The organism is Paenibacillus sp. FSL W7-1088 (assembly GCF_037969855.1).
Classification (GTDB): Bacteria; Bacillota; Bacilli; order Paenibacillales; family Paenibacillaceae; genus Paenibacillus.
Window position 1 is genome coordinate 1 of the sequence record NZ_CP150216.1, and the last position, 115343, is coordinate 115343.

Consider the following 115343-nt stretch of genomic DNA (forward strand, 5'->3'; position numbering starts at 1 on the left):
GTGGACAGCCATACTTCTGATTTATGGCAGCAAATTTTATCAATCATACAAAACAAGCTCAGCAAACCCAGCTTTGACACTTGGTTCAAAGCAACCAAAGCGACCAAGCTGAATGATCGTTCGATCGTCATATCCGCACCAACCACGTTTGCCGTCGAATGGCTGGAGAGCCGTTACACCAAACTGGTCGGATCGACGGTATATGAGCTGCTTGGCAAACAGGTCGATGTGAAATTTGTCATCGAGGAGAACAAGCCTGCTGAACCGGACCCTCAACTGCCAGCGCCAACGCCTACAGTTGTTCAGGAAGAAGCGGTACTCAGCATGCTGAATCCGAAATATACATTCGATACATTTGTCATTGGGCCGGGCAACCGTTTTGCCCACGCCGCATCGCTGGCGGTCGCTGAAGCGCCCGCCAAAGCATACAATCCTCTGTTTCTCTATGGAGGGGTAGGTCTCGGCAAAACTCACTTGATGCATGCGATTGGACATTACGTTCTGGAGCATGATCCGGGCAGCAAAGTTGTTTATTTGTCATCTGAGAAATTCACGAACGAATTCATTAACTCGATCCGTGATAACCGCGGGGAGAGCTTCCGTAACAAATACCGTAGTGTCGACATTCTGCTCATTGATGATATTCAGTTTTTGGCTGGAAAAGAATCGACGCAAGAGGAATTTTTCCATACGTTTAATGCGCTGCATGAGGAACGGAAACAGATCATCATCTCCAGCGACAGACCGCCGAAGGAAATTCCGACCCTGGAAGAACGGCTTCGTTCCCGTTTTGAATGGGGGTTAATTACGGATATCCAGCCTCCAGATCTGGAGACACGGATTGCTATTTTGCGTAAAAAAGCTCGTGCGGAAAACCTGGATATTCCGAATGAGGCGATGATGTACATCGCCAACCAGATTGATACCAATATTCGTGAACTGGAAGGGGCACTGATTCGGGTTGTTGCCTATTCTTCGCTGACTAATCAAGATGTAACCACTCATCTAGCAGCTGAAGCACTGAAGGATATTATTCCTTCCAGTCGTCCAAAAATGATCACTATTCACGACATCCAACAAAAGGTCGGCGAGTATTACAGCCTTAAGCTTGAAGATTTCAAAGCACGGAAACGGACCAAGGCCGTTGCGTTCCCAAGACAGATTGCTATGTATCTCTCTCGTGAACTTACAGACTTTTCTCTGCCCAAAATCGGTGAAGCATTTGGAGGGCGAGATCATACCACCGTCATCCATGCGCACGAAAAGATCTCCCAGGCGATTAAAGTCGATCAGGATCTCTATAAAGTTATTAACAACTTAACCGAAAAAATTAAGAATCCAACCTGAATAAGTCCCAAGCCTGTGCACAACGTATACACATGTGGATAGGCTTGGGCTTATGGGTTTATACCCACTTATCCACATATTCAGTGCCCCTATTACTATTATTACTATAAAGATCTAAAAGATATCATCTCCAAATAAGCGATTTCGAAGCTTAGCCTTCGGCCTTTGAAAAAACACCTTTCAACACCCAAACACCCAAAAAATCAGCTAGGAGTGAAACCATGAAAATCAGCATAATGAAAAACTATTTAAACGATTCCATACAGCAAGTATCCAAAGCGATCTCGAGCCGTACGACGATTCCAATTCTGAGCGGTATCAAATTCGACGTTAATCATCAAGGTGTGACGTTGACAGCAAGCGACACCGATATTTCAATTCAATCCTTCATCCCGCTTGAAGATGGTGATAAAAGTGTTGTTCAGGTAGAACAACCAGGCAGTGTTGTACTGCCAGCCAAGTTTTTTGTCGAGATCATCAAAAAGCTGCCTTCCCAAGAAGTGCATATGGAGGTAAAAGAAAACTTCAACACCTTTATCTCCGCAGGAGCTACCGAAATTCAACTGGTTGGTCTTGATCCGGAAGAATTCCCAGTATTGCCAAGCATCGAAGAAAACCAAACCGTCTCCATTCCAGGAGATTTGCTCAAAAATATGATCAAACAAACCGTATTCTCCATTTCCACACATGAAACTACGCCGATTCTGACAGGTGTACTCTGGAGTTTGGGTGACAATGAACTGAAATTTGTGGCAACTGACCGTCACCGTCTTGCTACTCGTTCAGCAATGCTGGATAATGCAGAAGGTGTGCGATTCAACAATGTCGTGATCTCGGGTAAAACGCTGAACGAACTCAGCAAAATTGTGCCGGATCAAAATACACTTGTGGATATCGTTGTCGCTGATAATCAAGTCCTGTTCAAAATCGACCGTGTTCTGTTCTATTCGCGCATTTTGGACGGAACTTATCCGGATACTTCTAGAATTATTCCGACTTCGTACAAAACAGAACTCGTTTTGGATACAAAAAAATTAAGCGAATCTATCGACCGGGCTTATTTGCTGTCGCGTGAAGAAAAAACAAACATTGTGCGGATGCAAACGATGGAATCCGGATCAATCGAAATTTCTTCAAGCTCTTCCGAGCTGGGAAAAGTAAGAGAAGAGATCGAACCTGCCGAATTTAACGGCGAACCGCTGAAAATCTCGTTCAACTCCAAATATATGCTGGATGTGCTAAAAGTGGTGGAGAGTGAGCAGCTGATGATCGCTTTTACTGGTGTCATGAGCCCGATCATCCTGAAACCGCTGGACGACAGTCACAGCTTGTACGTCATATTGCCTTACCGGACGACCAACTAACGAGAGGAAGATCATAGTGAACCAAGTAGCGATTCGTACGGAATATATTAAGCTTGATCAATTTTTGAAACTGGCCGATTGCATCCCAACCGGAGGTATGGCCAAAGCACTGCTTCAGGACGGACTTGTACGTGTGAATAAAGAGCCTGAGGAACGCCGGGGACGCAAGTTATACCCTGGGGATATCGTTGAGGTGGACGGAGAAGGTTCGTTCGAAGTTGTCGCACAATAAGAAGACCAGTTAGATCCTGCTGCCTCCTGACGGACGGGATAAAAGGGAGGTTACCGCGTGTTTGTAAACAGCATAGATCTGCAGCAATTCCGCAATTATGAACATCTGAGACTGGATTCTTTTGGTCCTGTAAATCTTTTGATTGGGCAAAATGCCCAAGGCAAGACCAACCTCGCAGAAGCCATTTTTGTGCTTGCACTCACCAAGAGCCACCGTACATCCCGCGACAAGGAACTGATCCGTTTCGGTGAAGAACGTGCCAGGCTTGCAGCAGAGGTCGACAAAAAGTACGGATCGGTCAAGCTCGAGCTTTCTTTGTCGCAACAAGGCAAAAAAGCAAAGATTAACGGACTGGAACAGCGCAAGCTGAGTGATTTTGTCGGAGCGCTTAATGTGGTGATGTTTGCACCGGAAGATCTTGAGATTGTCAAAGGCACACCGGGGATACGCCGCCGGTTTCTTGACATGGAGATTGGTCAGGTGGCTCCAGGCTACCTGTATCATCTGCAGCAATATCAAAAAGTGCTCGTCCAGCGTAACAATCTGCTCAAGCAATTATGGGGGCAGAACGCTTCAGCCCAGACCATGCTTGAGGTATGGAATGAGCAACTGGTGGAGCATGGTGTTAAAATCGTCAAAAAAAGGAAACAATTCATAAAGAAACTGCAAAAGTGGGCTGAAACGATTCATCAGGGCATCACCGGAGGTGGAGAAGTCCTGCGCCTGGCCTACCTTCCTTCCTTCAGTGAAGCCGCTGAGGAAGATGAAGCTGTCTTAATGGACCAATTTATGATAAAATTATCACAAATGAAAGAGCAGGAGATTCGCCGAGGCACAACCCTTAGTGGGCCGCATCGGGATGACCTGTCCTTTTTCATTAACGATCGGGAAGTACAAACGTATGGCTCGCAGGGGCAGCAGCGCACAACGGCGTTGTCCCTTAAACTTGCGGAAATTGAACTGATTCATGAAGAAATCGGAGAATATCCGGTCCTGCTGCTGGACGATGTACTGTCTGAACTGGATCCGTTTCGTCAGACGCAGCTGATCGAAACGTTCCAGAGCAAGGTGCAGACCTTTATTACGGCTACCGGCATCGAGAGTCTGAACGTTGACAAACTCAAAGATGCCAGTATTTATCACGTTCATGCCGGACAGGTTGAACGCTAAGGAGTGAGGGCTTATGTACATTCATCTGGGCGGTGAGAAGATTATCCGTTCTTCCGAATTGGTTGCTATTTTTGATATATCGATTGAAAAATCCTCAAAAATCTCCAAGCAGTATGTCACGCATGCCGAGCAGGAAAAAACAGTGGAGCATATTGGTGAAGAGGAAGCCAAGTCCATTGTAGTGACTAAAAACATTGTGTACTACTCGCCTATTTCCTCAGCTACGCTCAAGAAGCGAGCTCACATTTTTCCTGATCTCTAGCCTATCGGCGGTACGAGTTATTGTACCTTTTGCTGCTTGTCTTTATTTAGATTGCTTACTGGAATTAAGGGCATATGTTCATTTCAGCATGCATTCTTAGTTAACGCATATTTACGATATTGAATCTATAGAAGTAGGTGAAAGGCATGTCTATGAATCAACCGTCATATGGTGCAGATGAAATTCAGGTACTTGAAGGGCTGGAAGCCGTACGTAAACGACCGGGGATGTATATTGGTTCCACCAGTGCCAAAGGTCTGCATCATCTCGTTTGGGAAGTAGTGGACAACAGTATTGACGAAGCACTCGCAGGTTATTGTGATCATATCGAAGTTACTATTCATGAAGATAACAGCGTCACTGTAGTCGATAACGGGCGGGGGATCCCTGTCGGCGAACATGCCAAAATGAAACGTCCTGCGCTTGAGGTTGTAATGACTGTTCTGCATGCGGGCGGTAAATTTGGCGGTGGCGGGTACAAAGTATCCGGTGGTCTACATGGGGTAGGTGTATCTGTTGTCAATGCTCTATCAGCGAAAGTTGTTGTTACAGTTAAGGTTGACGGCCATGTGTATCAACAGGAATACCGTCGCGGTGCTCCCCAGTATGATCTGAAAACGATCGGTACCACGGAGGAAACGGGAACAACGGTTACGTTCCATCCGGATCCGGAGATTTTCACGGAAACAACTGTTTATGACTATGAAACTTTGCTGACTCGTATTCGTGAGCTCGCGTTCCTGAACAAGGGAATTGGCATGACCTTAACCGATGAACGTACAGGTGTAACCAACTCTTTCCTGTATGAGGGCGGTATTATCGAGTATGTCTCCTTCCTGAACCAGAAGCGCGAAGCGTTGCACGAAAACCCGATTTATGTGGAGGGATCAAGAGACAACATTCAGGTGGAAGTTGCGTTGCAATACAATGACAGCTACACCGAGAATATTTATTCTTTTGCCAACAACATCAACACACATGAGGGCGGAACGCACGAATCCGGCTTCAAGAGTGCCCTTACCCGGATTATCAATGATTATGCACGTAAAGCGGGCGTAATCAAAGACAGCACAGGCAACCTGTCCGGGGATGATGTACGTGAAGGTCTGACAGCGATCATCTCGGTCAAGATCCCTGATCCGCAATTTGAGGGACAGACCAAGACCAAGCTGGGTAACAGTGAAGTGCGAGGAATTGTCGAATCCCTGTTTGCTGAGAAGCTGCAGGAATTCCTGGAAGAGAATCCTTCCGTATCCCGTCGCATTTTGGAAAAAGGTCTTCAAGCAGCCCGTGCACGTGAAGCAGCTCGTAAAGCTCGTGAACTGACACGTCGTAAAGGTGCACTCGAAGTCAGCTCTTTGCCAGGTAAATTGGCCGACTGTTCATCCAAGGATGCTTCAATCAGCGAATTGTACATCGTCGAAGGTGACTCCGCCGGTGGATCAGCGAAGCAAGGACGAGATCGTCATTTCCAAGCGATTTTGCCACTGCGTGGTAAGATCCTGAACGTGGAAAAAGCACGTCTTGACCGGATTTTGGGTAATGCGGAGATCAGAGCAATCATTACTGCAATGGGTACGGGTATTGGTGATGACTTCGATATTGCCAAAGCTCGTTATCACAAAATCATTCTGATGACGGATGCCGACGTCGATGGCGCCCATATTCGGACATTGCTTCTGACATTCCTCTATCGCTATATGCGCAAAATCATTGAGGCCGGTTATGTATACATTGCCCAACCGCCATTGTTCAAGATTGAGCGCAATAAAGTAATTCGTTATGCGGGCTCCGAGAAGGAACGCGATGAAATTATTGCAACGCTCGGCGAAAATGCGAAGTTCAATGTCCAGCGTTATAAAGGTCTGGGTGAGATGAATGCCGGACAATTGTGGGAAACGACGATGGACCCTGAGAGCCGGACCATGCTTCAAGTATCGATTAACGATGCGATGCTGGCCGATGCCATGTTCGACACCCTGATGGGAGATAATGTTGAACCTCGTCGTGACTTTATTCAGGAAAATGCAAAATACGTGAAAAACCTCGACATCTAACGATATTCGAAGAGGCGCCTGCGAGGGCGCCTCTTTTACATTATGGGGTTATAGCATAGAGATTTTAGATTGGACTCTGGTGTGCCTGTTATCGGTGTGTGCGGCTTTTGGCAGAGGAGGCCTGGGCTTTGAGGGAGGTACGAGATGTTTTCCCTTTTTTGGAGGGTAATCTGCCATACGCTCTCGCATAACGCTTAATCTTTCGGTACGTTTCCTTATCAGGCAATAGGCCAAAAGCATAGATACCTGGCAATGTGTTGACTTCAATAATCCATGGCCGTCCATCTTCATCCAGTGCGATATCGATACCAATCTCTTTGAGTCTTGGAAATGACCTCTGTAACTGTACCGCCGTATGAATGCCTAAACGATATAGCTCACTGCGTAGTTGCTGGAACCGATCCTGATCAAAATGAGGGCGTACCAACTCATTAAAGGTGGCCAATCGTCCGCCGCCATGAATGTTGGTAATGATCTTGCCCGGTGCAGCAATTCTTCCCAGGATACCTGTCGTTTCCCAGTTGCGTTGTAGATTCTTCTGGGTCAGTACCCGCAGGTCGAAAGGTAATCCATCATGTTTCATCAGCGGAATACCTTGCTGAATGATGTATTCGCGATTCTGGATACGTTCAGTGAGCGCCAGATCCAGCTCATCGAGGGAATGAAAGTGTTTTTCCTCCGTCCCATATCGAAGTTCATACGTTGTCAGAGGGACTTCAACAGAGATCTCGGCACCGACTTCAGCTTCAGATGGGGGGAGCGGATCAACAGCGTTTTCCGATGTGTTTGCATCGGTAATCGGGTGTGGTTTTATGCGGATGGTTTTTACCCGCATGACGCCATTGCCGTAAGTTCCCCGATCCGGTTTGATATAGTTTGACTCGAATAATTCAGTCATCCGTTCCAGGGTCTGGCGATTATATTGTCGTGTTACTGGTATATATTCATTCACATTACGGCTGCGTTGTAACACAGCTGTCTTGGTCCATTTGCTGGAGACACGCTGGATGCCCAAGAGCCATCAGTCCTTTCGTGTTTTAATGGGGTTTACAAGAGTGGCAGACGCAGAGAAATCAAAGGACAAGAGATGATTTCAGTGGTATAATAGAGAAATATGGCGTTTTGTGCGGTTTTGTTGCACAGATGTAGTTTGATCGTAGAACGGGAACGGTCTAAGCCTGAATATACACAGTACATTTGCCGCTTTTTCTAGCATTGTATGTGCAAATGGGGAGGAAGGCAGGGCGAACCCCCAGACTCTCTGAAGTTCCCGGAAGAAAGGCTATTGCCCAGCGGACGTTTAATTGTTTACCTTTTGTGAAAGTAATATAATAAAGAGTAGCGTCCTTGTGCGGTTTTAGCCTTGTTAGGCTTTTCACATACAATTAATTTTTGAAAGACTGAATGGAATGTTTGTTGAAGGACAAGAAGGAGGTCCAGCATGGCGGAAGAAATGAACTCGCAGATTAAAGATCGGGATATTGGCGTCGAGATGCGTGAATCGTTTATGGATTATGCGATGAGCATTATTGTGAGCCGTGCCTTACCTGACGTGCGTGACGGATTGAAGCCGGTTCACCGGCGTATTCTGTACGCAATGTCCGAGCTAGGCATGACACCCGATAAACCACATAAAAAATCAGCCAGAATCGTCGGCGAAGTTATCGGTAAGTATCACCCACACGGTGACTCTGCCGTATACGAAACGATGGTACGGATGGCACAGGACTTCTCCCTGCGCTACATGCACGTAGATGGACATGGCAACTTTGGATCGGTGGATGGCGATATGGCAGCAGCCATGCGTTATACGGAAGCCCGGTTGTCCAAGATTGCTATGGAAATGCTCAGAGACATCAACAAGGATACGATTGACTTCCAGCCGAACTATGACGGTGAAGAAAGTGAACCTATCGTTCTGCCAGCTCGTTTCCCTAACTTGCTTGTCAATGGTGTCGGCGGGATTGCGGTAGGTATGGCGACCAACATTCCTCCCCATAACCTGGGAGAGGTCATTGACGGCGTACAGGCTATGATCAAAAATCCAGACATCACTTCGATGGAATTGATGGATTATATTCACGGGCCAGACTTCCCAACTTCCGGTTATATTTTGGGACGCTCCGGAATTCGCCAGGCGTATCAAACCGGACGTGGTTCAGTAACGATGCGGGCCAAAACCAACATCGAAGAAAACAATAACAAAGCACGGATTATCGTTACGGAACTTCCTTATCAGGTGAACAAGGCAAGACTCGTTGAGAAAATTGCTGAGTTGGTACGTGATAAAAAGATTGATGGTATTACGGATCTCCGTGATGAATCTGACCGTAACGGTATGCGGATTGTGATTGAGCTTCGCAGAGACGTGAACCCCGGTGTAGTGCTGAACAACCTGTATAAGCATACAGCGATGCAATCCACATTCGGGATTAACATGCTCGCGATTGTAAATAAAGAACCTAAGATTCTGAATCTGCGCGAAGTGTTGTATCACTACTTGCAGCATCAGATTGAGGTTATACGCAGACGTACACAGTTCGAGCTGAAAAAAGCCGAAGCACGCGCACACATTCTGGAAGGCTTGCGTATCGCGCTGGATCATATCGACGAAATCATTGCGTTGATTCGTTCATCCAGCAATACAGATGCAGCCAGAGAAGGTCTGATCGAGCGTTTCTCGCTCAGTCATGATCAGGCTCAAGCTATTCTCGATATGCGTCTGCAACGCCTCACAGGTCTGGAACGCGAGCGCATCGAAAATGAGTATAACGAACTGATGGTCAAAATTAATGAATATCGTGAAATTTTGGCCAACGAGCATCTGGTGCTCGAAATTATCAGCACGGAGCTGCAAGAAATCCGTGATCGCTTCAGCGATGATCGTCGTACCGAAATCACTGTAGGTGAAGAGAGCATTCTGGACGAGGATCTGATTCCGCGCGAAGAGGTTATCATCACCATTACCCATACAGGCTATGTGAAACGTCTGCCGGTATCCACATACCGCAGTCAAAAGCGTGGCGGACGTGGGGTTGTGGGAATGGACACCAAAGATACCGACTTTGTTGAGCATCTGTTTGTGACCAACTCTCACAATTACCTCATGTTCTTTACTGACAAAGGTAAAGTGTACCGTCTCAAAGCTTATGAGATTCCAGAACTTGGACGTACAGCACGAGGAACGCCGATTATCAACCTGATTCAGATCGAGCAGGGTGAATCGGTCAATGCCGTGATTCCCGTTCAGGAATTCGAAAGTGACAAGTATCTGTTCTTTGCTACCCGTCAAGGGGTTGTGAAGAAGACACCACTTGAGGATTACACGAATATTCGCAAAGGCGGTCTGATCGGGATCTCCCTGCGTGATGATGATGCCCTTATTGATGTTAAGCTGACAGACGGACAGCAAGAGATCATTATGGGTACAGCTCACGGGATGTCCATCCGATTCTCGGAAGGAAATGTTCGTTCCATGGGACGGAGTGCAACCGGGGTTAAAGGGATCACACTGGATGAGCAGGATGTTGTAATCGGTATGGACGTTGTAGATCAGGAACTGGATGTTCTGATTGTTACAGCCAAAGGTTACGGTAAACGTACGCCTGTCAGCGATTATCGGATGCAGACTCGTGGCGGTAAAGGGATTAAAACCATTAACGTCACAGATAAGAACGGTGCGGTAGTCAGTCTGAAAATGGTTAAGACAGAAGAAGATCTGATGATTATCACTTCCAGCGGTACGTTAATTCGGATGAGCATGGAAGGCATATCCACCATGGGTCGATACACGCAAGGCGTGAAGCTGATTCATATTCGGGATGAAGATGCCGTAGCTACCGTCAGCCGAATTGACAAGAATGAGGAAGAACCAGAAGACGAAGAATTGCTTGAAGGTGCAGAAGCCGCTAACTCTGAAGGTCCGGAGTCCACTCTGGATGAGGGCTCGGTGTCCGATGCTGAAGCTGAGGGCGATGATTCAGGTTCCGAAGCATAGGATCAATTTTCTATAACGAAAATCATTTCATGATTTCAATGAAATTGGAGGGCTCCCATATGGGGGCCCTTTGTTATTTTACAGCTCCAGGACCTTTCTCCTCAAAATCTGGGATGTACAGCCTGAATTTTGAGTAATATAATGGGAATTAACGAGAAAAACCGGGACTATGGTCTTGTTATCATTATAGAAGAACGATGAGTGAGGGGAATAAACATGGGATTAATCACCCTGTCTGAAGTCAAACCAGGACTTAAACTGGGAAATGACGTGCAAACACTTCGTGGCAATGTTCTGTTTCAGAAGGGCAAAGTCATTCTGCCTAAAGATGTGGAAGTACTCAGAGCCTTTATGATTCATCAAGTGGACATCCAGCAAGAAAGAACAGGGACAAGCAGCTCAGGTTCTAAAGCTTCATCCGCCTCTTCAGTCCATGCAGCTAATGAGAAGAACGGAGAACGGGCAGGGAAAGGCAGCAGCGCAGTCTCAGCACCCGCAGTACCGTCTCTGCATGAAGAGTATGAAAAGATGGTGGGACTGACCAAAAATGCTTTCCTATCCTCCTTGGCGGCTGAATTACCTGTATATGAGTTGCGTACACAGTTGGAAGCTTTGTTTGTTCATCTTAAACAGTATAATGTGCTTACCTTCAGTCCACGAGTGATGCAGGAACATGATTATGTGTATCATCATGCCGTCTTGAGTGCCATTACGTCTTATCAGTTGGCCCAGTGGATTGATCTTCCGTCCAAAGACTGGATGCAGGTAGCTTTTGCAGGATTGTTCCATGATATTGGTAATAACAAAGTAGATCCACAGATTCTCCATAAACCCTCTACTTTAACTGCGTCAGAGCAGGCTGAGATCCGACAGCATACGAAATATGGCTACCAGGTACTGAAACAGGCGAAGGCCATCAATGAGGGAGCTAGACTTGCAGCATTGCAGCATCATGAAAAAGTGGATGGGTCGGGTTACCCGCTGCAGCTCAGCGGCACGCAGATTCATATCTATGCAAAAATTGTAGCTATCGCTGATATCTTCCACGCTATGACTCTGGAAAAGATCTATCGTAAGGCACAGTCACCGTACCTGGTACTTGAACAAATTCAGAGTGAGGCTTTTGGCAAATTGGATCCTGCGATCGTGAATGTATTCGTTCAGCGTTCCACACAGATCCATAATGGTATTCGAGTGAAGCTCAGCAATAATCAAATTGGTGAGATCGTATTCTCAGATCGGGATCATCCTACACGGCCGATGGTATCGGTAGAAGGAACAATCATCAATCTGATGCAGCAAAGGCAGCTACATATCCAGGAAGTCATTGGCTAGCTGAATCTTCAGTTCATATATAAGAATAGAGCCTTTCCAATATGGAGAGGCTCTTTTTATTGAACTTAATGTAGAGTATGAGAATAGTAAGTATAGGTGGAGAGATATTCTTTAGAGAAGCCTTAGACAGTGTAATGTATAGATGATCAGCCGAATATGGGAGACATATTAGAGGGAGTAGTAGACAGAAATAACTTTATTGAAAATAAAGCTTGCATTCAAAATCTGTACATGGTATATTCTAACTCCGGCCAAGAAAACACGAGAAACACGGTGCGGCAAGCAAATGAAATAAGCTTCGAAAGAAACTTAAAAAAAAGCTTGCAAAGTTGGTTCGGATGTGATAAGATATAAAAGTTGCTGAGGTGAACAACACACGGCAATGAAACAAGTTTGATCTTTGAAAACTGAACAACGAGTGAGTAAACATTCTGCTTGCAGAGTGAACGCGAAAGTTTGAGACAAGCCTTGGCTTGGATCGACTGGAGCATAAAATGAGATTTTTAATCTCGTCAGTTTCAAAATGAGCTTATCGCTCTTTTCAATACTTTATTGGAGAGTTTGATCCTGGCTCAGGACGAACGCTGGCGGCATGCCTAATACATGCAAGTCGAGCGGACTTGATGAGAAGCTTGCTTCTCAGATAGTTAGCGGCGGACGGGTGAGTAACACGTAGGCAACCTGCCCTCAAGCTTGGGACAACTACCGGAAACGGTAGCTAATACCGAATAGTTGTTTTCTTCTCCTGAAGAGAACTGGAAAGACGGAGCAATCTGTCACTTGGGGATGGGCCTGCGGCGCATTAGCTAGTTGGTGGGGTAACGGCTCACCAAGGCGACGATGCGTAGCCGACCTGAGAGGGTGATCGGCCACACTGGGACTGAGACACGGCCCAGACTCCTACGGGAGGCAGCAGTAGGGAATCTTCCGCAATGGGCGAAAGCCTGACGGAGCAATGCCGCGTGAGTGATGAAGGTTTTCGGATCGTAAAGCTCTGTTGCCAGGGAAGAACGCTTGGGAGAGTAACTGCTCTCAAGGTGACGGTACCTGAGAAGAAAGCCCCGGCTAACTACGTGCCAGCAGCCGCGGTAATACGTAGGGGGCAAGCGTTGTCCGGAATTATTGGGCGTAAAGCGCGCGCAGGCGGTCATTTAAGTCTGGTGTTTAATCCCGGGGCTCAACCCCGGATCGCACTGGAAACTGGGTGACTTGAGTGCAGAAGAGGAGAGTGGAATTCCACGTGTAGCGGTGAAATGCGTAGATATGTGGAGGAACACCAGTGGCGAAGGCGACTCTCTGGGCTGTAACTGACGCTGAGGCGCGAAAGCGTGGGGAGCAAACAGGATTAGATACCCTGGTAGTCCACGCCGTAAACGATGAGTGCTAGGTGTTAGGGGTTTCGATACCCTTGGTGCCGAAGTTAACACATTAAGCACTCCGCCTGGGGAGTACGGTCGCAAGACTGAAACTCAAAGGAATTGACGGGGACCCGCACAAGCAGTGGAGTATGTGGTTTAATTCGAAGCAACGCGAAGAACCTTACCAGGTCTTGACATCCCTCTGACCGGTACAGAGATGTACCTTTCCTTCGGGACAGAGGAGACAGGTGGTGCATGGTTGTCGTCAGCTCGTGTCGTGAGATGTTGGGTTAAGTCCCGCAACGAGCGCAACCCTTGATCTTAGTTGCCAGCACTTCGGGTGGGCACTCTAAGGTGACTGCCGGTGACAAACCGGAGGAAGGTGGGGATGACGTCAAATCATCATGCCCCTTATGACCTGGGCTACACACGTACTACAATGGCCGGTACAACGGGCTGTGAAGCCGCGAGGTGGAACGAATCCTAAAAAGCCGGTCTCAGTTCGGATTGCAGGCTGCAACTCGCCTGCATGAAGTCGGAATTGCTAGTAATCGCGGATCAGCATGCCGCGGTGAATACGTTCCCGGGTCTTGTACACACCGCCCGTCACACCACGAGAGTTTATAACACCCGAAGTCGGTGGGGTAACCGCAAGGAGCCAGCCGCCGAAGGTGGGATAGATGATTGGGGTGAAGTCGTAACAAGGTAGCCGTATCGGAAGGTGCGGCTGGATCACCTCCTTTCTATGGAGAATCGTTTCCCGCGTGGAAACATTCAAATACGCAGCTTAGCTGCACAACTTACTCACTCGTTGCTCAGTTTTGAGAGCTCAAACTCTCAAAACAGCTTGCTTTTGCATGGAGCTTGTTCTTTGAAAACTAGATATCGAAACGAAATTGCGATTTAGAACATTCCTTTTTAAGCTGAACTTGTGTTAAAACAAGTTTCAATAAATAGTGAAAACTGCATTGCGATGGTATCGAATGGGAGTGACTTTTGGCTTTGCGTAAGCAAAACAAGGGAAGCGAGCAGTCGAAACCGGAGCAATTATGGTTAAGCTACTAAGAGCACACGGAGGATGCCTAGGCGCTAGGAGCCGATGAAGGACGTGGCGAACAACGAAACTGCCTCGGGGAGCTGTAAGCAAGCTTTGATCCGGGGGTGTCCGAATGGGGAAACCCAGCTGGGGTAATTTCCAGTTACTCATAACTGAATACATAGGTTATGTAGAGGCATACCAGGGGAACTGAAACATCTAAGTACCCTGAGGAAGAGAAAACAATAGTGATTCCGTCAGTAGCGGCGAGCGAACGCGGAGAAGCCCAAACCAGAGAGCTTGCTCTCTGGGGTTGTGGGACATCTCACATGGAGTTACAAAGGAGCCGGTTAAACGAAGAGGTCTGGAAAGGCCCGCCAAAGAAGGTAAAAGCCCTGTAGTTGAAAGTTGGCTCTCTCCGAGATGTATCCCGAGTAGTGCGGGGCACGTGAAACCCCGTATGAATCCGGCAGGACCATCTGCCAAGGCTAAATACTTCCTAGCGACCGATAGTGAAGCAGTACCGTGAGGGAAAGGTGAAAAGCACCCCGGAAGGGGAGTGAAATAGAACCTGAAACCGTGTGCTTACAAAAAGTCAGAGCCCGTTTTAGGGGTGATGGCGTGCCTTTTGTAGAATGAACCGGCGAGTTACGTTCCCGTGCAAGGTTAAGGTGAAGAGCCGGAGCCGCAGCGAAAGCGAGTCTGAATAGGGCGATGTAGTACGTGGACGTAGACCCGAAACCGGGTGATCTACCCCTGTCCAGGGTGAAGGTGCGGTAACACGCACTGGAGGCCCGAACCCACGCACGTTGAAAAGTGCGGGGATGAGGTGGGGGTAGCGGAGAAATTCCAATCGAACTCGGAGATAGCTGGTTCTCCCCGAAATAGCTTTAGGGCTAGCCTCGGAAAACAGAGTCGTGGAGGTAGAGCACTGATTGGGTGCGGGGCCCGCAAGGGTTACCAAGCTCAGTCAAACTCCGAATGCCATAGACTTACTTCCGGGAGTCAGACAGTGAGTGCTAAGATCCATTGTCAAAAGGGAAACAGCCCAGACCATCAGCTAAGGTCCCCAAGTGTGTGTTAAGTGGGAAAGGATGTGGAGTTGCACAGACAACCAGGATGTTGGCTTAGAAGCAGCCACCATTGAAAGAGTGCGTAATAGCTCACTGGTCGAGTGACTCTGCGCCGAAAATGTAACGGGGCTAAACACACCACCGAAGCTATGGCTTGATGCTTGCATCAGGGGTAGGGGAGCGTTGTATAAGGGTTGAAGGTGTACCGTAAGGAGCGCTGGACATTATACAAGTGAGAATGCCGGTATGAGTAACGAAAAGATCAGTGAGAATCTGATCCGCCGAAAGCCTAAGGGTTCCTGAGGAAGGCTCGTCCGCTCAGGGTAAGTCGGGACCTAAGGCGAGGCCGAAAGGCGTAGTCGAAGGACAACAGGTCGAAATTCCTGTACCACCGTAAGCCGTTATGAGCAATGGGGGGACGCAGCAGGGTAGTGACGCGGACTGATGGATGTCCGTCTAAGCAGTGAGGCTGATGTGTAGGCAAATCCGCACATCGTTAAGGCTGGACTGTGATGGGGAGCGAAAATTATAGTAGCGAAGGTCATGATCTCACACTGCCAAGAAAAGCCTCTAGCCAGGTGATGGTGCCCGTACCGCAAACCGACACAGGTAGGCGAGAAGAGAATTCTAAGGCGCGCGGAAGAACTCTCGTTAAGGAACTCGGCAAAATGACCCCGTAACTTCGGGAGAAGGGGTGCCCCGGTAGTGTGAATAGCACGAGGGGGCCGCAGTGAAAAGGCCCAAGCGACTGTTTAGCAAAAACACAGGTCTGTGCGAAGCCGTAAGGCGAAGTATACGGGCTGACGCCTGCCCGGTGCTGGAAGGTTAAGGGGAGCGGTTAGGAGCAATCCGAAGCTGTGAACCGAAGCCCCAGTAAACGGCGGCCGTAACTATAACGGTCCTAAGGTAGCGAAATTCCTTGTCAGGTAAATTCTGACCCGCACGAATGGCGTAACGACTTGGGCGCTGTCTCAACGAGAGATCCGGTGAAATTTTAATACCTGTGAAGATGCAGGTTACCCGCGACAAGACGGAAAGACCCCATGGAGCTTTACTGCAGCTTGATATTGAATTTGGGTACGATCTGTACAGGATAGGTGGGAGCCTTTGAAGCGTGAGCGCCAGCTTGCGTGGAGGCACCGTTGGGATACCACCCTGATCGTATCTAGGTTCTAACCTGGTACCGTAATCCGGTGCGGGGACAGTGTCAGGTGGGCAGTTTGACTGGGGCGGTCGCCTCCTAAAGAGTAACGGAGGCGCCCAAAGGTTCCCTCAGAATGGTTGGAAATCATTCGAAGAGTGCAAAGGCATAAGGGAGCTTGACTGCGAGACCTACAAGTCGAGCAGGGACGAAAGTCGGGCTTAGTGATCCGGTGGTACCGCATGGAAGGGCCATCGCTCAACGGATAAAAGCTACCCTGGGGATAACAGGCTTATCTCCCCCAAGAGTCCACATCGACGGGGAGGTTTGGCACCTCGATGTCGGCTCATCGCATCCTGGGGCTGAAGTAGGTCCCAAGGGTTGGGCTGTTCGCCCATTAAAGCGGTACGCGAGCTGGGTTCAGAACGTCGTGAGACAGTTCGGTCCCTATCTGTCGTGGGCGTAGGAAATTTGAGAGGAGCTGTCCTTAGTACGAGAGGACCGGGATGGACGTACCGCTGGTGTACCAGTTGTTCCGCCAGGAGCACCGCTGGGTAGCTATGTACGGAAGGGATAAGCGCTGAAAGCATCTAAGCGTGAAGCCCCCCTCAAGATGAGATTTCCCAGTATGTAAGACCCCTTGAAGACGACGAGGTAGATAGGCTGGGGGTGGAAGTGCAGCAATGCATGGAGCTGACCAGTACTAATCGGTCGAGGGCTTATCCAAGATATGCAGGTTATACATCGCAAATTTCGTTTCGGATCTAGTTTTCAGAGAATAATCTCTGAAATGAAAATTGGTACATCACAGAATGTGCGTATGATTTTCAGTTCCATATTGGATTTCAAGAAGCTATGCTTCGACAAATCGCGTTTGGTGGCGATGGCGGAGGGGTTCCACACGTACCCATCCCGAACACGACCGTTAAGCCCTCTAGCGCCGATGGTACTTGGACCGCAGGGTCCTGGGAGAGTAGGACGCCGCCAAGCAAAGAACCACTGCCGATGTTATTCGGTGGTGGTTTTTATTTGTCTATAAACAAAAATGAAGGAATCGCTAGTTTAAGGTGGATGGAACTCTGGCTTTGGAAGCTGATACAACTAGAGGGTGGATTGACTTTCAAAAGAGGGCAAAGGAATGCCTTAAAAAGTCTTGAAATGAAGGTAACATTTTTGTTACGGAAAACGCATTCGAAACCAGTATAATAGGACTATGTTAAATATGCTAAAAGTACCTGACCACAGAGCTGGAATGTGCAGCTGTGAAAAGGAGGGTGTGTGTGACAAGTTGGCGAAGACTAATTCTTCATTCGTTTCTCTTGCTCAGCCTGATAGGCGTGCTTGCAGGATGCGGTGAAGCAGGATCTGCATGGACTTCTTATGAAGGAGCGGTAAACGAGAAGGGTTTCCCGGTTCCTAAAGTGGCGAATAAATCTGACCAGTCTGAAAACAATTCGGATATGGATTATGTTCGATATACGCTATCTGGTATTAGTGAGAGCACTAGTATTCCTGAGGTGTATCTAGACGAGATTAAGAGCTGGGGCTGGACAGAAAAGCAAGCCAAGAGTACATCCAATGACTCAAGTTCCCTACGTGTATTTGCTAAAGAAGGGCATACTGTACATCTAGCTGTACATGATGGGTTCTTCACGGTAATGGTTCCGAAAAGTGAAGCTGCTCAGACGACAGTAAAATCACTTGATGATGATGATTGAATGAGTTGTGCTTGGATGTAATAGTTCGACAATTAACGGTGTAATGGTCCGTATGATAGTAAAGCTCCCGATCTGTGATCGGGGGCTTTTTGTATGTCATGAACTATGGGAGATGAGCAATGGATCGTTCGGCGGTTTCTTTTGGCGGTGACTTAACCAGGAGCTGTAGAGAGGAAAGCTTATAGCACTCACACAGGAGACATGAGGCATGGATAGTATGGTGCCTGTAGAGGCTGGTTTCAGTACGCTGGCTGTAGAGTAACTAAATATAGAAGAGGGGAGAAGACAGCGAAAGCAGGTCGATAATGAGCCTAGTACATACTCAATATCAGAAACGATATTCAACAAGCTCGACGTGACAGAACGGAAATGGATGTATTGCGTTGGGGATAACCATTTTAACTATACCCCTGCTGTGGATAAGGGGGAAAGGGAGGGGGAATGAATAAAGGTTATCCACTGTGGATAACCTTTAAGGTTTGGAAGCTTGACGAGTAATCAAGGATGAGTTTCATAGGAGTGGTTGCGTCAGTTTGAATAGAAAGTATGGATGAGCTTTAGCGATTTATGTATTACTTGGTTTCAACTATACATTGCGTGTAGGCAAGGTTATAGATAAAGAATAGAAGAACAATTACTGCAGGTAGTAGGAGACATCTTGTTCATTTAATTTGATAAGCCCGTCCTTACGTTCGCGTGAAAGAACAAGTACAACATATAGACGTGGTACAAGCAGCCACAGATGCCAGAAAATCAACGATAGGGTGAAGGACAAGGGTGACCAGATTAAACAGACGGTAATGATACATAACCCAATCCAGCTCATATTGAGGTGGACCCTAACAAACATGCGGTAGCTAAAATGTTGGTCTGGAATATAGCCGAACCAAGGCATTTTGAGATTCCATCGCCAACGACGTGCATAGGAGGTACGGACCAGCAGTAATATGGTTCTGGCGATCACATAATGAATCCATAATGTAACCGGGCCTGCCAAGATAAAATAAAAGAGGCCAGTCCAGGAGAATGCTAACAGATTAAACAAAAGCATAATTACAGGCAAAGACAGATAGCTGAAGATCACGCTGCGGGCAATGGCCTTTTTTTTCAGAAGCCGGTATTGATAAAAGGTTGCTTTATTCTCCGGTTCGGCGATCATACGATTACAAATCCTCCTTCTGGGATCACGTTCATTTGTAAAAGGTATTCGTTTTCATAAATAAGGAAATGGATGACGCTGAGTTGCACATCTAAACCTTGTATGTACTCCAGAATGATGTACAAGATATGGAAGTAGGTTAATCATATACAAGTATACCTTCGAACGATCTGGCTGTCAGGTTCTGAATGGTGATGTATTATATATCGGCTGAAAATCCAAGATTTTTTAAGAATATAGAATATAAGTTTTTATAGTCATAGGAGGGGGAGCAGATAATCACATGAAAAATACAATGGAGCGCAGCGATGTTTCTTGTAATGGCTGTCCAATCATGGTTTTCATATAATAGAAGAAATTGCAGGTCTGCGAGGTTATAGATACGTTATAAGGTAAGGAGAATGGCTAACAAATGCGGGCTGTTTCGCTGAATTATAGAACCAAAGGCATTTTTCTTATGTTTGTTTTCGGTACAGACACCCATAGAGGGGCAGGCGAATATATATATTTTATAGAAAGAAAGCACTATGAAAAGGTTTAAAATAATAGAAACTGTGCAATACTGATAGTAATACGTAAAACAAGGTGGGATGGTTGATGGAAGGACACGCCGAACACACATGCATTATCTGCGAACAGACCAAAAGAGAAGGCATTTTTATTGTATCTGAATTTATATGTGACGCTTGCGAAGCAGAAATGGTTCATACGGATGCACAGGATGCCAAGTACAATTATTTTATCCATCAGATGAAGCAGATATGGGTGCAAAAGAACGCATAAAGAGCGTTAAATCATATTAGTGAAACATCACATTGAATTGTATCGATGTGCATAGAGGCCCTTAGTGGCCTTTTTTTGTTTCAATCAGCTAAATAAGAAGGGGGAGATGGACATGATAGGCCCTTGGGGTGACTGGATATGATGCTGCTGTGTCGGTGGAAACGCTGATTTACACGGGTGCTGGACAATTCCTGATATAATGAAAGGAGAAGTGCTTCGGCTACATGTTTTGAATACAGAGATCGCAGGAAAGAAACATGAGCGTAAGTCTTTGTTGTTATAGAGGAGCAAGACTACGGACCGTATCAAAATTTATGAATGTACAGGATGATTATTCAATGGAGCATAAATCAAATACCGCACCTTTATATGAGGCGTTGCTTGCGTATCGTGATTCAGGGCAGCGTTCTTTTCATGTACCTGGGCACAAAAATGGACAAGTCTATCGCAGGTTACTGGAGCAAGTGGGCCAGCAGCAGTCAGATGGAGGATTGGGTGACAGTCACCTGAATAAGGGTGAGACAAAGGGAAAACAAAGTTTGGGACGTCCATTAACTGATGGGGAAGAGTGCTTCAGACAAGCTGAGGAACAAGGGCATGGAGATGAAAATGGGCTCACGAATCATGTTGGGAATGGAACTGACGGAACTGCGGTAGATGTTGTACCGGTGATTGCGTTTCTGGAGATAATGCGGCTGGATGTAACGGAAATCTCGGGGACGGATGACTTGCATCATCCAGAAGGGGTTATATTGGAGGCGCAGCAGCTGGCAGCGGATTGTTTTGGAGCAGAAGAGAGTTTCTTCCTTGTTGGAGGTAGTACGGCGGGGAATTTGTCTTTGCTGCTGACCGTATGTAATGAACCTAATAGCCTTGTACTGGTACAGCGTAATGTGCACAAGTCCGTAATTCACGGGTTAATGCTGGCAGGCGCAAGGGCTGTATTCCTGGAGCCATGGGTTGATCCTGCGAGTGGACTTGCGGTGATGCCGTCGCTTGAGACGGTGCAGGCGGCTGTCCAGGCATATCCTGAGGCAAAGGCAGTACTTGTGACTTTGCCCAATTATTACGGCATGGGCGCTGATCTGAAGCCCATTGCTGAGGTGTGCCATGAGGCAGGCCTGCCGCTGCTCGTGGATGAAGCGCATGGCGCGCATTATGGGCAGCATCCGGAGCTGCCAGCCTCTGCACTGTCCTGCGGAGCAGACGGTGTGGTGCAGTCGACCCACAAGATGCTGTCTGCATTCACCATGGGAGCCATGCTGCACGTTCAGGGACCACGGTTAAGCCGGTCCCTGCTGCGTCAGCGTCTGGCCATGGTGCAAAGCTCAAGCCCATCATACCCGGTGATGGCTTCGCTTGATCTGGCGCGCCGCCTGCTGCATACGCAGGGCGCGAATGCCTTCACGGCGGGACTTGCCGCCGTGGACGCCTTTAAGCGCGGCCTCGCGGAGCTGCCGCGCTTTCGGTTGCTGCAGCCGGGGCAGCTGCTGCAGCAAGAGCCGCCAGCCGGGGCGAAGCCGGCAGCTGGCGGTAAGTCCGAGGCCGCCGCTGGTTCACCGGGGCGGCCTGAAGCTCTGCCCGCGGCGGCGTTGCCTTCAGCCGCGGGCTACACCGCTCAGGACCCATTCAAGGCCGTCATCTATGATGGCACAGGGGTGCTGAGCGGTTATGGGCTGCAGCAGCAGCTGGAAGCGCGCGGCTGCGTGCCCGAAATGAGCGACGAGCGATACGTCGTCCTGCTCTTTACCTTGGGCTCGACGCTGCGCGATGCCGAGCACCTGTTGCAGGCTTTACATCAAATCAGCCTTGCAAATGAGCAGGCTCATTCACTACCTTCAACCTCACCGCGTTTAACAAAAGAGGCTTCAAATTATATTTCCACGTGGAACAATGTTCATGAAGGAACTCCTTTTTCGGAGCCTATCCCGTTCTCACTGCAGCCGATTATGGAGGAGGAGACAATAGAGGTTTCCATCGAAAACTGTATTGGTCTTCGCTCTGCGGAGATGGTCATTCCGTATCCACCCGGCATTCCTCTTGTGTACGCTGGCGAGCGAATAAGCGCGTCTGTGGCAGCACGCATGAAGCTGCTGAGAGACGAAGGAGCAAGGTTCCACGGTGTATCGGATACTTCGCTGCAGTCGTTGAAAATCATCCGGGAATAATGGAGTTTAGCATGCCAAGGAACTTGAGGAGTCAACCAGCATTAAAACGAGCGTTTTGCTTCATTTGATTCGATTCAACCACGGGTACAATCTATAGACGAATAAGCATTTCGGGTATATAGCTTGTTGATTGAAAGACGCTCTTTGGATTCATGCAAAATGCTCAAACAAGTAGGACATTATTGTTGTCTGGACATAAAGAAAGAAGGGAATAAACCTTGGATATTCCGCTAAAAAAATATACGGGAATAGTCCTGCAAGTCATACTGATGTACGGTTTTTATTGGATAGGAAACCTGGTTCAGGCTGTACTGCATCTGCCGTTAACAGGAAGTATTGTTGGGATGCTGCTTCTATTTATCGTCATTCAACTGGGCTGGATCAGAATACGTTGGGGCGAAGAAGGATCATCCTGGCTTCAATCGAATTTGCAATTATTGTTTATCCCTCCCACGGTGGGTATTATTAATCATTTTGATTTTTTTAGAGCCAATACGGTGCTGCTTGTTCTGGGGTTAATCGTTAGTACGTTGGTTACCTGTCTGTTGTCCGCAAAAATCAGTGAATGGCTCATGGCGTGGAGATCGACGCATCAAGGCAAGAAGGAGGCGATCTCATGCTCGCATTCATCCTCGGAATCGGAATGATTGCCTTGACCGTGGCTATATATATTCCGGCGACTCATTTATATAGAAGGGTGAAGTGGCCGATTCTTATGCCTGTATTGACGGCAACAGCTGTAATCGTACTGATTTTGCTCATTTCCGGCATTAAGCTCGATACGTACATGCTTGGTGGCAAATGGATACAGGAATTATTGGGGCCGGCCGTAGTTTCCCTGGCATTCCCTTTGGCGAAACACCTTGATGTACTGAAACGGAATATAATTCCGATTTTGGGCGGTACCTTGGGTGGGAGCATCGTTGGTATGTCAACAGGGGCCGCTATATCACTGCTGCTCGGTTATCCGCAAGATATCGTTATCGCATTATTACCTAAATCCATTACGACACCCGTAGCCATTCAACTGGCTGATCAGGTGGGAGGAAATTCATCCTTCACTTCGTTATTTGTGATGATAGCCGGATTTTCGGGGATATTATTGGGACCCATGATTTTGAAATGGGCCAGAGTAAGCAGCAAAAATGCGTATGGGATCGGACTCGGCTCGGCTTCCCATGCACTGGGCATGGCAAGATCCTTTGAGTATGGAGAAAATGCGGTAGCGCTGAGTTCCGTATCCATGATTGTCAGTGCTATTGCCGGCTCTGTCATGCTCCCTCTATGGGTATGGTTGATTTACGGCTGATCAGGCTATGTGCCTTAGCGAAAATATTGGAGAATAGCTGACCGCTAACGCGGGATCATGTATAGTATTATAATAAGAAGCTTGTACCAACCTCGAACCAATCTACGGAGTGGTTGTGAACATACACCTCTGGGCGGGCTAATTCATAGTCTGGAGTATGAAAGGATCGAGGTTGTAATTATCGCAGCACAATTAGGAGCAATTATCGATATAGAAAGCAGGGAAGCATATGCAGGGCAGAGGTAAATTCATTACGTTGGAAGGGGGAGAAGGGTCCGGCAAAACCACGATGATCAGTAAGCTAGGTTCTTACTTTGAAGAACAGGGTATACCATATGTAATTACTCGGGAACCTGGCGGGATTGAAATTGCGGAGAAAATACGTGCCATCATCCTCAATCCTCTTCATACGGCAATGGATGCACGAACCGAAGCGCTGCTCTATGCAGCTGCACGCAGCCAGCATCTGGCGGAGAAAGTGGAGCCTGCATTGAAGGCAGGGAAGACTGTTATCTGTGACCGATTTGTCGACAGCAGTCTGGCCTATCAAGGATACGCTCGTGGTCTTGGCGTAGAGAATGTTTGGGCCATCAATCGGTTTGCAATAGGTGAACTGATGCCGGACGTCACACTCTATCTGGATATCGAGCCCGAAGCTGGTCTCGCTCGTATTGATGCCCACGATGGACGTGAAGTTAACCGTCTGGATCTCGAAAGTCTGGAGTTCCACCGCAAAGTGCGTGAAGGCTATTTTCTGTTAAAGGAACAGTTTCCGGACAGGATCAGGGTCATTGATGCTTCTCAAAAGCAAGAAGAGGTCTTCGCAGCGATGATTTTGTCGCTTGAGACAGGGATTTTGAAGGATTTTGACGAGTAATTGTCTAATATATAGACAGGGCATTTCACAAGGTGCTTATTATCTGAAGGAGGTTATGCAGGATGAAACTGATTGTTGCGATTATACAGGATAAAGACAGCAACCGATTATCCAGCGCATTGGTCAAAGCAAATTTTCGGGCTACGAAATTGGCCAGTACCGGTGGATTTTTGAAGGCAGGCAACACGACGTTTATGATCGGTGTCGATGATGGTCAGGTCGAATCCGTAATGAACGTCATTCGCAGCAGCTGTAAGGTTCGTGAACAGCTCGTGACTCCAGTCACTCCGATGAGCGGAACGACCGACTCTTACCTGCCGCTACCTGTTGAAGTTCAAGTAGGCGGAGCTACTGTGTTTGTTCTTCCGGTAGATCGATTCGAACACTTTTAATAGTGCATTTTGCATAAATCCAATGCAGAGTCCTTCTTGTTACCAAGAATCGTGTTCTCTGTCCGAAAAAAACTTTTCGCTCAAGGAAGGTCTTATTTCGGACAGAGGTTGACTAACCAACGAATAGATCCATGTGGTGATATTTAACTACTATTATATATAGATTATGATGCAGCACATATATAAGGTCCTCTCCTCGCACAGGCGCAGCGCGCACTGTGCTGATGGACGATAGGCCTACTAAGATAGAAAGCAGGCGTTTTCATGAAAATCAACCCTGGATTCCGACCGATGCAGAGTGGACTCAGTTCTGCCGATTCCGGCTCCAAACCGGTTCAATCCAAAAATTTCTCTGATATGATGAATCACCAGGGTGAACGGGCATCACAGGCTGAACTTACCCGCCGATTAAGTGAGATCCAGATGCAGGGTGACCGTTTGTCTCGTTCCATGACCATTCGTGAATTAAAATCATACAAGCAGCTTGTAAAAAGATTTCTGGAGGAAACGGTCCGCCGCGGTGTTTCTATGAAAGAGACTCGGGGATGGGATCGTCGTGGAAGAGGGAAGCGTTACAAGCTGATTGATGAGATTGACTCTGCTTTGTTATCTATGGCTGACGAGCTTTTGGAGACAGAGGAAGGCAAGATTACGTTATTACAGCAAGTAGGAGAAATTCGGGGAATGCTTATTAACTTAAGCTTCTGAGGAGGAAGTATGTCCTTTCAACAAATTATGGGTCAGCAGGCAGCCAAGCAGATGTTACAGAGCAGTTTGCGACGTCAGGCCATAAGTCATGCTTATTTGTTTAGCGGACCATCCGGCAGTGGACAGTTGCAGACGGCGATTACATTTGCCAAAGCGATATTCTGTACAGAGCTTGAAGATGATGCCTGCGGACAGTGTCTTGAATGTCGTAAGGTGGAGCATGGAAATCATCCGGATCTAACGATGCTTGCACCAGATGGAAATAACATTAAAATTGATCAAATTCGGGATCTGCAGCGTATCTTTTCGTACCGTTCAGAGGCGGGGCATCCCAAAGTATATATTATTGAACAGGCCGAGAAAATGACTGTGCAAGCGGCCAACAGCTTGCTGAAGTTTCTGGAAGAACCACAAGTGCCGGCGGTAGGTATTTTGATTACGGATAATGGACAGGCGATGCTGCCCACCATTCGTTCCCGCTCTCAATTGGTTCCTTTCAGTGCACTGAATCCGGAAGAGATGCTGCAATCGCTGATTGCGGAAGGGCACCCTGCCAATCTGGCTCGCTCTGCCGTCCATTTAGCGTCAGGACTGGAAGCATGTAGAGAAATTCTCCAGCAGAATTGGTTTGCAGAAATTAGAAACGTAATGTTACAATTAGGGAAGGAGTCCCTGGGTAGAGGAAGTACATCATTGATCTCTGCACAGCAGAAGCTTTTTAAAACCGGACTCTCAGAACACCTGGATACGATGCTTAGCCTGTTCCATTTATGGTTCAGGGATATGCTGTATGTCCAGTATGGTAGGCATGAACATATCGTTTTTATAGATCAGTTGGACATGCTGTCTCAGTTGGCCCATACCCGCAGCACCGAGCAGTGGGTTTCCTACATGGATATGGCCGCAGCATGCAGAAAAAAATTGCGTTTCAATGTCAATGGCCAGCTTTGTCTGGAGCAATTTTTGATCGGTTTGGCATAAGACTGGGAGAGGACAGATTTTGTTCCAATCATATGCAAACGGTTATAACTTCGGCGGGTTCCCTAAGAAGACAGGGCTTCAGACGAAGTGGGATTGGCTTACGAGGGGGTTAATTTTTTGTACAGTGTAGTGGGTGTCCGTTTCAAAAAAGCGGGCAAAATTTATTACTTCGATCCCCTGGACCTTCCCATTGAAAAAGAAAACTGCGTTATCGTGGAGACAGCGCGGGGGGTAGAGTACGGTAAGGTTGTCGTTGGCAAGAAAGAAGTAGGCGAGTCTGATGTGGTGTTGCCGCTCAAAAAGGTCATCCGGGTGGCGGGCGAGACCGATGCCCGTGTCGTAGATGAGAACAAGCGTGCAGCAAAAGAAGCATTCGGTACTTGTTTAAATAAAATCAAAGACCACGGCCTCAAAATGAAGCTGGTCGATGTGGAATTTACGTTTGATCGCAATAAAATTATTTTTTATTTTACAGCTGAAGGAAGAGTGGATTTCCGGGAGCTGGTCAAGGATCTGGCAAGCATTTTCCGGACACGGATCGAACTGAGACAGATCGGTGTACGTGATGAAGCAAAAATGCTTGGAGGGATCGGACCTTGCGGCCGAGTATTATGTTGTTCTTCCTGGCTGGGAGACTTTGAGCCGGTATCAATCAAGATGGCTAAAGATCAGAGCCTGTCACTGAATCCGACGAAAATTTCCGGGTTGTGCGGAAGACTCATGTGTTGTCTGAAATTTGAGCATGATAACTATGAAAGTGTGAGAGAAGAATTGCCGGCTGTAGGCAAGTTGGTCGTCACCTCTTTGGGTGAAGGAAAAGTTGTCGGCATCAATGCCGGTAATCGCACAGTCCATGTTCAACTGTTCGACATCAGTAAAGTCAAAGAACTTCCGCTGGATGACGTCGTTATCAAGTAAACCATAAAGGTTGCTTCGGGGTGGAAACTTGGAAAAGAAAAATCTGTTTACGCACATTCATGAAATGGAAACCCAATTGGGTCAGTTGCACAGTGATTTAGGAGAGTTAAAAATGATTGTTAAAGAGCTGCTTGAAGATAATCAACGGCTTACCATCGAGAATGAGCAGTTACGCAAACTGCTGAAACGTGAAGCTCCGGCAGATTTGCCCATCGCATCGGCACTCGCCCCGGTAGCAAGGCCTGCAGGTCCAGCTACTGGTGAAGATGTTGTAGGTGAAGGGTATGATAATCTGGCTCGGTTGTATCACGAAGGATTCCATATCTGCAATGTCTATTATGGACATTTGCGGACGGAAGGCGATTGTCTGTTCTGCCTGTCTTTTTTGAATAAATGAAGTGGCCGTAGGGATCCCCTACGGTTTTTTTTCAAGGTTAAGAACCTTGTCTGAGATATAGAGTACCGGAGGATGAGTGTATCATATGACAGAAATATCAGTAAAACTGCAAGATTCGGAGCGAATCGACGATTTGCTCTCCCATGATTTGAAGATTATTCAAAGTGATGAAGTGTTTAGTTTTTCAATGGATGCCGTATTGTTGGCCCGATTTGCTTCTGTACCGAAACGTGGTCGTGTGCTTGATCTGTGTACAGGTAATGGGGTGGTTCCCATTCTGTTGACCACACGGACGCAGGCGAGTCTGGAGGGCATTGAAATTCAACCAAGATTGGCGGATATGGCACGTCGCAGCGTTCAGCTGAATGCATTGGAAGAAGCCATTACGATTCATGAGGGTGATTTGCGTGAACTTGTGAAAGAAACGGGCCATGCTGTATACGATGCTATAACGGTTAACCCTCCGTATATGCCCTTGAATGGAAGTGACCTCAAGATGAACACTCATCAGGCAATGGCACGCCATGAAATCGGATGTACGCTGGAGGAAGTCATTCAGGCCTGCAATCGACTGGTGCGCAATGGCGGTAAAGTATCCATGGTTCATCGCCCGCAGCGTCTAGGTGAGATAATCTCTCTGATGCGTGAGTATAAACTTGAACCGAAGCGGATTCGGATGGTACATCCCCGTGCTCATTTGGAAGCCAATATGGTGTTGATTGAAGCACTCAAGGATGGGAAACCGGAGGTACGCATGCTTCCCCCATTGATTGTCTACAATGAAGAGGGAAAATACTGTGAAGAGATCATGGATATATATTACGGAGCACAACATGCACAACGGACAACGGAAGGAGGGGTTTAGATGACATTGCATATTCAGAAGAGCTACGCGGAGCAGTCGGGTGATGCCGGCAAACTATATTTGGTAGGAACACCGATCGGTAATCTGGACGATATGACTTTTCGAGCCATTAAAACATTGCAGAGCTGTGACATCATTGCAGCGGAAGACACACGTCAGACTCGAAAGCTGCTTACCCATTTTGAAATTACACCATCGATGTTGTTCAGTTACCATGAGCATAATAAGGCAGCCAGTGGGCCTGAACTAATACGCTATATAATAGAAGGAAAAAATTTGGCACTCGTCAGTGATGCCGGTCTGCCGGCCATTTCGGACCCTGGTTCCGATCTTGTAAAACTTGCGCTTGAAGCTGGAATTACGGTCATTCCCATCCCTGGAGCCAATGCAGCGTTATCAGCTCTGATCGTATCCGGCTTGCCGACGGAGCGCTTCACATTCGGCGGTTTTTTGCCGCGGGAGAAAAAAGACATGCGAAAAGTGATGGAAGCTTTTAATGAGTCCAACGGTACGTTGCTATTTTATGAGTCCCCTCACCGTATTCGCAAAACGTTGGCCTACCTCGAAGAGATTCTAGGTGACCGATCGATCGTACTGGCGCGTGAGCTTACAAAACGTCATGAGGAGTTCGCAAGAGGTAGTATCCAAGAGTGTATAGAATGGCTTGAGGAACATCCGCCGCTTGGGGAATATTGTTTGCTTGTAGAAGGTATCAGGGAAGAGGAGCGTAAGGCGGAGCGTGAAGCCTGGTGGCAGCTGCTGTCTTTGGAGGAGCATGTGGGCCATTATGAGAATGAAGGACTTAGTCGGAAAGATGCGATGAAGAAAACGGCAACAGATCGGGGTTTGACGAAACGAGATGTGTATAATGCGTTAATCTAATAACGAATCAAGAAATATATACTGGAATAGGGAACATAAACTTAAAGGAACCTTAGACCCAACCTTAATGAAATATGAAAAAAATAGCAGAGCGGAAAAATAAAACATATTACGCACATCACCGCTCTTCTTTTTGGTTGTACAGACTCGCAGCTCGATTTTATGGGTAATGAGAACCAATAAGAAAGCAAAAAAATACCTTCCAGCGGTGGGGTTCACACCGGGAAGGCGATCAAGGAATATAAAAAGGTTAGAAATAACAATTTAATAAGACCATTATACCTGATATTTCTTATTTTGTCACAGGTGCAGGGATTTCGGAAATACATTCGTTACAAACAATTTTACCTTTGAAATAAGTAACGTTCTCTGCATTGCCACAGAAGATACAAGCTGGTTCGTATTTTTTCAACATGATGCGCTCGCCGTCAACATAGATCTCAAGAGCATCTTTTTCACCAATACCGAGCGTACGGCGCAATTCAATTGGAATAACTACCCGTCCCAGTTCATCCACTTTTCTTACAATACCTGTTGATTTCATCATTATAATCAGTGCTCCTCTCAGCTAACGATCATTGTCATTATTCGACATTATTTTATGTTTTATGATACTCATCATACCAACGATTCCCAAAACAGTCAACCTTAAAATTAGCTTAAAATAAAGGCTGTTTTTGATAAGATTACGAGTGGTAAGGGATTGGGAGCTATTTTTCGTATTTAAACATCAATGTCAGCTTTGTCGATTTGGAAAACGACAAAAATACAGTATTCGACAAGATTCGTCAAACTGTGTCGAATCCTTGGTGGTATTATACTGAAAAGCGACAAATACAAACGATATTAAAGGAGTGAACAGACATGGAACAGCGTTTAACGGAAGAAAAGGTGTTTAAAGATCCGGTACATAATTATATCCATGTGCAAGATCCGATTATATGGCAGTTGATCAACACGCCCGAATTTCAACGTTTACGCCGAATCCGTCAATTGGGAACATCATTTCTTACTTTTCATGGTGCAGAGCATAGTCGCTTCTCACATTCCTTGGGTGTCTACGAAATTACGCGTAAGATTATTTCCCAATTCGAAAGAAGTCAATATTCAGATTGGCCAAAGGAGGAAAAAACGGTAGCCCTTTGCGCAGCATTGCTCCATGATCTTGGACATGGGCCGTTCTCTCACTCAATAGAAGAAGCTTTCGATATGAATCATGAGGATTGGACTTGTCGGATCATTACAGGTGATACCGAAGTAGGGGCGATCTTAAGACGGTATGCTCCTGATTTTCCCGAGAAAGTGGCTTCTGTTATTCAAAAGACATATGAGCAACCTATTGTCGTTAATTTGGTCACCAGTCCGCTTGATGCGGACCGCATGGATTACTTGCTTCGGGATGCCTACTTTACAGGTGTAAACTATGGGACGATCGACCTTGACCGTATCCTGCGTATGCTGCGTCCATTTCACGGAAGAATCGTGGTCAAGGAGTCGGGCATGCATGCCGTGGAGGATTACTTGATGTCCAGGTACCAGATGTACTGGCAAATTTACTTTCATCCGGTTACCCGAAGTTCGGAAATTATATTGCGGCAAATATTTAAGCGGGCGAAAAGTCTCATACAGCAAGGTTTCCAATTCCGCTTCATGATCGATCCACTGTCCCAGCTATTCGCCGGCGATTTAACGGTGGATGAATACTTGCAGCTGGACGAAGCTTTGATTCAGACGGCATTTATGCAGTGGCGCAAAGAGGACGATGCTGTTCTAAGTGAGTTATGCGAACGTTTTATAGATCGCAAATTATATAAGTATGTAGAGATTGAACAGATCGACGTAAACCTGATTGAAGAGATTCGGGAAGCCTTCACTGCAGCGGGTCTTAATCCCGAGTATGATCTGGAAATTGATTTTCCAACGGATAATCCGTATGATGTGTTTCGTCCGGATGAATCGACGGACAAGCAGATTCTGCTGCTTGATCGGCAAGACAAGTTACATGAGTTGTCAGAGGTATCCGACATTGTCCGTTCAATCAGTGGTCTTCATCGCGGAAAGCATCACTTGTATTATCCGCAAAATAAGGTGGATGCAATTGTTCATGAATTACCGTCAAATATACGCCCCTATTTCTCACATTAAATGATCAGCAATACTGTTCAGGAGTCTGGTGAATAAAGCTTTCTAAAAGAGCTATTTTCCATGATACAGTAATCTGCTTTAATGGAGAGTACATGTAGATCGACATAATTTTGTAATCAGAGCAATTAGAATACAACCCGGATGGCTAAAGATAAGCAACATATAGATAAGGAAGAACTTGTTCGCTCTACATGTTGTGCTCAATGTGCTGAATGAGCTAATAGAATGAAATAAAGAAAAAAATATGACCGAATTTAGGAATATTTATGTTCTGGTTAGTTTACCGGATGGATTAAAAAGAGCTAGTCGTTAATTCGACATGAAGGGAGAAATACAGCATGATGTTGTTCGACACACATACACACCTGGATGCACCACAATTCGACGAGGACCGCGAGGAAATGATTCAGCGTGCTGTGGATGCGGGCGTTAGTCGCATGATTAACGTTGGCTTTAACCGGGAGACTATTCCATCCACGATGAAGTTGGCTGAAACCTATGATTTTATATATGCTGCGGTAGGCTGGCACCCAGTGGATGCAATCACGATGCAGGAGGGTGATCTGGAATGGATTGCGTCTTTATGCAAGCATGAAAAAGTGGTAGCTATCGGTGAAATTGGTCTAGACTATTATTGGGACACTTCACCGAAAGAGGTTCAACATCGCGTATTACGACAACAAATTGGTCTTGCCCGTGAGTTAAATATGCCGATTGTCATTCACAACCGGGATGCGCATGAGGATATTGTAAAGATTTTGCGTGAAGAGAAGGCAGGAGAAGTAGGCGGTGTTATGCATTCCTTCTCTGGCAGCTGGGAAACGGCGAAAATGTGCCTGGATTTGGGCTTCCATCTTTCCTTCGGAGGGCCAATCACGTTCAAAAATGCGAAGCAGCCTAAAGAGGTGCTTGAGAAGGTTCCGATGGACCGATTTTTCATTGAAACCGATGCTCCTTATCTAACACCTCACCCTTATCGTGGAAAACGAAATGAGACAGCGCATGTACGTCTGGTTGCAGAAGCAGCTGCGGAAATTAAAGGCATTTCGGTAGAGGAAATTGCAGCAATAACGACCAAAAATGCCATGGAACGATTTGGGATTCGTTAAAATATCGAGCAAAACGGGTGAAAAAGTGAGTTAGGCGGAGTTAATTTGCTTTTTGATCCAAATAAATCAAGAATATTACAATATTTTAACCAAATATTTAGAAAAACGTACTTGAACAACGCTTTACAACATGCATAGAAACAGGATATCATCTTTTCAGTGAATTGTTGTGCGGAAAATTGGACAGATGTTCGGGGGATGAACAAAGGGACACTTTCCGATGAAACAACATTACTTTCATGAATCAGTCTCGCTGAGTCTCCGTTAACGGAGAGCGGGGGAACCAATAAGGCTTAAACATCGGTGTTTTCAGCCGATGCGCAAAATGCGCTGACCCAAAAGCAGCGTATAAATCTGCGAAGCCATATTTGATTTCTTCTTTGGGTCTCGGGGTGAATTCAAGGGCGTCCGCCATGAGCGGATGACCGGAGATAGGGCGGCTCTCTTTCGCCCGAACCCGACAGCTAACCTCGCAAGCGGAAAAAGAGAGGCAACCTCGTGCATGAATTTCCGATATTCAGAATCATTCGGAAGCCACGAAAGAGTTCCTCTTAAACTCTTTCTTTGGCTTTTTTGTTTTTGAATAAAAGAAATACGGTCATCATACGGTAAGTATTCAGGAGGATGACATCATGTTGCGAAGATTGATTCATGGTGCAGAACCGGATTATGTTGGTCCGATCTGTGTTCTGTAGAAAATTTGGTATAGTCGCGTCAAAGACATCATGCATTACTTTAGACGGCGAGGCTATGAAGGAGGACGGAGAAGTGGGCACATTCCAACCAGAAGAGACCCATGAGTCACGATCATCCAGTAAGTCTTTCGCGTTGCGGTGGAAGCATGAGAACTTGCGTCAAATGGCATTGATCGCGATTTTCTCAATTGCGCTTACAATCATGATCTTGTTAGTCGTTTACGGTCAGGCCGGGAAACAAATTTCACTGGTTATTGATGGCAAAGCTCAAGCGGTAGAGACTCGTACAGGAATGCTTCAGGAAATGCTGGAGGAGCAGTCAATCACAGTCAGCCCTCACGATCAGGTATCCATGCCCTTGAATGGGGCGATCACAGATGGAGACCGCATCGTTATTGAGCGGGCCGTTCCAGTTAATATTACGGCAGACGGAGACACCAAGACTCTGTATACAACCGATTCATCGGTAAAAGATGCGATTAAAAAATCAGGTATTCAGATTGCAAGTGAAGACAAAGTGTATCCGGCGCTTGGAACCACTATTGAAGCGGATATGAAAATCCGTGTAGTGCGTGTAACAAAGCGTACGGTGGACGTGGAACAGCCGATTGCTTACAAAGTGATCAAAACGGCTGACCCTAGCTTGTACAAAGGCGACAATCGTGTCGTTGTGAGCGGTAAAGAAGGCACACTTGTACAGCATATTGAAAAGGTGTTCCAGGATGGAGAATTGGTCTCCAAAAAAATGGTGGGCAAATCGGTCGCAACGAATCGCGTTGATAAAGTGATCGCCGTTGGTACCAAAGCCAAACCTGTTGTGAAAGAGCCAGTGATTCAGACGGTATCGGCGCAGACTTCCACGACAAAAACAGCAACAACAACGAACTCGAAGAAAACCGCTGCCTCGGGCAGCAAAGTAATTACCGTCTCAGGCAGTTCTTTTAAATATTCTAAAGTGTTGAAAAATGTATCCATGACGGCATACTCTTCTGAAGAGCCCGGTATCGGCACAAAAACGGCATCAGGTACTCGGGTAACCGAGGGACGTACCATTGCGGTTGATCCCAAAGTCATTCCAATTGGCTGGTGGGTATATATCGAGGGCCTTGGCTTCCGTCGTGCGGAAGACACAGGTGGTGCCATTAAAGGCAACAAAATTGATGTGTATTATGATAGTGTGAAGCATGCCCTGAACTTCGGACGGAAGAAAGGCAAGACGGTATATGTGATTGGTCCGGTGAAGCCGGAAGCGAACTAAAATCGTTTTACTTTGAAATGGGAATGCTATAAAATATAAGCATGAATGATTCATGCGGAATATGCGGCGGAGGGGTCTGAATTCAGTCTCCCCCGCCGTTTGGCAGAGAAGAGGATACTCCTCTTCTTTTTGCGTTAGAAAGGAAGAAATGGAACATGATAAAAGAAGTGATCGTGGTGGAAGGTCGTGACGACACCGTAGCTATTCGACGTGCGGTTCAGGCAGATACGATCGAGACTGGTGGGTCGGCCATCAACCAGCGTATTCTAAAGCGCATTGCACTTGCCCAAGAGAGACGTGGTGTCATCGTACTGACAGACCCGGATCATGCTGGTGAACGTATTCGTAAAATCATCGCCAATAAAGTACCTGGCTGCAAGCATGCCTTCATCCCGGAGGCAGATGCTACGCGTAAAGGCGACATCGGAGTGGAGAACGCCTCACCTGAGGCCATTCGTCATGCACTGGCACGTGTACACACGTCTTATGAAGGCGCACCCAGTCTGATCGATTGGGAGGATCTGATTGCGGCGGGACTGATTGTGCACCCACAGGCTGCTGCACGTCGTATGGAGATGGGCAATCTGCTGGGCATAGGATATTGCAACGGCAAGCAGTTCCACAAGCGGTTGAGTGTATTCCAGATTACCCGGGAAGAGTTCTCCGCAGCATTATCGCAAATTGAACGTGAAGGATTGTGAGCGTATGAAGGGCATGGAAGAAACGGTAGAGATTGCAACCCCCAAACGAACCAAAGAAATTATTCAAAGACACGGATTTTCATTCAAGAAGAGCCTGGGTCAGAACTTTCTGATCGATCAAAATATATTGAACAAAATTGTAAATGCAGCTGATTTGGACGAGTCCAAGGGTGCACTTGAGATCGGACCAGGTATCGGCGCCCTCACAGAACGTCTGGCTCGGGTAGCCGGGCCTGTAACGGCTGTAGAGATTGATCAGCGGCTGCTGCCGATTCTGGGTGAAGTGATGCAGCCTTATCCGAATGTTCGTGTGCATCATGGGGATGTGCTGAAGCTGGATCTGGCTGAGCTGTTCCGCACCGATTTTGGAACGGTAGATAAAGTGAGTGTTGTGGCCAATCTGCCTTATTATGTAACGACGCCAATCATGATGAAACTGCTCGAAGAGAAGCTGCCTGTAGACAGCATTGTGGTCATGATCCAGAAGGAAGTGGCTGAACGCATGGCTGCTGCTCCTGGATCTAAGGACTATGGCAGTCTGAGCATTGCAGTCCAGTACTACAGTATGCCTGAATTGGTCTGTATTGTTCCGCCCACGGTATTTATTCCGCAGCCTAATGTGGAATCGGCTGTAATCAAGTTAAAGGTGCGTGAGCAACCGCCGGTTGAAGTTCCCGACGAGGCACATTTCTTCGAAGTGGTACAGGCTTCATTCGCGCAGCGTAGAAAAACAATCTCCAATAATTTGAAAGCTCGTTTCTTCACAAAGGAGAACAGAGAACAGGCTGATCAGCTGCTGGAGCAGGCTGGTATTCAGCCTTCGAGACGGGGAGAAACATTGAGCCTGCAGGAGTATGCGACACTCAGTAACGTAATGTGGGAAGCTGGGGTACGCGCAGCTCTGTAAAATTCGGATGAACCAATCCGGGTTTCTGCCCATACGATGGGGTAGAGGTGATAATGTTGATGAATATCGGAGACTTGGTCGTTCGAAAGTCATACGGTGGAGATGTGACTTTCCGGTTGGAAGGCCTCCAGTCGGACGGTGCCATCATTAAAGGGACCGAGTTCCGGCTGTTAGCCGATTCCCCTGTGGACGATTTGATACAGGTTCCTTATGAACCGCAGAGTGCCAAGACGAGGCAGGCTCACGTGAAGGCGCATCAGACGCTCTCACGCTTGCAGCAGAATCGAATGGAACAGGCCGAGCGCAATCGTGAAGGTTTGGTTCAGGAATGGTCTGTTCAACAAGAACCCGCCTATTTTGAGATGCCTGGCAAAGTACTGCACTTGGATGGCGATCCTAATTATCTAAAAAAAAGCATGAACCTTTATGAGCAGCTTCGTGTTCCCGCAGAGGGGCAATACGTACATGAGTCTGCCATGGCGGACACTTTATATCGTCTGCTGCCCAAAGTTCGCCCGGACATTGTTGTCATTACTGGCCATGATGGTGTACTTAAGACTCGTCAGCCCTATGACTTATATAGTCTGGGCAGCTACAAAAATTCGCAAAACTTCGTATCCGCTATTCAGGTGGCTAGGCAATATGAACGCCATCTCGATGCGCTCACGATTGTAGCTGGTGCGTGTCAGTCCCACTTTGAGGCCTTGCTGCGTGCTGGAGCGAACTTTGCCAGTTCACCAGGCCGAATTCTCATTCATGCTTTAGACCCGGTCTATGTGGCAGCCAAGGCAGCCTTCACGTCAGTGCGCGAAACCGTGAATATGAATGACATTTTGCATAACACGATTAGTGGCAGCCAGGGTGTGGGCGGCGTTGAGACACGGGGGAGTTATCGGGTAGGTCTGCCCGGATTGAATGATTTATCCACGTTAAAAGTGAATCCATCAGCCGTCTGAAGATGGCAGAAGAAAGCCTCATTTAGGGGCTTTTTTTGTTTGCAAAAAAATTCATTGACAACAACTTTTTGATACTGATATAATAATTAGTTTTGATTTGACAATGACTGTAAAATCCGGTATAATGGACAAGAAAAGAGGTGGTCGTCGACAATGGCTAAAAATACGCTATTGGATATCAAACGCAATCTCGATGCACATATCGGTCAGAAAATTATGCTGCGGGCTAATGGTGGCCGCCGTAAGACCATTGAGCGTACGGGTGTATTGGAAGAAACGTACCCTTCTGTTTTTATTGTCAAGCTTGATGAGGAGCAAGAAACATTCAAGCGAGTATCCTACAGTTATGCTGATATACTTACGGAATCGGTGGAAGTCATGGTATTTGATCCAGGCAGCCAGACGCATAGCTCCTACATGGAGACGTAAGTATCGATTTACGGCGATTCTGCCCCCTTGGGCAGGTCGCTTTTTTTATTTTGAAAAAATCCCGCTCGGTTCATGGGAGAGCCATAGTTGATCAGGAATGAGTCTGGGGAAGAAGCGGCATACTATTTGGACAGGTTCAAGGCATTATTCTTAAGTAGATCAAATGAATTGGCTTGGCCTGGGGGCAATTAGTCCCGGATACCAATGGACTTATCATGAATGAACTATTTGGAGGAGGATGATCCATGAGCCGGAGAAGAAGAAGTGTAATGTCGGATGAACTCAAGAATGAACTGGCAAAAGACCTGGGGTTCTATGATACTGTCCAGCAGGAAGGTTGGGGCGGGATCAAAGCGAAGGATGCGGGCAATATGGTGAAACGGGCCATTCAACTTGCGGAAGAAGCTGCACGCAAATCGTAATCCGGTTCAATCGGTTTGGAGAGCGGGGCAATCCGGCAGGAATGACCTCGCTTTTTCCCCATGGATGCGGAATAGAAATGACTTGACAGCCCCATTTTGATATAATATGTTAAGTTGTCTTAGGGAAAAGGTGAGGACGGGTGAACGCCTTGAAAATTTACGAAAAAGCGCCTGCTAAAATCAATTTGATGCTAGACGTTTTACATAAAAGAAGAGATGGATTCCACGAAGTTGAGATGATCATGACGATGGTGGATCTTGCCGATCGACTGGAAATGTCTGAGCTGCCTCGTGACACGATCTTTATCTCTAGTCAGGCGGGATATATCCCCCTGGATGAGAAGAACTTGGCTTTTCAGGCAGCCAGGCTCATCAAAGAGCGTTATGACGTGAGAACCGGAGTGCATATTCATCTGGACAAAAAAATACCAGTGGCCGCCGGACTTGCTGGTGGCAGCAGTGATGCAGCAGCAACGCTGCGTGGATTGAATCGCCTCTGGCGTCTCAACATCCCCGATCAAGAGCTGCAGGAACTTGGAGCCGAACTGGGCTCGGATGTGCCTTTCTGCATTACAGGCGGAACAGCACTCGCCACAGGCCGTGGGGAGAAGCTGACACCGATGCCGAATCCCCCGCAATGTTGGGTGATCTTGGCCAAGCCGCCGATTAATGTGTCCACAGCCGACGTCTATGGACGGTTCCGCAGCGACAAGATCGTTCGTCATCCGAGTGCTGCCAAAATGGAGCAGGCCATTCGCAATCAATCCTTTGCCGAAGTGTGCGGGCAGATGGGGAATGTGCTTGAGGACGTAACGTTGAAGCTGTATCCGGAAGTTCAGCATCTGAAGGATGCCATGATTCGGCTTGGAGCAGACGGAGTATTAATGTCAGGCAGCGGCCCTACTGTGTTTGGGCTGGTCTCCAAGGAGTCCAAAGTTGCACGGATCTACAATGGGCTGCGAGGCTTCTGTAAAGAAGTATACGCCGTACGTATGCTAACTTAAAATTCGCTTTTATAATGTACAAACACGTATAAAGGTGGTATATTTTTAAATAATTATTCGGATTTGGATGTTTTCCGTGATCGTGAGGATGGATCTCTGTGAAGAAATTAAAACGAAGCGCAAGGCTGGTTGAAATGACGCAGTACTTATTGTCTAGACCGCATACGGTTATTCCGTTGACCACATTTGCCGAACGCTACGGAGCTGCGAAGTCGTCGATCAGTGAAGATTTGGCGATTATCAAAGAAGTGTTCGAAGAAGGTGGTTCGGGAGAACTGCATACACTGGCTGGAGCAGCCGGGGGAGTAAAGTGGATTCCAAAGGTGTCCAGAGAACTGGCACTGGCTTTTGCAGAACGACTTTCTACCCAGCTCGCGCAGCCCGATCGGATACTCCCTGGTGAGTACCTGTACATGTCCGACCTGCTTGGACAGCCCGCATTGATGAATGAAGCCGGCAAGATTTTTGCAACGGCCTTTGGCAATATGGATATTGATGTGGTGATGACGGTCGAGACTAAAGGAATTCCGCTTGCTTATGCGACCGGAGCCCAGCTCAACCTGCCTGTAGTGCTCGTGCGCAGGGACCATCAGGCTACGGAAGGATCGGCCGTAAGTATCAATTATGTATCCGGGTCCCATAAAAGCCTACATACCATGTCCCTATCTCGCAGGGCTATGCGTGAGCACTCCAGAGTGCTCATTGTAGATGATTTTATGAAAGCCGGGGGAACCGTCCAAGGGATGATCGACCTATTAGCCGAGTTTAATGCTACGGTAGCGGGAGTAGGCGTATTAGTAGAATCTGGATCGGTTGATTCGGAAGAACGACTGCTGACGGATTACATTTCTCTGGCGAAGCTGACGGCGGTTGATGCGAAGAGCAGACACATTTCCGTCAAGCCTGGCAACTATTTTGACGTGTAGAATCATGACGAATTACATGTCGGGAAAGGTTCTTTTCCATCGACCTGGCACTAACGTTGTCGAATTGTGTATTAAATAAAAAAATTCCTGAAATTAGGACATTTTTATGGTTATAAAAAGAAGGAGTTCGTATAGGCTGTGTGGAATTATACACCAAGTTCTGATGGAAAAAGGTGGTGAACACACACATGCAAATTACGGATGTCAGACTCCGCCGTGTTAACTCTGAGGGGAGAATGAAGGCTATCGCATCCATTACCATCGATAACGAATTCGTCGTTCATGACATTCGCGTCATCGATGGCAATAACGGAATGTTTGTTGCTATGCCGAGCAAGCGGACTCCTGACGGAGAATTCCGTGATATCGCCCACCCGATCTCTTCCGGTACTCGCGAGAAGATTCAAGCAGCTGTTTTGACTGAGTATGATCGCGCAGCAACTGAGGAAGAAGTCATTGAAGAAGGTGCCTGAGAACATTATTGGGGTTCGAAGGAAAAGAGAGCCATGTCTTATGGCTCTCTTTTCTTTTTGACGGGAATAAGATATATTCAGTATTGAGTTTATTCACAGAAGAGCATTTTCGCAGCTTGAATTCTGCAAAATGTTGAAAGAACAAAAAGCGCAGCGTGCGCTTGGTAACAGGGCGGCATCTTAGGAATCATGGGAATCGGTTAAGCTCGCAGGTACACGGCGTATACATATAGGTCACGATTTGTTGGTGTCCGCGTTGTTACGCGTGATTACAGAGACAGCAGGCGATGAACAAGACCGGCGCAGGGCCGGCTGAACGTTACTCATCGGATATATACAGGTAAGGTCAAACGATGGGTTTTTCAGAACAGGAGGTCGTAAATTTTGAAAAGAATGGCAATCGTTCTTGCGGCAGGGCAAGGCAAACGGATGAAATCAAAATTGTACAAGGTACTGCATCCCGTATGCGGTAAACCAATGGTGGGTCACGTGCTGGATGCAGCTCTTCGCGCAGGTGTTGAACGCAGCGTCGTTGTGGTCGGTCACGGTGCCGAAGCGGTGCAGTCATTTTTGGGTTCCAGAGCAGAGTACGTGCTTCAGGCTGAACAATTGGGAACAGGACATGCGGTGAAGCAGGTTAAATCTCTGCTCGGCAGTGAAGCAGGGTCAACCATTGTTGTCTGTGGAGATACACCACTTGTGACCAGTGAAACGCTGGAAGGACTGATGAAGCTGCATGAGAGTCGCGGAGCAGCAGCAACGGTACTTACAGCTAAACTGGACAATCCCAAAGGGTACGGTCGCGTTATTCGCGGAGAAGATGGTTCAGTACAACGCATTGTGGAACAGAAGGATTGCACGGAGCAGGAAGATGCCGTGAACGAAATCAACACAGGTACGTACTGCTTCGATAATGCCAAGTTGTTCGCTGCGCTGGAGAAAGTGACGAACCAGAATGCTCAGGGAGAGTATTATCTCACTGACGTGGTTGGCATTTTCCGTAATGATGGAGAAGTGGTGGAAGCCTACATGTCAGATGACATCGCGGAATCCATCGGAGTTAATGATCGGCTTGCCCTTTCACAAGCAGAAGCGTTCATGCGTGAACGTTTGGCGGTAAGACATATGTTGAACGGTGTTACGATCATCGATCCGGCATCGACATATATCGGGGCGGATGTTACCATTGGATCAGATACGGTATTGTATCCGGGTACCATACTCAAAGGGTCAACTACCATTGGTGAAGCCTGCCATATTGGTCCTCAGGCTGATATCGAAGACAGTATCATTCAGGATGGGGTTACAATCAAACATTCTGTGCTGTCACAAGCCGAGGTTGGATCAGAAGCAACCGTAGGTCCATTTGCTTATTTGCGTCCAGGCACCAAACTGGGCCGCAAAGTAAAAATTGGTGACTTTGTTGAAGTGAAAAATGCTACAATTGATGAAGGCTCCAAAGTATCTCATCTCAGTTATATTGGGGATGCTAAAGTCGGGAAAAACGTAAATGTTGGATGCGGGGCAATAACGGTGAATTATGATGGATATAATAAAGCTGTAACGACGATTGAAGATGATGCGTTCGTAGGCAGCAATGTCAATCTGATTGCACCTGTCACGGTAGGAAAAGGCGCATATGTTGTTGCGGGCTCTACCGTTACCCATTCCGTTCCCGACAACGATCTCGCGATTGCCCGCCCACGCCAGGAGAACAAACCTGGGTATGCGGAGAAAATCCGTGGTCGTGCCAAAGCAAAGAAACAAAATGCCAAACCCGAATAAGGGGTATTGATATTAAGAATTGCCTGCCGAACATCGGGGGGTGCCGACATGTCGCAGACGCTTATAGATTCCAATGAACCAGCACGGAGGGTTTTTATTTTATGACTTATTTTGATTCGAAACTAAAAATATTTACTTGCAATTCTAACCCCAAGCTTGCCCATCAAATTGCTGATTATATCGGAATTCCTATGGGTGAATCTCACACAACCAGCTTCAGTGATGGTGAGATCCAAGTGAAACTCTCTGAGAGTGTTCGGGGCTGTCACGTTTATATCGTGCAGTCTACTTGCTTGCCGGTTAATGACAACCTGATGGAAATGCTCGTTATGATTGATGCACTTAAACGGGCATCTGCCAAGACGATTAACGTCGTTATTCCGTACTATGGTTATGCTAGACAGGACCGTAAGGCCCGTTCGCGTGACCCGATTACAGCCAAACTGGTTGCCAATTTGATCGAAAAAGCGGGTGCAACCCGTGTAATCGCGATGGACTTGCATGCCATGCAGATCCAGGGATTCTTCGACATTCCAGTCGATCATCTGCTCGGCGTGCCGATTTTGGCTCAATATTTCCGCTCGAAACAGATCGAAAATCCGGTTGTTGTATCGCCTGACCACGGCGGCGTAGTACGCGCTCGGAAACTGGCGGACTTCCTGAATGCACCTCTCGCAATTATCGACAAACGTCGTCCAGAGCCGAACGTCAGCGAAGTGATGAACATTATCGGTAACATCGAAGGTAAAACAGCAATTCTGATCGATGACATCATTGATACAGCGGGAACGATTGTACTGGGAGCAAATGCTCTGATGGAAGGCGGCGTGAAGGAAGTATACGCTTGCTGTACTCACCCGGTATTGTCCGGCCCTGCGATGGAACGCTTGGAGAATGCACCGCTGAAGGAAGTTATCGTAACGGATACTATTCCGATTACGCATGCTAACCCGACAAGCAAACTTAAAGTGTTGTCTGTAGCACCTTTGCTCGGAGAAGCCATTATCCGGGTTCATGAGGAATTGTCAATCAGCAAGCTGTTTGAAATTGAATAAGGATGTCTGCATAAAGTAGTAGAGGGGTTACGTTTTCCGGATCAATGGAAAATGTAACCCCTGTCGGCGTGCCGTTATGTTGGAAGTGAAGCAGTTGCCTGCCGGATTTCTAGTATCCGGGGCGGGAGATAAAACGGAACCGGCGCCGATGAAAAAGAGTGTCGGCAATTTCGACAAATTGATTATCGAAACGTGTGATTAGTCCGATCTCAATATGGGTGTCGCGGTCATATACCTGTACAGGTACGTGATATTCCAGATGATAGATAAAATCGCTATGTTGAGTCAGTTGTCCGTTGTCTTCGCGCAAAACCCGCTCACCTTCCTGGGTTGATGAATAAAAGCTGTAAACATAATATAAGTTGAAACTGACGTTTACACCAAAACGGAGAGTGCAGAACCAATCTGAAGAAGCGGAGCGTGCGCCTGAAAGCTTTCTGCAAGAAAGCTACTTCGAAAGCAAAGGCTATCACCGGATTATTCCCTTGGATCAAGGGAATAAAGAAAATCTGGGGATAAGAGCCGATCGAAAGATGGTACTGCAATCGGAGTGATAAGGTGTAATAATCGTTCAAATTATATAACCATTTCGAATCATACTTTGTTGATATTATATGAAATATAACATTCGAAGTCTATGCTTCACCTTAGGCTGATCCGAAGGAGGGAACAAGATGAAGTGGATTGTCGGCCTCGGAAATCCAGGCCCGAACTACGCTAAAACCCGTCATAATATCGGCTTTATGGCACTCGATCGACTTGCAGAGCGCCATAATATCTCCATTACGCAGAGCAAATGCAAGGCGCTGATTGGAGAAGGTGTGATTGGCGGCGTCAAAACGGTGCTGATTAAACCAATGACGTTTATGAACCTGTCCGGTGAGTCGGTAAGGGCTTATATGGATTTTTATAAAGTTAGTCTGGAAGACCTGATTGTTGTCTACGATGATATGGACACGGAAACAGGCAAAGTCAGATTGCGTTACCAGGGCAGTGCAGGTGGTCACAATGGAATCAAATCCATTATCCAGCATACCGGTACTCAGCAGTTTAACCGGGTACGGATGGGCATATCCCGACCAGAACCGGGACATGCCATTGTAGATTACGTACTGTCGAAGTTTATGAAGAACGAAAAGGAAGCACTCGAACAAACGATCGAACAGACCTGTAATGCATTGGAGTATAGTCTGGATCATACGTTTGAGCAGACGATGGCCAAATTCAACGGGTAACCGCTGCAACTGGCACTGGAAAAATGATCAAGATTCGGGTTCAATTCAGTCTTAATGGGCATACTGGACGTATAAACCATGTTCAGGAGGCATAAACATGTCAGTGAATTATGTGTGTAGGCACTGCCGTACTTTTATTGGACGAATCGATTCTGCCCGGATAACGGAAGCGCAATTAGGCTTTCATTTCTTGACCCCCGACGAGCGGAGGGATATAATAGCGTATAATTCCGGTGGCGATATAACCGTTCGGATTACATGTGATTATTGCAAAGAAGCTTTGGAATTTAATCCTGAGCTGAGCCTGCTTGCGAGTCCGCTTCAATAATTAACTCGCACGCAGCAAGAACTTATGACAGATGATGGCGGCTGCGGAATACCGCTCCACCTTTATAGCCTTGGCAGCCTGCTGAGGCTTCTTTTCAGTTGGGATGAAACCAGACTGCTTCCAAAATCGTGCTCAGCCACATTAAACGGATGTGGCAAAGTAGCGATTAATCCTTTATGATGAAACAGGACAAAAAGGAATTTGTATCCAATTTTTAATGTGGTGAACCTGCGCGCAGGCGTGAGATACTCAAGTAAGTTATAAGAGAGGTGCCCCTTTTGTTACAAGCACTTATACAGGCTTTTTCCAAAGATCCGGACTTCGGGTCCATTACGGCCGGGATTACATCCGGTATGAAGGAGCAATTGGTTTCGGGCTTATCCGGTTCGGCACGTCAGATTATGCTGGCTGCCCTGCATCAGGAAACGAACCGACCCCTGCTCGTTGTGACACACAATATGTTTTCCGCTCAAAAAATCGCAGAAGATTTACAGGAAGCGCTTTCACCAGATCAGGTGCTGCTCTATCCTGCCAACGAACTTGTTGCCGCTGAAGCTGCTGTTTCCAGTCCGGAAACATTGGGTCAGCGTATTGATGTGTTGGTCCGTTGCGCCCAGGGATTCAGGGGCGTTGTTGTTATCCCATTTTCCGGGGTACGGCGCTATGTTCCACTTCCGGAAGTAATGGCTAATGCTCAGATTACAATTAAACAAGGCAATACGCTGGAGCTCGATGCATTCCTGCTGGAGATGGTGAAGCTCGGATATGAACGTGTAGAGCGCGTAGAATCACGTGGTGAGATGAGTGTGCGTGGAGGAATTATTGATTTCTATCCAGTTACATCGTCCATTGCGTATCGTGTGGAATTATTCGACGATGAGATCGATTCCATTCGGACATTTGATCCTGCAGACCAGCGTTCCATTGAACGAATTGACGAAGTGACGGTTCTGCCGTGCAAAGAGTTAATTGCAGATCGCGAACGCATGGAGAAGGCTGCGGATACAGCCGTTATTTTGCTTGACCAACAGTTGGAGAAAATGACGGACCGGCAGGCGAAGCTGCGTCTGCGGGAAGAAATTCATCGTGAGATCGAACTTCTGCGGGAGCATGTGTATTTCTCCGAAATGTATAAATATATTTCACCGCTCTATCCCGAAAACAAGACGATCTACGACTACATGCCAGAAGATACATTGCTTGTACTCGACGAGCCGGCAAGGCTTGCAGAGACGTCGAAACAGCTTGACCGGGATGAGTCGGAGTGGAATCTGCATTTGATGCAAAACGGGAAGACCCTTCCGGACCTGCATCTGTCAGCGGATGGGGATGATCTGATCTATGAACGTCCATTCCAGACGCTGTTTATGTCCATCTTTTTGCGTCAGGTTCCTCATACCCAGCCGCAGAATATTCTCAACTTTATCAGCCGTGGAATGCAGGACTTCCATGGTCAGATGAACGTGCTCAAAGCAGAGATGGAGCGCTGGCAGAAAGCCGGGGTTCAGGTGCTTATGCTGGCTAACGGTGAGGAAAGACTCGATCGGATGCGTCGGGTACTCATGGACTATGATATCCCTGAGCCGGAGATGCTTATTGGCAACCTGCAAACCGGATTTGAGATGCCTTCCATTCATCTGGCTGTCGTTACCGAAGGCGAGATGTTCTCACAGAAGCAGCGCAAAGTGCGCAAGCCGATTCGTAATGTGGACAATGCAGAACGCATTAAATCCTATAGTGAGCTGAAAGTGGGCGATTATGTCGTTCACCAAAATCACGGGATCGGTAAGTATCTCGGCATCGGTACACTTGAGGTTGGCGGTATTCACAAGGACTACATGCATATTCTCTATGCAGGTGGAGACAAACTGTCTGTACCGATTGAGCAGATTGATCTGATTCAGAAATATGTCGGTTCGGAAGAGAAAGAGCCGAAAATATATAAACTGGGCGGCAATGAGTGGACACGGGTTAAAAATAAAGTCCGCACATCTGTACAGGATATTGCTGATGATCTAATCAAGCTTTATGCGGAACGCCAGACGTCAAAAGGTTTTGGCTTCGACAAAGACTCTGCGGAACAGCAGGAGTTCGAGGACATGTTCCCTTATGATGAGACACGGGATCAGGTGCGTGCAATCGAAGAAATCAAGAAAGATATGGAACAAAATCGTCCGATGGACCGTTTATTGTGTGGAGATGTTGGTTATGGCAAAACAGAGGTTGCGATCCGTGCCGCCTTTAAGGCTGCCATTGAGGGAAAACAGGTTGCTGTATTAGTCCCTACAACCATTTTGGCTCAGCAGCATTATGAAACGTTCCGTGAGCGTTTCTCCGGTTATCCATTCAACATTCATGTACTTAGCCGATTCCGTTCACGTAAAGAACAGAACGAGACAGCCAAAGGCATTAAGGCAGGCACGGTCGATATCGTCATCGGTACTCATCGGTTATTGTCACAGGATCTGGTCTTCAAAGACCTTGGCCTGTTAATTGTAGATGAAGAGCAGCGCTTCGGTGTAACGCACAAGGAAAAACTGAAAAAGCTGAAAACAAACGTGGACGTGCTGACACTGACAGCGACGCCGATTCCGCGTACCCTTCACATGTCCATGCTGGGCGTTCGGGATCTGTCGGTTATCGAGACACCGCCGGAAAACCGTTTTCCGGTACAGACGTATGTCGTTGAACACAGTCAGGCGCTTGTTCGTGAAGCGATTGAACGTGAATTGGCTCGCGGCGGTCAGGTGTACTACCTGTATAACCGTGTGCAGGGAATTCAGGAGATGGCTGCGGAAATTTCCGAATTGGTGCCGGAAGCCAAGGTTGGTGTGGGGCATGGACAGATGTCGGAAACGGAGCTGGAGAAAACCATTCTGGACTTCCTGGATGGTGAATATGACGTACTTGTCAGCACTAGCATCATCGAGACCGGGGTGGATATTCCTAACGTAAATACTCTGATCGTGCATGACGCGGACAAAATGGGGCTCTCCCAGCTGTACCAGCTGCGTGGACGGGTCGGTCGTTCCAATCGGATTGCGTATGCCTATTTCACATACCAACGGGACAAAGTGCTGACCGAAGTGGCTGAGAAACGTCTGCAATCAATTAAGGAATTTACCGAACTAGGTTCAGGATTCAAGATCGCGATGCGCGATTTATCGATTCGCGGCGCGGGTAATTTGCTCGGAGCTGAACAGCACGGCTTTATCGCGTCTGTCGGATTCGATCTGTATTCTCAGATGCTGGCAGAGGAAATCAACAAACGCAAAGTTACAATGCTCGGCGAAGAGCCGGTGCCATCCGATCAGTGGAACACAACGCTGGATCTCAGTATCGATGCGTACTTGCCGTCGGATTATATTTATGACAGTATTCAGAAGATTGAAATTTATAAAAAAGTGGCGGTTATTGCCTCCTTCGACGATGCAATGGAACTGGAAGACGAATTGGTTGACCGATTCGGAGATCTGCCAGAAGCCGTAATCAACTTGCTGGCGGTGGCCAGAATGAAAGTCTATGGCAAGATCTACGGTATTGAATCCATCTCCCAACGCGGAGATGATCTTACAGTGAAGTTCTATGAAGGCAGAGAACATGCATTTGAGCTCTCAAAAATCGCACACATTGGAAATCAGTTCGAAAGACGTGTACAATTTGAACAAGGATCCCATATGCTTATTCATGTCAAGGGTAAAGGGCTTGGGGACAAGCAACTGATGGAGCTGGTAGAGAAATTTCTGGAGTCCATGAAAAGTGCTTTTAAATCAAAGGGGGAACTAAAGGATGTTAGCAAAGTATAAAAAAGTAGGGAAAGTACTGTCTGTGAGCATGGTAGCAGTACTGTCCTTATCACTGCTTGCTGCTTGCGGCAAGAAGGAAGAAGCGACAACGGAACCAAAGGATACAAGTGCTGTAGTCGCTACGTATGATGGCGGTACAATTACAGCCAATGAATTCGACATGGAGCAACGGGTCATGAAATTCCTCTATCCGGAATATGCACAAATGATGGATATGGATGATTTCAAGGAATACCTGGTGAAACAGGAAGTTGCATATGAATATTTGAGTGGAAAAGCAAGTGATGCAGCCAAAACCGAGGGGGCCAAAACAGCGACAGAACAATTCGACAAAATGAAAGCTTCTGTTCAAGCTGATCAATGGACTGAGATGCTGAAAGCTCAGAATCTGACAGACCAGAACATTAAGGATTACATGACTCGCATTATGACGGTAATCAAGGATAAAGAAACGGGCGTTACTGAAGATGCGATTAAAGCTGAATTTGAGAAAAATAAAGATCAGTTCACAACGGCGTCTGTTCGTCACGTACTGATCAACTTTACGGATCCAAAAACACAAAAAGAGCGTAAAAAAGAAGATGCTCTGAAACTTGCGAAAGAAGTAAAAGCGAAATTGGACGGGGGAGCGGACTTTGCTGAAATTGCGAAGAAATACTCTGAAGACACAGGTTCTGCAGAAAAAGGTGGATTGTACGAAGATACACCTGTAGCCAGCTGGGTAGATGCGTTCAAAGAAGCGGCTAAAACGCTGCCATTGAACAAAATCAGCGATCCTGTAGAGACTGAATACGGTTATCACATCATGAAAGTAGAAAAACGTACAGAAGCGGACTATGCGAAATTGACTGCTGAGCAAAAAGAAACACTCAAAAGCCAATTGGCCGCTGCTGAGATTGACACATTTATGACCAGCGAACTGGACAAAATCGTAAAAGAAGTAAAACTGCCAAAAACAGACAAGGCTAAAGAAGGCACGACTGAAGGTACTACTGAAGGCAAGACCGGTACTGGAACAGGTACTGAGGGTGAAAAAACCGATGCGGGTACGGATACCAAAACGGATAAAGGAACAACTGGAACCGACAAGGAAACAAAAACAGATGAAAGTACAGATACAAGCGGTAAATAAGATAGCGAGTGCATACATTCAGCAAATACGTTTGTCTGGATGATACACTGAACGCTTCAAATATGGACAACCATACAGAAAAGCAAGAGGGGGACTTAAGGCCTGCCTCTTGCTTTTCCTTGTATCTATGGAGCAAAGTGGGTACATGGTCGCCTTCTGTGGAAGTTTACACAACTATATTCTCCAAAGTATGTATAAGGAAATGGGAACAGATGAATACTATGGTCAAGATATCACACTAAACGTTCTGGGACTTTCCTCTACCCATTAAGGAACAGTAGTTGAAAAATCTTCTCGAGAAAGTGGGGCAACATGTGAAATGAAAGCTACTGGTATTGTCCGCCGTATTGATGACCTCGGTCGAGTGGTCATTCCGAAAGAAATCCGCCGTACGTTACGTATCCGTGAAGGCGATCCACTTGAGATTTTTGTGGACCGCGATGGAGAGGTTATTCTTAAAAAATACTCGCCGATTGGCGAACTTGGTGATTTTGCTAAAGAATATGCAGAATCGCTGTATGAAAGTACAGGCCATGTCACGATGATCTCTGACCGTGATACGATTATTACGGTAGCAGGTGGCTCCAAGAAAGAATATCTGGACAAGCAGGTAGGTCAACTGGTGGAGAGTTGTATGGAAAACCGGAAGACGATTATGGAGACCAACAATGGTTCTTATGAGCTTAGCAAAGATCATGACGAGACGTTATCATCTTTTGTTATCGCCCCAATCATTTCGGGTGGTGACCCCATCGGAACGGTTATCCTTTTCAACAAGGATGAATCGGTGAAGATGTCTCAGATGGAAGTCAAAATGTCTGAGACGGCTGCCGGGTTCCTTGGCAAACAGATGGAGCAATAAAAACAAGCAATCAACTCCTGGTGCCCAGAGGGCAACCAGGAGTTTTTGCATTTTAGGGAAGCTGTAGACAATGTGGATAATGTCCTGAAGGGCAGGATGCCTTGAAGGGTTAGTCTGTGCGCCTTTGGACAGGTATAATAGCTAGGTATACGTTTGAAGAGAAGAATGCACGGACGTACGCAGGAGGGACATATGAAACAGTCGTCTACAGGCTCAAGATTGCTTCAGGGCGCATTTGTGCTTGGGCTTGCCGCCATTATATCCAAAATCATTGGTGCTTTTCAGAAGATTCCGCTGCAGAATCTGGGGGGAGACGGTGTTTTTGGCATCTACAATACGGTGTACCCGTTCTATATGCTCATCATTACCATTGCTGCTGCCGGGCTGCCTGTCGCTATATCCAAATTCGTAGCCGAGCAGAATGCTCTTGGTCGACCGGAGGAGGGGAAACGGGTTATACGCTTGTCCTCGATGCTGCTTGGTGGAATTGGCCTGACGCTGGCTTTGTTGATGTATATAGGTGCACCGCTTATTGGAGATCTGATTGGAAACGGAAGTGTCGTACCGTCCATTCGGGCAGCTTCAATGGCATTGCTGTTTGTACCGGTGATGACAGGACTGCGCGGATATTTCCAGGGGTTGCAGCAAATGGTGCCTACAGCCGTATCCCAGGTGGTAGAGCAGACTGTTCGGGTCACGGTGATGATTGTTCTGTTGTTGTGGCTCATGGGGCGGGACGCTTCATTGGAAGCCATTGCAGCTGGAGCTATGATTGGTTCAGTGGCAGGAGGGTTTGCCGGGTTAGTTACGATGCTTGGATATGTGTACCATCATCGACGGAAAATTAGGGAAAGGCTCGCTGTTATGAACGATGCTCAATTAGATGGGCCAGCCAGAGAGGGAATGCGGAAATCATCTCACGGCGATAACGGGAACAACCGAGGTAATAATAAATTTTACACAAAAGAATCTTCGGCTGTGCAGGTGGAGAAAACGGAAGAGCGTCGAAGCGACAGCACCAGCCTTCTGTATGAACAGCGGCGATCCAACGGCGAATGGATGCGGACACTGCTGATCTATGCCATTCCGGTCTGCCTCGGATCATTGGCCGTGCCATTGATGAATCTGGTGGATACCTTTACGGTACCCCGGTTGTTAAGACGAGAAGGGTTGGATGAGCTTCAATCCATGGTGTCCTTCGGCATTTACAACCGTGGTTTGCCGCTGGTTCAGTTGGTGACGATGCTTGCCACGTCGCTGTCTGTGCTCTTTATTCCGGCGATGGCCGAAGCCCGGCTGAAAGGCGGGCCAGAAGCCGTAAGGCAGCAAGCAGGCCTTGCGCTGCGCTGGTTCTGGTTGATCGGCCTGGCGGCATCCGCAGGTCTGGCGGTGCTGGCAGAGCCGATTAACCGCATGCTGTACGGGGATGCCGCAGGCACCGAAGCTCTGCGGTACATGGCGCTGACGGCTGCGGGCAGCACCGTCAGCATTATCGCGGCGGCGCTGCTGCAAGGCCTCGGCGCCGTGCGCGCACCCGCGTTCAGCATGCTGGCCGCCGCAGGCGTCAAGGCGCTGCTGAACGTCATGCTTGTGCCGGCGCTGGGCATCAGCGGCGCGGCCCTCGCAGGCGCAGTCGCCTACATGCTGGCGGCTGGCCTGAATGTGGCGCTGCTGGCGCGGCTTGTCGCCCTGCGCCCGGCCCCTGGCGCCGTCCTGGCGAAGCCGGCGCTGGTGATCGCCGCCATGAGCCTGGCGGCGGCAGGCACGGCCTGGGCCGCCGAAGCGATGCTCGGCGGCGTCGGTATCGCGGCCGACCGCCGGCTGGCCGCGATGGGCGTAAGCCTGCTGGGCATAGCCGCAGGCACGGCCGTGTTCTTGCTGGCCGCGGCCCGGACGGGGCTGCTGACCGCCGCAGAGCTGGCGGCCGTGCCCAAGCTGGGGCCGATGCTGGCCAAGCTGCTGCGCAGACTGCGTGTGCTGCGCTAACCCTCGCGTTGCGCTGCTACGCTTAGCGCTACGCCTTCCATTCATCCCCGCTCTCGCATTCTAAAGCGGAGCAGCAGAGGGTAGACAAGTCACAACGTGTCATATGCAAATGCAATTATAGGATAACGTCTAATTCTGGTATAATACGTGTAATTATAGAGCCCTGTTCTGTACGATGTATGGCCCGTCCATGATTGGTTATGATCAAGGATGGAGAGTCGGAACAGGATAGTTCGGATGGAGGCTTACAAAGATGAGTGCAGCTTTGACAGTAGTCGGTCTTGGATCTGGAGATGCAGATCAGCTGACGGTAGGGATCATCAAAAAAATGAAACATGCAGCGACGCTGTATGTACGCACGCTGGATCATCCCGTATTGAATGATCTCAAGCAGGAAGGGTTGGAGATGACATCCTTCGATGCCATTTATGAGGCGAAGGATTCTTTTCCGGAAGTGTACGACGAAATTGCAGACCGGCTGATTGAGGCCGCACGCAAGGGCGAGCCAGGTACCGAGATCGTTTATGCCGTGCCAGGACATCCCATGGTCGCTGAAGCGAGCGTACGCCTGTTGAAGGAGCGCTGCCCGCAAATGGGAATTTCGCTGCGAGTTATGGGTGGGGAGAGCTTTCTGGATGAAGCGTTTATTCGACTTGGATTCGATCCTATTGAAGGTTTTCAGCTACTCGATGCCAGCAGTCTCAATACGGAACTGGTGCAGCCACAGCTTCATACCTTGATTGGACAAGTATATGATGTGTTTACCGCTTCCGACGTAAAACTGTGTCTGATGGATGTTTACCCTGACGATTATCCGGTATTTGTCGGACATGCCTTGGGTGTGCAGGGACAGGAAATCATTCACAAAGTGCCGCTGCATGATCTGGACCGGATTGAAGGGTATGGTAATCTCTCATTGATATATGTGCCCAAAAATACGGATGACGCGCTTCGTCGGCGCTCCTTCGCACGACTGCATGAAATCGTGAATATTCTTCGCAGTCCAGGCGGCTGTCCATGGGATCAGGAGCAGACCCACCAGTCCATTCGTAAAAACCTGATTGAGGAAACCTATGAAGTCATTGAAACGATTGATGAAGATGACCCTGATCACATGAAGGAAGAGCTGGGTGATCTCCTGCTGCAGATTTTGTTGCACGCCCAGATGGAAGAAGAGGTTGGTACATTTAACGTGTACGACGTAATCGAAGGGTTGAACGACAAGCTGATTTTCCGTCATCCGCATGTATTCGGTGAACAACAGGCTGAGAACGCGAATGAAGCGCTGCAAAACTGGGAACAGATGAAGGCAGAGGAGAAAAAGCGCAAGGGACAGGATTTGCAGCAGACTTCTGTGCTGGACGGAATTCCCCGCGACTTGCCTGCCTTGATGAAAGGGTACAAATTACAGAAAAAAGCGGCTAAAGTCGGCTTTGATTGGGATGACGTAGAAGGTGTCTTTGCCAAGATTGAGGAAGAACTGGCAGAGCTAAAAGAAGCAGTGCAGCATAACCAGTCAGCGGAAGAACGGAAGCTGGAACTGGGTGATTTATTGTTTGCAGCTGCCAATGTAGCGAGATTTATTGATACCGATCCGGAGGAGGCGCTTGCCGCCACCAATCGGAAATTCATTCAGCGTTTCCAGTATATCGAGGAGTGTCTGCGTGAACAGGGAAGAACTCCATCAGACAGCAATGTTGATGAAATGGAGCAATATTGGCAGGCAGCGAAGAAGGCTGGATTGTAAAGGGTCCTGGCATTTTGGGCGCTGATCCGATATCATTAGTTGCATCATGCGTATCGTGTCGTCGAAGCATCTCGGACGGGTTGCACGAGAAAGCGTGTGATTAACGGAGAGGTGTTTCGGGTACTGGACTTAGACTGTTCTTGGGCAGGACCGACAAAAAGTGAAAAAAAGTCGAAGACCGAGGCAGGATTTCAGATGCCAAGCCAGAATACATGTGTAGTAACCTTGCGCGGAGCCAGCAGCAGCAGATCTGTTGTCACGGATTCGCAGATACTTTTTTTTCAATTTGGGAGGCTTTTAAAAATGAACAAAACAGATCTGATTAACAACATTTCCACCAAAAGCGGTTTGACTAAAAAAGACGTTGAGTCCGTATTGAACGGCTTTTTGGGAGAAATTACAGATGCACTTGCCAGCGGAGACAAAGTACAACTGATCGGCTTTGGCACTTTTGAGACCCGCAAACGTTCCGGTCGTACCGGACGTAACCCGCAAACAGGGAATGAAATCGTGATTCCTGAGTCCACCGTTCCTGCGTTCAAAGCAGGCAACAAACTTAAAGAAGCCGTAAAATAATGCGTCTTGATAAATTCCTGAAGGTCTCTCGGCTGATTAAACGCCGCACCGTAGCCAAGGACGTTTCCGAACAGGGACGTGTGCTGGTGAACGGACGTGAAGCGAAACCAAGCGCCGCTGTCAAAGTGGGCGATGAGCTTACGGTTCAGTTCGGTCAAAAGCTGGTCACCGTGAAGGTGGAGCGTCTTGCCGAGAGTACCAAGAAGGATGAGGCGAGCAGCCTCTACACCTTGGTTAAGGAAGAGCCGATCGCCAAGGATAACGGTCTGAACTGGTAACAGGGATGCCTGATATACTTTTGTACACATTCATTGCAAAATGAAGAGAAACGCCTTTCCCGTACAGGGAAGGGCGTTTTTGTGTTTCTCAAAAATCGGACATTTGCTTTCAACCAACCTTGGTTCTATTCTGCACTTCTGATCCATAAGCTAGGGTTAAGAAGGAGGGGTACATGCCATGGTTGAGCAAAGTAAGACGAAACAGCATCATCTGAGCATGCAGAATCGGAAACTGCTGGATCTGACGGGTGTCTCCAATGTGGAGAGCTTCGACAGTGAGGAATTTTTGCTGCAAACTGAACTTGGGCATCTGACCATCCGGGGGCACAATTTACATATCAAAAACCTGAGCCTGGAGGACGGTTTGTTATCCATCGAGGGCACTGTCAGTTCTCTTCAATATCTGGACCCCGGTTCTCAGTCCAAAAACGGTAAAGGCCTGTTCGGCAAGATGTTCCGATGAGTCCGGATACTCAATGGATCACATTGTTGTGGATGCTGATGTCGGGAGCCGTGATGGGGGTGGCCTACGACAGTTACCGGGTACTGTCCGGTCAGCTGCGGTTCCCGAGATGGAGCGTCCACACACTAGATCTGTTATATTGGGTCGCTTCCGCGCTGTTCGTCTTCCGGATGCTGTATGCCGGGAACCACGGACAGCTGCGGTTTTATGTCTTTTTGGGGCTGATTATAGGGGTTTGCTTCTATTTTTGGCTTTTAAGTGTTACAACCCAGCGTTTTGTGGTAATGTTAATTAAACTCGCAAGAACGCTGATTCATTGGTGTGGACATATCCTTAACATCCTGATCGTTATGCCCGCTAAAGGACTATACAAGCTAGTGCGCGTATTAATTGGTTTTGTACTCGCCATCCTGTTATTCCTGGGTAAGCTGGTGCTGCAATGTTTGGTACCTTTCGGCAAGTTGTTCCGCTGGATGTTTAGGCCAATCCTGAAACATTGGGTTACGCCACGCTTCCTGATCCGTGCGGGTTCAAGTATCGCAGCGATGTGGAAACGCTGGTTTTAAGGAGGTCCGATAATGGGTAAAACACCTATGAGCAAATCAAAAGGTCCAGCAGGCCAAGGAAAATCTGCAGGTGCCAAAAGGCGTCTCATGCTCTGGATGACCTTTATGGTTGTATTTATCATATGGGCAGGATATACGTTCCTTGTGCAGACTGCGCAAATTTCGGACAAGAGTTCTCGTCTGGCTGCCCAGCAAGCTTCAAAGGAAGAGACCCAGAAGAAGCTGGATCAATTGAAGTACGAAGTCAGTCGGTTGAAGGACCCCGAATACATAGGACAGCTGGCTCGAAAAAAAGGATACTATCTGCCTGAAGAAACACCAATTCAGGTTGAAGAGTCAGGGAACTGATGTAATTTGGCTCATTATCGAGCAAGGATTGTTATCTATATGTCTGAAGCCGTTATACCGGAAAAAATAGGCTATCTTAAGGGGTAGTGCTCAGTTGACCTTGGTTTGCGGCATAAGGTATAATTAAATCAGCACAGCATTGATTTTGGCATTCAAAAATCGGGTTGTATATTTTTAAGGGAGGATCATTTTATTCTATGGCAATTGAAGTGGGCACCAAGTTAGAGGGCAAGGTGACAGGCATCACGCATTTTGGAGCATTTGTGGATCTGTCAGGAGGTGTCACGGGTCTCGTTCACATCTCGGAAATCGCCGACAATTATGTCAAAGATGTCAACGACCACCTGAAGCTTAATGACCTCGTTACCGTTAAGGTCATCAACGTTGACAAGGATGGCAAGATTGGGCTTTCCATTAAGCAAGCTGTTGACAAACCGGTTGAGCAACAAACACAGTCCAGACCCCCAAGAGCTCCTAGACCGGAACGCAGTGGAGGAGATCGCGAACGATTCAGCGGTGGAGGCCCAAGTGGTGGCCAAGGCCGTGGCGGCGGTGGTGGTGGTTTTAACCGTGACCGCGGAGGCCGTTCTTTCAAGCCCGCAGCAGGCAAACCTTCATTTGAGGATAAAATGTCACGCTTCCTGAAAGATAGCGAAGAACGGATCTCTTCGCTGAAGAAGAACACAGAAGGCAAACGTGGTGGCCGTGGAGCCAAACGCGTGTAATCTGGTTCAACCTGATTTAAAATATAAGAAAAACCGTTAGCCTTGGGGCTGGCGGTTTTTTTGCGTTTGTTTTTAATTTTGGAGGCTAACCTGTTCAGATATAGACATTTAACCGGATTCATAGCCGTTTTTGTAAAGTGAAGCTCCATATCCCCAGTTTTTCTGCGCCGGAAAAAAAGTACATAAGAACATTTGTCGTCTACCATTTTTTAGCGACAGGTTTCCGTGGCATTCCACAGGTATCCTGCTCAAATTGTGGCGATGACGAAGCGCGTCCCGTTCAAAATCAGACAAGCACCTTGTCGGCAAGGGTCGTGGCAAATGGATGAAACCACAATAAGGCCGGGGGTTCCGCACCACCGCGCCACGTCTGTTTCTTTTGTCGTAAAGTTTTTGGACCCTACCCACCAATTGTGACAAACTACGTCTTCTATTCTATCTATAATCAGAACCATCGAGAACGAAACACGAAAATTAAATTAATCGAATGGGGTGCCTTGAGGATGATGGAAAAGTGGAATGTCATTCAATTTCCGGGAATGAAAGCTGGTAAAGGAGGTACAGAAGCTCGGGAGGAGCTGTCGGTACGTCTCAAACAGTGGATTAGCTCCCGCAAGGCCGTCCAGATCGTTGCTGCACGTAAATGGGTGCTGCTTCTTACCTTTATGGGATTTTTACTGGGCAAGGCCATGATTCTGAATGAATTATCGCCCTTTGCGATTGCCTACTTTGCGGTTATTGCTTTCATGCGCAGGGATTACATCATTCCGGTAGGAGCCGCGCTGCTGGCAGGGAGCCTCTTCGCCCCATTTCCGGTACCTCTAATTGTTGCTTCGGAGCTCGCCATCTTCTATCTGTTGTTCAGAGGACTGGAGTCTTATGACCGCGCTGAATTATCTTATGCACCAACGATGGTGTTTACGACTACTTTTATGGTCAAGTTATTCGCCGTCGTCATTGGACCGTCTTTCAGCTGGTACGCCATGCTGATGCTTACGATGGATTCCGTACTCAGCTTTGTGCTTACCCTGGTTTTCATACAGGCCATACCGATCTTCACGTATCGCAAAAAAAAATTCAACCTAAAGAACGAGGAGATCCTCTGTCTGATCATCTTGCTGGCTTCCGTGATGACGGGGGCGGTGGGCTGGACAATTCAGTCCCTATCTGTGGAGCATATGCTCTCCCGGTATCTCATTCTGATCTTCGCGCTGGTGGGCGGAGCCCCCCTCGGAGCCTCGGTTGGGGTCATTACTGGCCTCATTCTGAGTTTGGCCGATATGTCGGCGGTATATCAGATGAGTCTGCTTGCTTTTGCTGGCATGCTGGCGGGTATGCTTCGGGAAGGAAAACGTACGGCGGTTGCTCTGGGCATGCTGCTGGGTTCCTCTATTCTATCCATATATCTGGGTGGTCCGGGAGATGTCATGAATTCTTTATGGGAAACGTGTGCAGCGATCGTTCTGTTTATGCTGACGCCAAAAAGCATGCTGACGGCCATATCCAAATATGTTCCTGGCACGCAGGATCATACGAAGTCGCAGCATGAATATGCGAAGCGGATCAGGGATGTCACCGCAGAACGGGTCACCCGCTTCTCGCAGGTATTCCGTCAGCTGTCACGCAGCTTCGATCAGATGTCCGGCGCGGGGGAGCCGGTACAGAACGAAGGCGGGATGGAGCATTTCATGAATGCTGTAGCCGAAGGCACATGTTCAGGATGCTTTAAGAAGGCGCAGTGCTGGGATTCGAAGTTTATTCAAACCTATAAATATATGACCGATGTGATGAGTTCCATTGAAGCCAATCCGGAGATGTCAGGCAAGCAGATTCCGGTGGAATGGAACAGGGTATGTGCGAAACCGGAGGAGGTACTTGAAGTGATGCGCGCCCAGTATGGTCTGCATCAACATAACATGCAATGGAAACGTCAGATTATAGATAGTCGACAGCTGGTTGCTGAGCAATTATCAGGGGTATCCCAGGTAATGGAGGACTTGGCCAAAGAAATTCAACGGGAAAGTGAGGAGATGGTACAGCAGGAGGAACAGATTCGGGATGCGCTTGAGTCGTTAGGTCTGTCCATACATTCTATTGAAATCATTAATCTGGAAGCGGGGAATGTGGAAATTGAGATTGTCCATGCCTATACACGCGGATTTGACGAGTGCCGGAAAATAATCGCTCCGCTGATCTCAGATGTACTGGACGAGCATATTGCCGTCTTGAATGAGTCCATGCTCGACCCTCGCCAAGGGCTGGCGACAGTCACCTTCGGCTCTGCCAAAACGTTTGAGATAACAACGGGTGTTGCCGCTGCCGCCAAAGGGGGAGATGTGATGTCCGGGGACAGTTTCAGTACGGTTGAACTGGGAAATGGCACATTTGCAGTTGCGCTTAGCGATGGCATGGGCAATGGCGAACGGGCACGAATGGAGAGCAGTGCTGCGCTAAATATACTGGAGCAGCTGTTACAGTCGGGCATGGATGAGAAGCTGGCGATCAAATCGGTCAATTCCGTTCTGATGCTGCGTTCTCCTGAAGAAATGTATGCAACGGTGGATATGGCTCTGATCGATGAATATACGGCAGAGACCACGTTTATGAAAATCGGCTCGACTCCAAGTTTTATTAAACGAGGGCAGGAGGTTATTCAGGTTTCGGCAAGCAATCTGCCGATTGGTATTATCAAAGATATTGAGGTGGATTTGGTAACCGTACAGCTCCAGCCAGGGGATGTTTTAATTATGATGACAGATGGTATCTATGATGCACCGGGGTATGCCGTCAATAAAGAACTATGGATGAAGCGACTCATTCAGGAAATTGATAGTGATGATCCTCAGGAGGTAGCGGATTGTCTGCTTGAAAGTGTTATTCGTTATCAGCAACATGAGATCTATGATGATATGACTGTAATTGTAGGCAAAATAGAACATTATCGCCCGGAGTGGGCCACATTGAGAGTACCCGGAATAAGCCGGATGGAGCGTCCGCGTACCGTTAGTTAATTGCATATTCCTCTGTTTGAAGTCTCTTCATTCTGGCAATGCTAGTCATAGAGTTGGAGAGTAACCCAAAACGGAGGGATATCGGATGAAACAAATCTTGTTGATCACCGACGGTTGTTCCAATGTAGGTGCAAGCCCGGTGCTGGCAGCGGCGGAAGCACGTGAAGAGGGAATTACGGTCAACGTGGTCGGTGTTATTGATTATGGAACCATTGGTGAGCTGGGTAGTCGGGAGATCGAGGATATTGCCAAAGCTGGAGGTGGAATCAGTCAGATCGTAGGCACCAGGCAGCTTGCGCATACGATGCAGATGATGACAAGAAAAACGGTGGTTCAGACCATTCAACAGGCGGTTAATAGAGAGTTAACACAAATTCTGGGAGAGCACGAGCCCAAAACGGTAACAGACCTTGAACCTGCTAAACGTGCGCAGGTCGTTGAAGTGATGGATGATATGGCCGAGACAACACCGCTTCAAGTCGTTCTTCTCATTGACGTAAGTGCCAGTATGAAGCCGAAGCTTGCTGCTGTGGAGGAAGGGATTCGGGATTTAATGCTTAGCCTGCAGGCACGAATGGGTCAGAGCCATCTTTCCGTCTTTCATTTTCCTGGACGACATAGCGGAGAAGAAGCTGTCATGGACATCGACTGGACAGCTGATCTGAGCCGTGTTCGTTCACTATTTGGACGTTTGCAAATGAAGGGAGCGACGCCGACAGGTCCTGCGATTCAAAGGGTGATTGATTTTTACCGTTATGGTACACTGGAGGGACAGCAGGAAATAGAAGGGAACTATCGCATTGAAAGAGAAGGGATGCTCGGTGACAACGTTGTCTGACGCCTCTTTCCCGCCAGGAACAGTCATCACTGGGAAATGGAATCGCAGCCGTTATACGATTCGGAAGCTGCTGGGCAAAGGAGCCAACGGCATCGTTTTTCTTGTCCAGCGAGGTGAGAATGGCAAACATTATGCGCTTAAAATGGGATTTGACCCTGTAGATCTGCAATCAGAAATTAATGTGCTCAAATCTTTTCAATTACAGCGTAATCATGAGGCCCTTCGGCAGAGTGGCATTCCTTCTTATCTGAAAGATGTGGATGATTACGCCATTCGTGGTCGTGATATTCCCTTTTATGTGATGCGTTACGTTCGGGGGGAATCTCTGCACCACTTCATTCGGCGTCATGGAACGGATTGGACACTTCTGGTTGGACTCAGACTATTGCAGAAGCTGGCTCAATTGCATCAGGCTGGATGGGTGTTTGGCGATCTCAAACCTCAAAATGTACTGGTATCGGATTATGGGCAGGTAGAACTTATCGACTATGGTGGAGTAACTTCTATTGGCCGGAGCGTCAAGCAGTTCACTGAATGGTATGATCGCGGATTCTGGAATGCGGGCAGCCGAACAGCAGATGGTACCTATGATGTGTTTGCTTTTGCGCTATTATTGATTCATGTACTTGAAGCTGATGCACTCAAAGCGCTGGCTGCAGAAGGGTTACCCCAACTGCGAAGTGTGAACCAGCTTACAGCGCTTGTGGAGCGCAGCGAACGTCTTCGCCCCTTTCGAAACTGGACTATTCAGGCGTTACGAGGTCAGTTTCAGGATGCCGGACACGCTGCTAAGGTCTGGAAAGAGATGATGGCACGTCCTTCTCCTCTTCGTCGCCGTTCCAAAAGTACAACACCGCGTTGGCTCAAAAATGCATTTGCTGTATCCGTTATATTACTTATTGGGGTACTCATCTATGCACTACGATTCTGACCTGTGAGCGTGCATATACATAACGTAAGGAATGAGGAACAGGTATGGAGGCTTTACGCTGGAACAAGCTGGTGAATAACGTGCTGGATGCAGCGGAAGAGCATCAGTTATGGGTTCCCGGGGATCGGATTGTCGTCGCAGTATCGGGCGGACCGGACTCGGTAGCTTTTTTGCATATCATGCATGAGATCAGTACCAGGCATGTCCCGCTGGAGTTGATCTGCGCCCATGTACATCATGGTTTTCGGATTGAATCCGATCATGAAGCCGAGATGATGAAGGAACTTGCGCACCGTCTTGGCATAGCATTTGAATGGGTGAAGGCCGATGTACCTTCTTATATGAAGCTTACCGGTCAAGGTCCTCAGGAGGCCGCGCGCAACAAACGATATGAGTTTTTGCATGAAGTGGCTGCCAAATACGATGCGGCAAGCATTGCACTGGCCCATCATGCCGACGATCAGGCAGAGACGGTTATGCTTCATTTGCTGCGCGGTAGTGGGCTATCCGGACTCGCGGGAATGAAGTTTAAACGGCGAGAAAAAAATGTGGAACTTATTCGTCCATGCCTTCGTATAAACAAGACAGACCTTGTAGAAGCTTGTAATACCCAGGGTTTTCTGTATTTTAATGATGAAAGCAATTCCCTGCGTAAATATCGGCGTAATGCCATTCGCTTGGATGTGCTTCCTTTTTTGGGGCAATATAATGGGCAGTTGACGCCGTCTTTGAATCGACTTGCCGAAATCGTGGGCGATGAAGACGATTTCATGGAACAAGGTGCATATGACGCATACAGGTGTCTAGTGCAGGCGAACGGCGGAAGGCAAACCTTTGAGGTGCCTTCCTTTTTGAAGTTACATGTCGCTTTACAACGAAGGTTGATTAAACTAATATTGAATTATCTGCCTTTGGACAGTGATTTTGTCGACTTTACCCGTATTGAGACCATTCGCCGCAAGGTTATTCAGCCTGAAGCGACGACCTGGAGCCTGGATATAGGACAGACACTCGCCTGCACCCGGGAGTATGATCTGATCTCTTTCGGCGTACGGACTGACGTACAGGGTCAATCTTACGAATATCGTCTTGCTCAATCGAGCGGAACCTATGAGCTTTCTCTCACGGAAATCGACCGGCATGTTCGGCTCGTTCCGATGAGTCCCGAGGACTATCATGTACCAGAATCGGCGGATCATGCCGCATTTGATGCAGATCAACTGCTTATGCCGCTGGTTGTGCGTTCACGGTTACCTGGAGATACCATGAAAGTGATGGGATTAAACGGAAGCAAAAAGGTGAAAAATATTTTCATCGATGAGAAAATTCCCCCTTCTGTCCGTTCACGGGTTCCCGTGGTATGTGATGGAGCAGGCAATATCATCTGGTTACCGGGTGTTCGCCGGTCTAGTGTAGCTCCTGTAAGGGAGGATACTTCCGCAATCCTGTACATGACTGTAGGCGATTCAGCGATTCAGGGGTAGTGGTTATGGTTCAGGTAAGGCTTTCATATGTATAACTTAGGAGGTTCGCACAGTTGCAGAACGACATTCAGGAAGTATTGATCAGTGAAGAAGAGATTCAGAGTAAAATCAAGGAATTAGGCGCAACAATAAGTGCCGAATATGCAAATCGCAATCCTTTGGTCATTTGTGTGCTGAAGGGTGCGTTTATATTTATGGCTGATTTGGTTAAGAACATTACGGTACCTGTTGAGATGGATTTCATGGCAGTATCGAGTTATGGCGCTTCCACCAAATCATCCGGCGTGGTCAAAATCATTAAGGATCTGGATGAATCCGTTGAGGGACGCGAGGTTCTGATTGTAGAGGACATTATTGATAGTGGACTCACGCTCAGTTATCTGATCGAACTCTTGCAGAACCGCGGTGCTGAATCCGTCCGCGTGGTTACGCTATTTGACAAGCCTTCAGGTCGCAAAGTCGAACTTGAAGCCCATTACACCGGCTTTGACATTCCGGACGCATTCATCGTTGGCTATGGCCTGGATTATGCGGAGAAGTACCGGAACCTCCCTTACATCGGGATTCTGAAACCGGAAGTTTACAGCAACTAATGCTTAAGCTAGTTCCAAGCCCATATCTGTTGGTGGCTTCTGTTGAGAAGCCATGTTGGGCTATGTTAAAATAATTAAAGTGTCTCGAGAGGAGGTAGGGGATGAATCGGTTCATCCGGAATTCTGCTTTTTATTTGATTCTTTTTTTAGTTGTGGTGGGGATAGTCCAGTTCGTCAGCAATGGCGGCGAAGCCACCGATAATCCTAGATATGATCAGTTGCGCGCGGCGATCAAGGCCAATAACGTCTCTGAATTGACGGTTCAATTCAACGGTCAGACGTACCTCGTGACCGGTCAATACAGGGAGACGCCTGACGGAGCCAAATCAGAAAATTTCTCAACGTATATTCCTCCTACGGATGAGGCAATTAGTGAGCTTGTAACTGCAAGCGAAACGAACAAATTCCAATATCATCAGGAACCTATGAAAGGTGACAGCATCTGGTTGACGTTGCTGACTTCCTTTATTCCTTTGATCATTATGTTCCTGCTGTTCTTCTTCCTGTTTAATCAGGCTCAAGGCGGCGGCGGTAAAGTAATGAACTTTGGTAAAAGCCGTGCTCGTCTCTATAACGAAGAGAAGAAACGGGTTACATTTGAAGATGTTGCGGGTGCTGACGAAGAGAAGCAGGAGCTTGTTGAAGTCGTGGACTTCCTCAAGGACCCTCGTAAATTCGCAGCAGTAGGTGCACGGATTCCTAAAGGCGTATTGCTTGTGGGTCCTCCGGGTACAGGTAAAACCTTGCTCGCTCGTGCTGTTGCCGGTGAAGCGGGTGTACCATTCTTCAGCATTTCCGGTTCTGACTTCGTTGAAATGTTCGTCGGTGTCGGTGCATCTCGTGTACGTGACTTGTTTGAAAATGCGAAGAAAAACGCCCCATGTATTATCTTTATCGATGAGATTGATGCTGTAGGACGTCAGCGTGGTGCTGGTCTTGGTGGTGGTCACGACGAACGTGAACAAACACTCAACCAGTTGCTCGTTGAAATGGACGGATTCGGAGCCAATGAAGGTATTATCATCGTTGCTGCAACGAACCGTGCTGATATTCTGGACCCTGCCTTGCTGCGTCCAGGACGTTTTGACCGTCAAATCACGGTTGATCGCCCTGACGTGAGAGGTCGTGAAGCGGTTCTGAAAGTACACTCACGCAACAAACCACTCACCAAAGATGTGAAGCTGGACATTATTGCGAAGCGTACTACCGGATTCTCCGGTGCAGATTTGGAAAATCTCTTGAATGAAGCGGCATTGCTTGCGGCACGTCGTAATCGTAGAGATATTTCCATGCGTGAGGTAGACGAAGCGATTGACCGTGTCATTGTGGGTACGGAGAAGAAAAGCCGTGTTATCAGTGACCGTGAAAAACGTATTGTTGCTTATCACGAAGCAGGTCATACCATTGTAGGTTACTTCCTGGAACATGCCGATATGGTACATAAAGTTACCATTATTCCGCGCGGACGTGCGGGTGGATATGTAATCATGTTGCCAAAAGAAGATCGTATGCTTGTAACTAAGCAAGAATTGCTGGACAAAATTACTGGACTCCTTGGCGGCCGTGTTTCCGAAGAACTCTTTATCGGGGAAATCGGTACCGGTGCATACAGTGACTTCCAACAAGCTACGGGTATTGTCCGTAGCATGGTTATGGAGTATGGTATGAGTGAGAAGCTGGGACCTATGCAGTTCGGTAGTTCGCAGGGACAGGTATTCCTGGGTCGTGATATCGGTCACGAACAGAATTACTCAGATTCCATCGCTTACGAGATCGATCAGGAAATGCAACGCTTTATTAACGAATGTTATGAGAAGTGTAAAGACTTGCTCGTTAAACATTCCAAAGAAGTGCATCTGATCGCTCAAACGTTGCTGGAAGTGGAAACATTGGAAATGGATCAGATCAAACAATTGATCGAGACCGGTTCCCTGACTCCAAAAGATGAAAACAGCAACGATGGCGAAGGTACGCCTAGCGAAGGCGGAGAAGCGATCATCGACAACATCGGTGATGTACGTGTCCGTATCCAAGGCAAAGATGAAACGCCTGAGCCACCAGCCGGAGATATTCCTAACGAAGCTCCGAACCTGGATAAAGGAAACAGTAATGACCCAGATGATGGTGGAACGAAGCCAACGTCTTAATTTATAACACCATCTGCCTATCGTGGCAGATGACTAAAGAGAGCCTTCGGGCTCTCTTTTTTTATGTATTCCTTCAAATTGTATAGATAATGATAACCGGGAGCTTTAGGGCGAACCACGTAGGAAATGGGCGGTTATGTCCTTGTTCTGGGGCGTTTTCATTTATTGACAGAGTCGTGAACGTTGTGTACATTAGGTGTTAAACCGCTTGTGATTCGTTTCTCAAGCGAAAATAACGACTTGGATTTGCCATATAAAACAGCGTAGAGGCTGTTCCGATAAGGAGAGGATCACAGGTGGAAGCTCTGGCTTTAGAGCGCAAGGCTGAGATGAACCGGGAGCTGCGTGAGCGGCTGATGGAGTTGAAGAAGGAACGGAATGCCATTATTCTTGCCCATTATTATCAACGTGACGAGGTACAGGAGGTCGCTGATTTCCGAGGAGATTCGTTTCTGCTTGCTCAGAAGGCAGCGCAGACCGATGCGGATGTTATCGTTTTTTGCGGGGTTCATTTTATGGGTGAAAGCGCTAAAATTCTTGCTCCTAACAAAACGGTTATTATTCCCGACGAGCGTGCAGGCTGCCCAATGGCAGACATGGTGAACGTTGAAGGCTTACGTAAATTGAAAGCACAGCACCCGAATGCCAAAGTTGTAACGTACATCAATTCTTCAGCTGAGATCAAGGCAGAGACCGACATCTGTTGTACATCGGCCAATGCTGTCAGAGTCATTCAATCTGTTGATTCCGATGAAATCATCTGGGTACCGGATAAAAATCTGGGACATTATGTGCAACAACATACAGACAAGAAAATGATTATCTGGGAAGGTTACTGCAATACCCATGATATGCTGACGGTCAAAGACGTGGTTGAAATGAGAGCGAAGCATCCAAATGCCGAGTTTGTTGTTCACCCAGAATGTCGTCCTGAGGTTGTAGAGATGGGTGATTTCGTAGGTAGCACAACCGCCATTCTGGAATATTGTAAAAATTCATCCGCTAAGGAATTTATCGTAGGCACTGAGGATGGTACAGGATACCAACTGCGTCTCGATAGCCCGGACAAACAATTCCACTTTGCTACCAAGTTCCTTGTATGTCCGAATATGAAGGTCAACAACTTGAAAAAGCTGGTTAAATGTCTCGAAACGATGAAGCCGCAGATTTACGTGCCACCGGCTGTTGCTGACAAAGCCAGAGAATCACTAGAGCGCATGTTACTGGTGAAGTAGCATGCGCTACTCTTGCTCCAAGACAGGTGAAATAACATGATACCGCAATATTTAGTGGATTTTGATCTGTCCGCGCTGCCGATGGTGGAGACGGATGTGCTGGTTATTGGTTCAGGCATTGCTGGTTTGTTTACTGCGATCAAGGCGAGTGAACAACGCAGTGTGTTGATGATCACGAAGAAGTCGTTACTGGAAAGTAACACCCGGTATGCGCAGGGTGGCATTGCTGCGGTTATTGCTGAGGATGATTCACCTGCCTATCATTTGCAGGATACACTTGTTGCCGGAGCGGGATTATGCCGCTCCGAAGCAGTCGAAGCATTGGTGAACGAGGGCCCGGACGGCGTGAAAGAACTGATTCGACTGGGTACTTTGTTTGATCTGGAGAACGGCGAGTTGGCGTTGACGCAGGAAGGTGCGCACAGCCACCGCCGTATTTTGCATGCCAATGGAGATGCAACGGGATATGAGATTGTGCGTGCATTGGCTGCGCAGGCGAATGAACATCCCGGGATTGAAGTGTGGGATGAGCATTTTGTCATTGACCTGATTACAGAGCAGGGAGAATGTGTAGGTGCGTTGGTTCAGAAGGCTGACGGTTCGCAAGTATTTGTGAAGGCGGAGGCAACCGTATTATGCTCTGGTGGGGCTGGACAGTTGTACCGATATACCACTAACCCGGAAGTGGCTACAGCAGATGGTGTGGCGATGGCCTATCGTGCCGGAGCGGTTGTCCGGGACATGGAGTTTATCCAGTTCCACCCGACCTCCCTTTGTTATCCGGGAGCCCCACGTTTCCTGGTGTCCGAGGCTGTTCGTGGCGAAGGAGCCTATTTGCGAAATGTGAAAGGCGAGCGCTTCATGGAGCGCTATCATGTACAGCTTGAACTGGCACCACGGGATATCGTCGCCCGGGCCATTGTCAGTGAGATGGAATCGACAAACAGTACGTTTGTATATTTGGATATCACTCATGAATCGGCGGAGATGATTAAGCATCGGTTTCCTACTATCTATGAGACCTGTATGCGATACGGACTGGATATGACCACAGACTGGATTCCTGTCGCTCCTGCTGCACATTACATGATGGGTGGAGTGAAGACCGATCTTAGCGGGGAGAGCAGCATTGGCCGGTTATTTGCCTGCGGTGAGGTATCCTCTACTGGAGTACATGGTGCTAATCGCCTGGCAAGCAACTCTCTGTCTGAAGCCATCGTCTTTGGCGGGAGAATTGTGGATCGCATTCAATCCCTTCCTCCGCTTGCTCCACTGCAGTCAAGGGTTCCCACATCAACAAGCATTCGCAGGAGTATAAAGGAAGAACAGAAGCCGGTGTCCGAAAAACGCTTGCGTCTGCAAAAAATGATGGTACGTCAAGTGGGGTTGCGCCGGAATGGCGTTAACCTGCAAGCAGCAATAGAGAAGCTGCAACAAGAACTGCAATTTTTTGATCAGAAGTTTACTCACAAAGAAGAGATGGAATATGCCAACTTGTTGACCTGTGCCTGGTTGGTTACCACTGGAGCATTACACCGCGAGGAAAGTCGGGGAGCCCACTACCGTGAGGATTTCCCGCAGCGTGACGATGCCGTATGGCAGAAGCATAGTCTGCAGCAGCGAGAACAAGCGATTGTGGAGGAATTGATGTCATGATACTGAACGGATATAATGAAGGACTCATCGAATCAATCAAAAACTGGCTTCGTGAGGATGTCGGTGCAGGGGATGTCACAACAAGTGTGACGATTCCCGCTGGCAATCAGTCCAAGGCCGTTATACATGCCAAAGACAATGGAATCATTGCAGGAATTACGGTAGCAGAACTCGTGTTTCAGGTAGTGGATTCTGGCCTTGTGTTCACAGCGATGGTAAAAGACGGTGACGCAGTTACCCGTGGTACGATTCTTGCAGAGGTAGAAGGGAGCACACATAGCTTGCTGACAGGAGAGCGTCTGGCTCTTAACCTGCTTCAGCGTATGTCTGGTATCGCTACCCGCACACGTACCTATGTTGATGCGTTGGAAGGCCTTTCTACACGACTGGTCGATACTCGTAAAACAACACCGGGACACCGCCTGCTTGAAAAATATGCAGTGCGGGTTGGTGGCGGAGCAAATCACCGGTTCGGCCTCTATGATGCCGTCATGATTAAGGATAACCACATCAAGGGCGCAGGCGGGATCACTGAAGCGGTACAGCGTGCCCGGGCCGTCATTCCGCATACAATGACCATTGAAGTCGAGACCGAAAACCTGGAACAGGTCAGAGAAGCCTTGCAGGCTGGGGCAGATATCATTATGCTGGATAACATGCACCCAGATCGGATGCGTGAGGCCGTCGCTCTTATTCGTGAGCAGGCTCCGCATGTGAAAGTTGAGGCATCGGGCAACGTCTCGCTAAATACCATTCGTGGTATTGCAGAGAGCGGAGTGGATGTAATTTCAGTTGGCAGGTTAACCTACTCTTTTGAGAGCCTGGATATCAGCCTGGATTTAAACGAAAAGAAAGAGGGGTGAACCTCTTTGATTCTTGTGGTAGACGTGGGCAACAGCAACATCGTACTCGGTGTGTATCAAGGCCGGGAGTTGCTCCACCATTTTCGCCTGAGCACATCCCGTCAGTCGACAGTGGATGAATATGGCGTAATGATTTATAATTTATTTCATATGTCGGGTATTTCAACACGCGACATTGAAGGTGTGATCATCTCATCCGTGGTTCCGCCGTTGGTGAATGTGATTGAAGCCATGTGTGAGAAATACGTAGGCAAAAAACCGCTACTCGTTGGGCCTGGTATTCGAACCGGCCTGAACCTGCGGTATGAGAATCCTCGTGAAGTTGGCGCGGATCGCATTGTTAATGCAGTAGCAGCCGTTGAGAAGTACGGCGGCCCTCTCGTTGTGGTCGATTTCGGTACAGCGACCACATTTGACTGTATTGACGAGAAAGGAAATTATCTGGGCGGGGCTATCGTACCTGGCATCCATATTGCAACCGAAGCGCTCTATGAACGGGCGTCCAAGCTACCTCGCATTGAATTGGAGAAGCCCAAGAAAGTCATTGGTCGCAACACCATTCATGCGATGCAGGCCGGCATTATTTATGGTTATGCAGGACAGGTGGACGGCATTGTGGAGCGTATTCGTGAGGAAATGGGAACCAAACCCAGAGTTATTGCAACTGGTGGCCTTGCCAAGCTGATTGCAGAAGAAACACGCAGCATCGAGGAAGTGGATCCGCTGCTTACGCTTGAAGGGCTGCGTATCGTTTATGAGCGAAACCGGGAAAGGTAAGAACAGAGACGGCAAACAGCGGGCTGAGATTACAGTCTTATATGTTATGCCGTTTTTTCTATAACTGGCGATTACGCCAAAGGAGGCTGAATGACTTGGAAAACAACAACAAACAAGACCGGTTGATTCGCGGTACAGCAATGAACGGACGGGTTAGGGCCTTTGCTGTTCAAACGACGGAACTGGTTGAGGAACTGCGCAGAAGACATGATACGTTTCCCACGGCTACAGCAGCTATGGGGCGTACGGTTACAGCAGCATCCATTATGGGTGCTATGCTTAAGGGAGAAGAAAAGCTGACGATTCAAGTCAAAGGCGACGGCCCCATTGGACAGATTGTTGCCGATGCTAATGCGAAGGGTGAAGTTCGTGGTTATGTAAGCAATCCACATGTACATCTGCCGAGCAACAGTATGGGTAAGCTGGACGTTGCTGGCGCAGTCGGAACAGAAGGATTCGTGAACGTAACCAAGGATCTGGGGCTGAAAGAGCCTTATCGCGGTAGTGTACCGATTATTTCGGGAGAACTTGGCGAAGACTTTACGTACTATTTTGCCAAATCGGAGCAGACGCCTTCTGCTGTAGGCGTTGGTGTACTGGTGGATACCGACAATTCGGTTATTGTAGCCGGTGGATTCATTGTGCAGTTGCTTCCAGGTTTAACGGATGACGAGATCACCGTGATTGAAAATGCCATTGGCACAATGCCACCAGTGACGTCTCTGCTGGCTGAGGGGCTTGAACTGGAAGCACTGCTTCGTCGCGTACTGCCTGATGTACAGGTCATGGACGAAATGGATATCCATTTCCACTGTGAGTGTTCACGTGAGCGGGTAGAGAAAACGTTGATCAGTCTGGGTCAATCTGAAATGGAACAATTGATTGAGGAAGAAGGCCAGGCTGAAGTAGTCTGCCAATTTTGCAATGAGGCTTACGATTTCAACAAGGAACAACTTGAGACCATCCTAGAGCAAGCCAAGAACTGATTTTATGCGGGGATGGGACGCGGAATGACAAGACAGGAAAAAGGGTTATGGACGGCTGTAATTGTCTTGACGCTTGGAATGCTGGTAATGGGTTCGGTTATGGTTGTGCAAGGCTTACGGAATGGACGTGAAGGAGCAGATTCACCTCAGGATACCAATCAGGAAGAGGGAAATGCGGTAGCAACGATCAATGGGGAGGTCATCACCAACAAGGAATGGACCGATGCATTGAAACGGCGCTATGGCAGTGAATTGCTGCTCCAGATGCTCAATCGCAAAGCTGTATATGCGGAAGCACTCGATCGTAATCTGACGGTGACTCCCAAAGAAATTGCGAAGGAACTTGCCGCGGCGACGGATGGATATGATTCGGAGAAGGCTTATTTTGACGAAATGCAGTCTCAACTGGGTTTATCCAGGCAAGATCTTGAGTTGGAGGCGGGATACCGACTTCTGCTTGAGAAAATTGCGACGAGCGGTATTCAGATTAAGGATGCAGATATCGAGCATTACTGGACCGAACACCATGAAGACTATGTTTCCCCAGAGAAATATGATCTGTCTACCATCGTATTGAAGGAAGAGGAACAGGCTGAGTCAGTTCTGGATGCGCTCGACAAGGGAGCAGACTTTGAAGAAACCGCACGTAATGAATCGACAGACAGTTACTCCCGTGATGCGGGCGGTCGTCTGGGATGGATCGAGCAGAACGATCCGTTTCAGTCCGAAGCACTCCTCAAACTTGCAGCTCAACTGGACGTTGGCGATATTGCAGGGCCGGTGAAGGTGGAAGAAGGCTACGCCATCATTAAAATGAATGACAAACAAGAGCGTCAGGTGCAACCTGCAGAAGAGGTTCGCGAAGAGATTCGGATGCAGTTGGCTCTCAGCCAGGCCGACCCCTTGCCTCAGGTTGAGGAAAGGTTACGCAACAAGTATGAGGCTGTCATCATCGCTGAAATTCCGGCATCCTGATTATCCTGCCAACAAATGTTCTGCTGCATCTTGATAAAAATACTCTGTCTACGGCCTTAGGGCCCAGGGCGGAGTATTTTTTTGAGTCCTCATATTGACAATGGGGTGTAACGTTGATAAGATAAAAATAATCAAAAACCTACTCATTTACTCGGATTAAAACCATTTATATGAACAAAGAAATCTTCGGAAAACCCAGGCTCTGTCCGGTTTATTGCAGACGGAATGGACTCAGACGGATTTCCGTAGTTCTTTTATAACATCTAGAGGCTGCTCGGCCGCACATGCATGTGGCAACAGGACTTAAGTAGTATTCATCCCACTAAGGAGGGCATTCATATGGCTAAAGTAGTTAATAACGTAACAGAACTCATCGGAGGTACTCCGCTTGTTCGTCTTAACCGTATCGTACCTGAAGGCAGTGCTGAAGTGTTCGTGAAACTGGAATACCAGAATCCAGGTTCAAGCGTCAAAGACCGTATCGCGATTAGCATCGTGGAAGAAGCGGAAAAAGAAGGCAAGCTGAAACCGGGTGATACCATCATCGAAGCAACAAGTGGTAACACAGGAATTGGACTAGCTATGGTGGCTGCAGCCAAAGGCTACAAGTCTGTTATTGTTATGCCGGAAACGATGAGCATGGAGCGTCGTAACCTGCTTCGCGCTTACGGAGCTGAGCTTGTGCTCACACCGGGAGCCGAAGGTATGAATGGTGCAGTTAAAAAAGCTGAGGAATTGCTTAAGGAAAATCCATCTTATTTCATGGCTGAGCAATTTAAAAATAAAGCCAACGTGAAGATCCACCGTGAAACGACTGGCCCTGAGATTGTTGAAGCTATTCAATCTGTAGGCGGTACGTTGGATGCTTTCGTTGCAGGAATCGGTACAGGCGGAACGATTACAGGTACAGGTGAAGTGTTGAAGGAATCCTACCCTGGGATCAAAATCGTTGCCGTTGAACCAGCGGCTTCGCCAATCTTGGCAGGTGGCAAACCGGGCCCTCACAAAATCCAAGGGATCGGTGCTAACTTTATTCCTGAGATTCTGGATCAGGAAATCTATGACGAGATCATTCACATCGAGAATGACGATGCGTTTGAGACGGCTCGTCAGGTAGCGAAGGAAGAGGGCATTTTGTCCGGTATTTCTTCTGGAGCAGCCATCCGTGCAGGTCTGCAAGTGGCTAAACAGTTGGGTGCAGGCAAACGCGTTGTCGTGATCGTGCCAAGTAACGGTGAACGCTACCTCAGTACGCCACTTTACAACTTCGAAGTTTAAGTGTAACAAGTGATGAAACAAATCCTCCTTGCCCGCATGCCGGGTGTGGAGGATTTTTTGCTGAATGCTTTTAAAAGCAGCGGCGCTTTAGTATACTATCAGACAATAGAACTAGCGACAGATGGAGGGCGGCAAACCGCAATGACACACCTGATGACAACATACGCCGACTGGACAGAGTGGGCCGGAGAAGGTTGGACCATGATGCCGTATATAACTAAGTCGGATAAGGGACCGTATCATGGCGGTTTACCGTTAACGTGGGAAGCAGCCTGGCAGCAGGCGTCACCCTATGCAATGGTACTGGAGAATGGTAAAGGCGGAAGATATACCTTTCTGGGATTAAACCCGGTATCCGTTATTTCCGGCAAGGGCAACGAGGCTGTTATTCAAGATCTCATTCAAGGCGGTACCCAAACAGATAGTGGTAAACCACTTGAAGTATTAAAAAGGTGGGCTGCGCCATACCGTGCACCAAAGGTGAGCGGGGCTCCAGACTTTGGCGGTGGATGTGCAGGCTATCTGAGCTATGACGTAGCCAGATCCCTGGAAAAGCTGCCAAACTTGGCAGAAGACAACCCGGCTCTTCCGGATTATTGGTGGATGCGGTTTGAAGAAATATGGGCGTATGACCATGAGCAGCAGGCACTGTTCTGCATGGTTCATCTGGCTGTACGGCCGAATCAGGATGAAGCTCAGCTTCGCGGGCTGTACGCAGAAGCAGAAGAGCGAGCAGCGGCCATGCAGCAGCGATGGCTGCATATTTTGGGATTTGCCCAGGCGGAAGAGCAGCAGCAGGCATTGGAGCATCGTCATAGCCACATTCATCTCAGTGCGCAATCAGCGGATTCGGAGGGGGAAACGGAAGGATGGCATACTTCCTTTCCTCAAGAGGACTTTGAGCAGGCGGTACGCACAGTGCAGGAATATATCCGGCAAGGGGATGTGTTTCAAGTGAACCTGTCCCTGCGGCAGGAAAAACGTCTGAAGTCCAGTGCAGAACATATCTATGAATGGCTTCGTCTCGTGAATCCCTCTCCTTACATGGGGATGCTGCGTAGTCCAGATTTCCAACTGGTGAGCGGATCACCTGAATTGCTCGTCAAAGTGGATCATGGCAAGGTTAGCGCTCGTCCGATCGCAGGCACTCGGAGAAGAGGACGGGATGAATCCGAAGATGAGTTGATGGCCGCTGAGCTGCTGAACAGTGAGAAAGAACGGGCAGAGCATATTATGCTGGTCGATCTGGAACGGAATGATATCGGGCGAATTGCAGCTTATGGGTCAGTGCATGTGCCTGAACTGATGACGATCGAGAAGTATTCGCATGTCATGCATCTGGTGTCTCAAGTCGAGGGGACGCTGGCAGACGGACTATCCGCATTTGATGTGATTGCAGCGACGTTCCCAGGTGGAACGATTACAGGTGCACCCAAAGTTCGCACCATGGAAATCATTGAAGAACTGGAGCCTGTACGTCGTGGACCGTATACAGGTTCGATTGGGTGGATGGACTACAGTGGCAATATGGAGTTGAACATCGTCATTCGTACACTTTCCATTAAAGATGGAGTTGGATATGTACAGGCAGGAGCGGGCATCGTAATCGACTCCGATCCATATCGGGAATACAAGGAGTGCCGTAACAAGGCAAGAGCAATGATGAGGGCTGTGAATTACAGCGAGGAAGCTGAAGCCATTAAATTAAAATAATCAAGCAGCCGTCCTGTGTGGACGGAAGAATAGGAGGAACAAAGATATGATACTGGTTATCGACAATTATGATTCCTTCACATACAACCTGGTTCAATATCTGGGTGAACTGGGGGAGACGGTGGAAGTTCGCCGTAATGATGAGATTGATCTGGCAGGCATTGAGGCGTTGGCACCTGATCATATTTTGATCTCACCGGGGCCTTGTACTCCGAATGAGGCCGGCATCAGTCTGGCGGTCATTGATCACTTCAAGGGCAGTATTCCGATCTTCGGCGTATGTCTGGGACATCAGGCGATTGGACAGGCTTTCGGAGGCAATGTTATTCGTGCGGACCGCATGATGCATGGCAAAACATCAGAGATGCATCATAATGGAACATCCGTATTTACCGGATTGCCATCTCCCTTCACGGCAACGCGGTATCACTCTTTGATCGTGGAGCGCAGCAGTCTGCCAGATTGTCTGGAGATTACGGCCGAGACGGCGGAAGGCGAGATTATGGGCTTGCGTCACAAGGAATATGCGATTGAAGGTGTTCAGTTCCATCCCGAATCCATCATTACGGATCACGGTCATCAAATGCTGCGTAACTTCCTGTCTCAGCAGGTAAAGGTATAGAGATGAAATATGCCGCGATAAACGGAGAATTGGTTAATATGGCGGCAGCCGTGGTTCCGGTGACGGATCACGGCTTTTTGTACGGACTTGGATTGTTCGAGACGTTTCGGACGTATCAGGGAGCCCCTTTTCTGCTGGAGCGTCATTTGGAGCGGATGGCTTCAGGGTGTCGTGAACTGGGCATTCCATTCACAGCAACAGCAGCGGAGGTAACGAACTGGATCAGCAATCTGTTGCTTGCGAATGAACTCCAGGATGCCTATGTGCGCTATACGGTATCTGCGGGCGAGGCTCCGCTCGGACTACCTTCAGGAGATTATGGGAAACCCAATCATATCGTATTGGCAAAAGCACTACCTGAACCCTCTCCATCTCTATATGAAAATGGGAAAATGCTTCAACGTCTGTCGACGCCCCGCAACACGCCTGAAGGAGAAGTGCGGTTCAAATCACTGCATTACATGAACAGCATTCTGGCGAAACGGGAACTGAACGGATACGGGCAGCATGTGCAAGGAGCGGAAGGGCTGCAACTAACCCGGGAGGGCTACATAGCTGAGGGGATTGTCAGCAATGTGTTCTGGGTGAGACAAGGCGTACTCTATACGCCAGCACTTGCTACTGGTATTTTGCCGGGAATCACCAGAGCCGTTGTACTGGAGCTTGCAGCTCAGCAAGGAATGCCTTGTCAGGAAGGGCTGTTCCCTTGGGAGGAGCTGTTGCAGGCTGATGAGATCTTTTTGACAGGGTCTGTTGCTGAACTCGTTCCAGTTACTATATTGCGGGATCAAGCTGGAACGGAAACGGTAATCAGCAGCGGACATATAGGCCCGGTTACAGAAGCACTTCTGGGTATGTACCGGCAGAAAGCGGGGTATACTTCATGACACTTACACCAGTCATTTATGAACGGAATTATGCGTGGGGGCCAGCGGAGCTAAAACTTGGCACACGTACACTTATTATGGGTATTCTGAATGTCACACCGGACTCCTTCTCGGATGGGGGACGTTATACCAATGTGGAGCGAGCGGTGGCTCACGCCATTCAGATGATGGAGGATGGCGCGGACCTCATTGATATTGGCGGGGAATCTACACGTCCGGGTTCAGATATCGTTGGTGCTGATGAAGAGCTCAGCCGGATCATTCCGGTCATTGAAGCACTGCGGCAGCAGGCTCCACATATTCCGATATCGGTGGACACCTATAAGGCAGATGTCGCTCGTCAGGCCATTCAGGCTGGAGCACACATCATCAATGATGTGTGGGGTGCCAAGGCTGACCCGGAGATGGCACGTACTGCGGCAGAGCTGGGATGTCCTCTGATCCTAATGCATAACCGGCAAGAACGAGACTATACCAACTATTTGGTTGACGTAGTCAGTGATCTTCAAGAGAGTATACAGATTGCGCTAGAGGCCGGAGTACACCCCGATCAGATTATTCTGGACCCGGGCATTGGCTTTGTGAAGGATCTGAACGAAAATCTGGTGCTCATGTCATCGCTCGGGTTACTCAATGAGATGGGATATCCCGTTCTGCTTGCCACCTCGCGTAAAAGGTTTATCCAGAACACCTTACAGGTACAGGCAGATGATGCGCTGGAAGGTACGGCCGCTACGGTTGCTTTTGGCATAGCCCAAGGATGCCAGATGGTCCGGGTTCATGATGTGAAGCCGATTCGGCGCACGGTGGACATGTGTGATGCCATGCTGTATGCCTCTCCAGGCTTGCGGAGGAAATGATGTTGGCGGGTTCGGTGACCCGTCCAGTGAAAGCGCAGCGTTTTGCAACAGGAGCGAATTTCGAACCATGATTTCATTATATATAGAGGGCAGGCGGAACTTATGGATAGAATGGTAATGCATCGAATGGAGTATTACGGATATCACGGCGTATTTGCCGAGGAACGGAAGCTGGGGGCGCGTTATTATATTGATCTGGAGATCGATATGGATCTGGGCGAGGCTGGGCGTACCGATGATTTGACCAAAACCATCAATTATGCGGAAATCCATGAGCTGGTGAAACAGATCGTTGAAAATAAATCATTCCAGTTAATTGAAGCTTTGGGCGAACATATTGCATCTTCTTTACTAGACACTTATACTATTATCAATGCACTGACAGTCAAGGTGACGAAGCCACATCCGCCTTTTGATATTCATTTTGGGGGCGTGACTGTAGAGCTTCGCCGCACAAGAAAGTGAGAACCGATCATGATTGCACATTCGACCTCTGAATCTTCAGAGGCTTATATTGCTTTAGGGGCTAATTTGGGTGACCGGGAACAGACGCTGCTTGAGGCGTTAACGTTGCTGGATGCACATCCTCATATATCCGTCTTGCGCTGTTCTGCGTTGTATGAGACGGAGCCTGTAGGTTATGTGGACCAGCCAGCGTTTTTGAATATGGCAACTGCGGTACAGACTACACTTTTGCCGGAGCAGCTGCTCATGGAACTGCTGGATATTGAAACAAGGCTTGGGCGGGTTCGTGATATCCGTTGGGGCCCTCGTACAGTCGATTTGGATCTGCTTTGGATGGATGGAGAGACAAGTGATACCGAACGGCTGCAATTGCCGCATCCACGGATGGGTGAACGGGCGTTTGTATTGGTGCCACTGGCTGACATCGTAACCGAAGACGAGCATTCAGGTTTGTATGCCTTTGTACAATCATCGTTGTCTGTACTGGATGGAAAGGATGGAATACAGCTTTGGAAAACGTGCAATTGGCCAATCGAATCCGGGCTTTCCGGAAGCTGAAAGGTTTAACACAACAGGAACTCGCTGCTGAGACGGGCATATCTCTGGCCGTTCTGGGTATGATTGAACGAGGCAACCGCAAAGTAGTTGAACGGGAGTTGAATCTAATTGCCGGGGTACTGTCGATCAGTATTGAGGAATTACAGGGGAACTAAGGCCGCTTTTTACTAATTACCACAAGAAAACATCGTCATTATTCGTTTATTGTATACAGCAAGAAGTATTAAAGAATTAAAAACAACCAGGATTCATACAAGAGTCTCGGATTTAAAAAGGAGTGGGACGACTACCATGCTTAAAATTGGTGACATTGAAATGAAAAACCAGGTCGTACTTGCGCCGATGGCTGGCGTATGTAATCCGGCTTTTCGTCTGATCGCAAAAGAATTCGGAACAGGCCTCGTATGTGCGGAGATGGTGAGTGGCAAAGCCATTGTACATGGTAACAAGCGTACGCGTGAGATGTTGTTTGTCGATGAGCGTGAGAAACCGCTGAGCCTGCAAATTTGGGGGGGAGATCGCCAAGCCCTCGTAGAAGCAGCCAAAATTGTGGACAAAGAAACCAATGCTGACATCATCGACATCAACATGGGATGCCCTGTGCCTAAAGTGACGAGCTGTGATGCAGGTGCACGCTGGTTGCTTGATCCGAACAAAATTTATGAAATGGTATCCGCTGTAGTGGACGCGGTGGATAAGCCGGTTACCGTCAAGATGCGGATCGGCTGGGATAACGAGCATATCTACGTGGTTGAGAATGCACTTGCGGTTGAACGTGCTGGCGGCCAAGCGGTAAGTGTGCACGGCCGTACACGTGAACAGCTCTATACAGGCACAGCGGACTGGTCACACATCAAAAATGTAAAAGAGGCTGTCTCCATCCCGGTGATCGGGAACGGAGATGTATCTTCACCGGAAGATGCCCGTCGCATGTTGGATGAAACGGGTTGTGACGGAGTGATGATCGGTCGTGCCGCCCTGGGTAACCCATGGATGCTGTATCGTACCATTCAATACCTGAGTTCCGGCGAACTGCTTCCTGACCCGAATGGGGAAGAGAAAATTCGGGTTGCCATTTTGCATATGGACCGTCTGATTGCACTGAAGGGTGAGGCTGTTGCTGTTCGCGAGATGCGTAAACACCTGGCTTGGTATCTGAAAGGGCTGAAAGGATCTGCCCGCATCAAGGACGTTATTATGGAAGAAACCAAACGTGATGAGATGGTGCATATTCTGGAGAATTTTGTATCCCAGCTGCATATCGAAGGCAATCTGGAGTCAGAACCGGCACTAGCCGAAAATGCTTCCTGATCTCCTGCTGTAAAACGTTTACAGCTATAGGGGGCGTAACATTGACTTTTCGAGACCGTTCCCCTATAATTTCACAGTATAAATTCGCCATGTGCGTCATAAGGCTAGTGCATCAGGAGGAACGTTCTGTTTCTCCGGAGAACTTCATATAGTTTTGAAGATGTATGCGGGCGGAGCTCTGTAAACAGCACCGGTTCCGTTGCCGTGCAATCAAATTATTCCCATGACAGGAGAATCGGTTGAGATGAGCGATAAGGAAGTTATCCTTACACCAGAGGGACTTAAGAAGCTTGAAGAAGAACTGGAAATGCTGAAATCAGTGAAGCGCCGCGAAGTGGCTGAACGGATTAAGGTAGCCATCGGGTATGGAGATATTAGTGAAAACTCCGAATACGAAGACGCGAAGAACGAACAGGCTTTCATTGAAGGCCGCGTTATTACGTTGGAGAAATTGCTCCGGAACGCACGGATTATCAACAGCGACGAGATCGATACCGAAGCTGTAAGCGTGGGTGCAACAGTCACTGTAGAAGATCTGGAATTCGGTGATATCACGGAATATACGATTGTAGGTACTGCGGAGTCCAATCCGCTGCAAAACAAAATATCGAACGAAAGCCCTGTTGGCAAAGCCATTCTGGGCAAGAAAAAAGGTACGGTTGTTGATGTAAGTGTGCCTGCTGGCGTAATTCAATATAAAATTGTAGACATCAAAAAGTAATATAAGCAATGAAGCAGTCGGGTACGGAGACAAAAGCTTCCTTAGGGAAGCTTTTTTCAACATTTGAGGCAGAATACCTCTGAAGATGCCTGCAATGTAAATAAGGAGATGAATATAGATCATGACGGATGAAGTCTTGAATCAGGAAACCGAAACCGAACTAAGTGAGCTTTTACAAATTCGCCGCGACAAATTGGACGAGCTCCGCAAATTGGGAATCGACCCTTTTGGCCAAAAATACGTACGTACGGAAGAAGCCGGCTCCATTCTGAAGAAGTATGAAGAACTGACCAAGGAAGAGCTGGAAGAGAAGCACATCGAAGTCAGTATTGCCGGACGGATTATGGCGAAGCGGGGAATGGGTAAAGCGAGCTTTGCACATATTCAGGACCTGAGCGGCAGAATCCAGATCTATGTTCGTCAGGATACTGTGCCGGAAGACAAATACGCCGCGTTCAGCCTGCTCGATCTAGGGGATATTGTAGGTGTCTCTGGGGTAATCTTCAAAACCAAGACAGGTGAGACTTCGGTTAAGGTTCAAAACCTTGAAGTATTGTCCAAATCACTATACCCACTACCGGATAAATATCATGGACTCGCGGATGTAGAGCTGCGTTACCGTCAGCGCTATGTTGACCTGATTATGAATCGCGAAGTGCAGCAGACCTTCATTACTCGTTCCAAAATCATTCAGTCGATGCGCCGTTACCTGGATTCTCTGGGTTATCTGGAAGTGGAAACGCCGACGCTGCACACCATCGCTGGTGGAGCCGCTGCGCGTCCATTCATCACGCATCATAATGCACTTGATATGGAATTGTACATGCGGATTGCGATTGAGCTTCACCTGAAACGTCTGATTGTAGGCGGTCTGGAGAAGGTATATGAGATCGGCCGTGTATACCGTAACGAAGGAATGTCGACACGTCATAACCCTGAGTTCACGATGATTGAACTTTATGAGGCATATGCCGATTATCAGGATATCATGCGTTTGACTGAGAATCTTGTTGCTCACATTGCACAGGAAGTGCTTGGTACACAAGTTATTCAATATGCAGACTATCAAGTGGATCTTACACCACAATGGCGTCGTGTAACGATGGTAGACGCGGTTAAGGAAGTTGTAGGCGTGGACTTCTCCGTGCACATGACGGACGAGGAAGCTCATCGTTTGGCGAAAGAACATAAGGTTCCAGTTGAAAAGCATATGACATTTGGTCATATTCTGAATGCATTCTTCGAACATTTTGTAGAAGAGACGTTGATTCAACCAACCTTTATTATGGGGCATCCGGTTGAGATTTCGCCGCTGGCGAAGAAGAGCGATGTAGACCCACGCTTCACGGACCGCTTCGAGCTGTTTATCGTTGGACGTGAGCATGCAAATGCCTTTACGGAGCTGAATGATCCAATTGATCAGCGTCAGCGCTTTGAGGCACAATTGCTGGAGAAAGAACACGGGAACGACGAAGCACACGAAATGGATGATGATTTCATCCGTGCGCTCGAATATGGTATGCCACCAACAGGTGGACTGGGGATCGGTATTGACCGTCTGATCATGTTGTTGACCAACTCGCCGTCCATTCGTGACGTACTGCTCTTCCCTCACATGCGTCCTCGTACACAGGATTAAATAAGGAACGTTTGACTCGTTCATAATAGAAGAGGAACCTGCCGTTCAGTATGATGCTGTGGCAAGTTCCTCTTTAGGTTTACATAGGCATCGAAGTGACAGATTCGTCTGAAGAGCATGTGTTATCAAAGTGTGGTGTCAGAATTTGTTCGCCTACCTGCTTGTATTATGTTAAAAGAGGTGCCCTCCATGAAGTTTAGGCTTCACATTGCTAAATTCCTATCACCCCCATTGATTCTGGTTGGTGGTTTTATGCTTATTATCATGATCGGTACGATTCTGCTCATGCTACCTATCTCCAATCAAAGCGGTGAGCATTTGGCGTTTATTGATGCGCTGTTTACGTCTACCTCTGCCGCGTGTGTAACCGGGTTGGTTGTAGTGGATGTAGGGACAACCTTCAACCTGTTTGGTCAAATTGTGATTATGGTGCTTATGCAGCTAGGTGGACTTGGCTTCATGACCATCGCAACGTTGTTTGCATTAGTATTAGGTAAGCGAATTTCGCTGAAGGACAGACTGCTGCTGAAAGAGGCGATCAACGCTGACAGTATGGAAGGCATTGTTCGCATTATCCGCAAAGTGCTGATTTTTTCGTTTACCATTGAAGGTGTGGCTGCCGTTATACTGGCACTGCGCTGGGCAACGGAGATGCCTTTTTGGCAGGCGGTATACTATGGTACTTTTCACTCGGTATCATTATTTAATAATGGTGGTTTTGATCTGTTTGGCAACAGTTTTCAGTATTATACAGGCGACTGGTTGTTTAACCTGACAGCTTCCGTACTGGTTATATCGGGTGGACTTGGCTTTGTGGTGCTGAATGATTTGTTTGAGTTCCGCAAGCGTCGCCGCTTATCGTTGCAGTCCAAACTGGTATTGTCCGTCTCAGGTGCGCTGATTGGTATTGGTGCCATTGTACTTTTTGTATTTGAATTCACCAATGGGCACACTCTGGCGCCTCTCAGTTGGAGCGAAAAGATCTATGCCTCATTCTTCCAATCGGTCTCTACACGTTCGTCGGGTACGAGCACCATTGATATTACCCAGATGAGGCAGGCAACCCAGTTCTTCTTCATTCTGTTGATGTTTATTGGGGCTTCCCCGGGATCAACCGGGGGTGGGATCAAGACGACAACGTTCCTGATTATGATTGGAGCGGTGTATGCCATGATTCGTGGCAATAAAGATATTGTATTTTTCCGTCAGCGTGTTCCGAAAGATTTGCTGATGAGAGCATTGACGATTATTATGGTTTCCTTGATCATATTCATGGTTGTGGTAATGTTACTACTTACGACAGAGGACGCACCGTTCCTTTCACTCATGTTTGAGGCGGCCTCGGCAATTGGGACAGTAGGTTTGTCGGTGGGGGTAACGCATGAATTAACGGCATGGGGAAAAGTAATTATCGCCTTCACGATGTTTATCGGACGTATCGGGCCACTCACTATCGCATACGCACTTCGTCCGCGCAAAGAGAAGAAGCTGTATCGCCATCCGGAGGGCCGGATTATTATTGGATAAAAAGAAAACCGTCACGCATCTAGGACTAACCCTTTATGGAATAGGTTAGTTACAACGAATGCCTGACGGTTTTTTTTACATAGAAGCAAATACTCGGTTCCTGTTGGTACGAAGAGTAGAGCTGTTTTGATTGATTTGACGGTATGTTATTCTGCATCCTGGCATAACGTTGCAAGATGCATAGTAAGGATATCCTCCATGATCTTGGTGTTCATCTGGTCAGGACGAAGAATCGCATGAATTCCCAAACCGTCGACCAGTGCGTACAGCCGTTCAATTTCCAGCTCCTTATCAAGGTCTGTACGGGAGAGATTGAGCTCCTTGAGGTAGGTGATAACCGTAGCCATCGCGTGTCGGAGCTCGTTATAGACTTTGTCGGCATGCTCTTTGAGAACAGGGTCGCTTTTGGACTTGGCTGTAAAAGCGTACCACACCTCCATTTCGGCCATTTTTTCATCCGTGCTTGGCAAGAGTTCTAATAACAGAAGCTTCATATTCTCCAAAGGAGATGAATTAAAGGACATCTGTGTGATTCGATTCGATACCCGTTCGGATACCAGATTCATTGCGTATAGGAGTAGTTCCGATTGGGTTGAAAAGTAGTGGCGCATAGACCCGGCCGATATTCCTGCTTCTACCGCAATATTTCGTACGGAGGCCTGTTCCATGCCATCTCTTCGGATGACACGCCAAGCCGCTTCGGCTACGAGCAGACGTTGTTTATCATGATCAACTATTTTAGGCATATAAGGATTATATCATTGTTGATTATTATAATACAAACGTGTTAAATTGTATTTAATACATTTGTATTATAAAAGGAGTGGATCATTTGATTGCCTATTTTATTATTGGATGTGAGATTGCCTTCTGGGTATTTGTCGCTACAGGTCTGAGTGTGCGTTATCTGCTTGGGATGAAACGGACAGGGATTGCGCTGTTAATGGCAACGCCGGTTGTGGATGTTCTTCTTATGGTAGCGACGGTGATGGATCTTCAACGGGGTGCTACAGCAAGTATGGTTCATGGCATTGCAGCTATATATATAGGTGTGAGTATTGCCTATGGTCATCAGATGATCGCTTGGGCTGATCGTTATTTCCTATATTGGTTCAAAGGTGGAGATAATCCTCGGAGCAGTAAGGTGTACGGCAGTGAGCATGCTAGTCGTGAAAGAGTGGGATGGCTTAGACATCTATTGGCTTGGTGCATAGGTAGCATGTTTCTGCTCGCGATGATCTGGTGGATTGGTGATACGGAGCGTACTGCGGCATTTTCTAATCTCATAAGAGTATGGGGAATCATATTGGGAATCGATTTTATAATCAGCTTCAGTTATAGTTTATGGCCGCGAAAGATGCCTGTGAAGAAAGTGAAGTAACATATCCTTGGATAGGAGGGGAGAACGTGCGGAATATCTGTGAGAGAAAGGTGATCCGCATGTTCTGGCAAGAGCGTGTCTAATGATTAATGGGAGCTAAAACAAGGCCTGGCTTCAGAAGTGTAGTTCATTGAGAGAATAGATATAATTTATTGAAAATAAAGCTTGCATTCGAAATCTGTACATGGTATATTCTAATTCCGGCCAAGAAAACACGAGAAACACGGTGCGGCAAGCAAATGAAATAAGCTTCGAAAGAAACTTTAAAAAAAAGCTTGCAAAGTTGGTTCGGATGTGATAAGATATAAAAGTTGCTGAGGTGAACAACACACGGCAATGAAACAAGTTTGATCTTTGAAAACTGAACAACGAGTGAGTAAACATTCTGCTTGCAGAGTGAACGCGAAAGTTTGAGACAAGCCTTGGCTTGGATCGACTGGAGCATAAAATGAGATTTTTAATCTCGTCAGTTTCAAAATGAGCTTATCGCTCTTTTCAATACTTTATTGGAGAGTTTGATCCTGGCTCAGGACGAACGCTGGCGGCATGCCTAATACATGCAAGTCGAGCGGACTTGATGAGAAGCTTGCTTCTCAGATGGTTAGCGGCGGACGGGTGAGTAACACGTAGGCAACCTGCCCTCAAGCTTGGGACAACTACCGGAAACGGTAGCTAATACCGAATAGTTGTTTTCTTCTCCTGAAGGAAACTGGAAAGACGGAGCAATCTGTCACTTGGGGATGGGCCTGCGGCGCATTAGCTAGTTGGTGGGGTAACGGCTCACCAAGGCGACGATGCGTAGCCGACCTGAGAGGGTGATCGGCCACACTGGGACTGAGACACGGCCCAGACTCCTACGGGAGGCAGCAGTAGGGAATCTTCCGCAATGGGCGAAAGCCTGACGGAGCAATGCCGCGTGAGTGATGAAGGTTTTCGGATCGTAAAGCTCTGTTGCCAGGGAAGAACGCTTGGGAGAGTAACTGCTCTCAAGGTGACGGTACCTGAGAAGAAAGCCCCGGCTAACTACGTGCCAGCAGCCGCGGTAATACGTAGGGGGCAAGCGTTGTCCGGAATTATTGGGCGTAAAGCGCGCGCAGGCGGTCATTTAAGTCTGGTGTTTAATCCCGGGGCTCAACCCCGGATCGCACTGGAAACTGGGTGACTTGAGTGCAGAAGAGGAGAGTGGAATTCCACGTGTAGCGGTGAAATGCGTAGATATGTGGAGGAACACCAGTGGCGAAGGCGACTCTCTGGGCTGTAACTGACGCTGAGGCGCGAAAGCGTGGGGAGCAAACAGGATTAGATACCCTGGTAGTCCACGCCGTAAACGATGAGTGCTAGGTGTTAGGGGTTTCGATACCCTTGGTGCCGAAGTTAACACATTAAGCACTCCGCCTGGGGAGTACGGTCGCAAGACTGAAACTCAAAGGAATTGACGGGGACCCGCACAAGCAGTGGAGTATGTGGTTTAATTCGAAGCAACGCGAAGAACCTTACCAGGTCTTGACATCCCTCTGACCGGTACAGAGATGTACCTTTCCTTCGGGACAGAGGAGACAGGTGGTGCATGGTTGTCGTCAGCTCGTGTCGTGAGATGTTGGGTTAAGTCCCGCAACGAGCGCAACCCTTGATCTTAGTTGCCAGCACTTCGGGTGGGCACTCTAAGGTGACTGCCGGTGACAAACCGGAGGAAGGTGGGGATGACGTCAAATCATCATGCCCCTTATGACCTGGGCTACACACGTACTACAATGGCCGGTACAACGGGCTGTGAAGCCGCGAGGTGGAACGAATCCTAAAAAGCCGGTCTCAGTTCGGATTGCAGGCTGCAACTCGCCTGCATGAAGTCGGAATTGCTAGTAATCGCGGATCAGCATGCCGCGGTGAATACGTTCCCGGGTCTTGTACACACCGCCCGTCACACCACGAGAGTTTATAACACCCGAAGTCGGTGGGGTAACCGCAAGGAGCCAGCCGCCGAAGGTGGGATAGATGATTGGGGTGAAGTCGTAACAAGGTAGCCGTATCGGAAGGTGCGGCTGGATCACCTCCTTTCTATGGAGAATCGTTTCCCGCGTGGAAACATTCAAATACGCAGCTTAGCTGCAAAAACTACTCACTCGTTGCTCAGTTTTGAGAGCTCAAACTCTCAAACAGCTTGCTTTTGCATGGAGCTTGTTCTTTGAAAACTAGATATCGAAACGAAATTTTGCGATTTAGAACATTCCTTTTTAAGCTGAACTTGTGTTAAAACAAGTTTCAATAAATAGTGAAAACTGCATTGCGATGGTATCGAATGGGAGTGACTTTTGGCTTTGCGTAAGCAAAACAAGGGAAGCGAGCAGTCGAAACCGGAGCAATTATGGTTAAGCTACTAAGAGCACACGGAGGATGCCTAGGCGCTAGGAGCCGATGAAGGACGTGGCGAACAACGAAACTGCCTCGGGGAGCTGTAAGCAAGCTTTGATCCGGGGGTGTCCGAATGGGGAAACCCAGCTGGGGTAATTTCCAGTTACTCATAACTGAATACATAGGTTATGTAGAGGCATACCAGGGGAACTGAAACATCTAAGTACCCTGAGGAAGAGAAAACAATAGTGATTCCGTCAGTAGCGGCGAGCGAACGCGGAGAAGCCCAAACCAGAGAGCTTGCTCTCTGGGGTTGTGGGACATCTCACATGGAGTTACAAAGGAGCCGGTTAAACGAAGAGGTCTGGAAAGGCCCGCCAAAGAAGGTAAAAGCCCTGTAGTTGAAAGTCTGCTCTCTCCGAGATGTATCCCGAGTAGTGCGGGGCACGTGAAACCCCGTATGAATCCGGCAGGACCATCTGCCAAGGCTAAATACTTCCTAGCGACCGATAGTGAAGCAGTACCGTGAGGGAAAGGTGAAAAGCACCCCGGAAGGGGAGTGAAATAGAACCTGAAACCGTGTGCTTACAAAAAGTCAGAGCCCGTTTTAGGGGTGATGGCGTGCCTTTTGTAGAATGAACCGGCGAGTTACGTTCCCGTGCAAGGTTAAGGTGAAGAGCCGGAGCCGCAGCGAAAGCGAGTCTGAATAGGGCGATGTAGTACGTGGACGTAGACCCGAAACCGGGTGATCTACCCCTGTCCAGGGTGAAGGTGCGGTAACACGCACTGGAGGCCCGAACCCACGCACGTTGAAAAGTGCGGGGATGAGGTGGGGGTAGCGGAGAAATTCCAATCGAACTCGGAGATAGCTGGTTCTCCCCGAAATAGCTTTAGGGCTAGCCTCGGAAAACAGAGTCGTGGAGGTAGAGCACTGATTGGGTGCGGGGCCCGCAAGGGTTACCAAGCTCAGTCAAACTCCGAATGCCATAGACTTACTTCCGGGAGTCAGACAGTGAGTGCTAAGATCCATTGTCAAAAGGGAAACAGCCCAGACCATCAGCTAAGGTCCCCAAGTGTGTGTTAAGTGGGAAAGGATGTGGAGTTGCACAGACAACCAGGATGTTGGCTTAGAAGCAGCCACCATTGAAAGAGTGCGTAATAGCTCACTGGTCGAGTGACTCTGCGCCGAAAATGTAACGGGGCTAAACACACCACCGAAGCTATGGCTTGATGCTTGCATCAGGGGTAGGGGAGCGTTGTATAAGGGTTGAAGGTGTACCGTAAGGAGCGCTGGACATTATACAAGTGAGAATGCCGGTATGAGTAACGAAAAGATCAGTGAGAATCTGATCCGCCGAAAGCCTAAGGGTTCCTGAGGAAGGCTCGTCCGCTCAGGGTAAGTCGGGACCTAAGGCGAGGCCGAAAGGCGTAGTCGAAGGACAACAGGTCGAAATTCCTGTACCACCGTAAGCCGTTATGAGCAATGGGGGGACGCAGCAGGGTAGTGACGCGGACTGATGGATGTCCGTCTAAGCAGTGAGGCTGATGTGTAGGCAAATCCGCACATCGTAAGGCTGGGCTGTGATGGGGAGCGAAAATTATAGTAGCGAAGGTCATGATCTCACACTGCCAAGAAAAGCCTCTAGCCAGGTGATGGTGCCCGTACCGCAAACCGACACAGGTAGGCGAGAAGAGAATTCTAAGGCGCGCGGAAGAACTCTCGTTAAGGAACTCGGCAAAATGACCCCGTAACTTCGGGAGAAGGGGTGCCCCGGTAGTGTGAATAGCACGAGGGGGCCGCAGTGAAAAGGCCCAAGCGACTGTTTAGCAAAAACACAGGTCTGTGCGAAGCCGTAAGGCGAAGTATACGGGCTGACGCCTGCCCGGTGCTGGAAGGTTAAGGGGAGCGGTTAGGAGCAATCCGAAGCTGTGAACCGAAGCCCCAGTAAACGGCGGCCGTAACTATAACGGTCCTAAGGTAGCGAAATTCCTTGTCAGGTAAATTCTGACCCGCACGAATGGCGTAACGACTTGGGCGCTGTCTCAACGAGAGATCCGGTGAAATTTTAATACCTGTGAAGATGCAGGTTACCCGCGACAAGACGGAAAGACCCCATGGAGCTTTACTGCAGCTTGATATTGAATTTGGGTACGATCTGTACAGGATAGGTGGGAGCCTTTGAAGCGTGAGCGCCAGCTTGCGTGGAGGCACCGTTGGGATACCACCCTGATCGTATCTAGGTTCTAACCTGGTACCGTAATCCGGTGCGGGGACAGTGTCAGGTGGGCAGTTTGACTGGGGCGGTCGCCTCCTAAAGAGTAACGGAGGCGCCCAAAGGTTCCCTCAGAATGGTTGGAAATCATTCGAAGAGTGCAAAGGCATAAGGGAGCTTGACTGCGAGACCTACAAGTCGAGCAGGGACGAAAGTCGGGCTTAGTGATCCGGTGGTACCGCATGGAAGGGCCATCGCTCAACGGATAAAAGCTACCCTGGGGATAACAGGCTTATCTCCCCCAAGAGTCCACATCGACGGGGAGGTTTGGCACCTCGATGTCGGCTCATCGCATCCTGGGGCTGAAGTAGGTCCCAAGGGTTGGGCTGTTCGCCCATTAAAGCGGTACGCGAGCTGGGTTCAGAACGTCGTGAGACAGTTCGGTCCCTATCTGTCGTGGGCGTAGGAAATTTGAGAGGAGCTGTCCTTAGTACGAGAGGACCGGGATGGACGTACCGCTGGTGTACCAGTTGTTCCGCCAGGAGCACCGCTGGGTAGCTATGTACGGAAGGGATAAGCGCTGAAAGCATCTAAGCGTGAAGCCCCCCTCAAGATGAGATTTCCCAGTATGTAAGACCCCTTGAAGACGACGAGGTAGATAGGCTGGGGGTGGAAGTGCAGCAATGCATGGAGCTGACCAGTACTAATCGGTCGAGGGCTTATCCAAGATATGCAGGTTGTAAGTTGCAAATTTCGTTTCGGATCTAGTTTTCAGAGAATAATCTCTGAAATGAAAATTGGTACATCACAGAATGTGCGTATGATTTTCAGTTCCATATTGGATTTCAAGAAGCTATGCTTCGACAAATCGCGTTTGGTGGCGATGGCGGAGGGGTTCCACACGTACCCATCCCGAACACGACCGTTAAGCCCTCTAGCGCCGATGGTACTTGGACCGCAGGGTCCTGGGAGAGTAGGACGCCGCCAAGCAAAGAACCACTGCCGATGTTATTCGGTGGTGGTTTTTATTTGTTTAAAAATATAAAAATACATTAAAAGCTGTTGGCTTAGAAACAGTGAGGTAATTGACTTAACATAGATAAACGCCACTCATATCGAGTGGCATTTTTATATATATAAAATGAACCTGTCCGCATGGAAAATACAGTTGTATGCATCAGGCAATACACCTAATATAACCAGGGAGTTTCCCTTGACAGTCTAAATAACGCTTTGCTAAGATGGCAATAATAAATTTTTCAGAAAACGTATTTTCGGCATAAAATACAGCCTGAGATCTTCGGGTTTTGGACCGTAAAGCTGAGCAAACATAAGGAGGAACGCCCGCGTGTGGGAAGATAAATTTGGTAAGGAAGGTTTCACCTTCGACGATGTACTGCTGGTGCCCCGGAAATCCGAGACACTGCCTAAAGAAGTGGACGTATCTGTTCGTTTGAGTGACAGCGTAAAACTGAATATTCCTTTGATTAGTGCTGGTATGGATACTGTTACTGAAGCAACATTGGCTATTGCTATTGCCCGTGAAGGCGGTATTGGTATCATCCATAAAAATATGTCTGTTGAGCAGCAAGCGGAGGAAGTGGATCGGGTTAAGCGTTCTGAGAGTGGTGTTATTACCAACCCGTTCTCATTGACAGCGGAACATCTGGTTTCTGATGCAGAAGCGGTTATGGCGAAATATCGTATTTCCGGTGTACCGATTGTTGAAGGAGATCAAAAGCTTGTTGGTATCCTGACAAATCGTGACTTGCGTTTCATCCACGACTTCTCCATTAAAATCAGCGAAGTCATGACACGTGAGAATCTGGTAACTGCGCCTGTAGGTACTACACTGCAAGAAGCAGAAGGCATTCTCCAGAAGCATAAAATCGAGAAACTTCCATTAGTAGATGAGTCCAACACACTGAAAGGTCTCATTACGATTAAAGATATCGAAAAAGCAATTCAATTCCCTAACGCAGCTAAAGATGCACAAGGACGTTTGCTGGTTGGAGCAGCGATCGGGATTTCCAAAGATACCTTTGAACGTGCAGATGCATTGGTTCAAGCCGGTGTGGACCTGATTACGGTAGACTCGGCACACGGACATCACATTAACATCATTGATGCGGTTCGTCAGCTGCGCGAGCGTTTCCCGAACCTGACAATTGTTGCAGGTAACGTTGCTACAGGCGATGCAACTCGTGAGTTGATCGAAGCAGGGGCATCAGTTGTCAAAGTCGGAATTGGTCCAGGTTCCATCTGTACAACTCGTGTAATTGCTGGTATTGGTGTTCCTCAAGTAACAGCAGTATATGATTGTGCCAATGTAGCGCGTGAATATGGCGTACCAATCATTGCTGATGGTGGTATCAAGTACTCTGGTGAGATTACCAAGGCTCTTGCTGCAGGTGCTCATGCAGTTATGCTGGGAAGCTTGTTTGCAGGTACGGCAGAAAGCCCTGGAGAAACAGAAATCTTCCAAGGACGTAGCTACAAAGTTTACCGCGGCATGGGTTCAATGGCTGCAATGAAACAAGGAAGTAAAGATCGTTACTTCCAGGATGATGACAAGAAACTGGTTCCGGAAGGAATTGAGGGACGTGTTGCTTACAAAGGTCCATTGTCTGATACGATTCATCAGTTGATTGGTGGTCTGCGTTCAGGTATGGGATACTGTGGTACAAGCAGTTTGGAGCAGCTTCGCAACAACACTCAGTTTATTCGTATTACAGGTGCGGGACTTCGTGAAAGTCATCCGCATGATGTACAGATTACGAAAGAAGCCCCTAACTACTCGTTATAATCTGAATTGTGTTAATCATTTCCAGGACAGGCTTGGCGATTTTCGCCGAGCCTGTCTTTTTTTGCGGATACCCCTGTGATAGAATAGAACAAGCGGTAATGATCCTTTAATGGATTAGGGCATTGCGGCGGTTTTTTGACGTGAGTCTATGAAACTGTTTTTAACAATGAATTTTGAGTGATAGACAAAGGTTGAAGGTTGCCCAGCGAAAAAAGAAGCGCGGACGTCCTTTTACATAAGCATTTCATTTAATGCTAACTAAGTGACAATCGATTCGAACTTTAGGGGCAATGACATTGCTCTTTCGATACAGCGCATATACAACACATCTCACACATCATCTCCACCTGATTGGGACTAAGAAAATATTGCAGCTCAAGCTGCACTGAAGCACACAATAGAAAGCTTCGGACCGAAGGGAGTATTCATCATTGAAAGCCAAACAAATGAATAAGAAAAAACGTCAAATGCTCAAAAAAAGCGTAGCCTCGGTTATGCTGATTAATATGCTCTGCATGTCTGCGGTAATGCCTGTTATGGCTGCTGCAAACGATTCGGGGCAGGTGTTGACCGCGGCAGCTACAACAACGAAGACAGGAAAAGCTGTGGACATTCCTTCGGCAGACTCACTGGGACTCGATGTTAAATCAGCCATACTGATGGAGGCTTCAACGGGCCAGATTCTGCTCAATGTGAATGCGGATAAAGCTATGCCGCCAGCCAGCATGACCAAAATGATGACCGAGTACATTGTGGCTGAACAGGTTAAACAGGGAAAGTTTAGTTGGGATGATGTTGTTACAATCAAAAAGAACGCTGCAGAAAGTACTGGCTCACGCATTTTCCTCGCAGAAGGTGATCAGCATACTATTAAGGAACTATATATCGCCATGGCTGTAGGATCAGCCAATGATGCTACAGTGGCCTTGGCTGAGCACATCGCTGGTTCCGAACAAGCTTTTGTCAAAATGATGAATGATGAAGCGAAGCGTATGGGAATGAAAGATAGCTATTTCATCAACTCAACAGGTTTGGATCGGGCAGATATGCCTGCAGATTTCCGTCCAGCTGAGGACAAAGAAATCGTTATGTCGGCACGGGATGCGGCCATTTTGTGCAGATATATCATCATGGATCACCCGGACTACAAAGATTTTACAACCATTCAATCCTATAAATTCCGTCCCAATGACAAAGATCCAATTATTAACTATAACTGGATGCTGGAAGCGAATAAAAATATAACCAACTTCAAAAGCTATGCTTATGAGGGTCTGGACGGGATGAAAACGGGCCATACCACGAACGCTGGGAATAACTTTACCGGTACGGCTGAGCGTAATGGCATGCGTCTGATCAGTGTGGTTATGGGTACCGATTCGGAGCCGGCACGTTTCAGAGAAACGAAGAAAGTATTGGACTTCGGATTCAACAATTTTGAAGTGAAACAGGCGGTTGCTGCCAAAACTAAAGTCACAGGCTGGGAAGCTGTAGCTTTGAAAAAAGGGAAGGAAACAACTGTACCTGTTGTGACGGATAATGCAGTAAGTTTCGTTGTACCTAAAGGTACCCAAAACCTGGATGTCACGTTTAAAGCCAATGTAACTGAAGCTGATAAGCTAGTTGCTCCAATCAAGGCCGGAACCAAGGTTGGGACGGTTACTTATACCTACAAAGCAGAGGGAATTGAGCCTCAGGAGAAGACAGTCAACCTCATCACCGCAGAAGAAGCCGAAAAAGGCGGTTGGTTCCGTCTCTTCTTCCGTGCAGTGAAAGATTTCTTCGTTGATCTGTTTGATGGCATCAAAAACCTGTTCTAATAGACAAGGTGAAAGAAGACGGACAATATGACATTTTTAATATAGTGTCGTTGGGCCATTGACAAATTACAAGCAATTCCGACCGGATGGATTGTATATTTACAATTTTTCCGGTAAAATATCAAGTTAGAATTCTACGTATAAATCAGTTAAAAAGACTATTGTTCTTCTAACTGACACGGCATATTCCACATCCTGTTTATGGACAAGAACGATACAACCATTACGGTAGATTAGGGTATGGAAACGGGAACAGCACGCGTTAAAAGAGGTGCGAAAGCGCGGATCGGACATTACGTTGAAGCCAAGGTCTTGGAATCCCTAAAAGTGGATTACCTTGATGAGAGTGTAGTGCTGACTCCATCTGATGAAGTATTCCATATCTACAAACACGAGTTCACTGTCCCGTTTGTAAGTGGCGCCAAGGACTTGGGTGAAGCGTTGCGCCAGATTGGCGAATGGGCTTACATGATCCGTACCCATTCCAAACTTGCACCTTCCGAGCGCATGAAGGATCGCGGCTGGTAAGAGAAAGGTGGATTTTAATGAAGATCGGCGTTTTAGCACTTCAAGGGGCAGTCACCGAGCATATTCGCAGTATTGAACGGGCTGGCGCAGAAGGATTGGCTATTAAACAGGTACAGCAACTTGAGGAGCTGGATGGGTTGATTCTTCCTGGCGGTGAGAGTACCACGATTGGCAAACTGATGCGCAAATATGGTTTCATGGAGGCCATTCGAGCATTCGCTGCTGAGGGTAAACCGGTATTCGGCACCTGTGCTGGTTTGATTGTTATGGCCAAACATATTGCAGGACAAGAGGAAGCTCATCTGGAGCTAATGGATATGACCGTCTCCAGAAATGCATTTGGACGGCAGAGGGAAAGCTTTGAAACGGATCTCCCGGTAAAAGGCATTAAGGAGACGGTAAGGGCTGTGTTCATCCGGGCACCCCTGATTGAGAGTGTAGGAGAAGAGGTAGAAGTTCTCTCCACTTACAAGGATGAGATTGTTACTGCTCGCCAAGGGCATCTGCTGGCTTGCTCCTATCACCCTGAGCTGACAGATGATTATCGACTGCATGCATACTTTGTGGACATGGCTAGGTCGTATAAACAGCCTGTACAGAACCAATAGTGATTGATATACAACCTATGACTGCCGGTGAACCGGATCAGTCCTCCAGAGGCTCACAAGGCTTGCTGGCAAGGTGCTGTCTGGTCAGATGCCTGATGTTGCCCGTATCTGCTTCCAAAGCGGGAATCGCAGCGTAGGGCAGCACCGGAGGCCATAGGTTGTTTTTTACCATTGAGGAATAATCAAGTTATACGGAGCTGCAAAGTTTTGTTATGAGTTAATAAGGAAGGTTTCTACTTTGTGGTGTTATTTAGGAGGGGTATTTAGTGCTTGATGTGAAAATATTGCGGAATGAGTACGCACGTGTTGAAGAAGCGTTGACGAAACGTGGCAAATCGCTGGATCTAATCGCCGGGTTCACGGACATGGATGCCAAGCGTCGTGAGTTGCTGCAAGAGAGTGAAAACCTGAAAAGTCGCCGGAATACGGTATCCGGAGAAGTTGCCAAGCTTAAAAAGAGTGGTGAAAATGCCGACGAGTTGATTCTTGAGATGCGTGAAGTCTCTGATCGGATCAAAGCAATGGATGAAGAAGTGCGTGAGTTGGAAGTGAAGATCAACGATCTGACTATGGCGATTCCGAATATTCCTAACGAGAGTGTACCTGTAGGTGCGTCCGAAGATGATAATGTGGAGATTCGTCGTTGGGAAGAGCCAAAGTCCTTTTCATTTACGCCAAAAGCACACTGGGAAATCGCACAGGATCTCGACATTCTTGATTTTGAAGCGGCTGCCAAAGTAACCGGCTCCCGTTTTACCTTTTATAAAGGGCTGGGTGCACGTTTGGAACGCGCTTTGATCAACTTTATGATGGATCTGCACAGCGATCAGCATGGGTATGAAGAGATTCTGCCGCCATACATCGTTAACCGTGACAGCTTGTTTGGGACAGGTCAACTGCCGAAATTCGAGGAAGACCTGTTCAAGCTGAAAGATACCGAGTATTATTTGATCCCTACCGCTGAAGTTCCGGTAACGAACTATCATCGCGAAGAGATTTTGAATGCAGACCAACTGCCCAAACACTTTGTGGCATACAGCTCATGTTTCCGATCCGAAGCAGGTTCTGCTGGACGGGATACACGCGGCTTGATTCGTCAGCACCAGTTCAATAAAGTTGAGTTGTTGAAACTGTCTTCTCCTGAGACCTCTTATGAGGAATTGGAGAACATGACCCAAAATGCGGAGCGTGTGCTTCAATTACTGGGGCTGCCTTACCGTGTACTGACGTTGTGTACAGCAGATATGGGCTTCACGTCTGCCAAAACGTATGACATCGAGGTCTGGTTGCCAGAAAGCAATACGTATCGTGAAATCTCGTCTTGCTCCAACTGTGAAGACTTCCAAGCACGTCGGGCTAATATCCGTTTCCGTAGAGAGCCAAAAGCGAAACCGGAATTCGTCCATACGTTAAATGGTTCAGGACTGGCAGTAGGGCGTACCGTAGCTGCTATTCTGGAGAACTACCAACAAGAAGATGGAACAGTGGTTATTCCTGAAGCACTGCGTCCTTACATGGGCGGAGTCAGCGTGATTGCCCGTCGTTCCTAAGACGTTCAACTAAATGAATGAAATAAAAAACCGTCTCCTGACAAATGGAAGTTTAGAACGTTCCATTATGACTGGGAGGCGGTTTCTTGTAGTATACAGAAAAGGCTAAACAGATTCTGAACAATAATTTCAATCGTTGAACAGCACTATTTACCGTTGTTTAACAGGGCTAAACTCACTTTTTAATGTATCGAATATAAAAATAATATAAAAGGTTGCTTTCTGCCATACAATTATGGTATGATCTATTTCGTGGCAAGTTTATAAAAATTAATTCCCTGGAGAGGTACCGAAGCGGTCATAACGGGGCGGTCTTGAAAACCGTTAGGGGGCAACTCCACGTGGGTTCGAATCCCACCCTCTCCGCCATACTACAATAATGATAAGGATTCGAGCGATAAGCTCGGGTCCTTTTTTGCATTTATTTATCCATTTGGCGCAGCGGCCTACACGTTGTACTTACAGAGCATGTTTACGACAGAAAATCAGTTTGTTTCATTATCTGTGAGATGCATAAAAACATTCGAATCGCCGCACTTTATATAAGAGTGGAGGTGGTAAGATGAACCGCGAATTAAACATAGATCAGACAGAGCTTGTTGGTGCATGGCAGGAAAGATTGCCTGAAGTTCTTAATGTCGGAGATCGGGCTCAGGTTATGGCTGACGAGGCTGATCAACAGGCTATTCGAATTCACATCGCAACAGCGGGACACCAGATGTACTCATTTGATTTCAAGTGTGCCTATGTGGATTCTCGTGAAGTCAGTGTGCAGCTGATTGATGTGGAGCGCGATGGAAGGACGACAGATGAGCGTACAGAGCCCATTCAGGAATTGGCTCAGGATTACACTCGTCATATTCATGAATGTGCCCAGTCGTTGCAACCCAAAACCAGACATTAGGCAGACGTCAAAGGAGTGGTAATACGTGAGCAAAGCGAAAGCTGGAACAGATAAAAACCTGCAAAATGTAGTCGCAGATCTGGATCAAACACCTGTGAATAGTCACCATGCCCAGCAAATTCAACAGGACTCGAATGACCGTCGGCATCAGGATTCCATGAATCATGACAAAACGGAAGATATGGACCCATCCCATTCCTAATCCATGAAGAGGAGTGAACTACATGAGCAAACCCAAAACAACACCTGTGCCTGAAGCTCAGGCTAATGTGCAGCACCGAAAACCTGAAGAGCATTCTTCCATGCAGGAACCGTTGTCCGGCTCCAAAAAAGTGAAAAACCAGAATCATGTGGATCATAACAATCCACAAGGCTAAGTTAAAGGAACGATCATTCCTCTCTTTAGCACATATTAAATGCATAACCATAACCTATAACTCCGGTTAACAAACCGGGGTTTTTGCGCGTTCATACATGATTTAGAGGAGCATCCCATGGATATCTAAAGCTTACATAGGTCTTTGTAGCCAATTTAGAGAGTAAAGCTCACAAATTTCCCAAATCGTGTTTCCGTTTCAGAATAAATGGTATATCATTGATATTGAATTATTTTTTTGGGGTTATCACGAGAGGAGAGAAACAAAATGACTAAACGTATGGGGGCGCTTCTTCTTACGTTGCTGTTAACCGTATCGATGGCACTGACAGCATGTAGCAGCAAGCAAGAACCAAAAGAGGCATTAAAGACGGCGGCAGCCAATGCTTCCAAACTGACTTCGTATGAGATGAGTTCTAATTTCACTATTAATGAATTGAGCTATAAAGCTGCAGACGAGTCACAACAGGACCCAACGATGTCTCAGTTTATGAGCATGCTGAAGGATGCTCAGTTGAATGTAACTGGCGTATACCAAAGCGAGCCAATGCAGACCGAAATGACGGTAGGTATTGAGCTTAAAGGCGATATGGGTATGACATTTACTATTCCAATGGTAATGACCGCTGAGAAGTTATATGTTAAGGTACCGAGTATTCCATTCTTCCCGATTCCGGAAACGGTTGTTGGTAAATTCCTGGAGCTGGATCTGAAAGAACTGGCTGAGCAAGAAGGAACGGAATGGAATCCGGATGCTATGGATGCAGCGAAAACACAAAAGCTGAGCAATGAAGTTATGGATGCGGTTCTGAGCGAGTACGATCAGGATAAATTCTTTAAAAACCTGGACGTGAAGGATGCACAGCTTCCAGAAGGTTTGGATGCCAAGCAAGTCGTTCAATTTTCGGTCAACAATGACAATGTGAAGGAAGCCGTTACTGTTCTGGTAACCAAAGCATTGCCAAAAGTATTGGACATCATCTCTAAAGAAGAGTATCGTGACATGTTGCAAATGAGTCAGGAAGATATCAACAAAGCCAAAGAGGATCTGAAAATTACTGAAGCAGATCAAGCTGAAATGGCTAAAGATCTGGACCAGTTGAAAGATACACTGACCATTAACCAGTTCCACATTGATTTTGCATTGGACAAAAAAGATTTCCCGGTATATCAAAAATTGGTTGCTGATCTGTTGATTAAACAACCTGATACCAAGGATGAAGTAAAACTTGCATTCACTGGTTCGAACACATACACCAAAATTAACGAGAAGCCAGCATTCAAAATCAATATTCCTACTGGCGAAGACGTTATTACAATGGATCAGTTTGAAGAACTAATGAACGCATCTTACGGATACTAAGTTCTCAGATTCATGTTAAAGCAAAGAGCCGCTTAACCTTAGGGTTGGGCGGCTCTTTGTATGTTCCATAGTCTATTCAGTTACTGTAAAGATTCACCCAAGTCCTCGGCCAGCACAGCGTAGATCTGATGATCCTGATACTCTCCGTTAATCTTGAGATATTTACGCGCAATGCCCTCAGCCTGAAAGCCGTTCTTCTCCAGAACACGTTTGGAACCGGTATTGGACAACAGAATAGCTGCCTGAACACGATTTAACTTCAGGGCACGGAAGGCGTAGGATACAGCGAGCTTCACGGCTGCGGTCATTCGTCCGCCGCCTTGGTAGTCTGGATGGATAAAGTATCCCATGTCCGCATAATTGGCAACGCCCTGAACGACATTGTTCAAGCTAACCTGACCGATGAGAATACCATCGTCGATTGTAAAAATTCCGAATTGATAACCTGTTCCTTCCTCGGCCGCCTGCATTCTATCCTGAATGCGTCTGGTTTGCGCATGCAGCGTATAGAATTCATCATCCCGGATAGGCTCCACAGCTTGGTAGGGAAGACGTGTGATTTGGATAAGAGCAAGATATGCCTCCGTGTCTTGTGAATGAAGTAGACGGAGACTTATTCCTTTTGGTGTGTCGTACAGTGTAAGCGGCATGGAATGCACTTCCTTTCCAGATGGATGTAAGTAAGATTCTATTTTTTGCGTAAACGCCGGAAAAATTGAGTCAGCATAGTGGAGCACTCTGGTTGAAGAATGTCAGCTACTACTTCGGTTCGATGATTAAAACGAGGTTCCTGCAGCAGATTCATCAGCGTTCCTGCACATCCGGCCTTGGGGTCAGCGGTACCATATATGACTCGAGGCACTCTGGATTGCACAATGGCACCTGCACACATGGGACAGGGCTCCAGTGTGACGTACAGACTGCAATCCAGCAGTCGCCATGCACCGATGGCTTCACTTGCCTGCCGGATGGCTACCATCTCCGCATGTGCTGTGGAATCAAGTGTCGTCTCACGCAGGTTATATCCACGACCAATAATGCGATTATGTTGAACAATTACAGCCCCAATCGGTACTTCCCCGAGTGCTTCTGCTTTGTACGCTTCAGCAATGGCTTCACGCATCCAGTGCTCGTGCTGAGCTTCCTCCGAGAGATGTGTAAGATCAGGTTGGAGAACATCGTCCTTCATTAAAATGTAAAACCCCTTCCAAAGAGCGTTTTGTGCGGCGAACAAACATTCGTTTGTTAACATGTTGTGTATAAGTCTGTGGATAACCAGCGAGTTGCTCACATAGTTATGAACATACTATCCACATGCCTGTGGATTTGTGTATAATTCTTAGTGGTTATTCCCATTGTAGGCATGGAAATGACAAAATACAATTGATTTCGCGTTTTTCAGCCAAGCGGTAACTTTTGGACAAGGGTCAATTATCCTTTTCAAATAGACATACAACAGTTATGATGGATATAGGTTTTGCCATATATCGCCAGAGGGTACAAGCCGAGAGGTGAACGAAAAAGTTGTCTATTAAAACGAAATTATCCATGATTATGTCGTGCTCGGTGCTCGTCATTTTGGTTTTGAATATAGCACTGAGTTATTATACTACAGAAGAGAATCTAAGGCAGGACAGCGAAACCAAGATGGTGCTTACAGCCAAACAGATTGCAATTGCTGTCGAACAGAGTCAGTCCAGTTCGGAATATGTAAAACGACAAATTGGGAACAATCTATGGCTGGCCTCTGTAATGGCAGCGGAAGAGCTGGACCCGAATATTAATAATATCACAAATGAAGACCTGGTTCGCATGAGTGAAAAAGTCGGTGTCTCCCACATTTCGTTGATGGAGCAAACGGATGATGATATTGTGGTTACCCGGTCCTCCGATCCAAAGGAGATTGGATTGTCTACCAAATCCATGACGTACTGGTATCAGGCATTTAAACAGCTGTTCGAAAATAATCAGGTTACGATTTCACAGGGACAGAAATTGGACCATTTTTGGTCAGATGGATTCGAATACTCTACGTCCAATCCGTCAGATGTTGATATCTGGGGTTACTATCATGATGGGAAGAGGAATTACATAATCAATCCCTTCTATAATAATGCCGCTGTTGACGACTATGTGAAGATCTCTGGTCCAGACGAGATTTTGAATAAGATTCGTGAAGTGAATCCTTCGATTCTGGAGATTACGGGCATTAATCCATTGACCTTCGGTAGCTCGAGCATGAGTAATGACGGAAGGGATACGAACCATAACAAGTTGAATAACAGGCCAATTCGTTTTGGTACCTATCAATATGGTGCCGCAGAAGAGGATCACAAGGCGGTGGTACGGGCAATTCGTACTGGGCAGAATGTATCCTTTGTCAGTGAAACTCATGAACAGAAAGTGCTCAAAAGTTTCATTCCGATATTCACCCCCAATGAATCATCATATGTGATTAGTATTGTCATGGACTATAAGCAAATATCCTCAATGGTATCGGAACAACTGGTTAGCCATGCCTCGATTTCGCTTGTTTTGCTGGAGATTGTGATCTTTGGCAGCTATTTGCTCGCAGGCTACATTACGCGTCCTATTCAATCTATTTTGGGCAAAGTGAATGATGTGGCTGACGGTCACTTTGATTTCCGTCTCAAAGTGAGAAGGAAAGATGAACTGGGGCAATTAGCGAATCGCATTAATGCCATGATTCGTAATTTAGGACATTATACGAATCGTCTGAAACAGATGTATGAAGAAAATCGTGCGGTAAAAGAGCATTTGGAATCGATCATTAACCAAACGGCAGACGCGATTCATATTACGGATCTGGATGGAAATGTTTTGCGGGTAAATCGTGCCTTTGAGCAGTTGTACGGCTGGCGCAGTCGTGAAGTGGAAGGCCGCAAATTGAAGATTATCCCTCCTGGTACTGAAGAGGAGATGGAAGAGCAGCATGCCCAGTTGATTGAGGGTATGTCTATTACTTCCAATGAAACGACGTGGATGAAGAAGGATGGCAGCCGTGTCGAAGTCAGTGTGAGTACAGCACCAGTTCGGGATGAAGCAGGCGAGATTACCGCATTGATCAGCGTATCAAGGGATATTACCAGCCGTAACCGTATGGAGGAGTTGCTCAGACGTTCCGAGAAACTGACGACGGTAGGCCAGCTGGCAGCCGGTGTTGCGCATGAGATACGTAATCCGCTTACGACCCTGCGTGGGTTCCTTCAGCTCCAACAAGAGACGAACAAGCTTAATCATCGACACTTGGACTTGATGCTGTCCGAGCTGGATCGAATTAATCTTATTGTGGGTGAGTTTCTGATACTTGCCAAACCACAGGCGGTTCATTTTCAAGAGCGGGATATTCGCTTCATTCTGGGAGATGTTATATCATTGCTGGACAGTCAGGCACATCTGCATGGTGTGGAATTTATACTGAATGCTTCATCCGATTCAGCTATGGTACACTGTGAAGAGAACCAGTTGAAGCAGGTCTTCATTAACTTGCTGAAGAACGGCATGGAGGCTATGCCAGACGGGGGTAATATTCGAATTAAACTCAATCCTGACCAAGAGAACAGTCGGGTTCGGATTGAAATTAAGGATGAAGGCACTGGAATTCCAGAAGAATTAATGCCCAAGCTGGGGGAACCATTCTTTACAAGCAAGGAATCGGGAACAGGGCTTGGCCTGATGGTCAGCCAGCGCATTATTCAATCACATAAGGGCATGATGGATATCAAAAGCGTCATGAACAAGGGGACGACCGTCATTATCGACCTGCCTGCCTCCCAACAGCAAACGGAGCGTACAGAGGAAGAGCATAAGACGGACAATGAACCTACAGACGAAGAGAACTAGATGAGGTGAGATTACCTTTTGCGTATTAATAAATTTATTAGTGAAACAGGTTTTTGTTCCCGTCGGGAAGCAGACAGATTGGTGGAGAGCGGGAAAGTAACGATTAATGGAGTGACGGCAGAGCTGGGCAGTCAAGCTGAAGATGGCGATGATGTACGAATTAATGGTCAACCTATTAAGGAAAAACGGAAACACGTATATATTGCGCTCAATAAACCTGTCGGAATAACGAGTACAACGGAGCGGCATATTCAAGGGAATATCGTTGATTTTGTAGGGCACAAAGAGCGCATTTTCCCCATTGGTCGCTTGGATAAGGATTCGGAAGGTTTGATTCTGATGACCAATGATGGTGATATCGTCAATCGAATTCTAAGGGCAGAAGGACGCCATGAGAAAGAATATATTGTGACCGTGGACCGTGCGGTAACGCCAAGTTTCTTGAGAGGCATGAGCACAGGGGTCAAGATCCTTGGTGAAATGACGCTTCCTTGTACTGTGACTCGTATATCTGAGCGGGTGTTCCGCATTATTTTGACGGAGGGAAAAAACCGTCAAATTCGCCGGATGTGCAGTGCATTTGGCTATGAGGTTCGGAAATTGAAGCGGATTCGTATTATGAACATTCATCTCGGGGGACAGGCCACAGGAACCTGGAGAGAACTGACAGCCGCAGAAAAATCGGAATTAAGCACTCTGCTAGATTACAATATGGAATAAATGATGATAACTAAGGCGCTGCTTCTCTCAAGGGAAGCAGCGCCTTTTCATATCAGTGGATAGAAAAAAAGGCACTCTTCTGGTATGAAGGAGAGTGCCTTGAGCATTCGTTTGCTACAACGAACGATTCTTTAGTTACCTTGTCCGACTGCTTTCACGGCCGTGTTGTTACTCTGATATTTCCGGATAATCGAAACTTCTACCCTACGGTTTTGAGCTCGTCCAGCATCCGTTTGGTTGCTAGCGACTGGGTGATACTCCCCATAACCGCTAGGTGTGAACTTCGAAGGGTCCAGCGCCTCATTCAATAACAGAATTTTGAGGAAATTCAGTGCTCGATCGGCACTCAAATCCCAGTTATCCTTATATTGGCTGTTCGAAATGGGAACATTATCAGTATGACCAGACACAACGACCTCATATTCCGGGAACTCTTGCAGCATGCTCGAGATGGCTTTGGCCAGCGAGCGTGACTCGGGTTTAACATCAGCCCGGCCAGAGGAGAACAGGGCGTTATCACTGATTGTGATCTTGAGCTCAGACTGATTCAGCTTCGTATTCAGCTGATCGGAAAGCCCGTTTTTCTGAATATATTGATCAAGCCGTTTCTTGAGTTTCTCCAGATCTTCCTGTTCTTTCTGAGCCATCTGCGCATCTGTAATCTGAGCTTGTGTCTTTTTGGTGATATCTTCAGGCTGCTGTTTGTTCTTGCCCAAATCTGTAGTAGATTCTGTAGGGTTCATGGAGGTATGATCCAGTACACCCGAACCACCGTTCAATGCGCTGCTCAGTGCGGAAGCCATCTGTTCAAACTTCGTTGCATCTATAGAGCTCATAGAGAATAATGTGATAAACAGAGCGAGCAACAAGGTCATCAAGTCGGAGTAGGGAAGCAACCAACTCTCGTCTATATGTTCTTCATGCGGTTCGTGTTTTTTAGCCTTTTTCACCTGATGAGCCCTCCTTCTCTTCCAACTGTCTACGTTCGGAAGGTGTCAGGAATACAGATAATTTTTGATTAATGGCAATGGTGGATACACCAGATTGTATGGATAACAAGCCTTCAACCATCATCAGCTTGATTTCCATCTCTTTTTTGGACATCCGCTTCAGTTTATTGGACATCGGATGCCACAACACGTAACCACTGAAGATACCGAGAAGTGTCGCGATAAACGCCGCTGCAATCGCATGCGAGAGCTTTTCCATATCACTGAGATCGGCAAGCGCTGCAATGAGACCTACAACGGCCCCGAGTACCCCGAGCGTTGGTGCATACATCCCCGCTTGAGCGAAGATCAAGGCACCGCCACGATGGCGCTCTTCTGTAGCATGAATATCTTCCATGAGTACATCACTTACAAATTCCTGATCATTGCCGTCAATAATCATACGCATACCGCCGCGCAGGAACTGATCATCAATATCTTCGACTTTCGATTCAAGTGCGAGCAAACCTTCACGACGGGTAGTGGAAGCCCAGTCCATAAATGTGCCGATTAGAGAAACACGGTCAATCAGTTGTTGCTTTTTGAACAGTACCCCGAAAAGCTTGGGGATTTTTTTAACTTCAGACATGGGAAATGCCATGAAAATAGTTGCTGCCGTACCAACAAAAATAATAACGTAGGCTGCCGGGTTGTTAACCAGGTTGATTAGGGGCGCACCCTTCAGGAACATACCCAATACAAGTGAAACCAGCCCTAAAACTAGTCCGATAATCGTTGAAATTTCCATCATACACCTCATCCATGAGATAAAATTGAATCCTTTCAAGCGGCTTTATTCGGGCTTCCGGACGAACGTTACACCGCAATCCGTTTAATGTTAGGCATCCTTTAGGGATGCAGAAACAGTTAAAACGGTCATGTATAGTATTTATCGACCAGATGGCCTTTTTTTTTAAGGGTTATTTTCAGGTATAATAAGATCAAATCTGCTCCTTAGGGGCCAAATAGGAGTGAAAAGCCAATGGGCGTAAAGCATGGACGGGATTATGAAGGAATATTGACAGATTTGACAGAGGCTATAGGCCGAATACCGGACCGCTATGTTTTCTTTGAGATGGATGAGGAAGAATGGTCACGCCTTGGTGTAACAGAGCAGCTCGAAGTGGATGAGGCGCTGGCGGAAGATCTGTTCTATGCGCTGGGTGAGGAAGCGGTCATTCCGGTAGGAAGTGGAGTGGTCATTCATGACAAGGATCAGCACCGAATTCATATCTTAATAGGTGAAGAAGAGCTGACTTTTGTACCACTCATTTAGTATGCACACATAAGATATTTGGCATGGAAAACCGGGTTGGAGAATCTCCCTAAAGCCTTATGGTTAGTGGATCTAGCGCCATTTGTACTATTGGAATTTGAGGCTTGTCCGTGGTAAGATGATAGTCATGAAACGGGCGAACCGCAGGGCGGTGGACCTATGCGTTTGGGTTGCTATGGTAGCACCAAAGGTTTCGGTGGCAGCATGGACAGGTGTCTGTGATGAGCCATCATATGGGGAGGAAGATAACGTATGGTTTTTACGCAAGAGGAAGTCGAAGCTCATCTGGGAAGGCTGGAAGGCTGGGAACTGGAAGAGGGACGATGGATTGTCCGCAAGTTCGTATTTTCCAACTACATGAAAGGGATTGCATTTGTGGACGAGGTCGCAGCGATTTCGGAAGCGTTCAATCATCACCCTTTCATTACGATTGACTATACAACAGTCACACTGCGTCTCACATCATGGGATGAAGGTGGCATCACATCTGTAGATATTAAAGAAGCAGAGCAATATAACGAGGCTTTTGAGAAAATGAGGTCGGAATAACCTGGATCGGTTATTATCGCACTACCAGAAATGAGTGAAGCATACATGTCAGACGATATTCAGAACAAACCTCTTATTGCTGTTGTAGGCAGCCTCAATATGGATCTGGTGGTGAAGACGGACATCATCCCTGAGGAAGGCGAGACGGTGAGCGGGGAGGAACTGCACTATTTGGCCGGGGGCAAAGGCGCCAATCAGGCGGTTGCTGCTGCACGACTGGGCGGACAGACAACGATGATTGGTGCGGTAGGTTCGGATGGGTTTGGTGAACGTCTACTGCACAGCCTGACGGAAAGCGGGGCGGATGCCTCGCAGATTCGCATTCTGGATGATACCGTTACGGGTACGGCCTCCATCTGGCTCTCCAAAGGAGATAACCGGATTATTGTCATTCCCGGAGCGAATGGTCAGGTTGTGCCTGCGATGCTGGAAGAGGCGGATACGGTAAAAAGCCTGACTGCAGCCGCAGCGGTGCTGCTGCAGCTGGAGATCCCGCTGCCTGCGGTCACCCGCGCCGCCCAACTGGCGGCTGAAGGCAGCGCATTGGTGGTGCTCAACCCGGCGCCTGCCGTGCCGGGTCTGCCCCAGGAGCTCCTGCGGTGCGTCGACGTCGTCACGCCGAACCGCAGCGAGCTCGCCGTGCTCACCGGCCGGGATGATCTCCGGCCGGAAGACGTGGATGCGGCGGTCGTAGAACTCGCCGCATCCCTCGGGGCCGCTGTCGTCACGACGCTCGGCCCCGAGGGGGCTGTATACGCGGCGGCGCCTGGCGGCCGCGTACAGGCAGGGCGTGCCGGCGCGTGCCGTGCGCGCGGCTACGCCGTAAGCGCCGTCGATACGACCGGCGCTGGCGATTGCTTCAACGGCGCGCTGGCGGTAGCCCTTGCGCGCGGAGAGACGCTGGACGCAGCAGTTGGCTTCGCCATGGGCGCGGCTGCGCTGTCCGTGACGAAGCTCGGCGCCCAGTCCGGGATGCCGTTCGCACGTGAAGTGGAGGCTTTCCTGGCTGAGCAGCAGGCAAAGACGCCGTAAAGTATGATGCTTTGCTTAGAACGAGTCATAGACAGCTGTATCGGGATCGCTTATGCAGCCGGATAGCCATGGCTCGTATGTTTCTTACTGGAGCATCCTACGCATTGAACACATGAATATGACCAAGAGGCTCTTACTCTCCCGACAGGGGGAATAAGAGCCTCTTCTTCTTATGAACAGTTGATCAATTCAGCGACCACTGGAATACGATCGACTACGTGGTGCATCCAGAGCGATGATGGCTTGGAGCATGCGTGAGAGCGAAAGGACGGTTGGGGTCCCTCGCTTTAACACGCGTGTAATCTGAATCCTATGATTCGCTGCCTTAGTCTTCTAGCCTTACTTCTTCTCCGCCAGCCACATCGCAATATTCGCGATTTCTTCATCCTTCAGCTTGTCTTTGAACGAAGGCATACCGCCGCTTTTACCTTTGACAATCGTGGTATAAATCTTCTCCACATCGTCCTGGCTACCAATCTTCTGCAGACTAGGGCCCATACCCCCTTGAAGCTGATCACCGTGGCAGGTAATACAGTTTGCTTTGACCAGTGCCTCAGCCTGTCCTGCATCCATTGTAACTTGTGGCATCGTCGGTTTCGCTTCTTCTGCAACTTCCTCTTTCCCTGGAAGCGTAAACATTAGTACAATAGCTAAAGCGCACGCTGCAAAAAATACCCCGCTCATGATCCATTTGTGCATCCCTTATGTCCCCTCCAGAATGAAAGATCATCTAACTTGAAACTATCCATATCATTATAACGGAACCTGTAGTGACATCATAGCATTTTGTGGTAATTTTTTGAACTAATCACATAACCGGGGACTTTTTAGGGTGATTTTATGCACTATTTATTCGCGTGGACCTTCATAGACCATACAGTAAAAAGGTTTCAAACCGCTCGGTGTCTGTCGTTCGTATGTATCCTTCGTAACAAATCCGGCTTTGAGATAGACGCGAATGGCCCGGTCATTCCAGGTCAGAACTTCCAGATCAATTTCGTTTGCAGGGTTCCGGCGAATGGCTTCCTGCACAATGGCCAAGACAAAAGCCTTCCCTTGCCCATGGCCACATCGATCGGGGTGCATGCCAAGCCCAATGCGGGTGACACCTTCAAGCGGGAAGTATTGAGCGAAACCGCAAATCTGCTCATCCTCTCCCAGCACCACCGCATATTGTTCCTTCCGTAGCTGGGGATCGCCGAATTCTACTTCAAGTGCTTTCATTTGCTCCCAGGGCAGCCAGCTATAAATATTATAAGGCGGGTCATACTGCCAATCGCAGATGAGCTCCGCATGTTCTTCTTGCATGGGCACAACGTGAAACGTCACAGGGGCTTCATCCATACAAAACTGCACGCTCCTCTCATTGTGAACAAGCGATAATGATTTTGATTTGTCCATATCTATATCCATATGTCATTCCATATCTAAGCTTGTTTTCACTCTACAAAAGAGGCGTTCATTTGGCAAGTCCTCGTTTTAGAAAAAAAAGTGAAACAAAAGTTCCGGTAATTTCGTTTATATTATAGTAGGATGGGTAAAAACATGATAAGAGCACGGACGAAGCAATGAAAATAGCTCTAAAAAACTTAAACTTAGGTTTGATCGCTATCCCGAATGCTTTGAAGGAAACGAAGCACAAAAAAACCGCCGGATCCATTCCTGCGGAGAATGTACCAGACGGTTCTATTATGCTTCGTTACAGTAGTTTTATTGTTCCAGCATGACGTTGCTCAGCTTGTCCCTAGTCGATGGCCAATGTCTCATATGCGTCCGTGCTCATAATGCGTTTAGCGCCAACATAGCGGTTAGCCCAGTAGCTTTCACTTAATTCGCTGATGGTAACTCCTTTGGAAGAAGAGGAGTGTGCAAACTTTCCATCCCCTACAAAGATCCCTACGTGCGAGACCCCTTTACCCGTTGTATTGAAGAATACCAGATCACCTGGTCTCATTTCCATACGGGATACCGAATCACCCATGTCGAATTGTGAACTCGATTGGCGAGCCAGATCAATACCCAGCTTGTCGAATACATAACTTGTGAACCCAGAGCAGTCAAAGCCGTTAAGCGTTGTTCCTCCGCTTTTGTATGTAGTTCCCATTGCTGAATCAATGACTTGGTCCATTTTTGAATCTGCGAATGCGCTGCCTGCTCCAAGCGATAATGCAAATGTGAGGCTAAGTACAGCTGCGGTTAATTTCTTTTTAAACAAGAGATATACCCCTTCCAATGCCTGCGAGGTTAGCTTAAGGATTCGGTTGAAGGTCCCCTATGATCCCTCTGTTGCAAGATCAATTCACCCATAACTGGTTCCCCCGCTTCCCAGGTGCTAGGAATTTGGCTATGCTAGTTATGCACCTGCGAAATCAAGAAATGACGATTAAATTTTAAGTAGTTACAAATATGAAGGTAAAGATTACAAAGTTGTTACTAAAAACTCACTGCGATTATTGTAACAGAGGTATATCACTTTGGCAACGTTTAACAACAAAATTAGCAAAAAAAACCTCGACCTTTGACGGGGAAAGGTCGAGGTTTGCTTGTTTAAAGGCTTTTGATGAAAACAACTTTACATAGAGATGGTAACCATTTTTAACCGTGCACGTTAATCCTTGATCGAATTGGACTGCCATAACCGGAAATGGGCGCATATTTTCCATAGGCTTAGCAAGCACCGGGCAAGTGGATACGTCTGTTGTAGTATAAGACCAGTTAAACCCGTTAGTAACCATGAAGCTGAAGTAAAGGCACCAAAGACCAGCAGATGAAGGCCGCCCAGCATGACAGCGATGCCGATCAGAGTGATGACCTGGCGTAGTGCAATCCATAGAGCTTGAAACGTACCACGCGCTCCGCCTTCCCCATCAGGAGCTGAGATACCAAACTGCATGTAGAGCAGGATATGATGGATAACCCACCCGTATACAATCCAACCAGCAACATAGGGAATACCAGGCAAGAGCAGATGGAGGGAATGAAAACCTTCCATAAAGATAGAATAGAGCTTTGGTGCGAGCCAATAAGCAGGCAGCAGCAGCAAAAGGGTACGAATGGTGTAAAGCAACAGCATCGGTTTCCACAAATTTTTGATGCCACGAATGAATGGAATGCGCTCTTCCGAATGATTATAATGCTGGAGCGAGTAGAGCAGCCCTGCCTGAATGAGAGGGCTAATCAGCATCCGTAGCAGCAGCATAGCCCCTAAAATCCATAAATAGCGATGGACCTCCGGATTCGTTGTCAGGCCGAGTTGGCTCTCCATTTTGAATAAAATTGTACTGAGTTCCCCTACATCAGGGTCAGGATAACGCAGGAGCAGCGGGACCACAGCTGACTGAACCATTCGATAAAGAAAGTATCCCCATACTAATTGATAGAGAAATAAAAGTGCTGCAATGAACATATGCTGACGGACGAGAAACCAGCCTTCACGTATTTTCGCTTTCACTGTATCCACCTCACCATGACAGACTTCCGAATATGGCTTCTATAAGTTTGGTTGCACTCATGCTCCAGCGGGATTTGGTTGGCTCATCCAGTCCGGCTTTCAGAAAATTGTTCATATGATGGTTCTCCAGCACAATGGTGTACAGCGGATCAGTCATAGCCCAGGAAACAGGGGAAGTATAGGTCAGTTTGTAGGTAATGCGCTCCTCGCTGCCATCCCATTCTTTCGTCATGGTTTTCCCGTCTTCGAACATAATTCGAACAGGCACCTTCTTATATTCACTGCCTTTTTTCTGGACTGTTACAGACGACTCGTACAACGTTTGACCGTCTTTCAGGATAGGATTGATGGTGATCTTCTCCACTGCAAAGTCAGCCATGCCATCTCCATATACATATTGATTAAAATAATCGGTCCAGGATGTACGGGTCACTTGCTCCACGACCTTTTGAAAATCAGACGAAGTAGGGTGTTTGAAACGGTATTTCTTTACATAGGTCGAGAGAATACGCTCCATCGTTTTGGCACCAACCTGTTGTTCTATTCCGAGTAAAACAAGCTTGCCTCGTGTGTATACGTTCGCTGCATATTGATTCTGGGAATCAAACTTCCAGGAGTTCTGTGTCAGTGGAGCCGGAGAAGTAATGAGACCTGATTGTACAGGCAGATTCGGGATAAGTCCGTATTCCTGTTCCATCACTTTGTCTTCTGCATAGGAGGTGAATCCTTCGTCCAGCCAAGCCTCTTCGAATTCATTACTCGCAACCATGCCGTAAAAATACTGATGCCCAATCTCATGCACAACCGTGCGTTCCAGATCGTAACCAGGTGTAGAATCGTCCGCACCGAAGGCGGTGACCAAGGTAGGGTATTCCATTCCTCCTGCGCCGTTCCCCGATTTGGGCGGGACAACAATGGACAATGTGGAATACGGATAAGGGCCAAACCACTTGCTATAGTTGGATAGCGCCGCTTTGGCGGCGTAGAAATAACGTTCCTTCAGATCCTCATGAGCAGGGTCGAGATACAGCTTGATTCGAACACCTGGCACATTGGGAGCAGAGAAGGGTTCTTCCGCATAAACAAAATCAGGAGAGGCTGACCAGGCAAAATCATGCACATCATCGGCATAGAACTGATATATTTTTTCGCCGTTCTTCACAACCGCTTGCTGGGTTGGGAATCCAGTAGCAGCTACTTTGTATGTTTCCGGTACCCGAATACGCACACTATAGATACCGAAATCGGCGTAAAACTCTGAATTACCGTGATACTGATGCAGATTCCAGCCTTCGTTCGTTCGACCTCGTGTGCCTACTGGCTCATATACGCTAAGTTTAGGGAACCACTGACCAGCCATAACGAAATGATCTGCCGTTCCCATGCGGGCAAAAATTTGCGGTAGCTTGACCTCAAATTGGGTGTGAAGCGTGATGCTTTCACCGCCTTTAACGGGTTTGGGCAGCCGTACCTTAATGAGAGTAGTATCTTTCATGTTTCCATCATCCGGTTGCACATACTGCATCCGATGCATGAGAGAAAGCCCGTCCTCTGTTTTCATTTCTTTGATCTGCATGGAACCATAACCGTTCGTGGGCATGACATCACCGCGAAGCTTTCCCCCGGATTCTTGCATAAAAGTGGTGTCAGCAGAAGAGAAGGCATTGGGATACATGTGAAAATAAAGCTCACTGACGGTTTTCTTACCTGGATGTGTCCAGGTTATCGTCTGAGTTCCTCGCAGTACATTCCCGTCTACCAGCTTCACATCCATGTGATATTCCACTACGCGGTTGCTGAACACTTCAGCGGTAGGTGTCTGTATACTTTCCGGAGATGTTTGGGTTTTGACGGGTGCCGTAGGCTTGCCCGATTCCGGGGCGAGCACAGGCAAGTCAGAATGAATGGAGCGTGTGGAACCCAGACCAAGCCATATCCCCCCGGCAACTACACACAGGGCTATAATTGCGGTGAGCCAGCTCTTGGCGCGTCGTGGAATCATCGTTAAATACCTCCCGTTGACAAGCATCTACAGCATGTATATGTTTGCATTGGGGCGATTATTAGTTAAAATATTTGTATCAACCCTTGGAGGCTATAAACATGGACCAAAACGAGCAAAACGGCAAAAAACAGATTGCCTTGAATATCGTTAGTGCAAAGAGCAAACACAAAGGCTTCGGTGCAGGTTCCATTGATCTGAACAACCTGTCTCCAGTTATTATTGATAACGGAGAAGCCAAGATCGATATTGGCGCGATGCATGCCAAGAGCAAGGTAGAGCGTAACATCAAGTTCTCGACCAACCGTGAGGACGTACCCAATGGGCGCCAGGTATGGCTGGTATGGGTAGCTGTGGACCGTAATGAACAGGGACAGTTCTATGGCGGAGCAACTGCGTGTGAGATGTGGATTGATACAGAAGCGCGTCGTGGATGGAAACTGCTGGCCGATCATGTGAATCGCATGGATTATGCCATGAAGCGCCGGTTCATGCTCGATGATCTTGGACCTGAGGATCGCGCGGCACTCAAGACGCTGCTGACTACGCATAACGAAGAATGGTGGAACGCTTCTCCAGATGAATTGAAAGAAGCGCTCGCCTAATTCATGAATGTTCAAGTTGTTCAAAAAAGAAGAACCAAAAGCCCCGTGACCGAGATGATCGGTTCGGGGCTTTTGCTTCTATGCTAAAATTAAATTTTACGGACACTGACGCAATTACGTCATTACGTATTTACGTCACTTCGGTCATTCCACCCACCAGCGTTTGAAATCCTTCCACCATGAATGCTTCTCTTCCTGTATTCCCTGCTGGTTTTGCACCTCGCGAATGTCTTTATCCTTCTCTGAACCCGAATCGTCCGAAGCGCTGCGACAGACCTCGGTCGGTTCCGTGCCATCAATAAAAACTTCCAGCCGTTTCTCGGCGCAGCCATTGCCAGCGAGTTTACCGGATTCGGGATCGATATATACACTGACGACATTATCCGGTACGATAAAAATCTTCGGTGGAACACTGGCGAGGGCCTGTTCCGTGA

The 115343-nt window shown here is 47.7% G+C and carries 103 protein-coding genes, 1 tRNA gene, 6 rRNA genes, 1 pseudogene and 2 riboswitches (1 of these 113 running past the window's edge); of the genes and pseudogenes, 95 read left to right on the top strand and 16 right to left on the bottom strand.

Annotated features, from left to right (window positions below):
* The 6 genes from dnaA (at position 1) to gyrB (ending at position 6432) form a co-directional block, all read left to right on the top strand.
* A complete protein-coding gene (gene dnaA / locus MKY42_RS00005) occupies positions 1 to 1347 on the top strand; it encodes a chromosomal replication initiator protein DnaA (protein WP_024629513.1) in 1347 nt (448 codons plus the stop codon).
* A gap of 221 nt (positions 1348 to 1568) precedes the next feature.
* Positions 1569 to 2711: a DNA polymerase III subunit beta gene (gene dnaN, locus MKY42_RS00010; RefSeq protein ID WP_339847826.1), complete on the top strand. Its 1143-nt coding sequence runs from the start codon at positions 1569 to 1571 to the stop codon at positions 2709 to 2711.
* A 16-nt stretch (positions 2712 to 2727) separates the two neighbouring features.
* Positions 2728 to 2943 carry a S4 domain-containing protein YaaA gene (gene yaaA, locus MKY42_RS00015; protein WP_024629511.1) on the top strand — a complete coding sequence of 72 codons (216 nt, stop codon included), beginning with the start codon at positions 2728 to 2730 and terminating at the stop codon, positions 2941 to 2943.
* A 57-nt stretch (positions 2944 to 3000) separates the two neighbouring features.
* On the top strand, positions 3001 to 4113 hold the full coding sequence (recF, locus tag MKY42_RS00020; protein WP_090902643.1) for a DNA replication/repair protein RecF: 1113 nt from the start codon (positions 3001 to 3003) through the stop codon (positions 4111 to 4113).
* Positions 4114 to 4126: 13 nt separating this feature from the next.
* Positions 4127 to 4375 (top strand): extracellular matrix/biofilm biosynthesis regulator RemA family protein, encoded by a 249-nt coding sequence (locus tag MKY42_RS00025; RefSeq protein WP_017691405.1) that lies wholly within the window; start codon positions 4127 to 4129, stop codon positions 4373 to 4375.
* 146 nt (positions 4376 to 4521) lie between these two features.
* Positions 4522 to 6432 carry a DNA topoisomerase (ATP-hydrolyzing) subunit B gene (gyrB, locus tag MKY42_RS00030; RefSeq protein WP_090902640.1) on the top strand — a complete coding sequence of 637 codons (1911 nt, stop codon included), beginning with the start codon at positions 4522 to 4524 and terminating at the stop codon, positions 6430 to 6432.
* 88 nt (positions 6433 to 6520) lie between these two features.
* On the opposite strand, the gene MKY42_RS00035 is transcribed toward gyrB, so the two are convergent.
* Positions 6521 to 7447, bottom strand: a complete 927-nt coding sequence (locus tag MKY42_RS00035) for a YheC/YheD family protein (RefSeq protein WP_090902637.1) — start codon at positions 7445 to 7447, stop codon at positions 6521 to 6523.
* A 426-nt stretch (positions 7448 to 7873) separates the two neighbouring features.
* Here MKY42_RS00035 and gyrA point away from each other — a divergent pair, with 426 nt between their 5' ends.
* From gyrA to MKY42_RS00065, 6 genes are all read left to right on the top strand, one after another.
* Positions 7874 to 10429 carry a DNA gyrase subunit A gene (gene gyrA, locus MKY42_RS00040; protein WP_339847834.1) on the top strand — a complete coding sequence of 852 codons (2556 nt, stop codon included), beginning with the start codon at positions 7874 to 7876 and terminating at the stop codon, positions 10427 to 10429.
* A 216-nt stretch (positions 10430 to 10645) separates the two neighbouring features.
* On the top strand, positions 10646 to 11764 hold the full coding sequence (locus MKY42_RS00045; protein WP_339847837.1) for an HD-GYP domain-containing protein: 1119 nt from the start codon (positions 10646 to 10648) through the stop codon (positions 11762 to 11764).
* A gap of 549 nt (positions 11765 to 12313) precedes the next feature.
* Positions 12314 to 13865 (top strand): 16S ribosomal RNA (locus MKY42_RS00050).
* Positions 13866 to 14173: 308 nt separating this feature from the next.
* A 23S ribosomal RNA gene (locus MKY42_RS00055) occupies positions 14174 to 17099 on the top strand.
* A 146-nt stretch (positions 17100 to 17245) separates the two neighbouring features.
* Positions 17246 to 17362: ribosomal RNA gene (rrf, locus tag MKY42_RS00060) — 5S ribosomal RNA — on the top strand.
* Together the 16S, 23S and 5S rRNA genes form the textbook arrangement of a ribosomal RNA operon.
* A gap of 290 nt (positions 17363 to 17652) precedes the next feature.
* Complete coding sequence (locus tag MKY42_RS00065; protein ID WP_090905247.1) at positions 17653 to 18090, top strand: hypothetical protein; 438 nt, start codon at positions 17653 to 17655, stop codon at positions 18088 to 18090.
* 634 nt (positions 18091 to 18724) lie between these two features.
* Here the strand turns inward: MKY42_RS00065 and MKY42_RS00070 are convergent.
* Complete coding sequence (locus tag MKY42_RS00070; protein WP_090905245.1) at positions 18725 to 19249, bottom strand: hypothetical protein; 525 nt, start codon at positions 19247 to 19249, stop codon at positions 18725 to 18727.
* A gap of 597 nt (positions 19250 to 19846) precedes the next feature.
* On the opposite strand from MKY42_RS00070, the gene MKY42_RS00075 reads away from it, so the two are divergent.
* The 12 genes from MKY42_RS00075 to rsmI all read left to right on the top strand — a co-directional run bounded on the left by MKY42_RS00075 (position 19847) and on the right by rsmI (position 29529).
* Positions 19847 to 20032 (top strand): sigma factor G inhibitor Gin, encoded by a 186-nt coding sequence (locus MKY42_RS00075; RefSeq protein WP_024633689.1) that lies wholly within the window; start codon positions 19847 to 19849, stop codon positions 20030 to 20032.
* A 338-nt stretch (positions 20033 to 20370) separates the two neighbouring features.
* Positions 20371 to 22200, top strand: a complete 1830-nt coding sequence (locus tag MKY42_RS00080) for an aminotransferase class I/II-fold pyridoxal phosphate-dependent enzyme (protein ID WP_339847840.1) — start codon at positions 20371 to 20373, stop codon at positions 22198 to 22200.
* Between the two features lie 218 nt (positions 22201 to 22418).
* On the top strand, positions 22419 to 22847 hold the full coding sequence (locus tag MKY42_RS00085; RefSeq protein ID WP_339847841.1) for a CidA/LrgA family protein: 429 nt from the start codon (positions 22419 to 22421) through the stop codon (positions 22845 to 22847).
* Positions 22817 to 23509, top strand: coding sequence for an LrgB family protein (locus MKY42_RS00090; RefSeq protein WP_090905240.1), 693 nt, complete (start codon positions 22817 to 22819; stop codon positions 23507 to 23509). The genes MKY42_RS00085 and MKY42_RS00090 overlap by 31 nt, the downstream gene beginning before the upstream one ends.
* 229 nt (positions 23510 to 23738) lie before the next feature.
* The gene (tmk, locus tag MKY42_RS00095; RefSeq protein WP_090905238.1) at positions 23739 to 24386 is read left to right on the top strand and encodes a dTMP kinase; all 648 of its coding nucleotides are present in this window, start codon (positions 23739 to 23741) and stop codon (positions 24384 to 24386) included.
* Positions 24387 to 24448: 62 nt separating this feature from the next.
* The gene (locus tag MKY42_RS00100; RefSeq protein ID WP_017691391.1) at positions 24449 to 24778 is read left to right on the top strand and encodes a cyclic-di-AMP receptor; all 330 of its coding nucleotides are present in this window, start codon (positions 24449 to 24451) and stop codon (positions 24776 to 24778) included.
* 264 nt (positions 24779 to 25042) lie between these two features.
* Complete coding sequence (locus MKY42_RS00105; RefSeq protein WP_090905236.1) at positions 25043 to 25486, top strand: YaaR family protein; 444 nt, start codon at positions 25043 to 25045, stop codon at positions 25484 to 25486.
* A gap of 9 nt (positions 25487 to 25495) precedes the next feature.
* Positions 25496 to 26467, top strand: coding sequence for a DNA polymerase III subunit delta' (gene holB / locus MKY42_RS00110; RefSeq protein ID WP_090905234.1), 972 nt, complete (start codon positions 25496 to 25498; stop codon positions 26465 to 26467).
* A 117-nt stretch (positions 26468 to 26584) separates the two neighbouring features.
* The gene (locus tag MKY42_RS00115; protein WP_024633696.1) at positions 26585 to 27385 is read left to right on the top strand and encodes a stage 0 sporulation family protein; all 801 of its coding nucleotides are present in this window, start codon (positions 26585 to 26587) and stop codon (positions 27383 to 27385) included.
* A 28-nt stretch (positions 27386 to 27413) separates the two neighbouring features.
* Positions 27414 to 27782, top strand: coding sequence for a DNA replication initiation control protein YabA (yabA, locus tag MKY42_RS00120; RefSeq protein WP_024633697.1), 369 nt, complete (start codon positions 27414 to 27416; stop codon positions 27780 to 27782).
* An 85-nt stretch (positions 27783 to 27867) separates the two neighbouring features.
* Positions 27868 to 28647 (top strand): tRNA1(Val) (adenine(37)-N6)-methyltransferase, encoded by a 780-nt coding sequence (locus MKY42_RS00125; RefSeq protein ID WP_179262256.1) that lies wholly within the window; start codon positions 27868 to 27870, stop codon positions 28645 to 28647.
* Positions 28648 to 29529, top strand: coding sequence for a 16S rRNA (cytidine(1402)-2'-O)-methyltransferase (rsmI, locus tag MKY42_RS00130; protein ID WP_090905230.1), 882 nt, complete (start codon positions 28648 to 28650; stop codon positions 29527 to 29529).
* 292 nt (positions 29530 to 29821) lie between these two features.
* Here rsmI and MKY42_RS00135 read toward each other — a convergent pair whose 3' ends face one another.
* On the bottom strand, positions 29822 to 30076 hold the full coding sequence (locus tag MKY42_RS00135; protein ID WP_024633700.1) for an AbrB/MazE/SpoVT family DNA-binding domain-containing protein: 255 nt from the start codon (positions 30074 to 30076) through the stop codon (positions 29822 to 29824).
* 317 nt (positions 30077 to 30393) lie between these two features.
* On the opposite strand from MKY42_RS00135, the gene MKY42_RS00140 reads away from it, so the two are divergent.
* From MKY42_RS00140 to MKY42_RS00200, 13 genes are all read left to right on the top strand, one after another.
* Positions 30394 to 31674 (top strand): HD domain-containing protein, encoded by a 1281-nt coding sequence (locus MKY42_RS00140; protein ID WP_339847857.1) that lies wholly within the window; start codon positions 30394 to 30396, stop codon positions 31672 to 31674.
* A gap of 338 nt (positions 31675 to 32012) precedes the next feature.
* The gene (locus MKY42_RS00145; protein ID WP_179262253.1) at positions 32013 to 32783 is read left to right on the top strand and encodes a TatD family hydrolase; all 771 of its coding nucleotides are present in this window, start codon (positions 32013 to 32015) and stop codon (positions 32781 to 32783) included.
* Positions 32784 to 33024: 241 nt separating this feature from the next.
* Positions 33025 to 33278, top strand: a riboswitch (cyclic di-AMP (ydaO/yuaA leader).
* Between the two features lie 273 nt (positions 33279 to 33551).
* Positions 33552 to 34736, top strand: coding sequence for a 3D domain-containing protein (locus tag MKY42_RS00150; RefSeq protein WP_110002332.1), 1185 nt, complete (start codon positions 33552 to 33554; stop codon positions 34734 to 34736).
* Between the two features lie 155 nt (positions 34737 to 34891).
* On the top strand, positions 34892 to 35437 hold the full coding sequence (rnmV, locus tag MKY42_RS00155) for a ribonuclease M5 (RefSeq protein WP_091001847.1): 546 nt from the start codon (positions 34892 to 34894) through the stop codon (positions 35435 to 35437).
* Between the two features lie 4 nt (positions 35438 to 35441).
* Positions 35442 to 36344 (top strand): 16S rRNA (adenine(1518)-N(6)/adenine(1519)-N(6))-dimethyltransferase RsmA, encoded by a 903-nt coding sequence (gene rsmA / locus MKY42_RS00160; RefSeq protein ID WP_339847871.1) that lies wholly within the window; start codon positions 35442 to 35444, stop codon positions 36342 to 36344.
* Positions 36345 to 36403: 59 nt separating this feature from the next.
* Positions 36404 to 37300, top strand: a complete 897-nt coding sequence (yabG, locus tag MKY42_RS00165; protein WP_079697633.1) for a sporulation peptidase YabG — start codon at positions 36404 to 36406, stop codon at positions 37298 to 37300.
* A 153-nt stretch (positions 37301 to 37453) separates the two neighbouring features.
* Positions 37454 to 37729: a Veg family protein gene (locus MKY42_RS00170; RefSeq protein ID WP_053778931.1), complete on the top strand. Its 276-nt coding sequence runs from the start codon at positions 37454 to 37456 to the stop codon at positions 37727 to 37729.
* Between the two features lie 245 nt (positions 37730 to 37974).
* Positions 37975 to 38151 (top strand): small, acid-soluble spore protein, alpha/beta type, encoded by a 177-nt coding sequence (locus tag MKY42_RS00175; RefSeq protein WP_053778930.1) that lies wholly within the window; start codon positions 37975 to 37977, stop codon positions 38149 to 38151.
* 149 nt (positions 38152 to 38300) lie between these two features.
* Positions 38301 to 39155: a 4-(cytidine 5'-diphospho)-2-C-methyl-D-erythritol kinase gene (gene ispE / locus MKY42_RS00180; protein WP_090905253.1), complete on the top strand. Its 855-nt coding sequence runs from the start codon at positions 38301 to 38303 to the stop codon at positions 39153 to 39155.
* Between the two features lie 98 nt (positions 39156 to 39253).
* Complete coding sequence (purR, locus tag MKY42_RS00185) at positions 39254 to 40081, top strand: pur operon repressor (protein WP_090905221.1); 828 nt, start codon at positions 39254 to 39256, stop codon at positions 40079 to 40081.
* Positions 40082 to 40269: 188 nt separating this feature from the next.
* Positions 40270 to 40554: a septation regulator SpoVG gene (gene spoVG, locus MKY42_RS00190; RefSeq protein ID WP_017691372.1), complete on the top strand. Its 285-nt coding sequence runs from the start codon at positions 40270 to 40272 to the stop codon at positions 40552 to 40554.
* Positions 40555 to 40938: 384 nt separating this feature from the next.
* Entirely contained in the window at positions 40939 to 42339 is a 1401-nt protein-coding gene (gene glmU / locus MKY42_RS00195) for a bifunctional UDP-N-acetylglucosamine diphosphorylase/glucosamine-1-phosphate N-acetyltransferase GlmU (RefSeq protein WP_090905219.1), read from the top strand.
* A gap of 101 nt (positions 42340 to 42440) precedes the next feature.
* Entirely contained in the window at positions 42441 to 43394 is a 954-nt protein-coding gene (locus tag MKY42_RS00200) for a ribose-phosphate diphosphokinase (protein WP_017691370.1), read from the top strand.
* 109 nt (positions 43395 to 43503) lie between these two features.
* On the opposite strand, the gene MKY42_RS00205 is transcribed toward MKY42_RS00200, so the two are convergent.
* On the bottom strand, positions 43504 to 43704 hold the full coding sequence (locus MKY42_RS00205) for a hypothetical protein (RefSeq protein WP_024633712.1): 201 nt from the start codon (positions 43702 to 43704) through the stop codon (positions 43504 to 43506).
* Positions 43705 to 43756: 52 nt separating this feature from the next.
* Here MKY42_RS00205 and MKY42_RS00210 point away from each other — a divergent pair, with 52 nt between their 5' ends.
* The 38 genes from MKY42_RS00210 to MKY42_RS00395 all read left to right on the top strand — a co-directional run bounded on the left by MKY42_RS00210 (position 43757) and on the right by MKY42_RS00395 (position 84523).
* Positions 43757 to 43948 (top strand): hypothetical protein, encoded by a 192-nt coding sequence (locus MKY42_RS00210; protein WP_339847882.1) that lies wholly within the window; start codon positions 43757 to 43759, stop codon positions 43946 to 43948.
* Positions 43949 to 44068: 120 nt separating this feature from the next.
* Positions 44069 to 44629 (top strand): aminoacyl-tRNA hydrolase, encoded by a 561-nt coding sequence (gene pth / locus MKY42_RS00215; protein WP_179262249.1) that lies wholly within the window; start codon positions 44069 to 44071, stop codon positions 44627 to 44629.
* Positions 44630 to 44726: 97 nt separating this feature from the next.
* Complete coding sequence (locus MKY42_RS00220) at positions 44727 to 44957, top strand: anti-sigma-F factor Fin family protein (RefSeq protein WP_024633714.1); 231 nt, start codon at positions 44727 to 44729, stop codon at positions 44955 to 44957.
* A gap of 278 nt (positions 44958 to 45235) precedes the next feature.
* Positions 45236 to 48763 carry a transcription-repair coupling factor gene (gene mfd / locus MKY42_RS00225; protein WP_090905215.1) on the top strand — a complete coding sequence of 1176 codons (3528 nt, stop codon included), beginning with the start codon at positions 45236 to 45238 and terminating at the stop codon, positions 48761 to 48763.
* Positions 48747 to 49895, top strand: a complete 1149-nt coding sequence (locus tag MKY42_RS00230; protein ID WP_179262247.1) for a peptidylprolyl isomerase — start codon at positions 48747 to 48749, stop codon at positions 49893 to 49895. The genes mfd and MKY42_RS00230 overlap by 17 nt, the downstream gene beginning before the upstream one ends.
* Positions 49896 to 50214: 319 nt before the next feature.
* Positions 50215 to 50757, top strand: a complete 543-nt coding sequence (gene spoVT, locus MKY42_RS00235) for a stage V sporulation protein T (RefSeq protein ID WP_090905211.1) — start codon at positions 50215 to 50217, stop codon at positions 50755 to 50757.
* 192 nt (positions 50758 to 50949) lie between these two features.
* Entirely contained in the window at positions 50950 to 52743 is a 1794-nt protein-coding gene (locus tag MKY42_RS00240) for a polysaccharide biosynthesis protein (protein WP_339852641.1), read from the top strand.
* A 253-nt stretch (positions 52744 to 52996) separates the two neighbouring features.
* Positions 52997 to 54490, top strand: coding sequence for a nucleoside triphosphate pyrophosphohydrolase (gene mazG / locus MKY42_RS00245; RefSeq protein ID WP_090905207.1), 1494 nt, complete (start codon positions 52997 to 52999; stop codon positions 54488 to 54490).
* 303 nt (positions 54491 to 54793) lie between these two features.
* Entirely contained in the window at positions 54794 to 55066 is a 273-nt protein-coding gene (locus MKY42_RS00250; protein WP_017691362.1) for an HU family DNA-binding protein, read from the top strand.
* Positions 55066 to 55344: an RNA-binding S4 domain-containing protein gene (locus tag MKY42_RS00255; RefSeq protein ID WP_024633720.1), complete on the top strand. Its 279-nt coding sequence runs from the start codon at positions 55066 to 55068 to the stop codon at positions 55342 to 55344. Before MKY42_RS00250 ends, MKY42_RS00255 begins: the two co-directional genes overlap by 1 nt.
* A 178-nt stretch (positions 55345 to 55522) precedes the next feature.
* Positions 55523 to 55807 carry a sporulation protein YabP gene (gene yabP / locus MKY42_RS00260; protein WP_053778920.1) on the top strand — a complete coding sequence of 95 codons (285 nt, stop codon included), beginning with the start codon at positions 55523 to 55525 and terminating at the stop codon, positions 55805 to 55807.
* Entirely contained in the window at positions 55804 to 56373 is a 570-nt protein-coding gene (yabQ, locus tag MKY42_RS00265; RefSeq protein WP_090905205.1) for a spore cortex biosynthesis protein YabQ, read from the top strand. Before yabP ends, yabQ begins: the two co-directional genes overlap by 4 nt.
* 12 nt (positions 56374 to 56385) lie before the next feature.
* On the top strand, positions 56386 to 56721 hold the full coding sequence (locus MKY42_RS00270) for a septum formation initiator family protein (RefSeq protein ID WP_179262243.1): 336 nt from the start codon (positions 56386 to 56388) through the stop codon (positions 56719 to 56721).
* A 197-nt stretch (positions 56722 to 56918) separates the two neighbouring features.
* Positions 56919 to 57446: a S1 domain-containing RNA-binding protein gene (locus tag MKY42_RS00275; protein WP_024633724.1), complete on the top strand. Its 528-nt coding sequence runs from the start codon at positions 56919 to 56921 to the stop codon at positions 57444 to 57446.
* A gap of 503 nt (positions 57447 to 57949) precedes the next feature.
* Complete coding sequence (spoIIE, locus tag MKY42_RS00280; RefSeq protein WP_339847896.1) at positions 57950 to 60457, top strand: stage II sporulation protein E; 2508 nt, start codon at positions 57950 to 57952, stop codon at positions 60455 to 60457.
* 85 nt (positions 60458 to 60542) lie between these two features.
* Positions 60543 to 61295 carry a hypothetical protein gene (locus MKY42_RS00285; protein ID WP_339847897.1) on the top strand — a complete coding sequence of 251 codons (753 nt, stop codon included), beginning with the start codon at positions 60543 to 60545 and terminating at the stop codon, positions 61293 to 61295.
* The gene (locus tag MKY42_RS00290) at positions 61279 to 62226 is read left to right on the top strand and encodes a protein kinase (RefSeq protein WP_110002343.1); all 948 of its coding nucleotides are present in this window, start codon (positions 61279 to 61281) and stop codon (positions 62224 to 62226) included. The genes MKY42_RS00285 and MKY42_RS00290 overlap by 17 nt, the downstream gene beginning before the upstream one ends.
* A gap of 44 nt (positions 62227 to 62270) precedes the next feature.
* Positions 62271 to 63710, top strand: coding sequence for a tRNA lysidine(34) synthetase TilS (tilS, locus tag MKY42_RS00295; protein ID WP_090905199.1), 1440 nt, complete (start codon positions 62271 to 62273; stop codon positions 63708 to 63710).
* Positions 63711 to 63763: 53 nt separating this feature from the next.
* Positions 63764 to 64303, top strand: coding sequence for a hypoxanthine phosphoribosyltransferase (hpt, locus tag MKY42_RS00300; protein ID WP_024633729.1), 540 nt, complete (start codon positions 63764 to 63766; stop codon positions 64301 to 64303).
* 101 nt (positions 64304 to 64404) lie between these two features.
* Positions 64405 to 66450, top strand: coding sequence for an ATP-dependent zinc metalloprotease FtsH (gene ftsH / locus MKY42_RS00305; RefSeq protein ID WP_090905197.1), 2046 nt, complete (start codon positions 64405 to 64407; stop codon positions 66448 to 66450).
* 296 nt (positions 66451 to 66746) lie between these two features.
* Positions 66747 to 67685 (top strand): quinolinate synthase NadA, encoded by a 939-nt coding sequence (nadA, locus tag MKY42_RS00310; RefSeq protein ID WP_024633731.1) that lies wholly within the window; start codon positions 66747 to 66749, stop codon positions 67683 to 67685.
* Positions 67686 to 67721: 36 nt separating this feature from the next.
* Entirely contained in the window at positions 67722 to 69341 is a 1620-nt protein-coding gene (gene nadB, locus MKY42_RS00315) for an L-aspartate oxidase (protein WP_339847907.1), read from the top strand.
* The gene (gene nadC / locus MKY42_RS00320) at positions 69338 to 70204 is read left to right on the top strand and encodes a carboxylating nicotinate-nucleotide diphosphorylase (RefSeq protein WP_339847910.1); all 867 of its coding nucleotides are present in this window, start codon (positions 69338 to 69340) and stop codon (positions 70202 to 70204) included. The genes nadB and nadC overlap by 4 nt, the downstream gene beginning before the upstream one ends.
* Before the next feature lie 6 nt (positions 70205 to 70210).
* On the top strand, positions 70211 to 70981 hold the full coding sequence (locus tag MKY42_RS00325; RefSeq protein WP_090905191.1) for a type III pantothenate kinase: 771 nt from the start codon (positions 70211 to 70213) through the stop codon (positions 70979 to 70981).
* A 95-nt stretch (positions 70982 to 71076) separates the two neighbouring features.
* On the top strand, positions 71077 to 71967 hold the full coding sequence (gene hslO / locus MKY42_RS00330; protein ID WP_076292131.1) for an Hsp33 family molecular chaperone HslO: 891 nt from the start codon (positions 71077 to 71079) through the stop codon (positions 71965 to 71967).
* Between the two features lie 24 nt (positions 71968 to 71991).
* Positions 71992 to 72942, top strand: coding sequence for a peptidyl-prolyl cis-trans isomerase (locus tag MKY42_RS00335; RefSeq protein ID WP_177185936.1), 951 nt, complete (start codon positions 71992 to 71994; stop codon positions 72940 to 72942).
* 339 nt (positions 72943 to 73281) lie between these two features.
* Positions 73282 to 74220 carry a cysteine synthase A gene (gene cysK / locus MKY42_RS00340; RefSeq protein ID WP_090905187.1) on the top strand — a complete coding sequence of 313 codons (939 nt, stop codon included), beginning with the start codon at positions 73282 to 73284 and terminating at the stop codon, positions 74218 to 74220.
* A gap of 141 nt (positions 74221 to 74361) precedes the next feature.
* On the top strand, positions 74362 to 75933 hold the full coding sequence (locus MKY42_RS00345; protein WP_339852645.1) for an anthranilate synthase component I family protein: 1572 nt from the start codon (positions 74362 to 74364) through the stop codon (positions 75931 to 75933).
* A 46-nt stretch (positions 75934 to 75979) separates the two neighbouring features.
* Positions 75980 to 76555, top strand: coding sequence for an aminodeoxychorismate/anthranilate synthase component II (gene pabA / locus MKY42_RS00350; protein WP_079347471.1), 576 nt, complete (start codon positions 75980 to 75982; stop codon positions 76553 to 76555).
* Positions 76556 to 76557: 2 nt separating this feature from the next.
* Positions 76558 to 77442, top strand: coding sequence for an aminotransferase class IV (locus MKY42_RS00355; RefSeq protein WP_090905183.1), 885 nt, complete (start codon positions 76558 to 76560; stop codon positions 77440 to 77442).
* Positions 77439 to 78302: a dihydropteroate synthase gene (gene folP / locus MKY42_RS00360; protein WP_090905181.1), complete on the top strand. Its 864-nt coding sequence runs from the start codon at positions 77439 to 77441 to the stop codon at positions 78300 to 78302. The genes MKY42_RS00355 and folP overlap by 4 nt, the downstream gene beginning before the upstream one ends.
* Positions 78303 to 78404: 102 nt before the next feature.
* Positions 78405 to 78767 carry a dihydroneopterin aldolase gene (gene folB, locus MKY42_RS00365; RefSeq protein ID WP_090905179.1) on the top strand — a complete coding sequence of 121 codons (363 nt, stop codon included), beginning with the start codon at positions 78405 to 78407 and terminating at the stop codon, positions 78765 to 78767.
* Between the two features lie 9 nt (positions 78768 to 78776).
* Positions 78777 to 79325 carry a 2-amino-4-hydroxy-6-hydroxymethyldihydropteridine diphosphokinase gene (folK, locus tag MKY42_RS00370; protein WP_090905177.1) on the top strand — a complete coding sequence of 183 codons (549 nt, stop codon included), beginning with the start codon at positions 78777 to 78779 and terminating at the stop codon, positions 79323 to 79325.
* Positions 79277 to 79480, top strand: a complete 204-nt coding sequence (locus tag MKY42_RS00375) for a helix-turn-helix transcriptional regulator (RefSeq protein ID WP_090905175.1) — start codon at positions 79277 to 79279, stop codon at positions 79478 to 79480. The genes folK and MKY42_RS00375 overlap by 49 nt, the downstream gene beginning before the upstream one ends.
* Positions 79481 to 79616: 136 nt before the next feature.
* Positions 79617 to 80636 (top strand): tRNA dihydrouridine synthase DusB, encoded by a 1020-nt coding sequence (gene dusB / locus MKY42_RS00380; RefSeq protein ID WP_090905171.1) that lies wholly within the window; start codon positions 79617 to 79619, stop codon positions 80634 to 80636.
* A gap of 244 nt (positions 80637 to 80880) precedes the next feature.
* Positions 80881 to 81357 carry a transcription elongation factor GreA gene (greA, locus tag MKY42_RS00385; protein WP_076292137.1) on the top strand — a complete coding sequence of 159 codons (477 nt, stop codon included), beginning with the start codon at positions 80881 to 80883 and terminating at the stop codon, positions 81355 to 81357.
* Positions 81358 to 81478: 121 nt separating this feature from the next.
* Positions 81479 to 82996 carry a lysine--tRNA ligase gene (gene lysS, locus MKY42_RS00390; protein WP_062329341.1) on the top strand — a complete coding sequence of 506 codons (1518 nt, stop codon included), beginning with the start codon at positions 81479 to 81481 and terminating at the stop codon, positions 82994 to 82996.
* Between the two features lie 189 nt (positions 82997 to 83185).
* On the top strand, positions 83186 to 84523 hold the full coding sequence (locus MKY42_RS00395; RefSeq protein WP_339847928.1) for a TrkH family potassium uptake protein: 1338 nt from the start codon (positions 83186 to 83188) through the stop codon (positions 84521 to 84523).
* 146 nt (positions 84524 to 84669) lie between these two features.
* Here MKY42_RS00395 and MKY42_RS00400 read toward each other — a convergent pair whose 3' ends face one another.
* Positions 84670 to 85269 carry a TetR/AcrR family transcriptional regulator gene (locus tag MKY42_RS00400; protein WP_339847931.1) on the bottom strand — a complete coding sequence of 200 codons (600 nt, stop codon included), beginning with the start codon at positions 85267 to 85269 and terminating at the stop codon, positions 84670 to 84672.
* 77 nt (positions 85270 to 85346) lie between these two features.
* Here MKY42_RS00400 and MKY42_RS00405 point away from each other — a divergent pair, with 77 nt between their 5' ends.
* The 8 genes and pseudogenes from MKY42_RS00405 to pdxT all read left to right on the top strand — a co-directional run bounded on the left by MKY42_RS00405 (position 85347) and on the right by pdxT (position 96228).
* The gene (locus MKY42_RS00405) at positions 85347 to 85904 is read left to right on the top strand and encodes a hypothetical protein (protein WP_339847933.1); all 558 of its coding nucleotides are present in this window, start codon (positions 85347 to 85349) and stop codon (positions 85902 to 85904) included.
* A gap of 503 nt (positions 85905 to 86407) precedes the next feature.
* Positions 86408 to 87959 (top strand): 16S ribosomal RNA (locus MKY42_RS00410).
* A 309-nt stretch (positions 87960 to 88268) separates the two neighbouring features.
* A 23S ribosomal RNA gene (locus MKY42_RS00415) occupies positions 88269 to 91193 on the top strand.
* Positions 91194 to 91339: 146 nt separating this feature from the next.
* Positions 91340 to 91456: ribosomal RNA gene (rrf, locus tag MKY42_RS00420) — 5S ribosomal RNA — on the top strand.
* A 358-nt stretch (positions 91457 to 91814) separates the two neighbouring features.
* Positions 91815 to 93272 carry an IMP dehydrogenase gene (gene guaB / locus MKY42_RS00425; protein WP_090905373.1) on the top strand — a complete coding sequence of 486 codons (1458 nt, stop codon included), beginning with the start codon at positions 91815 to 91817 and terminating at the stop codon, positions 93270 to 93272.
* A 446-nt stretch (positions 93273 to 93718) separates the two neighbouring features.
* On the top strand, positions 93719 to 95092 hold the full coding sequence (locus MKY42_RS00430; protein WP_177185940.1) for a D-alanyl-D-alanine carboxypeptidase family protein: 1374 nt from the start codon (positions 93719 to 93721) through the stop codon (positions 95090 to 95092).
* A gap of 240 nt (positions 95093 to 95332) precedes the next feature.
* A pseudogene (locus MKY42_RS00435) lies at positions 95333 to 95572 on the top strand (hypothetical protein); the annotation flags it as partial.
* 65 nt (positions 95573 to 95637) lie between these two features.
* Positions 95638 to 96228 (top strand): pyridoxal 5'-phosphate synthase glutaminase subunit PdxT, encoded by a 591-nt coding sequence (gene pdxT / locus MKY42_RS00440; protein WP_090905369.1) that lies wholly within the window; start codon positions 95638 to 95640, stop codon positions 96226 to 96228.
* 37 nt (positions 96229 to 96265) lie between these two features.
* Here the strand turns inward: pdxT and MKY42_RS00445 are convergent, their stop codons facing one another.
* Positions 96266 to 96400 (bottom strand): hypothetical protein, encoded by a 135-nt coding sequence (locus MKY42_RS00445; RefSeq protein WP_279634331.1) that lies wholly within the window; start codon positions 96398 to 96400, stop codon positions 96266 to 96268.
* Positions 96401 to 96494: 94 nt separating this feature from the next.
* Here MKY42_RS00445 and serS point away from each other — a divergent pair, with 94 nt between their 5' ends.
* The 6 genes from serS to MKY42_RS00475 all read left to right on the top strand — a co-directional run bounded on the left by serS (position 96495) and on the right by MKY42_RS00475 (position 100421).
* Positions 96495 to 97778 carry a serine--tRNA ligase gene (gene serS, locus MKY42_RS00450; protein ID WP_063567620.1) on the top strand — a complete coding sequence of 428 codons (1284 nt, stop codon included), beginning with the start codon at positions 96495 to 96497 and terminating at the stop codon, positions 97776 to 97778.
* Positions 97779 to 98058: 280 nt separating this feature from the next.
* Positions 98059 to 98147: transfer RNA gene (locus MKY42_RS00455), tRNA-Ser, on the top strand.
* Between the two features lie 193 nt (positions 98148 to 98340).
* A complete protein-coding gene (locus MKY42_RS00460) occupies positions 98341 to 98682 on the top strand; it encodes a hypothetical protein (protein ID WP_064641367.1) in 342 nt (113 codons plus the stop codon).
* Between the two features lie 25 nt (positions 98683 to 98707).
* The gene (locus MKY42_RS00465) at positions 98708 to 98884 is read left to right on the top strand and encodes a hypothetical protein (RefSeq protein ID WP_175382032.1); all 177 of its coding nucleotides are present in this window, start codon (positions 98708 to 98710) and stop codon (positions 98882 to 98884) included.
* A 22-nt stretch (positions 98885 to 98906) separates the two neighbouring features.
* Positions 98907 to 99059 (top strand): small acid-soluble spore protein P, encoded by a 153-nt coding sequence (locus MKY42_RS00470; RefSeq protein ID WP_090905367.1) that lies wholly within the window; start codon positions 98907 to 98909, stop codon positions 99057 to 99059.
* 267 nt (positions 99060 to 99326) lie between these two features.
* A complete protein-coding gene (locus tag MKY42_RS00475; protein WP_090905365.1) occupies positions 99327 to 100421 on the top strand; it encodes a hypothetical protein in 1095 nt (364 codons plus the stop codon).
* A gap of 80 nt (positions 100422 to 100501) precedes the next feature.
* Here the strand turns inward: MKY42_RS00475 and MKY42_RS00480 are convergent, their stop codons facing one another.
* Together MKY42_RS00480 and tadA are read right to left on the bottom strand one after the other, a co-directional pair.
* A complete protein-coding gene (locus MKY42_RS00480; RefSeq protein ID WP_090905364.1) occupies positions 100502 to 101071 on the bottom strand; it encodes a GNAT family protein in 570 nt (189 codons plus the stop codon).
* A 38-nt stretch (positions 101072 to 101109) separates the two neighbouring features.
* Entirely contained in the window at positions 101110 to 101610 is a 501-nt protein-coding gene (gene tadA / locus MKY42_RS00485) for a tRNA adenosine(34) deaminase TadA (RefSeq protein WP_064641365.1), read from the bottom strand.
* A 335-nt stretch (positions 101611 to 101945) separates the two neighbouring features.
* Here tadA and MKY42_RS00490 point away from each other — a divergent pair, with 335 nt between their 5' ends.
* Complete coding sequence (locus MKY42_RS00490; RefSeq protein WP_090905363.1) at positions 101946 to 104285, top strand: PAS domain S-box protein; 2340 nt, start codon at positions 101946 to 101948, stop codon at positions 104283 to 104285.
* 18 nt (positions 104286 to 104303) lie between these two features.
* On the top strand, positions 104304 to 105005 hold the full coding sequence (rluF, locus tag MKY42_RS00495) for a 23S rRNA pseudouridine(2604) synthase RluF (protein ID WP_339847952.1): 702 nt from the start codon (positions 104304 to 104306) through the stop codon (positions 105003 to 105005).
* Positions 105006 to 105136: 131 nt separating this feature from the next.
* Here the strand turns inward: rluF and motB are convergent, their stop codons facing one another.
* On the bottom strand, positions 105137 to 105955 hold the full coding sequence (gene motB, locus MKY42_RS00500; RefSeq protein WP_110002507.1) for a flagellar motor protein MotB: 819 nt from the start codon (positions 105953 to 105955) through the stop codon (positions 105137 to 105139).
* Positions 105942 to 106742, bottom strand: a complete 801-nt coding sequence (gene motA / locus MKY42_RS00505) for a flagellar motor stator protein MotA (RefSeq protein ID WP_090905357.1) — start codon at positions 106740 to 106742, stop codon at positions 105942 to 105944. Before motA ends, motB begins: the two co-directional genes overlap by 14 nt.
* A gap of 234 nt (positions 106743 to 106976) precedes the next feature.
* Here motA and MKY42_RS00510 point away from each other — a divergent pair, with 234 nt between their 5' ends.
* The 3 genes from MKY42_RS00510 to rbsK all read left to right on the top strand — a co-directional run bounded on the left by MKY42_RS00510 (position 106977) and on the right by rbsK (position 108851).
* On the top strand, positions 106977 to 107270 hold the full coding sequence (locus MKY42_RS00510; protein ID WP_090905355.1) for a hypothetical protein: 294 nt from the start codon (positions 106977 to 106979) through the stop codon (positions 107268 to 107270).
* 252 nt (positions 107271 to 107522) lie between these two features.
* Positions 107523 to 107819, top strand: a complete 297-nt coding sequence (locus MKY42_RS00515; RefSeq protein ID WP_090905354.1) for a 4a-hydroxytetrahydrobiopterin dehydratase — start codon at positions 107523 to 107525, stop codon at positions 107817 to 107819.
* Between the two features lie 30 nt (positions 107820 to 107849).
* Positions 107850 to 108851: a ribokinase gene (gene rbsK / locus MKY42_RS00520; protein ID WP_339847960.1), complete on the top strand. Its 1002-nt coding sequence runs from the start codon at positions 107850 to 107852 to the stop codon at positions 108849 to 108851.
* Between the two features lie 339 nt (positions 108852 to 109190).
* On the opposite strand, the gene MKY42_RS00525 is transcribed toward rbsK, so the two are convergent.
* The 5 genes from MKY42_RS00525 to MKY42_RS00545 form a co-directional block, all read right to left on the bottom strand.
* A complete protein-coding gene (locus MKY42_RS00525) occupies positions 109191 to 109550 on the bottom strand; it encodes a cytochrome c (RefSeq protein WP_063567633.1) in 360 nt (119 codons plus the stop codon).
* A gap of 150 nt (positions 109551 to 109700) precedes the next feature.
* Positions 109701 to 110195 (bottom strand): GNAT family N-acetyltransferase, encoded by a 495-nt coding sequence (locus MKY42_RS00530; RefSeq protein WP_090905350.1) that lies wholly within the window; start codon positions 110193 to 110195, stop codon positions 109701 to 109703.
* A 400-nt stretch (positions 110196 to 110595) separates the two neighbouring features.
* Positions 110596 to 111066, bottom strand: coding sequence for a C40 family peptidase (locus MKY42_RS00535; RefSeq protein WP_062329631.1), 471 nt, complete (start codon positions 111064 to 111066; stop codon positions 110596 to 110598).
* A gap of 3 nt (positions 111067 to 111069) precedes the next feature.
* Positions 111070 to 111207: riboswitch (cyclic di-AMP (ydaO/yuaA leader) on the bottom strand.
* Positions 111208 to 111459: 252 nt separating this feature from the next.
* Positions 111460 to 112302 carry a hypothetical protein gene (locus MKY42_RS00540; RefSeq protein ID WP_339847967.1) on the bottom strand — a complete coding sequence of 281 codons (843 nt, stop codon included), beginning with the start codon at positions 112300 to 112302 and terminating at the stop codon, positions 111460 to 111462.
* A gap of 10 nt (positions 112303 to 112312) precedes the next feature.
* A complete protein-coding gene (locus MKY42_RS00545) occupies positions 112313 to 114304 on the bottom strand; it encodes a M1 family metallopeptidase (RefSeq protein WP_090905346.1) in 1992 nt (663 codons plus the stop codon).
* A 101-nt stretch (positions 114305 to 114405) separates the two neighbouring features.
* Between MKY42_RS00545 and MKY42_RS00550 the strand changes: the two genes are divergently transcribed.
* Positions 114406 to 114909, top strand: a complete 504-nt coding sequence (locus tag MKY42_RS00550) for a YwhD family protein (RefSeq protein ID WP_090905344.1) — start codon at positions 114406 to 114408, stop codon at positions 114907 to 114909.
* Between the two features lie 144 nt (positions 114910 to 115053).
* Here the strand turns inward: MKY42_RS00550 and MKY42_RS00555 are convergent, their stop codons facing one another.
* Positions 115054 to 115343 carry the end of a PBP1A family penicillin-binding protein gene (locus tag MKY42_RS00555; protein WP_339847970.1) on the bottom strand. It continues 1789 nt past the right edge of the window, so 290 of the gene's 2079 nt are visible here — the last part of the coding sequence; its start codon lies off the right edge, out of view; the stop codon is at positions 115054 to 115056.

What these genes read in the sequence shown, in the direction of transcription:
- folK (WP_090905177.1), top strand. Translation starts at nt 78,777, where the DNA reads ATGATTGCACATTCGACCTCTGAATCTTCAGAGGCTTATATTGCTTTA.
- MKY42_RS00355 (WP_090905183.1), top strand. Translation starts at nt 76,558, where the DNA reads ATGAAATATGCCGCGATAAACGGAGAATTGGTTAATATGGCGGCAGCC.
- MKY42_RS00025 (WP_017691405.1), top strand. Translation starts at nt 4,127, where the DNA reads ATGTACATTCATCTGGGCGGTGAGAAGATTATCCGTTCTTCCGAATTG.
- pabA (WP_079347471.1), top strand. Translation starts at nt 75,980, where the DNA reads ATGATACTGGTTATCGACAATTATGATTCCTTCACATACAACCTGGTT.
- pdxT (WP_090905369.1), top strand. Translation starts at nt 95,638, where the DNA reads ATGAAGATCGGCGTTTTAGCACTTCAAGGGGCAGTCACCGAGCATATT.
- MKY42_RS00140 (WP_339847857.1), top strand. Translation starts at nt 30,394, where the DNA reads ATGGAACAGCGTTTAACGGAAGAAAAGGTGTTTAAAGATCCGGTACAT.
- MKY42_RS00145 (WP_179262253.1), top strand. Translation starts at nt 32,013, where the DNA reads ATGATGTTGTTCGACACACATACACACCTGGATGCACCACAATTCGAC.
- MKY42_RS00220 (WP_024633714.1), top strand. Translation starts at nt 44,727, where the DNA reads ATGTCAGTGAATTATGTGTGTAGGCACTGCCGTACTTTTATTGGACGA.
- mazG (WP_090905207.1), top strand. Translation starts at nt 52,997, where the DNA reads ATGAGTGCAGCTTTGACAGTAGTCGGTCTTGGATCTGGAGATGCAGAT.
- MKY42_RS00100 (WP_017691391.1), top strand. Translation starts at nt 24,449, where the DNA reads ATGAAACTGATTGTTGCGATTATACAGGATAAAGACAGCAACCGATTA.
- MKY42_RS00230 (WP_179262247.1), top strand. Translation starts at nt 48,747, where the DNA reads ATGTTAGCAAAGTATAAAAAAGTAGGGAAAGTACTGTCTGTGAGCATG.
- holB (WP_090905234.1), top strand. Translation starts at nt 25,496, where the DNA reads ATGTCCTTTCAACAAATTATGGGTCAGCAGGCAGCCAAGCAGATGTTA.
- MKY42_RS00200 (WP_017691370.1), top strand. Translation starts at nt 42,441, where the DNA reads ATGACTTATTTTGATTCGAAACTAAAAATATTTACTTGCAATTCTAAC.
- MKY42_RS00135 (WP_024633700.1), bottom strand. Translation starts at nt 30,076, where the DNA reads ATGATGAAATCAACAGGTATTGTAAGAAAAGTGGATGAACTGGGACGG.
- dnaN (WP_339847826.1), top strand. Translation starts at nt 1,569, where the DNA reads ATGAAAATCAGCATAATGAAAAACTATTTAAACGATTCCATACAGCAA.
- MKY42_RS00480 (WP_090905364.1), bottom strand. Translation starts at nt 101,071, where the DNA reads ATGCCGCTTACACTGTACGACACACCAAAAGGAATAAGTCTCCGTCTA.
- MKY42_RS00430 (WP_177185940.1), top strand. Translation starts at nt 93,719, where the DNA reads ATGAATAAGAAAAAACGTCAAATGCTCAAAAAAAGCGTAGCCTCGGTT.
- MKY42_RS00090 (WP_090905240.1), top strand. Translation starts at nt 22,817, where the DNA reads ATGCTCGCATTCATCCTCGGAATCGGAATGATTGCCTTGACCGTGGCT.
- rsmA (WP_339847871.1), top strand. Translation starts at nt 35,442, where the DNA reads ATGAAGGGCATGGAAGAAACGGTAGAGATTGCAACCCCCAAACGAACC.
- dusB (WP_090905171.1), top strand. Translation starts at nt 79,617, where the DNA reads ATGCTTAAAATTGGTGACATTGAAATGAAAAACCAGGTCGTACTTGCG.
- lysS (WP_062329341.1), top strand. Translation starts at nt 81,479, where the DNA reads ATGACGGATGAAGTCTTGAATCAGGAAACCGAAACCGAACTAAGTGAG.
- MKY42_RS00550 (WP_090905344.1), top strand. Translation starts at nt 114,406, where the DNA reads ATGGACCAAAACGAGCAAAACGGCAAAAAACAGATTGCCTTGAATATC.
- motA (WP_090905357.1), bottom strand. Translation starts at nt 106,742, where the DNA reads ATGGAAATTTCAACGATTATCGGACTAGTTTTAGGGCTGGTTTCACTT.
- MKY42_RS00400 (WP_339847931.1), bottom strand. Translation starts at nt 85,269, where the DNA reads ATGCCTAAAATAGTTGATCATGATAAACAACGTCTGCTCGTAGCCGAA.
- cysK (WP_090905187.1), top strand. Translation starts at nt 73,282, where the DNA reads ATGGCTAAAGTAGTTAATAACGTAACAGAACTCATCGGAGGTACTCCG.
- folB (WP_090905179.1), top strand. Translation starts at nt 78,405, where the DNA reads ATGGATAGAATGGTAATGCATCGAATGGAGTATTACGGATATCACGGC.
- MKY42_RS00515 (WP_090905354.1), top strand. Translation starts at nt 107,523, where the DNA reads ATGGTTTTTACGCAAGAGGAAGTCGAAGCTCATCTGGGAAGGCTGGAA.
- MKY42_RS00470 (WP_090905367.1), top strand. Translation starts at nt 98,907, where the DNA reads ATGAGCAAACCCAAAACAACACCTGTGCCTGAAGCTCAGGCTAATGTG.
- MKY42_RS00545 (WP_090905346.1), bottom strand. Translation starts at nt 114,304, where the DNA reads ATGATTCCACGACGCGCCAAGAGCTGGCTCACCGCAATTATAGCCCTG.
- MKY42_RS00345 (WP_339852645.1), top strand. Translation starts at nt 74,362, where the DNA reads ATGACACACCTGATGACAACATACGCCGACTGGACAGAGTGGGCCGGA.
- gyrA (WP_339847834.1), top strand. Translation starts at nt 7,874, where the DNA reads ATGGCGGAAGAAATGAACTCGCAGATTAAAGATCGGGATATTGGCGTC.
- nadB (WP_339847907.1), top strand. Translation starts at nt 67,722, where the DNA reads ATGATACCGCAATATTTAGTGGATTTTGATCTGTCCGCGCTGCCGATG.
- MKY42_RS00075 (WP_024633689.1), top strand. Translation starts at nt 19,847, where the DNA reads ATGGAAGGACACGCCGAACACACATGCATTATCTGCGAACAGACCAAA.
- tilS (WP_090905199.1), top strand. Translation starts at nt 62,271, where the DNA reads ATGGAGGCTTTACGCTGGAACAAGCTGGTGAATAACGTGCTGGATGCA.
- spoVT (WP_090905211.1), top strand. Translation starts at nt 50,215, where the DNA reads ATGAAAGCTACTGGTATTGTCCGCCGTATTGATGACCTCGGTCGAGTG.
- MKY42_RS00045 (WP_339847837.1), top strand. Translation starts at nt 10,646, where the DNA reads ATGGGATTAATCACCCTGTCTGAAGTCAAACCAGGACTTAAACTGGGA.
- yabG (WP_079697633.1), top strand. Translation starts at nt 36,404, where the DNA reads ATGAATATCGGAGACTTGGTCGTTCGAAAGTCATACGGTGGAGATGTG.
- gyrB (WP_090902640.1), top strand. Translation starts at nt 4,522, where the DNA reads ATGTCTATGAATCAACCGTCATATGGTGCAGATGAAATTCAGGTACTT.
- rsmI (WP_090905230.1), top strand. Translation starts at nt 28,648, where the DNA reads ATGACATTGCATATTCAGAAGAGCTACGCGGAGCAGTCGGGTGATGCC.
- MKY42_RS00070 (WP_090905245.1), bottom strand. Translation starts at nt 19,249, where the DNA reads ATGATCGCCGAACCGGAGAATAAAGCAACCTTTTATCAATACCGGCTT.
- MKY42_RS00255 (WP_024633720.1), top strand. Translation starts at nt 55,066, where the DNA reads ATGCGTCTTGATAAATTCCTGAAGGTCTCTCGGCTGATTAAACGCCGC.
- pth (WP_179262249.1), top strand. Translation starts at nt 44,069, where the DNA reads ATGAAGTGGATTGTCGGCCTCGGAAATCCAGGCCCGAACTACGCTAAA.
- MKY42_RS00460 (WP_064641367.1), top strand. Translation starts at nt 98,341, where the DNA reads ATGAACCGCGAATTAAACATAGATCAGACAGAGCTTGTTGGTGCATGG.
- MKY42_RS00125 (WP_179262256.1), top strand. Translation starts at nt 27,868, where the DNA reads ATGACAGAAATATCAGTAAAACTGCAAGATTCGGAGCGAATCGACGAT.
- ftsH (WP_090905197.1), top strand. Translation starts at nt 64,405, where the DNA reads ATGAATCGGTTCATCCGGAATTCTGCTTTTTATTTGATTCTTTTTTTA.
- greA (WP_076292137.1), top strand. Translation starts at nt 80,881, where the DNA reads ATGAGCGATAAGGAAGTTATCCTTACACCAGAGGGACTTAAGAAGCTT.
- MKY42_RS00275 (WP_024633724.1), top strand. Translation starts at nt 56,919, where the DNA reads ATGGCAATTGAAGTGGGCACCAAGTTAGAGGGCAAGGTGACAGGCATC.
- nadC (WP_339847910.1), top strand. Translation starts at nt 69,338, where the DNA reads ATGATACTGAACGGATATAATGAAGGACTCATCGAATCAATCAAAAAC.
- MKY42_RS00525 (WP_063567633.1), bottom strand. Translation starts at nt 109,550, where the DNA reads ATGCACAAATGGATCATGAGCGGGGTATTTTTTGCAGCGTGCGCTTTA.
- MKY42_RS00170 (WP_053778931.1), top strand. Translation starts at nt 37,454, where the DNA reads ATGGCTAAAAATACGCTATTGGATATCAAACGCAATCTCGATGCACAT.
- MKY42_RS00285 (WP_339847897.1), top strand. Translation starts at nt 60,543, where the DNA reads ATGAAACAAATCTTGTTGATCACCGACGGTTGTTCCAATGTAGGTGCA.
- MKY42_RS00105 (WP_090905236.1), top strand. Translation starts at nt 25,043, where the DNA reads ATGAAAATCAACCCTGGATTCCGACCGATGCAGAGTGGACTCAGTTCT.
- MKY42_RS00250 (WP_017691362.1), top strand. Translation starts at nt 54,794, where the DNA reads ATGAACAAAACAGATCTGATTAACAACATTTCCACCAAAAGCGGTTTG.
- spoIIE (WP_339847896.1), top strand. Translation starts at nt 57,950, where the DNA reads ATGATGGAAAAGTGGAATGTCATTCAATTTCCGGGAATGAAAGCTGGT.
- MKY42_RS00395 (WP_339847928.1), top strand. Translation starts at nt 83,186, where the DNA reads ATGAAGTTTAGGCTTCACATTGCTAAATTCCTATCACCCCCATTGATT.
- MKY42_RS00080 (WP_339847840.1), top strand. Translation starts at nt 20,371, where the DNA reads ATGGAGCATAAATCAAATACCGCACCTTTATATGAGGCGTTGCTTGCG.
- MKY42_RS00240 (WP_339852641.1), top strand. Translation starts at nt 50,950, where the DNA reads ATGAAACAGTCGTCTACAGGCTCAAGATTGCTTCAGGGCGCATTTGTG.
- MKY42_RS00175 (WP_053778930.1), top strand. Translation starts at nt 37,975, where the DNA reads ATGAGCCGGAGAAGAAGAAGTGTAATGTCGGATGAACTCAAGAATGAA.
- spoVG (WP_017691372.1), top strand. Translation starts at nt 40,270, where the DNA reads ATGCAAATTACGGATGTCAGACTCCGCCGTGTTAACTCTGAGGGGAGA.
- rbsK (WP_339847960.1), top strand. Translation starts at nt 107,850, where the DNA reads ATGAGTGAAGCATACATGTCAGACGATATTCAGAACAAACCTCTTATT.
- yabP (WP_053778920.1), top strand. Translation starts at nt 55,523, where the DNA reads ATGGTTGAGCAAAGTAAGACGAAACAGCATCATCTGAGCATGCAGAAT.
- MKY42_RS00530 (WP_090905350.1), bottom strand. Translation starts at nt 110,195, where the DNA reads ATGGATGAAGCCCCTGTGACGTTTCACGTTGTGCCCATGCAAGAAGAA.
- MKY42_RS00445 (WP_279634331.1), bottom strand. Translation starts at nt 96,400, where the DNA reads ATGGTAAAAAACAACCTATGGCCTCCGGTGCTGCCCTACGCTGCGATT.
- yabQ (WP_090905205.1), top strand. Translation starts at nt 55,804, where the DNA reads ATGAGTCCGGATACTCAATGGATCACATTGTTGTGGATGCTGATGTCG.
- MKY42_RS00270 (WP_179262243.1), top strand. Translation starts at nt 56,386, where the DNA reads ATGGGTAAAACACCTATGAGCAAATCAAAAGGTCCAGCAGGCCAAGGA.
- MKY42_RS00475 (WP_090905365.1), top strand. Translation starts at nt 99,327, where the DNA reads ATGACTAAACGTATGGGGGCGCTTCTTCTTACGTTGCTGTTAACCGTA.
- tadA (WP_064641365.1), bottom strand. Translation starts at nt 101,610, where the DNA reads ATGAAGGACGATGTTCTCCAACCTGATCTTACACATCTCTCGGAGGAA.
- MKY42_RS00335 (WP_177185936.1), top strand. Translation starts at nt 71,992, where the DNA reads ATGACAAGACAGGAAAAAGGGTTATGGACGGCTGTAATTGTCTTGACG.
- folP (WP_090905181.1), top strand. Translation starts at nt 77,439, where the DNA reads ATGACACTTACACCAGTCATTTATGAACGGAATTATGCGTGGGGGCCA.
- tmk (WP_090905238.1), top strand. Translation starts at nt 23,739, where the DNA reads ATGCAGGGCAGAGGTAAATTCATTACGTTGGAAGGGGGAGAAGGGTCC.
- MKY42_RS00510 (WP_090905355.1), top strand. Translation starts at nt 106,977, where the DNA reads ATGGGCGTAAAGCATGGACGGGATTATGAAGGAATATTGACAGATTTG.
- rnmV (WP_091001847.1), top strand. Translation starts at nt 34,892, where the DNA reads ATGATAAAAGAAGTGATCGTGGTGGAAGGTCGTGACGACACCGTAGCT.